The 115,343-nt window shown below is 70.9% G+C and carries 100 protein-coding genes (1 of these 100 only partly in view); 60 read left to right on the top strand and 40 right to left on the bottom strand.

Features of this window, described 5'->3' with window-relative positions:
- Positions 1-1,050, bottom strand: the 5' portion of a protein-coding gene (gene gadC / locus LGI35_RS07840) for a glutamate/gamma-aminobutyrate antiporter GadC (RefSeq protein ID WP_227293172.1). 417 nt of this gene lie to the left of the window's left edge; the window shows 1,050 of its 1,467 coding nt (coding positions 1-1,050); its start codon is at positions 1,048-1,050; its stop codon lies off the left edge, out of view.
- A gap of 193 nt (positions 1,051-1,243) precedes the next feature.
- The gene (locus LGI35_RS07835; RefSeq protein ID WP_227293171.1) at positions 1,244-1,627 is read right to left on the bottom strand and encodes a DUF488 domain-containing protein; all 384 of its coding nucleotides are present in this window, start codon (positions 1,625-1,627) and stop codon (positions 1,244-1,246) included.
- A 138-nt stretch (positions 1,628-1,765) separates the two neighbouring features.
- Between LGI35_RS07835 and LGI35_RS07830 the strand changes: the two genes are divergently transcribed.
- On the top strand, positions 1,766-2,398 hold the full coding sequence (locus tag LGI35_RS07830; protein ID WP_227293170.1) for an HdeD family acid-resistance protein: 633 nt from the start codon (positions 1,766-1,768) through the stop codon (positions 2,396-2,398).
- 85 nt (positions 2,399-2,483) lie between these two features.
- Here the strand turns inward: LGI35_RS07830 and LGI35_RS07825 are convergent, their stop codons facing one another.
- On the bottom strand, positions 2,484-3,626 hold the full coding sequence (locus LGI35_RS07825) for a hypothetical protein (protein WP_423835687.1): 1,143 nt from the start codon (positions 3,624-3,626) through the stop codon (positions 2,484-2,486).
- A gap of 200 nt (positions 3,627-3,826) precedes the next feature.
- Positions 3,827-4,717, bottom strand: coding sequence for a GNAT family N-acetyltransferase (locus tag LGI35_RS07820; RefSeq protein WP_227293169.1), 891 nt, complete (start codon positions 4,715-4,717; stop codon positions 3,827-3,829).
- 226 nt (positions 4,718-4,943) lie between these two features.
- Here LGI35_RS07820 and LGI35_RS07815 point away from each other — a divergent pair, with 226 nt between their 5' ends.
- Positions 4,944-6,134, top strand: coding sequence for an acyl-CoA dehydrogenase family protein (locus tag LGI35_RS07815; RefSeq protein ID WP_227293168.1), 1,191 nt, complete (start codon positions 4,944-4,946; stop codon positions 6,132-6,134).
- Positions 6,135-6,587: 453 nt separating this feature from the next.
- Here LGI35_RS07815 and mptB read toward each other — a convergent pair whose 3' ends face one another.
- Positions 6,588-8,009 (bottom strand): polyprenol phosphomannose-dependent alpha 1,6 mannosyltransferase MptB, encoded by a 1,422-nt coding sequence (gene mptB / locus LGI35_RS07810; protein ID WP_227300237.1) that lies wholly within the window; start codon positions 8,007-8,009, stop codon positions 6,588-6,590.
- 276 nt (positions 8,010-8,285) lie between these two features.
- On the opposite strand from mptB, the gene LGI35_RS07805 reads away from it, so the two are divergent.
- The 4 genes from LGI35_RS07805 to LGI35_RS07790 all read left to right on the top strand — a co-directional run bounded on the left by LGI35_RS07805 (position 8,286) and on the right by LGI35_RS07790 (position 14,734).
- Positions 8,286-9,770 (top strand): MFS transporter, encoded by a 1,485-nt coding sequence (locus LGI35_RS07805; protein WP_227293167.1) that lies wholly within the window; start codon positions 8,286-8,288, stop codon positions 9,768-9,770.
- Positions 9,771-9,875: 105 nt separating this feature from the next.
- Positions 9,876-10,829 carry an oxygenase MpaB family protein gene (locus tag LGI35_RS07800; RefSeq protein ID WP_227300236.1) on the top strand — a complete coding sequence of 318 codons (954 nt, stop codon included), beginning with the start codon at positions 9,876-9,878 and terminating at the stop codon, positions 10,827-10,829.
- On the top strand, positions 10,802-13,060 hold the full coding sequence (locus LGI35_RS07795) for a serine/threonine-protein kinase (protein ID WP_227293166.1): 2,259 nt from the start codon (positions 10,802-10,804) through the stop codon (positions 13,058-13,060). Before LGI35_RS07800 ends, LGI35_RS07795 begins: the two co-directional genes overlap by 28 nt.
- A gap of 123 nt (positions 13,061-13,183) precedes the next feature.
- Entirely contained in the window at positions 13,184-14,734 is a 1,551-nt protein-coding gene (locus LGI35_RS07790) for a phytoene desaturase family protein (protein WP_227293165.1), read from the top strand.
- A 5-nt stretch (positions 14,735-14,739) separates the two neighbouring features.
- Here the strand turns inward: LGI35_RS07790 and LGI35_RS07785 are convergent, their stop codons facing one another.
- From LGI35_RS07785 to LGI35_RS07740, 10 genes are all read right to left on the bottom strand, one after another.
- The gene (locus LGI35_RS07785) at positions 14,740-15,714 is read right to left on the bottom strand and encodes an acetylxylan esterase (protein WP_279348623.1); all 975 of its coding nucleotides are present in this window, start codon (positions 15,712-15,714) and stop codon (positions 14,740-14,742) included.
- Between the two features lie 2 nt (positions 15,715-15,716).
- Complete coding sequence (locus LGI35_RS07780) at positions 15,717-18,089, bottom strand: polysaccharide lyase 8 family protein (RefSeq protein WP_227293164.1); 2,373 nt, start codon at positions 18,087-18,089, stop codon at positions 15,717-15,719.
- 56 nt (positions 18,090-18,145) lie between these two features.
- Positions 18,146-19,219: a DUF1565 domain-containing protein gene (locus LGI35_RS07775; RefSeq protein ID WP_227293163.1), complete on the bottom strand. Its 1,074-nt coding sequence runs from the start codon at positions 19,217-19,219 to the stop codon at positions 18,146-18,148.
- The gene (locus LGI35_RS07770) at positions 19,216-19,836 is read right to left on the bottom strand and encodes a DUF624 domain-containing protein (protein ID WP_227293162.1); all 621 of its coding nucleotides are present in this window, start codon (positions 19,834-19,836) and stop codon (positions 19,216-19,218) included. Before LGI35_RS07770 ends, LGI35_RS07775 begins: the two co-directional genes overlap by 4 nt.
- A gap of 1 nt (position 19,837) precedes the next feature.
- Positions 19,838-21,766 carry a DUF4962 domain-containing protein gene (locus LGI35_RS07765; RefSeq protein WP_227293161.1) on the bottom strand — a complete coding sequence of 643 codons (1,929 nt, stop codon included), beginning with the start codon at positions 21,764-21,766 and terminating at the stop codon, positions 19,838-19,840.
- A 58-nt stretch (positions 21,767-21,824) separates the two neighbouring features.
- Positions 21,825-23,615 (bottom strand): heparinase II/III domain-containing protein, encoded by a 1,791-nt coding sequence (locus LGI35_RS07760; RefSeq protein ID WP_227293160.1) that lies wholly within the window; start codon positions 23,613-23,615, stop codon positions 21,825-21,827.
- On the bottom strand, positions 23,603-24,367 hold the full coding sequence (locus LGI35_RS07755) for an SDR family NAD(P)-dependent oxidoreductase (protein WP_227293159.1): 765 nt from the start codon (positions 24,365-24,367) through the stop codon (positions 23,603-23,605). The genes LGI35_RS07760 and LGI35_RS07755 overlap by 13 nt, the downstream gene beginning before the upstream one ends.
- Before the next feature lie 74 nt (positions 24,368-24,441).
- Positions 24,442-25,317, bottom strand: coding sequence for a carbohydrate ABC transporter permease (locus LGI35_RS07750; protein WP_227293158.1), 876 nt, complete (start codon positions 25,315-25,317; stop codon positions 24,442-24,444).
- Positions 25,310-26,146 carry a carbohydrate ABC transporter permease gene (locus LGI35_RS07745; RefSeq protein ID WP_227293157.1) on the bottom strand — a complete coding sequence of 279 codons (837 nt, stop codon included), beginning with the start codon at positions 26,144-26,146 and terminating at the stop codon, positions 25,310-25,312. The genes LGI35_RS07750 and LGI35_RS07745 overlap by 8 nt, the downstream gene beginning before the upstream one ends.
- A 147-nt stretch (positions 26,147-26,293) precedes the next feature.
- Entirely contained in the window at positions 26,294-27,565 is a 1,272-nt protein-coding gene (locus LGI35_RS07740) for an ABC transporter substrate-binding protein (RefSeq protein WP_227293156.1), read from the bottom strand.
- A gap of 266 nt (positions 27,566-27,831) precedes the next feature.
- Here LGI35_RS07740 and LGI35_RS07735 point away from each other — a divergent pair, with 266 nt between their 5' ends.
- Together LGI35_RS07735 and LGI35_RS07730 are read left to right on the top strand one after the other, a co-directional pair.
- Entirely contained in the window at positions 27,832-28,896 is a 1,065-nt protein-coding gene (locus LGI35_RS07735; protein ID WP_227293155.1) for a LacI family DNA-binding transcriptional regulator, read from the top strand.
- A gap of 112 nt (positions 28,897-29,008) precedes the next feature.
- Complete coding sequence (locus LGI35_RS07730) at positions 29,009-29,659, top strand: TetR/AcrR family transcriptional regulator (RefSeq protein WP_227293154.1); 651 nt, start codon at positions 29,009-29,011, stop codon at positions 29,657-29,659.
- Here LGI35_RS07730 and LGI35_RS07725 read toward each other — a convergent pair.
- The gene (locus LGI35_RS07725; protein WP_227293153.1) at positions 29,648-31,468 is read right to left on the bottom strand and encodes a serine hydrolase domain-containing protein; all 1,821 of its coding nucleotides are present in this window, start codon (positions 31,466-31,468) and stop codon (positions 29,648-29,650) included. The genes LGI35_RS07730 and LGI35_RS07725 overlap by 12 nt on opposite strands.
- Before the next feature lie 161 nt (positions 31,469-31,629).
- On the opposite strand from LGI35_RS07725, the gene LGI35_RS07720 reads away from it, so the two are divergent.
- The 4 genes from LGI35_RS07720 to thrS all read left to right on the top strand — a co-directional run bounded on the left by LGI35_RS07720 (position 31,630) and on the right by thrS (position 37,843).
- Positions 31,630-32,757 carry an NAD(P)H-dependent flavin oxidoreductase gene (locus tag LGI35_RS07720; RefSeq protein ID WP_227293152.1) on the top strand — a complete coding sequence of 376 codons (1,128 nt, stop codon included), beginning with the start codon at positions 31,630-31,632 and terminating at the stop codon, positions 32,755-32,757.
- Positions 32,754-34,325: an acyl-CoA synthetase gene (locus LGI35_RS07715; RefSeq protein ID WP_227293151.1), complete on the top strand. Its 1,572-nt coding sequence runs from the start codon at positions 32,754-32,756 to the stop codon at positions 34,323-34,325. The genes LGI35_RS07720 and LGI35_RS07715 overlap by 4 nt, the downstream gene beginning before the upstream one ends.
- 435 nt (positions 34,326-34,760) lie before the next feature.
- The gene (locus LGI35_RS07710; RefSeq protein ID WP_227293150.1) at positions 34,761-36,281 is read left to right on the top strand and encodes an acyl-CoA synthetase; all 1,521 of its coding nucleotides are present in this window, start codon (positions 34,761-34,763) and stop codon (positions 36,279-36,281) included.
- 191 nt (positions 36,282-36,472) lie between these two features.
- Positions 36,473-37,843, top strand: a complete 1,371-nt coding sequence (thrS, locus tag LGI35_RS07705) for a threonine--tRNA ligase (RefSeq protein ID WP_227293149.1) — start codon at positions 36,473-36,475, stop codon at positions 37,841-37,843.
- 47 nt (positions 37,844-37,890) lie between these two features.
- Here the strand turns inward: thrS and paaK are convergent, their stop codons facing one another.
- The 3 genes from paaK to LGI35_RS07690 all read right to left on the bottom strand — a co-directional run bounded on the left by paaK (position 37,891) and on the right by LGI35_RS07690 (position 41,874).
- On the bottom strand, positions 37,891-39,186 hold the full coding sequence (gene paaK / locus LGI35_RS07700) for a phenylacetate--CoA ligase PaaK (protein ID WP_227293148.1): 1,296 nt from the start codon (positions 39,184-39,186) through the stop codon (positions 37,891-37,893).
- Between the two features lie 163 nt (positions 39,187-39,349).
- Positions 39,350-40,129, bottom strand: coding sequence for a GNAT family N-acetyltransferase (locus LGI35_RS07695; RefSeq protein ID WP_227293147.1), 780 nt, complete (start codon positions 40,127-40,129; stop codon positions 39,350-39,352).
- A 128-nt stretch (positions 40,130-40,257) separates the two neighbouring features.
- Positions 40,258-41,874 carry an acyl-CoA synthetase gene (locus LGI35_RS07690; RefSeq protein WP_227293146.1) on the bottom strand — a complete coding sequence of 539 codons (1,617 nt, stop codon included), beginning with the start codon at positions 41,872-41,874 and terminating at the stop codon, positions 40,258-40,260.
- Positions 41,875-42,070: 196 nt separating this feature from the next.
- On the opposite strand from LGI35_RS07690, the gene LGI35_RS07685 reads away from it, so the two are divergent.
- The 6 genes from LGI35_RS07685 to LGI35_RS07660 all read left to right on the top strand — a co-directional run bounded on the left by LGI35_RS07685 (position 42,071) and on the right by LGI35_RS07660 (position 47,520).
- Complete coding sequence (locus tag LGI35_RS07685) at positions 42,071-42,907, top strand: crotonase/enoyl-CoA hydratase family protein (protein ID WP_227293145.1); 837 nt, start codon at positions 42,071-42,073, stop codon at positions 42,905-42,907.
- A 28-nt stretch (positions 42,908-42,935) separates the two neighbouring features.
- On the top strand, positions 42,936-43,883 hold the full coding sequence (locus LGI35_RS07680) for a Zn-ribbon domain-containing OB-fold protein (RefSeq protein WP_227293144.1): 948 nt from the start codon (positions 42,936-42,938) through the stop codon (positions 43,881-43,883).
- Complete coding sequence (locus LGI35_RS07675; protein ID WP_227293143.1) at positions 43,884-44,930, top strand: thiolase domain-containing protein; 1,047 nt, start codon at positions 43,884-43,886, stop codon at positions 44,928-44,930.
- Positions 44,927-46,114: a thiolase domain-containing protein gene (locus LGI35_RS07670; protein WP_227293142.1), complete on the top strand. Its 1,188-nt coding sequence runs from the start codon at positions 44,927-44,929 to the stop codon at positions 46,112-46,114. The genes LGI35_RS07675 and LGI35_RS07670 overlap by 4 nt, the downstream gene beginning before the upstream one ends.
- 82 nt (positions 46,115-46,196) lie before the next feature.
- Positions 46,197-46,439, top strand: coding sequence for a DUF397 domain-containing protein (locus LGI35_RS07665; RefSeq protein WP_116500600.1), 243 nt, complete (start codon positions 46,197-46,199; stop codon positions 46,437-46,439).
- 166 nt (positions 46,440-46,605) lie between these two features.
- Positions 46,606-47,520 carry a universal stress protein gene (locus LGI35_RS07660; protein ID WP_227293141.1) on the top strand — a complete coding sequence of 305 codons (915 nt, stop codon included), beginning with the start codon at positions 46,606-46,608 and terminating at the stop codon, positions 47,518-47,520.
- 13 nt (positions 47,521-47,533) lie between these two features.
- Here the strand turns inward: LGI35_RS07660 and LGI35_RS07655 are convergent, their stop codons facing one another.
- Positions 47,534-48,244: a leucine-rich repeat domain-containing protein gene (locus LGI35_RS07655; RefSeq protein WP_227293140.1), complete on the bottom strand. Its 711-nt coding sequence runs from the start codon at positions 48,242-48,244 to the stop codon at positions 47,534-47,536.
- Positions 48,245-48,318: 74 nt separating this feature from the next.
- On the opposite strand from LGI35_RS07655, the gene LGI35_RS07650 reads away from it, so the two are divergent.
- Entirely contained in the window at positions 48,319-48,942 is a 624-nt protein-coding gene (locus tag LGI35_RS07650; RefSeq protein ID WP_227293139.1) for a CGNR zinc finger domain-containing protein, read from the top strand.
- Positions 48,943-49,150: 208 nt separating this feature from the next.
- Positions 49,151-49,651: a hypothetical protein gene (locus tag LGI35_RS07645; protein ID WP_100594650.1), complete on the top strand. Its 501-nt coding sequence runs from the start codon at positions 49,151-49,153 to the stop codon at positions 49,649-49,651.
- Positions 49,652-49,719: 68 nt separating this feature from the next.
- Here LGI35_RS07645 and LGI35_RS07640 read toward each other — a convergent pair whose 3' ends face one another.
- Complete coding sequence (locus tag LGI35_RS07640; protein WP_376691503.1) at positions 49,720-51,705, bottom strand: N-acetylmuramoyl-L-alanine amidase; 1,986 nt, start codon at positions 51,703-51,705, stop codon at positions 49,720-49,722.
- Positions 51,706-52,024: 319 nt separating this feature from the next.
- Positions 52,025-53,239 carry an ROK family transcriptional regulator gene (locus LGI35_RS07635; RefSeq protein ID WP_227293138.1) on the bottom strand — a complete coding sequence of 405 codons (1,215 nt, stop codon included), beginning with the start codon at positions 53,237-53,239 and terminating at the stop codon, positions 52,025-52,027.
- Positions 53,240-53,441: 202 nt separating this feature from the next.
- Between LGI35_RS07635 and LGI35_RS07630 the strand changes: the two genes are divergently transcribed.
- From LGI35_RS07630 to LGI35_RS07605, 6 genes are all read left to right on the top strand, one after another.
- Positions 53,442-54,962: a sugar ABC transporter ATP-binding protein gene (locus LGI35_RS07630; RefSeq protein WP_227300233.1), complete on the top strand. Its 1,521-nt coding sequence runs from the start codon at positions 53,442-53,444 to the stop codon at positions 54,960-54,962.
- On the top strand, positions 54,959-55,960 hold the full coding sequence (locus tag LGI35_RS07625) for an ABC transporter permease (protein ID WP_227293137.1): 1,002 nt from the start codon (positions 54,959-54,961) through the stop codon (positions 55,958-55,960). The genes LGI35_RS07630 and LGI35_RS07625 overlap by 4 nt, the downstream gene beginning before the upstream one ends.
- A complete protein-coding gene (locus LGI35_RS07620; protein WP_227293136.1) occupies positions 55,957-56,967 on the top strand; it encodes an ABC transporter permease in 1,011 nt (336 codons plus the stop codon). The genes LGI35_RS07625 and LGI35_RS07620 overlap by 4 nt, the downstream gene beginning before the upstream one ends.
- Positions 56,964-58,172 (top strand): substrate-binding domain-containing protein, encoded by a 1,209-nt coding sequence (locus tag LGI35_RS07615; RefSeq protein ID WP_227293135.1) that lies wholly within the window; start codon positions 56,964-56,966, stop codon positions 58,170-58,172. The genes LGI35_RS07620 and LGI35_RS07615 overlap by 4 nt, the downstream gene beginning before the upstream one ends.
- Positions 58,169-59,044, top strand: coding sequence for a sugar phosphate isomerase/epimerase family protein (locus LGI35_RS07610; protein ID WP_227293134.1), 876 nt, complete (start codon positions 58,169-58,171; stop codon positions 59,042-59,044). The genes LGI35_RS07615 and LGI35_RS07610 overlap by 4 nt, the downstream gene beginning before the upstream one ends.
- A gap of 97 nt (positions 59,045-59,141) precedes the next feature.
- On the top strand, positions 59,142-62,240 hold the full coding sequence (locus LGI35_RS07605; RefSeq protein WP_227293133.1) for a ThuA domain-containing protein: 3,099 nt from the start codon (positions 59,142-59,144) through the stop codon (positions 62,238-62,240).
- A gap of 71 nt (positions 62,241-62,311) precedes the next feature.
- Here the strand turns inward: LGI35_RS07605 and LGI35_RS07600 are convergent, their stop codons facing one another.
- Positions 62,312-63,490 carry an aminoglycoside phosphotransferase family protein gene (locus tag LGI35_RS07600; protein ID WP_227293132.1) on the bottom strand — a complete coding sequence of 393 codons (1,179 nt, stop codon included), beginning with the start codon at positions 63,488-63,490 and terminating at the stop codon, positions 62,312-62,314.
- A gap of 233 nt (positions 63,491-63,723) precedes the next feature.
- Here LGI35_RS07600 and LGI35_RS07595 point away from each other — a divergent pair, with 233 nt between their 5' ends.
- Positions 63,724-65,223: a DNA-binding protein NsdB gene (locus LGI35_RS07595; RefSeq protein WP_227293131.1), complete on the top strand. Its 1,500-nt coding sequence runs from the start codon at positions 63,724-63,726 to the stop codon at positions 65,221-65,223.
- 113 nt (positions 65,224-65,336) lie between these two features.
- On the opposite strand, the gene LGI35_RS07590 is transcribed toward LGI35_RS07595, so the two are convergent.
- From LGI35_RS07590 to LGI35_RS07555, 8 genes are all read right to left on the bottom strand, one after another.
- The gene (locus LGI35_RS07590) at positions 65,337-66,767 is read right to left on the bottom strand and encodes a PP2C family protein-serine/threonine phosphatase (RefSeq protein ID WP_227293130.1); all 1,431 of its coding nucleotides are present in this window, start codon (positions 66,765-66,767) and stop codon (positions 65,337-65,339) included.
- A gap of 150 nt (positions 66,768-66,917) precedes the next feature.
- Positions 66,918-68,519, bottom strand: a complete 1,602-nt coding sequence (locus tag LGI35_RS07585) for a glycoside hydrolase family 13 protein (RefSeq protein WP_227293129.1) — start codon at positions 68,517-68,519, stop codon at positions 66,918-66,920.
- Between the two features lie 77 nt (positions 68,520-68,596).
- On the bottom strand, positions 68,597-69,472 hold the full coding sequence (locus LGI35_RS07580) for a carbohydrate ABC transporter permease (RefSeq protein ID WP_227300232.1): 876 nt from the start codon (positions 69,470-69,472) through the stop codon (positions 68,597-68,599).
- Between the two features lie 32 nt (positions 69,473-69,504).
- Positions 69,505-70,452 (bottom strand): carbohydrate ABC transporter permease, encoded by a 948-nt coding sequence (locus LGI35_RS07575; protein WP_227293128.1) that lies wholly within the window; start codon positions 70,450-70,452, stop codon positions 69,505-69,507.
- Positions 70,453-70,482: 30 nt separating this feature from the next.
- Positions 70,483-71,895: an extracellular solute-binding protein gene (locus LGI35_RS07570; protein ID WP_227293127.1), complete on the bottom strand. Its 1,413-nt coding sequence runs from the start codon at positions 71,893-71,895 to the stop codon at positions 70,483-70,485.
- Positions 71,896-72,045: 150 nt separating this feature from the next.
- Positions 72,046-73,068, bottom strand: coding sequence for a LacI family DNA-binding transcriptional regulator (locus LGI35_RS07565; protein WP_227293126.1), 1,023 nt, complete (start codon positions 73,066-73,068; stop codon positions 72,046-72,048).
- A 137-nt stretch (positions 73,069-73,205) separates the two neighbouring features.
- Positions 73,206-74,114 carry a TIGR03619 family F420-dependent LLM class oxidoreductase gene (locus LGI35_RS07560; protein WP_227293125.1) on the bottom strand — a complete coding sequence of 303 codons (909 nt, stop codon included), beginning with the start codon at positions 74,112-74,114 and terminating at the stop codon, positions 73,206-73,208.
- A 140-nt stretch (positions 74,115-74,254) separates the two neighbouring features.
- Positions 74,255-74,743 (bottom strand): hypothetical protein, encoded by a 489-nt coding sequence (locus LGI35_RS07555; protein ID WP_227293124.1) that lies wholly within the window; start codon positions 74,741-74,743, stop codon positions 74,255-74,257.
- A gap of 167 nt (positions 74,744-74,910) precedes the next feature.
- Between LGI35_RS07555 and LGI35_RS07550 the strand changes: the two genes are divergently transcribed.
- From LGI35_RS07550 to LGI35_RS07540, 3 genes are all read left to right on the top strand, one after another.
- Positions 74,911-76,419 carry an MFS transporter gene (locus LGI35_RS07550; protein WP_227293123.1) on the top strand — a complete coding sequence of 503 codons (1,509 nt, stop codon included), beginning with the start codon at positions 74,911-74,913 and terminating at the stop codon, positions 76,417-76,419.
- A 59-nt stretch (positions 76,420-76,478) separates the two neighbouring features.
- Positions 76,479-76,874 carry a nitroreductase/quinone reductase family protein gene (locus LGI35_RS07545; protein ID WP_227293122.1) on the top strand — a complete coding sequence of 132 codons (396 nt, stop codon included), beginning with the start codon at positions 76,479-76,481 and terminating at the stop codon, positions 76,872-76,874.
- Between the two features lie 180 nt (positions 76,875-77,054).
- Complete coding sequence (locus tag LGI35_RS07540; RefSeq protein ID WP_227293121.1) at positions 77,055-77,777, top strand: PP2C family protein-serine/threonine phosphatase; 723 nt, start codon at positions 77,055-77,057, stop codon at positions 77,775-77,777.
- Positions 77,778-77,793: 16 nt separating this feature from the next.
- Here LGI35_RS07540 and LGI35_RS07535 read toward each other — a convergent pair whose 3' ends face one another.
- Positions 77,794-78,348, bottom strand: a complete 555-nt coding sequence (locus LGI35_RS07535) for a DUF4232 domain-containing protein (protein ID WP_227293120.1) — start codon at positions 78,346-78,348, stop codon at positions 77,794-77,796.
- 215 nt (positions 78,349-78,563) lie between these two features.
- Here LGI35_RS07535 and LGI35_RS07530 point away from each other — a divergent pair, with 215 nt between their 5' ends.
- Positions 78,564-79,238, top strand: coding sequence for a TetR/AcrR family transcriptional regulator (locus tag LGI35_RS07530; RefSeq protein WP_227293119.1), 675 nt, complete (start codon positions 78,564-78,566; stop codon positions 79,236-79,238).
- 173 nt (positions 79,239-79,411) lie between these two features.
- Positions 79,412-81,019, top strand: a complete 1,608-nt coding sequence (locus LGI35_RS07525; RefSeq protein WP_227293118.1) for an MDR family MFS transporter — start codon at positions 79,412-79,414, stop codon at positions 81,017-81,019.
- Positions 81,020-81,195: 176 nt separating this feature from the next.
- On the opposite strand, the gene LGI35_RS07520 is transcribed toward LGI35_RS07525, so the two are convergent.
- Complete coding sequence (locus LGI35_RS07520; RefSeq protein WP_227293117.1) at positions 81,196-81,651, bottom strand: pyridoxamine 5'-phosphate oxidase family protein; 456 nt, start codon at positions 81,649-81,651, stop codon at positions 81,196-81,198.
- A gap of 262 nt (positions 81,652-81,913) precedes the next feature.
- On the opposite strand from LGI35_RS07520, the gene LGI35_RS07515 reads away from it, so the two are divergent.
- Entirely contained in the window at positions 81,914-82,849 is a 936-nt protein-coding gene (locus LGI35_RS07515; protein WP_227293116.1) for an SDR family oxidoreductase, read from the top strand.
- A 42-nt stretch (positions 82,850-82,891) separates the two neighbouring features.
- On the opposite strand, the gene LGI35_RS07510 is transcribed toward LGI35_RS07515, so the two are convergent.
- Positions 82,892-83,110 carry a hypothetical protein gene (locus tag LGI35_RS07510; protein WP_116500627.1) on the bottom strand — a complete coding sequence of 73 codons (219 nt, stop codon included), beginning with the start codon at positions 83,108-83,110 and terminating at the stop codon, positions 82,892-82,894.
- A 253-nt stretch (positions 83,111-83,363) separates the two neighbouring features.
- Here LGI35_RS07510 and LGI35_RS07505 point away from each other — a divergent pair, with 253 nt between their 5' ends.
- The 5 genes from LGI35_RS07505 to LGI35_RS07485 all read left to right on the top strand — a co-directional run bounded on the left by LGI35_RS07505 (position 83,364) and on the right by LGI35_RS07485 (position 88,415).
- On the top strand, positions 83,364-84,539 hold the full coding sequence (locus tag LGI35_RS07505) for a hypothetical protein (protein WP_227293115.1): 1,176 nt from the start codon (positions 83,364-83,366) through the stop codon (positions 84,537-84,539).
- A gap of 684 nt (positions 84,540-85,223) precedes the next feature.
- Positions 85,224-85,724 (top strand): DUF5709 domain-containing protein, encoded by a 501-nt coding sequence (locus LGI35_RS07500; RefSeq protein ID WP_376219265.1) that lies wholly within the window; start codon positions 85,224-85,226, stop codon positions 85,722-85,724.
- Positions 85,725-85,798: 74 nt separating this feature from the next.
- Positions 85,799-86,839, top strand: a complete 1,041-nt coding sequence (locus tag LGI35_RS07495) for a Dyp-type peroxidase (protein WP_227293114.1) — start codon at positions 85,799-85,801, stop codon at positions 86,837-86,839.
- Complete coding sequence (locus LGI35_RS07490; protein WP_227293113.1) at positions 86,836-87,633, top strand: family 1 encapsulin nanocompartment shell protein; 798 nt, start codon at positions 86,836-86,838, stop codon at positions 87,631-87,633. The genes LGI35_RS07495 and LGI35_RS07490 overlap by 4 nt, the downstream gene beginning before the upstream one ends.
- Before the next feature lie 134 nt (positions 87,634-87,767).
- Complete coding sequence (locus LGI35_RS07485) at positions 87,768-88,415, top strand: HAD family hydrolase (RefSeq protein ID WP_227293112.1); 648 nt, start codon at positions 87,768-87,770, stop codon at positions 88,413-88,415.
- Positions 88,416-88,457: 42 nt separating this feature from the next.
- On the opposite strand, the gene pspAB is transcribed toward LGI35_RS07485, so the two are convergent.
- Both pspAB and htpX read right to left on the bottom strand, forming a co-directional pair.
- On the bottom strand, positions 88,458-89,048 hold the full coding sequence (pspAB, locus tag LGI35_RS07480) for a PspA-associated protein PspAB (protein ID WP_227293111.1): 591 nt from the start codon (positions 89,046-89,048) through the stop codon (positions 88,458-88,460).
- 18 nt (positions 89,049-89,066) lie between these two features.
- Positions 89,067-89,999 (bottom strand): zinc metalloprotease HtpX, encoded by a 933-nt coding sequence (gene htpX, locus LGI35_RS07475; protein WP_227293110.1) that lies wholly within the window; start codon positions 89,997-89,999, stop codon positions 89,067-89,069.
- 191 nt (positions 90,000-90,190) lie between these two features.
- Here htpX and LGI35_RS07470 point away from each other — a divergent pair, with 191 nt between their 5' ends.
- A complete protein-coding gene (locus LGI35_RS07470) occupies positions 90,191-90,697 on the top strand; it encodes an NUDIX hydrolase (protein WP_376598694.1) in 507 nt (168 codons plus the stop codon).
- 7 nt (positions 90,698-90,704) lie between these two features.
- Here LGI35_RS07470 and LGI35_RS07465 read toward each other — a convergent pair whose 3' ends face one another.
- Positions 90,705-91,859 (bottom strand): ROK family transcriptional regulator, encoded by a 1,155-nt coding sequence (locus LGI35_RS07465; protein ID WP_227293109.1) that lies wholly within the window; start codon positions 91,857-91,859, stop codon positions 90,705-90,707.
- Between the two features lie 210 nt (positions 91,860-92,069).
- Between LGI35_RS07465 and LGI35_RS07460 the strand changes: the two genes are divergently transcribed.
- The 6 genes from LGI35_RS07460 (at position 92,070) to LGI35_RS07435 (ending at position 98,006) form a co-directional block, all read left to right on the top strand.
- Entirely contained in the window at positions 92,070-93,041 is a 972-nt protein-coding gene (locus LGI35_RS07460) for a carbohydrate ABC transporter permease (protein ID WP_227293108.1), read from the top strand.
- 28 nt (positions 93,042-93,069) lie between these two features.
- Entirely contained in the window at positions 93,070-93,993 is a 924-nt protein-coding gene (locus tag LGI35_RS07455) for a carbohydrate ABC transporter permease (protein WP_227293107.1), read from the top strand.
- Positions 93,994-94,008: 15 nt separating this feature from the next.
- Positions 94,009-95,352: an ABC transporter substrate-binding protein gene (locus LGI35_RS07450; protein WP_227293106.1), complete on the top strand. Its 1,344-nt coding sequence runs from the start codon at positions 94,009-94,011 to the stop codon at positions 95,350-95,352.
- A 95-nt stretch (positions 95,353-95,447) separates the two neighbouring features.
- Positions 95,448-96,653 carry a Gfo/Idh/MocA family protein gene (locus LGI35_RS07445; protein ID WP_227293105.1) on the top strand — a complete coding sequence of 402 codons (1,206 nt, stop codon included), beginning with the start codon at positions 95,448-95,450 and terminating at the stop codon, positions 96,651-96,653.
- A 106-nt stretch (positions 96,654-96,759) separates the two neighbouring features.
- Positions 96,760-97,395 (top strand): LAETG motif-containing sortase-dependent surface protein, encoded by a 636-nt coding sequence (locus tag LGI35_RS07440; protein WP_227293104.1) that lies wholly within the window; start codon positions 96,760-96,762, stop codon positions 97,393-97,395.
- 71 nt (positions 97,396-97,466) lie between these two features.
- Positions 97,467-98,006: a 2'-5' RNA ligase family protein gene (locus LGI35_RS07435; RefSeq protein ID WP_227293103.1), complete on the top strand. Its 540-nt coding sequence runs from the start codon at positions 97,467-97,469 to the stop codon at positions 98,004-98,006.
- 4 nt (positions 98,007-98,010) lie between these two features.
- Here the strand turns inward: LGI35_RS07435 and LGI35_RS07430 are convergent, their stop codons facing one another.
- Positions 98,011-98,319, bottom strand: a complete 309-nt coding sequence (locus LGI35_RS07430; protein WP_100594615.1) for a zinc ribbon domain-containing protein — start codon at positions 98,317-98,319, stop codon at positions 98,011-98,013.
- A 97-nt stretch (positions 98,320-98,416) separates the two neighbouring features.
- Positions 98,417-99,304, bottom strand: a complete 888-nt coding sequence (locus tag LGI35_RS07425; RefSeq protein ID WP_227293102.1) for a TIGR03619 family F420-dependent LLM class oxidoreductase — start codon at positions 99,302-99,304, stop codon at positions 98,417-98,419.
- A gap of 170 nt (positions 99,305-99,474) precedes the next feature.
- On the opposite strand from LGI35_RS07425, the gene LGI35_RS07420 reads away from it, so the two are divergent.
- From LGI35_RS07420 to LGI35_RS07370, 11 genes are all read left to right on the top strand, one after another.
- Complete coding sequence (locus LGI35_RS07420) at positions 99,475-99,624, top strand: hypothetical protein (protein ID WP_165914302.1); 150 nt, start codon at positions 99,475-99,477, stop codon at positions 99,622-99,624.
- A gap of 105 nt (positions 99,625-99,729) precedes the next feature.
- Complete coding sequence (locus LGI35_RS07415; RefSeq protein WP_227293101.1) at positions 99,730-101,145, top strand: phenylacetate--CoA ligase family protein; 1,416 nt, start codon at positions 99,730-99,732, stop codon at positions 101,143-101,145.
- Positions 101,142-102,035, top strand: coding sequence for a hypothetical protein (locus tag LGI35_RS07410; RefSeq protein ID WP_227293100.1), 894 nt, complete (start codon positions 101,142-101,144; stop codon positions 102,033-102,035). The genes LGI35_RS07415 and LGI35_RS07410 overlap by 4 nt, the downstream gene beginning before the upstream one ends.
- A 173-nt stretch (positions 102,036-102,208) precedes the next feature.
- Positions 102,209-103,159, top strand: a complete 951-nt coding sequence (locus tag LGI35_RS07405) for an ABC transporter substrate-binding protein (protein WP_227293099.1) — start codon at positions 102,209-102,211, stop codon at positions 103,157-103,159.
- 2 nt (positions 103,160-103,161) lie between these two features.
- On the top strand, positions 103,162-104,130 hold the full coding sequence (locus LGI35_RS07400) for an amino acid ABC transporter permease (protein ID WP_227293098.1): 969 nt from the start codon (positions 103,162-103,164) through the stop codon (positions 104,128-104,130).
- A gap of 8 nt (positions 104,131-104,138) precedes the next feature.
- Positions 104,139-104,891: an amino acid ABC transporter ATP-binding protein gene (locus LGI35_RS07395; RefSeq protein ID WP_227300229.1), complete on the top strand. Its 753-nt coding sequence runs from the start codon at positions 104,139-104,141 to the stop codon at positions 104,889-104,891.
- Entirely contained in the window at positions 104,888-106,102 is a 1,215-nt protein-coding gene (locus tag LGI35_RS07390; RefSeq protein WP_227293097.1) for a M20/M25/M40 family metallo-hydrolase, read from the top strand. Before LGI35_RS07395 ends, LGI35_RS07390 begins: the two co-directional genes overlap by 4 nt.
- A gap of 157 nt (positions 106,103-106,259) precedes the next feature.
- A complete protein-coding gene (locus LGI35_RS07385) occupies positions 106,260-107,132 on the top strand; it encodes a MurR/RpiR family transcriptional regulator (RefSeq protein ID WP_227293096.1) in 873 nt (290 codons plus the stop codon).
- A gap of 131 nt (positions 107,133-107,263) precedes the next feature.
- Positions 107,264-108,703: a hydrolase gene (locus LGI35_RS07380; protein ID WP_227293095.1), complete on the top strand. Its 1,440-nt coding sequence runs from the start codon at positions 107,264-107,266 to the stop codon at positions 108,701-108,703.
- 66 nt (positions 108,704-108,769) lie between these two features.
- Complete coding sequence (locus tag LGI35_RS07375; RefSeq protein ID WP_227293094.1) at positions 108,770-109,558, top strand: SAM-dependent methyltransferase; 789 nt, start codon at positions 108,770-108,772, stop codon at positions 109,556-109,558.
- A gap of 75 nt (positions 109,559-109,633) precedes the next feature.
- The gene (locus LGI35_RS07370) at positions 109,634-110,146 is read left to right on the top strand and encodes a hypothetical protein (protein ID WP_227293093.1); all 513 of its coding nucleotides are present in this window, start codon (positions 109,634-109,636) and stop codon (positions 110,144-110,146) included.
- Between the two features lie 114 nt (positions 110,147-110,260).
- Here the strand turns inward: LGI35_RS07370 and LGI35_RS07365 are convergent, their stop codons facing one another.
- Entirely contained in the window at positions 110,261-110,941 is a 681-nt protein-coding gene (locus tag LGI35_RS07365) for a GntR family transcriptional regulator (protein ID WP_227293092.1), read from the bottom strand.
- Positions 110,942-111,200: 259 nt separating this feature from the next.
- Between LGI35_RS07365 and LGI35_RS07360 the strand changes: the two genes are divergently transcribed.
- The 4 genes from LGI35_RS07360 to LGI35_RS07345 all read left to right on the top strand — a co-directional run bounded on the left by LGI35_RS07360 (position 111,201) and on the right by LGI35_RS07345 (position 115,267).
- Positions 111,201-112,418, top strand: a complete 1,218-nt coding sequence (locus LGI35_RS07360) for an MFS transporter (protein WP_264484669.1) — start codon at positions 111,201-111,203, stop codon at positions 112,416-112,418.
- The gene (locus LGI35_RS07355; protein ID WP_227293090.1) at positions 112,415-113,569 is read left to right on the top strand and encodes a maleate cis-trans isomerase family protein; all 1,155 of its coding nucleotides are present in this window, start codon (positions 112,415-112,417) and stop codon (positions 113,567-113,569) included. The genes LGI35_RS07360 and LGI35_RS07355 overlap by 4 nt, the downstream gene beginning before the upstream one ends.
- A 16-nt stretch (positions 113,570-113,585) precedes the next feature.
- Positions 113,586-114,488: a polysaccharide deacetylase family protein gene (locus tag LGI35_RS07350; RefSeq protein WP_227293089.1), complete on the top strand. Its 903-nt coding sequence runs from the start codon at positions 113,586-113,588 to the stop codon at positions 114,486-114,488.
- 89 nt (positions 114,489-114,577) lie between these two features.
- Positions 114,578-115,267, top strand: a complete 690-nt coding sequence (locus tag LGI35_RS07345; RefSeq protein ID WP_227293088.1) for an alpha/beta fold hydrolase — start codon at positions 114,578-114,580, stop codon at positions 115,265-115,267.
- The last annotated feature ends 76 nt before the right edge of the window (positions 115,268-115,343 follow it).

The raw sequence follows: 115,343 nt of genomic DNA, 5'->3' as shown, positions 1-115,343 counted from the left end.
GAGGATGTTCTGCTGGATGCCGTTCTTGTTGAGCCTCTGCAGGAACGGCGGCAGATAGCCCTCCTCGCGGGAGATCATCAGCAGGCCCTTGGACGGCCCGGCGAGCCAGGTGAGCATGCCGCCGAGCGCGGCGGCGATCAGCATGACAGCCGCGATCGGGGTGAGCCAGCCGACGTGGAAGTACGAGAAGAAGGCGTGGAACGCCTGCATCACGCCCGCGGTGAGGCTGAGTTGGTCGGACGGCACGACCCAGCTGATGGCGAGCGCGGGCAGGATGAAGATCAGCAGCACGAGCCCCGTCGCGAGGAACATCGACTTCGGGTACTCCTTGGCCGGGTCCTTCAGCGAGGAGACGTGGACCGCGTTCATCTCCATGCCGGAGTAGCTCAGGAAGTTGTTGACGATCAGCACCAGGCTGGCGAGCCCCGTCCACTGGGGGAGGAGGTTCGCCGCCCCCATGGGGGCGGCCGATCCGTTGCCCTGGCCGAGGAAGACAAGGCCGAGGACGACGAGGATCGTGCCCGGGATCAGCGTGCCGATGACCAGTCCCCAGGACGACAGTCCGGCCACGGCCCTCGTGCCGCGCGAGGAGACCCAGACCCCGGTCCAGTACAGGACCATGATGACGATGGCCGTGTAGAGGCCGTTGGAGGCGAGCGAGGGGTCGATGACGTACGCGATGGTGCTGGCCACGTACGCGAGCAGGCTCGGGTAGTAGAAGATCGTCATGGCGAACTGGCACCAGACGGCCAGGAACCCGAGCGGCTTCGACAAGCCCTCACTGACCCACCGGTAGACACCGCCGTTCCACCCCGACGCCAGCTCAGCCGAGACCAGGGCGGTCGGCAGCAGGAACACGACCGCCGGGACGATGTAGAGAAAGACGCAGGCCAGGCCGTACACGGCCATGGTCGGAGCGGCCCGCAGACTTGCCACCGATGCGGTCGTCATCAGCGCCAGCGTCACCCACTTCAGGGCGGGCGCCGCCACCGGTGGCGCCGTCTTCGCCCGCGGTATGGGTTCGTCGGACGGGACGTCCATGGTGGTCATACGGGCCCTCCCGGGGTGCGTCGGCGGACCCCGGCGCCACCGGTGCCCGCGTCGCTCGGACGACGCCGTGCGTCCAAGTGGTGCGTCGTTGCACAAAATTGGCATAGCTTGTGCCGGTTCGCACCTGCTGTCGGGCCGGGTCGGTACGCCCGCGGGGCGCGGCGGGAGGGGATCCGCACCGTCCCCGGGCCGGTCAGCTCTCGGTCAGATGCCGCACCAGGACCGGCACATGGCTGTGCTCGATGTCCTTGACCGAGGTGACCAGCGTGACCGTGCTCGTACGGGCCAGCGCGCGCAGCTTGTCCGTCAGCTCCACGCGGTCCGGCTCGGCGAGCTCGTCGCGGTAGCGGCGCTCGAACTCCGGGAAGCGGGATGCGCGGTCCTCGTGGTACCACGAGCGCAGCGCGGAGGACGGCGTCAGGTCCTTCATCCACTCCTGGACGTCGGCCCGCTCCTTGGAGACGCCGCGCGGCCACAGGCGGTCCACCAGGACCCGGATTCCGTCGTCCGACGACGGCGGATCGTAGACCCGGCGGACGCGGAAGTGCGGTTCGGAGCTCTTGGAGCGTTCTGTCATGGCCCAATTGTGCGGAGTTTTCCCCGCCTCGTGTCCTCGGTGGTCCGCCGCTGCGGTGACGGCCCCGGGCTGCCGGGGCCGTACGTCGTTCGCCTCACCCGAGTGGCGGTCGCGCCGACGCCGTGTGAACAGTCGGACATGACGCACGCACCGCACGAACCCCGAATCCCGACGGCCGAAGGCACCCACGAAGAGCCCCCCGCCGCGCCCCAGGGCCCGCTCGGACGCCTGGCTCAATCCGCGTGGCAAGTAGTGCTGCTGGCCGGCATAGCCGCCCTGATCCTGGGCGTACTGGTCCTGGTCTGGCCAGGGGCGTCCCTGTTCGCCGCCGGAGTGCTCTTCGGTGTGTATCTCCTGGTCACCGGCGTATTCCAGCTGGTGGCCGCGTTCGGCACCCATGTCACGACCGGGCTGCGCGTGATGGCCTTCATCAGCGGCGCGGTGTCGATCCTGCTCGGCCTGTTCTGCTTCCGCGGGGCGACGCAGTCGATCCTGCTGCTCGCGCTGTGGATCGGTATCGGCTGGCTGTTCCGCGGAATCACCCAGACCGTCGCGGCCGTCTCCGACGAGGCGATGCCGGCGCGCGGCTGGCAGATCTTCCTCGGCGTCGTGAGCGCGCTGGCCGGTGTGGTCCTGATCGTCTCGCCGTTCGAGTCCGTCGCCGTACTCACCCTGGTCGGCGGCTGCTGGCTGATCGCGGTCGGCGTCGTGGAGATCGTCACGGCGTTCCAGCTGCGGGGCAAGGCGAAGCGGATTCCGCACGGAGTGTGAGGGTGCCGATGGAGACGGGCGGGCGCGCGAGCGCCGGGCGCCCCATCGGGACGCCCGGCGCGACTGCTCGGCCTCTCGGTGACGGTCAGACCGCGACCGTCTCCTCCATCTCTTCCTCCGCCTCCGACTCCCGGGCCTCCTCGGCCTCACTGCGGGCGGAGCGCGCGGGGGCCTGCGCCAGGCTGTGCGCGCCCTGCCGCCGGGGCTCGGCGGCGGCACCGCGCCGCCGCTCCGTGAGCGCGGCCAGACCCATCACGACCAGGCCGACGACGAGCCAGACGGCCAGCGTCCACACGTTCCTGGCCAGGTCGTGGCTGCCGAAGTAGAGCAGGCTGCGCGAGCCCTCGACGAAGCCGGCGCCGTTCCAGAAGGAGTGCAGGGTGCCGAAGAAGCCGTTCTGGAGCTCGGGCCGGTAGAGGCCGCCGGAGCTGGTGAAGTTCAGCATCACGAACAGCACCATGAGCGCGAGCGTCGTCCACCGCTTCAGGAACGTGTGCAGACCCACGCCGATGAAGAGGATGCCCGCCGAGTACAGCCAGGACATCGACCACATGCCCCACAGGCCGTGGTGGGCCAGGTGGAACACCGGTCCCGCGAGAGCCGCGCCGACGAGGCCGACCACGCCGGACACGCCGACCACGAGCGCGGCGCGCGTCCGCATCGACAGGGCGGAACCAGCCGCTCCGATCACGGCCACCGACGCGTACGAGCCGATGCTCAGCGCCACCAGCAGGAAGAACAGGCCCTGGCCCGTCGGGTCGTCCGAGACGGTCGGGGTCACGTCCGTCACCTTGAGCGGCACGCCCTGCCGCGTGGCGACCGGCGTGAAGATCTTCTCGGCGGTGATCGCGCTCATGTCGGAACCGGCGGTCGCGACGATCAGCTCGGGTGACTTCGCGCTCAGGACGTACGCGCCGTCGATGTCACGGGACCGGAGCTGCTCGACGGCGGCCGAGCGGCTGTCGAGCGTACGGACGTCGAGGGCGTCACCGGCCTTGTCCTTCACCGTCTGGGCGAAGACCTTCGCCTCGGGCCCGGCCCCGACGACCGCCACCGGCAGATGGTGCGGCTCGGGCGCCACAAAGGCACCCATGTACGCCAGCCCCATGCCCACACACATCAGCAGCGGGGTGATGAGGTGCGTCAGGACATGGCGCAGGGCCGGATTCCGCACGCCGTGCACGGCGCCCGAGGACTCGGAGCGGTGTGCCTTGTGGTCGGCGGGCATGGGCAGGACCTCCAGTGATGGACGGAGAACAGAGGTGGGCGTTGGTGTATACAACTCAATGAGTTGGCGTTTACAACCTTCGCTCACGTTGTACTATACAACTATCTCGTGGCGATGAGGCCGGGGGAGGGTGTGACGATGGCCACCGCGAACCCGCGGTGGCCATCGCGCGCCTTTCGGCCTGCTGGACGTCGAGGCCGTCAGGCCTGCGGGAGGTCCAGCTGGTACTCGTACGTCCGATGCGTCGGCACGTAGCCCAGCCCGTCGTTCACCGCGCGCATGGGCGTGTTGCTGTCGGCGGTGTCCGTGAGCAGACCCCCGAGCTTCGGGTGGCGGGCGCGGGCGCGGAGAACGGCCTCGGCCTTCATCCAGCGCGCGAGACCGTGACCACGGTGCTCGGGCAGCACGCCCGTGCCGTAGTGCTGCCCGTCACCCGTGCCGTCACCCGGAACGACGAGCTCGGTGAACCCCACGACCGTGCCGTCGGAGGCGTCGACCGCCGCGACCGTGTCGAGGTGTTCGCCGCGCCGCTCGACGGCCTTGGCCACCGCGCGGACCCGGTCCACGTCCCAGGGCACCGTCCCGTAGTCGGTGTCGTCCATGGGCATGTCGTCCATGGCGCGACGCGACGCGGCGAACGTCGCGGCCAGGTGGTCCGGAACCGTGCCTTCCCAGGAGACGAGCCGGTATCCGGGGTGCTCCGCACGCGCCGTGCGCGTGAGGGCCGCGATGTCCGCGTCGGCGAGCGGGAGCCGCGCGTACGTCAGGTTCAGCACCCGGCGGAATCCTCGCGCGGCCAGGAACAGGTCGGCGGGTGAACCGTCGTCGGCCGGGGCGGTGAGCGAGCGCCGCCCGTCGGCCTTCGCGGCCGTCACCGCCGCTTCGAGGAGCCGGGTACCCGCGCCGCGACGGCGTTCCGCGGGATGTACCTGAAGGGACAGCTCGGCGAGATGCCGCTGCCCGTCCAGGTCGATGAGCCGCAGGAACGCCGAGCCGACCGGGTTCCCGTCGGCGTCGGACGCCAGCCATGCGAGGCGGCGGACGTCCGGACCGCCGGCCGGATCGGTCAGCGGTGTGAGGTGCAGCGACAAGAGGGCTCCTTGTACGGGGAGTTGCGGACGCGGCAGAACCTAACCGGGCCGGCGCGACCCCCGCAAAGCAATTGAGTGGGCACAGGCCGGGCGCGCACGGCCCGTGCGCGTTCGGGTCATGTGCCGGAACCGTCCGCCCGCGCCCATTCCCTATTTCTGGAACGAGTTCTACTGTGTGCGCCGTCAGGACCGGGACCCGGTGTACCAGCGACCGCCAGGAGGGGCCGTGCACCTCGAATACACGCCCGAGCAACAGCAGTTGCGCACGGAACTGCGCGCCTACTTCGCGGAGCTGGTGCCCGACAACGCGTACGCCCGCTACGAGGACCCGGCGGCGCAGAAGCGGTTCTACCGCGAGACGGTGCGCCGGCTCGGCACCGACGGGTGGCTCGGCGTCGGGTGGCCGAAGGGGTACGGCGGGCGTGGCCTCACGCCCATGGAGCAGTTCATCTTCTTCGACGAGGCCGCGCAGGCGGGCGTGCCGCTGCCGCTCATGGCGCTCAACACCGTCGGCCCCACGATCATGCAGTACGGCAGCGACGAGCAGAAGGCGTACTTCCTGCCGAGGATCCTCTCCGGGGAGCTCGACTTCGCCATCGGCTACAGCGAGCCCGACGCGGGCACCGACCTCGCCGCGCTCAAGACGCGGGCGGTGCGCGACGGGGACGAGGCCACCGGCCACTACACGGTGAACGGGCAGAAGATCTGGACGACCAACGGCGACACGGCCGACTGGGTGTGGCTCGCCGTGCGCACCGACCCGGACGCCCCGCCGCACAAGGGCATCACCATGCTCCTCGTGCCGACCTCGGACCCCGGCTACTCCTGCACGATCATCAGCACCCTTGCCTCGCACGACACCACGGCCAGCTACTACGAGAACATCCGCGTCCCCGTCAGCCGTCGCGTCGGTGAGGAGAACAAGGGCTGGAGGCTCATCACGAACCAGCTCAACCACGAGCGGGTCACTCTCGCCGCCCACGGCACCATGGCGATCCGCGCGCTGCGCGACGTGCAGCGCTGGGCCATGGACACCAAACTGGCCGACGGGCGCCGCGTCATCGACCTCGGCTGGGTGAGGAAGCGCCTCGCCCAGACCCACACCCGGCTCGACGCGATGAAACTCCTCAACTGGCAGATGGTGAACGCCGTCCAGGAAGGCAGCCTCACCCCGCAGGACGCCTCCGCCGTGAAGGTGTACGGCTCCGAGGCGCGGCGCGAGGCGTACGCCTGGCTGATGGAGGTCGTCGCCGCGGCGGGAGCGCTCAAGGAGGGCTCGGCGGGCGCGGTCCTGCACGGAGAACTCGAACGCGGCTACCGATCGGCAGTGATCTTCACGTTCGGCGGCGGCAACAACGAGATCCAGCGCGAGATCATCTCCTGGATCGGCCTGGGGATGCCGCGCGTCCGCCGCTGAGGCTCCACGGCCGACGCAGGTGTCGGTGTGACGCATGAGGGGGTCGGCCCCTGGCTCCCGGGCCCGTCCCCGTTCCTGCCGTACCCGCTGCCTCGCGGAACGCGCGCGTCACCCGGCTGACGCGCGACGGCGCCCTCGGTCCGTACCGCGTGCCACCGCGCGGCCGGGGTCAAAGGCGTTCCTTCGTAAGGACGTTGGGTGCCCGGCGTCAGCCGACCTGCCCGGGCCGGCCGCATGGTGATGTGGTTGATGTCCACGCCCGCGGGCTGGTTGACGACGAAGACGATCGTGTCCGCGATGTGCTCGGCGGTCATCGCCGGCGCCGCTTCGGGGGTGCCGCCACGCTTGTCCCGGAACGGGGTGTCCACCGTCCCGGGGGGGGGCGACGACGGTCACGCCGACCCCGTCCTTGCCGCGACCGGCAGTCGGGTGTTCTGGACTCATGACTGTGCGTCAGGGAAACCGCAAGGGCGCCGCCTCGCCGTAACTGGGCCGGGGGGAAGGCTGCAGTTCCGCGTCACGTGCTCGTTGAGATGTCCAGGCCATCCACGGCAGGATCGCCAAGCCTCCCAGGACGACGCCGACCACGTCGGTGACGGTGGGCCCCCGGCCCGACGGAAACACCATGAGAACCAGAACGACGACCGCGGCCTTGATCCGGGCGTCCGCCAGCGCGCGCCAGGCGACCGTGGCCAGGGGCACCGCCCCCCACAGCAGGTACCAGCCCTGCACGGCGGGGGCGCACACCACCAGGGCCAACAGTGCCAGGGCCGTGGAGCGTTCGGCGCCGAGGCGGGGAGCGCGCGCCAGGAAGTACAGGGCCCCGCAGAGCCCTGCCAAGGTCCCGATCGTACGCATCACCGTCACCGGGTCCGGTGTGGTGACCCAGCCGGCTTCGGTCCCGATCCACCGCAGCAGCCGACCGACGTCCGTGGTCAGCGACATCGGCGTGTACGAGTGGGTCGGCGTGCGGAGCGTATCGAGCCAACCCCAGCCCAGCCCGCAGAGTGTCACCGTCAGCACCAGCGTCCCGACGGCCGTGAGGAGTACCCCCGCCGCGCGGCCCAGCCGTCGCCACCAGCCCGTCTGCCCGGCGACCGTCACCAGGGCGGCGCACCCCAGGGCCACCGCGGCCGGGGCCTTCACCAGCGCGGCGCACGTCAGCAGGACAACGCCCAGAACCCATCGTCCGGACCGGCACGCCACAAGACCGGCCATCATCAAGCCGAGCATCAGCGCCTCGTTGTGCGCCCCGCCCACCAGGTGGGCCAGCACCAGCGGATTCAGCGACGCCGCCCACCAGGCTCCTGAGCCGTCGCCGCCCGACCGCGTCGCGAGCCACTGAACCGACCAGGCCAGCAGGGCGAGCCCGGCGAGAGCGGCCACCCGATGGAGCACGACGGCGGTGACCACATGGTGTTCGCCGGTCAAGAAGACAACGGCCCGGCTCACCACGACCGAGAGGGGTCCGTACGGAGCCGGAGCGTTCTGCCACACCTCCGGGACGTTCGCGGCGAGCGGCCCGCCGAGTGCGGAGGGGCCGATCTCGTAGACGTTCCAGGAGCGCCCGGCCAGTGCGCCCTGGGCCACGTAGCTGTAGATGTCCGTGCTGAACAGCGACGGTGCCGGAAGCAGAGGCAGCGCCCAGCCGCCGAGCGTGAGCCACTGCCGTCGTCTGCTCATCACCGCACCGGCCCGCAGCAGCGTGCCCAACCGCCACCAGGACCACAGCAGCAGACCGAGTCCCGCATACGCCGCCGTCGCGCCGATCAGCGCGAGAGCGGGGCCCGGGGATCCCCAGATCCCGTCCGGTACGCCGCGTGGCAGGGCGCCGGCGCCCCAGGCACCCGCTGAGAGCAGCACGGAACCCCACATGCCGCGTTGTGCCCAGACCCGTGTATCGATATCCGCCGCTCTCATTCGGTCGAAGGTAGAACGCTTTGCGGATCACCGCACCCAGCTCCGCCCCAATGGACGGAAAACGCAGGGTGTCGCCTGGCCCGCGGCAGGGTCGGGTCCACGGTCACAGCTTGGATCACGCGCCGCGACGCGGTCCACAAGGATGACCAGGATGTGGACATGCGCACGGGCGATTTCCGGCCGGTGCATACGATCCGACGGTACGTCCCCGCACCACACCGGAAGGCGCTCGTGAGCTCCACCTCCCCCCTGTCCACCAGCACATCTCCGGTGACGCCGTCGGGCACGGTGCTGATCCGCTCCGCGGCCGACGTCTCTGATCTGGTCAACTCGGGTACGGCGCGCGGCCGCCACGCCAAGATGATCGTGATCATCGCGCTCGGCGGCATCTTCCTCGACGCCTACGACCTGAGTTCCCTGGCCTACGGGCTGCCCGACATCACGAAGCAGTTCGGCCTCAGTTCCACGATGGCCGGCACGGTCACCGCCTCGATCAGCGTCGGTTCGCTCCTCGGCGCGCTCGTCGGCGGCTGGCTGGTGGACCGCATCGGCCGCTACCGCGTCTTCATGGCGAACATGCTCTTCTTCGTCGCCACCGCGCTGGTGTGCGCGGTCGCGCAGGACGTGTGGACGCTGATCGGCGCACGCTTCGTGATGGGCATCGGCGTCGGCATGGACATCCCCGTCGCGATCGCGTTCCTCGCCGAGTTCTCCCGGCTGCACGGCAAGGGCAGCAAGGGCTCCCGCACGGCCGCCTGGTCCCCCGCCTGGTACACCGCGACCAGCGGCTGCTACCTCGTGATCATGCTGCTGTACTTCCTCCTGCCGGACGCCCAGTTGGGCTGGCTGTGGCGGTTCACCGTCGGCTTCGGCGCGGTGCCCGCGCTGCTGGTCCTGCTGCTGCGCCGGCGCTACATGAACGAGTCCCCGACCTGGGCCGCCGACCAGGGCGACCTGGAGGGCGCGGCGAAGATCCTGCGCCAGTCGTACGGCGTGGACGCGCGCGTCGCCGACGACGCGCCCAAGACGGCATCCCGTCCGCCCCGGACCGGCCTCGGCGCGTACGCACGGCTCTTCACCCCTCCGTACCGCACGCGCACGATCCAGTCGGTGGCGGTCGGTCTGGCGGAGACCTTCGGCTACAACGCGGTCGCGTTCGGACTGCCGATCATCATCGCCACACTGATGACCCAGGGCCCGCTCACCACGATCGCGTCCTCCTTCACCCTGAACCTCGTCTTCGCCCTGACCGGCGGGCTGCTCGGCATCCGCTGGGCGTCGACCCGCGGCGCCTGGCCGATGATGACGCTGGGATTCGCGATCCAGTTCGTCGCCGTCACGGTGCTCGGCCTCATCGGGGATCCGTCCGGGACGGCGTTCGTGACGGGGGGCATCCTGATGCTCGGCGCGTTCATGTTCGCCCAGGGCTTCGGCCCCGGCGCGCACATCATGAGCTACGCCTCGCTGGGCTTCCCGACGTCGATGCGCGGCGTCAGCATCGGCTTCAACCAGGCCGTGCTGCGCCTCGGGTCGACGCTGACCCTGTTCTTCTTCCCCATCCTCAGCACCGGCCTCGGCACCCACGTCTACTGGGTCATCCTCGCCGCCCCCGTCCTCGGTCTGATCGCTCTGCTGTCGAAGCGCTGGGAGCCGATCGGCTTCGACGCGGACGCGGAGGAACGGACGCGGTCCGGGACGGCGACAGCCAAGGCCTGAACCCGGGGCGACCGCGTCGCCTCGCCGGTAGCGTTGTGCTGAGGCGCCGAGCAGAGATCCTTGATCGCGCCGGGACCGCTGATGCGAGGGAGAGGCGGCGACGTGGTGGGCACAGAGGCGGAAGAGGGGCGGGGCGATCCCGGGCTGTTCGGGCCCGGATCGGTGACCTGGCAGGTGCACGCGGATCCCATGATGTGGGTTGCCGGTGTGCGTGCGCTCTACTTTCAGGCGCTTCTTCCGCGGGCCGTGCGCGGCGTCATGCAGAACTCGGACTTCCGCAAGGACGCCTGGGGGAGACTGATGCGGACGGCCGGCTTCGTCGGAACGACCACGTACGGGAGCACTGAGGCCGCCGAGCGTGCCGGTGCTCGCGTGCGGAACATCCACCGCCACCTCACGGTCACCGACCCCGACACCGGTGAGCGGTACGGGGTCGACGAGCCCGAGCTGCTCCTGTGGGTGCACTGCGCCGAGATCGACTCCTACCTCCACGTCGCGCGCCGCTCCGGGTTCCGGCTCACGGACGCGCAGGCCGACCAGTACATCGCCGAACACCGCACCAGCGCCCGGCTGGTCGGCCTCGACCCCGCCGACGTCCCCGGTGACCTGGCCCAGCTCGCCGCGTACTTCGAGAGGACGAGGCCCCTGCTCGCCGCCGGTCCGGAGGCCCGGGACGTCGACGACTTCCTGCGCAGGCCGCCCGTCCACCCGCTGCTGATCCCGGCGCGCGCGACACTCTGGAGGCGCGTGTCGCATCTGGCGTACGCCTCTCTGCCGCCGTACGCCCACGAGTTGTACGGCAGGCCGGCCCCGACACCCGCCGCCGTGACCCGAGGGCTGCGGTTCACCGGCACCGTCCTGCGCTGCGTTCCCGCACGTGTGCGCTGGCAACTCCCGCCCAAACACATCCTGCGCGCCATGTCACGACTCGGCCCCGGCAGCCGTCCGGCACCGTACAAAATCGGGAGTCGCACGGCCATACTGGACAGGCCGGGGAGGGCGCAGCGAGGCGACGGGGGCGACAGCGCGAGATGCCGGAGTCGGGGGAGACCAGGCTGATCCAGGGCCGGTACCGGCTGCTCGATCTCATCGGGCGGGGCGGTATGGGCGAGGTGTGGCGCGCCAGGGACGAGTCGCTCGGGCGCAGAGTCGCGGTCAAGTGCCTCAAGCCGATGGGGCCGCAGCACGACCAGTCCTTCACCCGTGTCCTGCGGGAACGCTTCCGCAGGGAGGCTCGCGTCGCGGCCTCCCTCCAGCATCGCGGGGTGACCGTCGTCCACGACTTCGGCGAGCACGACGGCGTGCTGTACCTCGTGATGGAGCTCCTGGAGGGCAAGAACCTCAGCCAGCTCCTGGAGGACAACAAGCAGCACCCGCTCCCCGTCGCCGACATCGTCGAGATCGCCGGCCAGGTCTCGGCCGCGCTCGCCTACACGCATGAACAGGGCATCGTCCACCGCGACTTGAAGCCCGCGAACATCATGCGGCTCACCGACGGCACGGTGAAGATCTGCGACTTCGGCATCGCGCGCCTCGGCCACGACATCGGCTTCACCGCACGCCTCACCGGCACCGGCATCGCGATGGGCACCCCGCACTACATGTCGCCCGAGCAGATCGGCGGCGACCACGTCGACCGGCGCAGCGACCTCTACTCGTTCGGCTGCGTGCTCTACGAGATCGCGACCGGAGCGCCGCCGTTCGATCTGGAGGACGCCTGGGCCGTCCTCGTCGGGCACCGCGACACCGTGCCCGAACCACCCCGCACCCACCGGGCCGAGCTCCCCGGCTTCCTGGACCGGATCATCCTCGACCTGCTCGCGAAGGAGCCGGACGAGCGGCCGCGGGACGCCCGCGAACTGGCCCGCCGGATCGGCGAGGGCCTTTCCCCGTCCGGACATGTGCCGACGGTGACGACAACCCCCGTACGCCGGACTCTGGTCGAGCCGCAGCCGCCGCTCTCCCGTGAGCCGCGGCTGCCGTCCTGGACGCGTGGCATGACGACCGGCCACAAGGCGGCCGGCCCGCCCGTCCTGCGCGGCACGCCGCCCGACGCGGGGGCGGGCCTTGCCGGAGAGTGGATCGCGCGCCCCGAGTCACGGCGTGGTGAACAGCCCGCGCGCACGGAACGCCCCACGCCCGCACCGGAGTCGGTCGCCCACCTCGCCGCCCGGCACAACGCGGGCCTGAGCCTCGGCCGGCTCGGCCGCTGGGAGGAGGCCGGCGAGGTGCACCGCGCCGTCGCGGCGGAACGCGAGCACGCGCTCGGCCCGGACCACCCCGACACGCTCGCCAGCCGCTACGAGGTCGCCTTCACACTCAGCCGCACCGGCCGCCCCGCCGACGCCCTGCGCGCGTACCGCCGCGTCACCGAGGGCTGTGCGCGCGTCCTCGGCCCCGAGCACCCCGAAACGCTCGGCGCCCGGCAGGAAATGGCTTACGTCCTCGGCCAGTTGGGGCGACACTTCGACGCGCACCAGGTGTACACGTCGGTGCTCGCCACGCGTGAACGGGTCATGGGGCCCGACCATCCCGACACCCTGCGCTGCCGCCACAACCTCGCGTACAACCTCAGCCGGCTCGGGCGCCTCGAGGACTCGTACCGCATGGCGTGCGAGGTCGCGTCGGCGCGCGCCCGTGTTCTCGGCCCCAGCCATCCGGACACGCTCGTCACACGGTGCGAAGTCGCCTACGCGCTGGGGCAGTTGGGGCGGTGGACCGAGGCCCTGCGCACCTACCACGAGGTGGCGGAGGCCCGCGAACAGGCGCTCGGCCCCGACCATCCGGACACTCTCGCCGCGCGCTACGAGGTGGGCATCGGCCTCGGCCGGCTCGGCCGCAGCGCCGAGGCACTCGGCCTCTACCGCGACCTCGTCGACGACCGTACGCGCGTCAGCGGCCCGGCCCACCCCGAGACCCTGCGCGCCCGCCATGGCCTCGGCGTCAACCTGGGGCGGATGGGCCGCTGGGAGGAAGCGCTCGCCGAGGCCCGCGACGTCTGCGCGATCCGCGCCCGGGTCATCGGCGCCGATCACCCCGACACGCTGGTCAGCCGACGCGAGGTGGCCGTCGGGCTCGGCTGGCTCGGCCGGTGGGGCGACGCGCTCGCCGAGTACCGGCGGGTCGCCGCGGCCCGCGAACAGGTCCTCGGCGCCGACCACCCGGACACCCTCGCCAGCCGCAACGACGAGGCGCACTGCCTGGAACAGCTCGGCCGCGGCACGGAGGCGGTCGAGCTGTACCGCCGGGTGGCGGCCCTGCGTCAGCAGCGGGCCTCCGGCGGACACTGAGGCACCGCGCGGGGGCGGCTGCCCGCGTGCGCGGCCCGAGATCCTCTCCGCCCCGCCGTCCGCGCCGCCGGCCCCGGGGGTCAGGGTCTGGCCCGGCATGATCGGATCGTGTTACCAAGGGGGATGCCAGCACACGAGCGCTACGACGTCGTCATCGTCGGCGGAGGCCACAACGGCCTCGTCGCCGCCGCCTACCTCGCCCGGGCCGGACGCTCCGTCCTGGTTCTGGAGCGGCTCGGCACCACGGGCGGTGCCGCCGTCTCGACCCGGCCCTTCGCCGGGGTCGACGCGCGACTGTCGCGCTACTCGTACCTGGTCAGCCTGCTGCCCCACAAGATCGTCGACGATCTCGGGCTCGACTTCGCCGTGCGTGGCCGCACCGTGTCCTCGTACACCCCGACCGAGCGCGACGGGCGGGCCACCGGGCTGCTCGTCGGCGGTGGTGAGGAGCGCACCCGCGCCTCCTTCGAGCGGCTCACGGGCGGCGGGCGCGAGTACGCCGCGTGGACCGAGTTCTACGAGACGACCCGCCGCGTCGCCGAGCGGGTCTTCCCCACACTCACCGAGCCGCTCCCGGACAGGGACGCGCTGCGCCGGCGCGTCGGCGACGACGCGGCCTGGCGGATGCTCTTCGAGGAGCCCATCGGCACGGCTGTCGAGGAGCGCTTCACGGACGACCTGGTGCGCGGCGTGGTCCTCACCGATGCCCTGATCGGCACGTTCGCCGACGCCCACGACGCGTCCCTCCAGCAGAACCGCTGCTTCCTCTACCACGTGATCGGCAACGGGACCGGCGACTGGGACGTACCCGTCGGCGGCATGGGCGCCCTCACCGACGCCCTCGCCACCGCCGCACGCGCGGCCGGCGCCGAACTCGTCACCGGGCACGAGGTGACCCGCGTCGAGACCGACGGACGCCGCGCCGAGGTGACGTACGCGTCGGAGAGCGGCGCGGGCCGCGTGGGCGCCGGGCACGTCCTCGTCAACGCGTCCCCGCAGGCCCTGGCCGCTCTCGTCGGCGACGAGCCGCCGGCGCCGGCCGAGGGCGCGCAGCTCAAGGTCAACATGCTCCTGACCCGGCTGCCGAAGCTGCGGGACACGTCCGTCGACCCGCGCGAGGCGTTCGCCGGCACGTTCCATGTCGCCGAGGGCTACGAGCAGCTGGCGACCGCGTACGACCAGGCGTCGGCCGGTTCGCTGCCCTCGGCGCCCCCGTCGGAGATCTACTGCCACTCGCTGACCGACCCGACCATCCTCGCCCCGGACCTTGTCGCGCGCGGCTACCAGACCCTCACCCTGTTCGGCCTGCACACCCCCGCCCGGCTTTTCGCGGGCGACAACGACGCCGCCCGCGCCGAGCTCCTCAAGGCCACCCTCGCCCAGCTCGACGCGCAGCTCGCCGAGCCGATCGAGGACTGCCTCGCCCTGGACGCCGACGGCCGGCCGTGCATCGAGGCGAAGACCCCGCTCGACCTGGAGCGGGACCTGCGCCTGCCCGGCGGCAACATCTTCCACCGCGACCTGTCCTTCCCCTACTCCCAGGAGGGGACGGGCCGTTGGGGCGTCGAGACCGCGCACGCCAACGTTCTGCTGTGCGGGGCGGGCGCCGTGCGCGGCGGCGGGGTCAGCGGGATCCCCGGGCACAACGCGGCGATGGCGGTCCTCGGCCACTGAAGCGGTCAGGCGCCGAGGGCACCGCGCAGCGCGGTGATCTTCCGCGGCAGGTCGTACTCGGCTCCTCCCTCGTGACCGTTGTACGGGAACACCTCGATCTCGGCGGGCCCCGCGTAGCGGTGGTAGGCGGCGAACACGGTGGACGACGGGCAGATCTTGTCCATCAGGCCGACCGAGAACCAGGCGGGGCAGGTGGCGCGCGCCGCGAAGTTGACGCCATCGACGTACGACAGTGTCTCCATCGCGGTCTCGACGCTGAAGCGATGGCCCGACAGCCAGCGCGCGATCTCCGCGTAGGGCCCGTTGTCCGTGATCTGCGAGGCGCGCCGGAAGTGGCACAGGAACGGCACGTCCGCGACGGCCGCCGACAGGTCGTCGCGCAGTCCCGCGACGGCCAGGGCGAGCCCGCCGCCCTGGCTGCCGCCGAGGACGGCGACCCGTGAGGCGTCGACGCGCGGGTGGGCCTTCGCGGCGTCCACGGCCCGGACGGCGTCGGTGACGAGCCGCCGGTAGTAGTGCCGGTGCGGGTCCTCGATGCCCCGGGTGAGGAAGCCGGGAGACGAGGAGCCATGACCCTCGGGCGCGATGTCGGGGGTGTCGGCGGTGTTCTTGCCGCCGCCGCCCTGCCCGCGGTTGTCCATCACGAGGTGGGCGAAGCCGAGCGAGCTCCAGGTCAGCCACGAGTACGGGATGCCGCGCCCGCCGTTGTAGCCGATGTACTGCACGACCGCGGGCAGCGGCTCCGCGTGACCGCGCGGCAGCAGCAGCCAGGCCTTGACGGGCTGGCCGCCCCAGCCGCTGAACGTCACGTCGTGCACGTCGACCGTGGCGAGGCCCGCGTCGTGCGCCGCGAACCGGGCGTCCAGTGGATGCCTCGCGGCCTCGTCGAGCGTCTTGGTCCAGAACGCGTCGAAGTCGGCGGGTTCCTCGGGCTCGGGACGGTAGTCCCGCAGCCGGTCGAGGGGCATGTCGAACAGCAAGGTCAGCTCCTGGTGAAGGTGAGGACGAAGGTGGCGCCGTGCGCCCCGGCCGTGTCGACGGTGACGCGTGTCCTGGCGGCGGTCCGCTCGGCCCGTGCGCCGGTGTCGGCGCGGGAGAGGGTGAGGCCGCGCAGCGAGAGGTCGAGCGTGACGCGGTCGCGCAACTGCGTGGGGTCGCTGACCGCCACGGTCACGGTCTTGCCGTCGGGCCGTACGAGGACGGAGGCGGGACCGTCGGCGGACAGCTCGCCCGCCCGGCCCGCTGCCCAGAAGTTCGCGGCGAGCAGCCCGTCCGCGCCGCGCCGTACGGCGTGCACGCTCGCCGTCGTGGCCACGGGGCGCACAGGCGGCGCCAGGGACAGCCGCCGGGTCCGGTCGGCGGACGCGCCCGGCGCCTGGAGCCAGCAGTACCCGGCGTCGGCCGGCGCCGTCCCGTGTTCCTGCCACAGCGTCAGATACGGCCGTGTCACCGGGGTGTCGGTGCCGTACTTGAGGTTGACCTCCCGCCAGGTCGCGGTGCGTTCCTCCCGCAGGGCCCGGACGCGGGTGGGGCGGGGGAAGACGTAGCCGCCGGTGCCGGCGAGGTGCAGCCAGCGGACGCCGGCGAGTTCGCCGGATCCGTCGAATCGGTTGCCGTCGACCGTCAACTGAGCCTGGGGATCGCGCAGTTTGCGGTTCTCGACGATCGTCTCCGCGTCGCCCGCGTCAGCGCTCACGCCCGACCCCATGTGCACGATCACGTCGTCCAGGCAGAACCAGCTCTTCAGGGCGCGCAGTGAACTGCCGTAGGCCCGCAGGTCCATCCCGTACGAGCCGAGTGTGGTGCCGGGCAGCGCGGCGCCGCCCGCCCAGTCGGCCGTGCTGGTGGTGCGCTGACCCTCCGCGTCTGTGGGGCGCCCGGTGAGGACGGTGGTGCCGGGCAGGCGCTTCGGGTCGACGGTGGGCCAGTAGTCCTCGCTGTAGTGGCCGAGATCGTCGTCGTACAGCAGCGTCATGCCGTCGGACAGGTGCCAGCCGTGCAGGTTCTCGTTCTGGATGGACTCGTAGTTGTAGATGCGCGTCGAGTAGGCGGAGACGCCGAACGTGAAGGCGGGCCTGTGGTGCACCACCTTGTCCATCCGCGGGTACTGACGATGCGTCACCAGCCTTCCGCGAGGCGGGACACTGGAACCGAGCACCTCGCGGGCGGCCACCAGCGAGGCGAGATCGGTGGCGGCGAGGAAGTCGCGGTAGGTGTCCTCGGTGATCCACTGCTTCAGCAGCGCGGTGAAGCGGTCGGTCTCCGCGGCCGGGACGCCGGGCAGCAGGCGCAGCACGGCCTCGATGACCGTCTGCGCGGAGACATGTCCCTGTTTGCTGGAGCGCGCGATCTCCCGCCCGCAGACCGGCGCGAGCATGTCACCGCGCGCCATCAGCGGGTCGAACCCCTCGGTCACCCAGCGCCGCACGTTGGCCACGTCGGGGTCGGTGACATCCCACGGTGTGGCGGCCAGGAGATGGAGGAGGCGGGAGAGATTGCCGAGGAGTTCCTTGCCGTAACCGCCGTTGTAGGGGTGCTTGTAGTGCTGGAGGAAGGAACCGTCGGAGTAGAAGCCCTCGCCCGTGCCCGTCTGGTCGTCGTTGAAGGCCAGCACGCTGTTCGCACCGGCCCCCTCCACGTCCGACAGCGCGTCACGGACGCGGGCGAGCGCGTCGGCGTCGTCGCGGAGCACGGCGTTGACGGCGACGACCGTGCAGATCCACACGCGGTTGGCACCCGTGGCGATCTGCCGGTCGGCGCGCCACAGATTGGGGTCGGGCGTGTAGTGCCGTACCGCGGACGTGACACGCGTGAGACGGTCCGCGCCCAGCACGTCATGGAGGAGGACCGCCGCGTCGTTGAGGGCGAGCGCGCAGCCGATCTCCCAGTCCCAGTCGTTGTCGAACCGCGCGAAGCCGGGCCCGTAGCGGTGGTCGAGCATCCAGTCCACGCCGCGCAGCAGGAGGCCGGCGGTGGCGGCGTCGGCGTGCTGCGGGGTGCCGGGGACGGCCCAGGCGGTGGCGAGCGTGGCCAGCCGTTTGAAGGAGGTGGTGACGTGGTTGGACACGGTGGTGCTGGTCAGGTCGGGCCACAGGCCGTCGGCGCGGCCGGGGTCGAGGCCCTGGGCCGCGGAGGTGCCGGCGCGGCCGATCCGGGCGACGGCGGCGGCGATCTGCGGGTCGGCCGGGTCGATACCGGGGCCACCGGTGAGCAGCCCCTGCCAACGCGCCAGCAGAGAAGCGGCGTCGGGGCTCTCCGAGGCCCGAGCGAACGGCATGGAGACGGGGAGCCCGGTCAGGGCGAGGGCGGCGGCGCCGCCGATCAGGACGGTGCGTCTGGAGGCGTGCGGAGTCATCAGGGGACCTCGCGAAGGGGTGGGAGACGGAAGAAGAGGGGGGGAGCGGTGAGTGCTCAGGCGGGGCAGGGGCCGGTCGGGTCGTACGCGCTGCCATAGGTGCCCACGGCATCGCCGCCCGTGTTGCCGCTCATCTTGTTGGTGCAGACGGGGCCTTGGGGCGTGCGCATGAACTTGATGCCGCCGCCCGCATTCGTGGTGATGGTGTTGCCGTACACGCTGGTGTCGACGCCGTCGGTCGCGGTGTCACCGCCGAGCCGGATCCCGGCGCCCGTGTTGTCGTGCACGGTGTTGTAGCGGAAGATGTTCCCGCTTCCCCGGGCGTCGAGGCCGGCCGAACTGGAGTCGCGCTGCTGGGAACAGTCGTTGTACTCGACGTAGTTGTTCGTCGAGTTCTCCTTGAGGTCGACACACTCGTTGCCGCGCGTGGCGATCGTGTTGTGGTCGATGCGGTTGTTGCGGCTCACGTCGGGCGCCGCGTCCGGAGCGCCGTTGTCGCCCTGCTGCTCGGGGGCCGTGCCCAGGTAGATTCCCTCGCCGTTCTTGCCGCCCGCGCCGAAGCGGAAGTCGGCGACGCCGCAGTCCGTGATCGTGTTGCCCGACACCTCGGCGCCCGTCACCAGATAGCGCAGGCGCAGACATTCGTCGGCGGCGTTCTTGAGCGTCATGCCGGTGATGCGCAGCCCGCCGACGCCGTTGCCCGGGGTGGTGCTCATGACGTAGACGAGCTTGAGCCGGTAGCCGTCCAGGGACGTCGACGAGCCGTGCAGGCCGTCGACGGTGAAGCCGTCGAGGACGGTGCCGTCGTGCTGCACCTGGATGACGCGGGCGTTGCCCGCGCCCTTGACGACCGCGCTCGACGGGCCGGTCACGGTGACGTTCGCCCTGCGGGTGACGGCGTCCTGCCGGTACGTTCCCGCGGCCAGATGGACGACCGCGCCGGACGGGGCGAGGTCGAGGGCGTGCTGGATCGTGGCGAGGGGAGCGGACGCGGACGTACCGGCGTTGGTGTCGCTGCCCGAAGGGCCGACGTAGTACGCGGTCGCCGCGGCGGCGGGGTGCGCGGGTAACGCGAGCGGGGCGGCCGCCGTGAGGGCGGCGACGAGCACGGTACGGGCGGTGCGGCTCATGCGGGGTTCCTTCCGGTCGGGGACGGATCGGCGAAGGACAGGGCGAGCAGAACGGGCACGCTCGGCCCCAGGAGCAGCGGGCCGAGCGGGACGACGAGCGAGAGCAGTACGGCGGAGACGACGGCGCCGAGGAGCGCGGTGCCGCGGGCGGGCGAGCCGAAGGAGACAGCGAGCGCGCCGCGCGTCCACGCGCCGACGGACGCCTCGGGAGCGATGCCCGCACAGGCCGCGAGCGCGGTGTGATGCACCACGACGGCCGCCGCGATACCCGCCTGCGCGGCGAGGAGCACGAAGGCGTACGGGCTCGAACTACCCAGCAGATAGGCGCTGTTGACGGCCAGCAGCGCGACGACTCCGGTGGAGAGCAGTCCGTGCCGCCACAGCGACCGCCAGTAGTGCGGAAAGGCCCTGAGCACGCCTGAGAACACACGGCTGTCGCCGTCCGTGCGCCAGCGCTGGAGGGCCCGGGCAAGCGCGGCGAGGGCGGGCAGCCAGGTCACGACCCCGAGCGCCAGCACCGCGAACGCCGCCCCGGCGGCCGCCGGATACGCCACGAACTCGAGCCGCCGCAGCAGCCCCCGGTCCGCGAAGCGGCCCGGTGAGAGAGCGGTCGCCATGTCACACACCTCCGGTGAACGGTTCGGGAACGTCGAGGACGACGCGGCCGTCCACCTCCACACGCCGTGCGGCCACCACGTGCACCGGCCGGCCCTCGCTCACGAGGACCGCTGCCGCGTCGGCCCGTACACCCGCCCCCTCGACGCGGCGCTCCACGGGCGAGAGCAGCACGGTCTCGGACCCGAACGTCACGCCGTGCCCGTGCGCGCAGTCCACCGCGCGTGCGGTGATCTGTGTGCCCGGCTCGATCGCGGTCAGGAACATGGCGCGGCGAGCGGCGGACGTGGTCACCCGGAGCGTGTGCAGCGTCCTGGTGAGCGTCAACTCCGGTGTGCTGGACGTGGGGTTGGCCGCCACGTCGGTCACACCGGACTCCGTGCGGACGTCGTCGGGCGCGAGCCGGGTCACCGTCGCGCGCGCCTCGCCCGCCCGGATCAGCCGCGTACGCACGTCACCTTCGGGGATCGTGGGCTCGTCGGTCTGGAGCAGGAACGTCCACTCGCGGGCGACGCCCGCCTCGGCCTGCGCCAGGTCGAGCAGCACCAGTCGCCCCGACGGGGTGCACGCCAGGGTGCGGTCGAGGCGGCGCACCCCGAGGCGAGGGTCGTACATGGCGCCGATCTCCGCCGTGCCGTGTGCCCAGCCGCCGCCCGCGAGGACGTCGCGCATCCGGGCCTGGCGCTCGTGGGGGATGCCCTCGTAGACGTGATAGCGGTCTTCGTCGGCGAAACCCTGCCCGTCGACGAGCAGGAGGTTGTGGTGCGCGGCCCGCTTGCGGTTGCTGTAGCCCTCGTCGACCGCGAGGAACGCGCCCTGCGACAGCAGGACGAACGAACCCGAATCCGGATGGTGGTGACCGGTGTTGAGCGTGTCCCAGCCGAGCTCCGCCCGGTGTTTCGCCGCCGTCTCCCACGCCTTGTGACCGCCGCCGGGCGAGGCCTTGAACGACACGAACGTCGCGTCGTCCGCCCAGCTCGTGCGGGCCGTGACGAGGCCCAGGTCGGGGAAGTGGGCGTGGGTGTCGGACGCGGCGGGCGGGCGGGCCGCGACGGAGGGGTCGTACCAGAGGTACTCCAGGTAGGCCTCGGGCAGGATGCCCGGCCGCACCCCGCTGTCGGCGGCCTCGCGTCCGAGCAGCTCGCGCCCGACGAGGCCGGCGAGCCACTGGGCCTCGCCTATCCCGTACGCGGCCGCGAGGCGGTGGTAGAGCGCGGCGCTGTGCCCGCTGAGCCGATCGTGGCAGTCGCCGTGTCCCGTCTGTTCGGCGAACCCGGGGGCCGACTGGTGGAGCCGGAAGCGGAAGGTGTTCTCCATGAACCCGCCGCGTCCCCACCAGTCGAGACCCTCGCACTCCTGGAGGAGATCGAGGTGGATCGCCAGCCAGGGCACGCCGTAGCGCCAGTACACGACGCCCTCGGCGTGCGAGCCGTCCTCGGGGAGCAGGTCGAGGACGCGTCCCAGGTTGTCCTTGGCCCGCTCGGTCCATTCCTCGCGGCCGAGGACGTAGCCGGCGGTGGCCAGGCCCGCGTAACAGATCCAGTTGTGGTTCTGCCAGTACGAGGAGGACCACCAGCGGCCCTCCGTGGCCACCGCGAAGTCGTACAGGCGCCGGCCCTGCACCATCAGCTTGTACCGCAGGAGCGTGCGCGTCTCGTCGGACAGAGCGTCGCCCAGCCAGTGGTGGGCCAGGGCGAGATGGTGCAGGAGCCAGCCCGCGTCCAGGTCGTGGTCGGGCATGTGGGCCCTGCCCCAGTGGGGGAATCCCGTCGCCGCCCCGATCCAGCGCTCGGCCTCCGCCAGGTGCGCTGGGTCGCCGCTCACGCGGTACGCGAGGGCGGGGTTCGACGCGGCCGGGCCGAGCCAGGTGATCGACGCCTCGGGGTGCCGGCGGGGCGGTGCGAGGTCGCGGTGGCGAACGGCCTCGTCCATGAGCCGCCGCTCCTGGAACGGACGGGGGCCCGCAGGCGGTGTCGCGGACAGGAGCATCTCAGGCCTCCGTCCGGTGCACGCGGCGGGAGCCGTCGGCCAGGGAGACGATCAGGCCGTCCTCGGTCAGCCGGACGTCCGTCACGGCGGGCCCGGCGGACGCCGACTGGTACACCGACGCGAAGACGATCCGCGTCGCGTCCCGGGCGGTGAAGTCGACCCAGGTGCGCTGCTGCTGGGGATCGTCGGCAGGACCTGGACCCGGCCGGCAGAAGGGCCGGACGGGTGTGGACGCGGTGTGCCAGCCGTGCAGCAGCTCGTCCCCGTACCAGGTGGTGCGCACCGGACCGGACGCCTGCACCTGGAGGTCGAGGGCGACGCCGGGCCGCAGGTGTGCCGCGACCCGTCCGAGTGCGTCCCCCTCTCCCGTCACCGTCAGTACGTCGACCAGGTGGCAGGTGCCCGCCTCGACCCGCCGGACCGCGCGGACCCCTTCGTAGGCCGTGGTCACCTCGGCCGTGGCCGACGTGTCGTCCGCGTTCAGCAGCGTGCCCACGCACTCGGCCTGCTCGGCGCCGTCCACGCGGAACGAGGGATGGGCTGCCGTGGAGGCGTACAGGTCGCGGAACTCCTCGTGCGCGTACGGGACTTGGCCGGGATCGGGCTGCCAGGGCGCCGTCGCCCCGTACAGGTACAGGGAGAGCTTGTCGCGGTGGCCGTGCGAGCCGCCGTGCGGTCCGAAGTCGAGGACGGCGTGGACGCCCGCGGCGCGCACGACGGCGTATCCCGCGTCGCCGAACACCGTGACCGGAGCGGGTGCGGAGCGCTCCGGGAGCGGGGAGCCCGTGAACCAGCCGTCGAGGAGCCGGTCCAGGCCGTCGTCCGCGCCCGCGAGATCCGCGCGAGCCCGCGCCGCCACCGCGTCCAAACGTGGCGCGGGCATGAACTGCCGTGCCAGGAAACAGAGTTCGAGCCACTCCAGCGAGAGCGGGTCACGCAGATACGGGCCGTCGTGCAGGGCGGGCAGGACACCGCCGTCCGTGGCGATCGCGGCCAGGACGTCGACCATGCCGGCGAGGCGGGCGGCCACGTCGCCGGGCAGCGCCGAGGGGTCGGTGCCGCGCAGCGCGAGGAGCGCCGCGCGCAGCACGAACCCGTGGTAGTACGCGCTGCCTTCCCACTCCCAGCCGTCGTCCGCGACGCAGGCCCGCAGATGGGCGTACAGCCCGTGCGGGCCCTCCAGCCACTGCTTCGCCCCGTCCCAGGGGACGCCCCGCACAGCCGCGGCGGCCCGCCCCGCGACGATCCCCGCCGCGGTCAGCCACGTCGTGTAGTTGGATGCCAGGTCGCCCCGTGCGACCAGCACGTCCCGGGCGTCGAGAGCCGCCCGCTCCAGCTCGTCGAGGAGGGGGAGGACGGCGGTGAGCTCGGCCGAGCCGCGTGCGGCGAGCGTCCATGCCGCGTGTCCGATGTTCACGGCCCAGATCGCGTCGGTGAGCGCCTGGTGGAACAGCCGGCCGCGCAGCATCCACGGCTGCGCGTCGTCATGGTGGCGACCCGCCAACTCCGCGTACAGAGCGGTGTATTCGACGAGTCCGGCCACCGCATCCGTGTCCTCGCCGCGTTCGGCCAGGACACGGATGCGGCGGGCCCACGCCTGGTGGGAGAGGACGGTCCAGGCGCCGCGCACGGCGGGGGTGTCCACTCGGCAGCCGCGCGGACATCGCGTGCCGTCCTCGGGGAACGCGCCGCCGAGGACGTCGCCGTGGTCGAGCTCGACGCCGTGCGCCGGGCACACGTACGCGTGCCACCAGCCGCCGCGCTCGCGGGGGATCCGCTTCACCGCGGCCATACGCCACCGTCGATGTCGAGGGTCGTGCCCGTCAGGAAACCGGAGGCCGGGGAGGCGAGATGGACCACGGCGGCGGCCACGTCCTCGGGTGTGCCCGCGCGGCCGACGGGGATCCCCGCCTCCATCGCCTGCTGGGCCTCGGGCGCGGTGAACGTGTCATGGAACGCGGTGCCCTTGATGAAGCCGGGCGCGACCGCGTTCACCGTGATGCCCGCCCCCGCGACCTCCTTGGCCAGGGCCTTGGTGAAGCCGCGGATCCCGGCCTTCGCCGCCGCGTACGGCACGGAGCCGGGCCCGCCGCCGTTGTGGGCGGCCAGCGACGACATGGTGACGATGCGGCCGGCCGCCGACCCGGTGAGGTGGGGGAGCGCGGCGCGGCAGGTGCGGAACGTGGACGTCAGATTGGTGTCGACGACCCGCTCGAAGTGCTCGTCGCTCATCTCGGCGACGGTGGCCCGCCCGATGAGGTGCCCGGCGTTGCAGACCAGGACGTCGAGGCCGCCGAGGAATCCGGTGGCTTCCGCGACGAGGCGGTCCACGTCGGCGGTCACCGTGACGTCCGCGCGAAAGGCCTTGGCACGGCGGCCGAGCGACTCGATCGCGGCGACGGTCCGCTCGGCCTCCTCGGGCGAGCTGTGGAAGTGCACGGCGACGTCACAGCCGGCCGCGGCGAGTCCGACGGCGATGGCACGGCCGATGCCGTGGCCGGCGCCCGTCACGAGCGCACGGGAGTCTTGGAGATCAACAGACATGGAGACAGAGCCCTTTCACGAGCACGTGGGGGATGAGGGGAAGCGGGGACGGGACGAGGGGACGGGGCGAAGGCTCACTTGAGGCCGGCGGTGGCGAAGCCCTGGACGAAGTAGCGCTGGCCGATGAGGAAGAGGATCACCATCGGCAGCGTGGCGAGCGTCGTCCCCGCCATCAGGAAGTGCCAGTGCGTGCCGTTCTCCGTCCTGAAGACGGACAGGCCGACCTGGATGACGCGCAGACTGTCGGTCCGCGTCACGAGCAGCGGCCACAGGAAGTTGTTCCAGGACGACTCGAAGGTGAGCAGGGCCACCGTGGTGAGGGCGGGCTTGACCTGCGGGGTCATGATCCGGGCGTAGATCCGGAACTCGCCGAGACCGTCGAGCCGCGCCGCCTCCTCCAGCTCCACGGGCAGGTCCAGGTAGAACTGCCGGAACAGGAACACGGCGAACGGTGTCACGGCCCCGGGCACGATCAGCGCCCACCACGAGTCGAGCCAGCCGCTGCCGCCCTGGCCGAAGAGGTCGTTGCCCCCGGCGAGCGGCATGAACCGCACGATCAGGAACTCCGGCAGGACCTTCGTGTACGTCGGGATCATCAGGGCGGCGACGAAACAGTAGAAGATGAGGTCGCTGCCGCGGAACCTGATCCGCGCGAGTGCGTAGCCGGCCATCGACGCGACGAGCACGTTGAGGACCGTGTGGCTGATCGCGATGACGAAGCTGTTGCGCGCGTACGTCGCGAACGGCGCGGCCTTGAAGGCGTCGACATAGTTCCCGAACTCCCAGTGCGACGGCAGGAGTCCGGAGTGCTCGGAGGCGATCTCCGCCGGTGTCTTGAGCGAGGTCAGCACCATCCACACGAACGGCACGACCATCACGAGCGACGTGAGCGCGAGCGTCACGTAGAGGGCGACGCGTCCGGGCGACACCCGGGGACGGGACTCAGCCATGGCCACGGGTGCCTCCCATCATCCGCCGGTTGACCAGGGTGAACGCCATCAGCAGGACGAACAGCACGAGGGACTGGGCGCAGGCGTAGCCCACGCGGAACTCCCGGAACGCGGACTTGTAGATCTCGTACGTCATCATCGTGGTGCTGTTGGCGGGGCCGCCGTCGGTGAGGATGTAGATCTGGTCGAAGGACTGGAACGCGGTGATCATCGAGGTGATCAGGACGAAGAACGTGGCGGGCTTGAGCAGGGGCAGCGTGAGGGAGAAGAACTGGCGCACCTTCGAGGCGCCGTCCACGGAGGCCGCCTCGTACAGCTCCTTCGGCAGGTTCTGCAGCGCGGCCAGATAGATCAGCATCTTCATGCCGATGCCCTGCCAGATCCCCACGAGGATCACCGACGGCATCGCCCACGTCGTGGACGCGAGCCAGGCCGGGCTCTCCACGCCGAAGATGCTCAGCAGCGTGGTGAACAGGCCGTTGCGCGGGTTGTAGATCCACAGCCAGACGAGGGCGATCGCCACGGTCGCGGTGACCTGCGGCAGGAAGATCGCGGTCCGGAAGACCCCGCGCGCCCGCAGCCCCGCGTTCAGCCCGAGCGCGAGCAGCAGCCCGAGCGCCATGCCGAACGGCACGGTGAAGAAGGTGTACACGACGGTGTTCAGGATCGACTTGCGGAACACGGCGTCGCCGAACATGTCCCGGAAGTTGTCCAGGCCCACGAACTTCGGCGCGGACAGGACGTCGTACGACGTGAACGCGAGGAAGACGGCGGCCACGACCGGCAGGCCGATCCACAGCGCCGCGTGCAGCAGGGCGGGCGCGACCATCAGCAGACCGGCTCGGCGGCGGCGCGCCCCGGGACCGGCGCCGCCGCGAACGGCCCTGCTGCGAGGGGGTTTTGATGACTCAGGGGGCGAGGGAGGCCGCGCGGGGCCGGCCTTCACCACGGAGAGGGTTCCCACGGCGACAGCCCCTCACATCCGCGCGATGGCGGCCTCGGCGAGACGCCCGAGCTCCGCGATCGCGCTCTTCGCGGACCGGCCGCCCACGACGGCGGGTTCGAGGGTGGGCTTGATCTTCTCGCGGATCTCCATCCAGGCCGGCGTGCCGCCTTCGGCGCAGGCGCTGCCGAGGTTCTGCAGGGAGAAGTCGACGAGCTTGTTCTTCTTGACGTACGAGGTGGAGCGCAGTTCGCGCAGACCGGGCACGGTGGCGCGCTGCTCGGCGGCGGAGAGGATCGAGTCGGGCGCGGCGAGGTACTCGACGAGGGCGCGGGCCGCCGCCGGGTGCCGGCTGTGCGCGGACTGCGTGACGAGTGTCCCGCCCGTGAGCATCGCGGGCTTGCGGTTGCGCAGCACGAACGCCCCGATCAGGTCCTTCTCGATGAGCTCGGGCGTCTGCTCCTGGAGCTGCTTCCACAGGCCGCTGCCGGTCATCATCATGGCGGCCTTGCCCGTCTGGAGGTTGGTGGGGGCCCCGGCGTCCGCGTCCGTCTTCTTCGCGTAGTCGGCCGAGCCGTCCGCGCTCAGATCCTTGAAGAACTGGAGCGCTTCGACCCCTCGCCCGTCGGTGAAGGCGACCTTCTTGCCGTCGGCACTGAACAGGGAGCCTCCGTTGGCGTACAGGAAGGTTTCCCAGCACTGCCGCAGGTCGATCGAGAACGGGTCGAAGCCCAGCCGGTCGCCCTTGGTCAACTGCTTCGCCATGGCGCGCAGTTCGGTCCAGTCGCGGGGTGGCTTCTTGATCCCGGCGGCGGCGAAGTGGTCCTTGCGGTAGGCGACGAGCCGGGTGGCCATCACGGTCGGCAGGGCGTACAGCTTCCCGTCGTAGCGGGACGGTTCGAGGACCCGCGGCTCGTAGTCGTGGCGGGTCGCGAGCGACTCGGGCAGCGGGGCGAGCACCTTCTTCGCGGCGAACGGTGGGATCCAGCCGACGCCCATCATCAGCACGTCGGGCAACAGACCGCCCGCGAGCGCGGTGGTGATCTTCTCGTTGAGCTGCGTGTACGTCGTGTAGTCGACGTTCACCTTGACGTCCGGGTGCTTCTTTCGGAAGCCGCCGAGGATCTCCTGCTCCAGGAGTTTCTTGCCGTCGGAGCCTTCGAAGATCGGGGTGAGCAGCGATATCTCACCCTCTGCGGGGCCGCCGGCCGAGCCGCCGGACGAGGAGCCGGTGCCGCAGCCCGTGACCGCGGCCGCCGTGCCCGCACCGAGTGCGGTCAGCAGCAATCGTCTCGTGAGTTCCATGGGACACCCCTTGTGAGGCGGAGATGGTCAATCGATACAGCGGAGAGTGGCCTGTGAGCGGCCGAAGATGCTTGTAAATCGATGCACTGAGGCTAGGAGCCGTTCGCGAGAGGCGTCAACAGCCCGTGCACAACAATCTTTTGAGCCGTTCGAGAGCAGTGGCCGATCCCCTGAACCTGCGAACCAGATCTAGTAAATCGGTACACTGAAGTGAAACACTGCACGGGACAGTCGGGAAGTCGCAGCTAGCCGGAGGTGGCACGGCATTGAACGGGGTTACGATCCATCAGGTCGCGGAGGCGGCCGGGGTGTCCGCGAGTACGGTGTCCAACGTTCTCAACGGCCGCACCGACAGGATGCAGCCCGCCACCCTGGCCCGGGTCGAGCAGGCGATAGAGCAGCTGAGCTACCGGCCCAACCGCGCGGCCCGTATGCTCCGCACCGGTCGCATCCAGGTCATCGGCCTCATCGTGCCCTCCGTCGCGAACCCGTTCTGGGGTGCTCTCGCCCGTGAGCTGGAGGCCGTCGCGCTAGCCGAGGGCTACCACGTGCTCCTCTGCAACAGCGAGCGCGACCCGGCCAGGGAGCTCAAGTACGGCGAGGAGCTCCTCGCGGACGGGGTGAGCGGCGTGGTGCTGTGCTCCTCCCTCCCCTCGCTCGACCACGTGGCGCCCCTGTTGAAGCGAGGGCTGAAGATGGTGGCTTTCGACCGCGCCGCCCAGGCCGGCGACCCACCGTCCCTGGCCAGCATCAGCGTCGACAACGCGATGGGCGCCGAACTGGCCACCCGCCATCTCCTCGACCTCGGCCACCGGCGGCTCGCGTTCGTCTCCGGCTCGGTCAACAGCGTCAACCGGCGGGAGCGACTGCGCGGATTCCGGTCGGCCCTGGAGGAGGCGGGCATCGACCCGGCCCGCGCGGTGGTCTGGCCGGGCGCGGCCACCAGCGAGTTCGGCGACAAGGAGTCCGCCGAGCTGGGCCGCTCGGCCGCGCGCGAGTTGCTGGCCGCGCCGGAACCGCCGACCGGGTTCGTCGCGATCAACGACATGTGCGCGATCGGCGTGTGCCGGGGCGCGCGCGACGCGGGGCTGAGCGCGGGCCGCGAGGTCTCGGTGGTCGGGTTCGACGACATCCTGCTCGCCGAGCTCTTCGAGCCTCCGCTGACCACCGTCCGCCAGCCGCTCCCGGAGATGGCGGCGGAGACCTTCCAGCAGTTGCGTGCCCGCATCGAGTCCACGTCGGGCGCCGGGCGTTCGCTCCTGATCCGGCCGCGCCTCGTGGTGCGGGAGTCGACCGCGGCGGGCCCCGCCGGAGGTCATGGTGCCCGGTGAGGTGGGCACAAAGACCCGCGCAGGGGGGACGTCGGACCTGCCGACGAGCGTGCGTGCCCGGGGTACGGTCGAGCGACCGAGGGGGTTCGAGAAGGAACGAGGTGGCGCCGTCATGGCTCCTCGCCGTGCGGACACGACGCCGACCCCGACCGAGCAGATGCGGCGCGGTCAGCTCATCGAGGCGACGATCGACCTGATCTGCGACAGGGGTTGTGCCGCGGCGTCCCTGTCGGCCATCGCCCAGCAGGCCGGCATGTCCAAGGCCGCGGTCCTCTACCACTTCTCGTCCAAGGACAACCTGACGCAGGCGACCCTCACGCACGTCCTCGACTCCGTCACGGCGTACGTCACCGAGCGCGTGGCGCACGCGGCCGGACCGAAGGGGGCCGTCGTCGCCTATGTGCGCTCGGTCGTCGGCTACCAGCGCACGGAGCGGCGCCACGTCCGCGTCATCGCCGAGATGCTCCTCGACCGGCGAAGTGGCGCCGCGTCCCCGGTGGGGCGCTGGGGCATGCTGGCCCGGCTGCTGGCCGACGGCCAACGGGCGGGCGTGTTCCGTGAGTTCGACCCGGAGGTGGTGGCGCTCGCCGTCGGCGGCGCCATCGAGGGTGTGGTCTCCCGCTGGCTGACGCACCCCGAATTCGACCTGGACGCGGCGGCGTCCGAGCTGGAGACGTTCACGCTGTACGCGATCGAACGTCCCCGGACCCGCCTGCCCGCCCAGGCATCCCCGGCGTCGTCGGTGCCGCGCTCAGTCCTCTGAGCGCGACCACCCCAACGCCTCGATCCGTGCCGCGTCGGACGGGCGTGTCTCGTCGAACACCGTCCGGCGGCCGTCGCTGACGCGCACCCCGTCCACGTACACCCCGCGTCCCACGTACAGCTGGTCCGTCGCGTAGCGCCAGCGCAGGCGGACGTCTCCGCCCTTGAAGGCGCCGAGAGCGGCGGTCAGGCGGTGCCAGGTGCGGCCCGACCAGCCGTCGGCCGTGCCCTTGGGGTGGTCCGCGGGGTCCTCTCCCTTACGGGTGGTCGTGAACGGCAGGGGCTGCCAGGTCGCCCCGGCGTCGGCCGACACCTCCAGATACAGGAGGTCGGAGTGCGGTTCGGTGTCCCACCACAGGTCGCAGCCGAGACTCGCCGTGTCGGAGGTGACGTCGAGCTCGGGCAGGGTGAGCGTCGCCGAGGTGGCGCTCGCCATGCCGGAGAACCAGGCGGCGCGCCCGTGCGCGGGGCGTACGGCGACGGCGCGGGCGAGGTTGTTCGCCGCGGCGACCCGGGGAGCGGAGCCGGATCGCCAAGTACGCACGGGATGAACGGAGTTGCCGAGCACGACGAGGAACGAGTCGGTCGTCGGGTCGAGGACGATGCACGTGCCGGTGAAGCCGGTGTGGCCGGCCGTGCGCGGCGTCGCCATCGCGCCCATGTACCAGTGCTGGTAGAGCTCGAAGCCGAGACCGTGCTCGTCGCCGGGGAACGCCTGGTTGAAGTCGGTGAACAGCAGCCGCACCGACTCCTCGGACAGGATGCGCGCCTTGCCGTAGGAACCCCCGTTGAGGAGGGTGCGGCCGAGGATCGCGAGGTCCCACGCGCAGGAGAAGACACCGGCGTGGCCCGCCACACCGCCGAGCCCGAACGCGTTCTCGTCGTGCACCTCGCCCCAGACGAGTCCGCGGTCGAGGCCGGACCAGGGCAGGCGCGCGTCCTCCGTCGCGGCGATCTTCGGCTTCCAGGACGCGGGCGGGTTGTAACGGGTGCGGCGCATCCCGAGGGGCCCGGTGATGCGGTCGCGCAGGAGTACGTCCAGGGTCTGTCCCGTGAGCTTCTCCAGGACCAGCTGGAGCGAGATCAGGTTGAGGTCCGAGTAGAGGTACACGGTGCCGGGCGGGTTGAGGGGCGCCTCGTTCCAGATGAGGCGGAGCTGTCCCTCGCGCGTCGTCTCCTTGTAGAGGGGTATCCAGGCGCGGAATCCCGAGGTGTGCGTGAGGAGTTGACGGATCGTGATGTCCTGCTTGCCGGCACCCGCGAAGTCAGGGATGTACGAGGCGACCGTGGCTTCCAGCTCCAGCTTGCCGCGCTCGATCTCCTGCACGGCGATGAGCGAGGTGAACAGCTTCGAGACGGAGGCAAGGTCGTAGACGGTGTCCTCGGCCGCCGCGATCTGCTGGTCGGCGGGGAACTCCACACCCGTGTCGGTCTTGTCGTCGTAGGCCGAGTAGCGCACGGCCTTGCCGATCGGCTGGTGGAGCGCGACCGTGCCGCCGCGGCCGGCGAGCAGTACGGCGCCCGCGTACCAGGGGTGCTTGGGGGAGGGGGCGAGGAACTTCTCGGCGTCGGCGACGAGTTGGCGCAGATGTCCGGCGATCAGACCGGCTCGCTCCGGGGACCCCCGGCGCAGCGTGGTTCCGTGCCCGTCGGCGTGCCCGTCCGTGTGCGTGTCCGCCGCGGCGGCGGGCCCCGCCGGGAACGGGGCGAGGGCCAGTGCCCCACTCAACGCCAGTACACCCGCGCCCAGTTGGCGACGGGAGAGCCCGTCGCCGGTGTCGTGCAATCTGTCCGCCGCGCCGTCGGTCATGAACGAACCCCTTCTGAAAGTATCTTTCGGGATCTAGCTCGACGGATGAAACTTTCATGTCAGGCTCCGGTCGTGTCAAGCCTCGGAATTACGTCACAGAAATCTGACGCAGCATCAGAAAGTGTCTTCCCTCGTTCGGAGGAGTGCGGCATTCTGCGCCCATGCAGACGGAGCTGAGCAAGAAACTGGGGATCGAGCACGCCATCTTCGGCTTCACGCCCTTCCCGGCGGTGGCCGCCGCCATCAGCAGGGCCGGGGGGTTCGGTGTGCTCGGCGCGGTCCGCTACACCGCACCCGACGACCTGGCCCGCGACCTCGACTGGATGGAGGAACACGTCGACGGCGCGCCCTACGGGCTCGATGTCGTGATGCCCGCGAAGAAGGTCGAGGGGCCGAACCATCAGAAACTGACCGAGGCCGACGTCGAGGCGATGATCCCCGACGGGCACCGCCAGTTCGTCAGAGACACCCTCGCCAAACACGGCGTCCCCGAGCTCGCCGAGGGCGAGGCGTCGGGCTGGCGCATCACCGGCTGGATGGAGCAGGTCGCCCGCAACCAGCTGGACGTCGCCTTCGACTACCCGATCAAACTCCTTGCCAACGCCCTCGGTTCACCGCCCGCCGACGTCATCCGGCGCGCGCACGACCAGAACGTGCTCGTGGCCGCTCTCGCGGGCAGCGCCCGGCACGCCCGCAAACACGCGGACGCGGGCATCGACATCGTCGTCGCGCAGGGCTACGAGGCCGGCGGACACACCGGCGAGATCGCGTCCATGGTGCTCACGCCCGAAGCGGTCGACGCCGTGTCGCCGCTGCCCGTCCTCGCGGCAGGCGGCATCGGCAGCGGGGAGCAGATCGCGGCGGCCCTCGCGCTCGGCGCCCAGGGCGTCTGGCTCGGCTCCCTCTGGCTCACCACCACCGAGGCCGACCTGCACTCCCGCGCCCTCACCGCCAAGCTTCTCGCCGCCGGGTCCGGCGACACCGTCCGCTCCCGCGCCCTGACCGGCAAGCCCGCGCGCCAGCTCCGCACGGAGTGGACGGACGCGTGGGACGACCCGTCGGGCCCCGGCACGCTGCCCATGCCGCTCCAGGGGCTGCTCGTCGCCGAGGCGGTCTCCCGCATCCAGAAGTACGAGGTCGATCCGCTGCTCGGCACGCCCGTCGGGCAGATCGTCGGCCGGATGACGAGCGAACGCCCCGTCCAGGCCGTGTTCGACGATCTCACGCGCGGTTTCGAGCGCGCCGTCGACCGGATCAACCGCATCGCAGGAAGGAGCGGCCAGTCGTGAGCACAGGCCCCCACACCGACAGCGCGCCCCCCAACGGATTCTGGGCCCAGGCCACCGCGGATCCCGGCCGTACCGTACTCGTCGCACCCGACGGGGAGGAGTGGACCGCGGGCCGCCTGCACGCCGACGTCAACAAGCTCGTGCACGGCCTGCGCGCCGCCGGGCTCGAACGAGGCGACGCGTTCGCCGTCGTCCTGCCCAACGGAGTCGAGTTCTTCACCGCGTTCCTCGCCGCCTCCCAGGCCGGGTTCTACCTGGTCCCGGTCAACCATCATCTGGTCGGCCCCGAGATCGCCTGGATCGTCGCCGACTCCGGAGCGAAGGTCCTCATCGCGCACGAGCGGTTCGCCGAACAGGCCGTGGCCGCCGCCGACGAGGCGGCACTCCCCGTAGGGCAGCGGTACGCGGTCGGAACCGTCGACGGCTTCCGCCCCTACACCCAACTCCTCGACGGACAGCCCGAGTCGGTGCCGGACGACCGCACCCTCGGCTGGGTCATGAACTACACCTCGGGCACCACCGGCCGGCCCCGCGGCATCCGCCGCCCCCTGCCCGGCAAGCTCCCCGAGGAGACCTACCTCGGAGGCTTCCTCGCCATCTTCGGCATCAAGCCGTTCGACGACAACGTGCACCTCGTCTGCTCGCCGCTCTACCACACCGCCGTGCTCCAGTTCGCGGGCGCGTCCCTGCACATCGGACACACCCTCGTGCTGATGGACAAGTGGACCCCCGAGGACATGCTGCGTCTCATCGACACCTTCAAGTGCACGCACACACACATGGTGCCGACCCAGTTCCACCGCCTGCTCGCCCTGCCGGACAGCGTCAGGAGCGCGTACGACGTGTCGGCGATGCGGCACGCCATCCACGGCGCCGCGCCCTGCCCCGACCACGTCAAGCGCGCGATGATCGACTGGTGGGGCCACAGCGTCGAGGAGTACTACGCGGCCAGTGAGGGCGGCGGCGCCTTCGCGACCGCAGGGGACTGGCTGAAGAAGCCGGGCACGGTCGGCAAGGCCTGGCCCATCAGCGAGCTCGCCGTGTTCGACGACGACGGCAACCGGCTGCCGGCCGGCGAACTCGGCACCGTCTACATGAAGATGAGCACCGGCGGATTCTCGTACCACAAGGACGAGAGCAAGACGAGGAAGAACCGCATCGGCGACTTCTTCACCGTCGGCGACCTCGGCCTTCTCGACGAGGACGGGTATCTCTTCCTCCGCGACCGCAAGATCGACATGATCATCTCGGGTGGCGTCAACATCTACCCCGCCGAGATCGAGTCCGCGCTCCTCGGCCACCCGGCCGTCGCCGACGCCGCGGCCTTCGGGATCCCGAACGACGACTGGGGCGAGGAGGTCAAGGCGGTCGTCGAGCCCGCGGAGGGGCACATCGCCGGAGACGCGCTCGCCGCCGAGATCCTCGCGCACTGCGAGCGCCAACTCGCCGGCTACAAGCGGCCCAAGACCGTCGACTTCATCGAGACGATGCCACGCGACCCGAACGGCAAGCTCTACAAGCGCCGTCTGCGCGACCCCTACTGGGAGGGCCGCACCCGCGCGATGTGACCCACGCGGGGTTCTGACGTCAGGAGCGGCCCGGGGCGTTCCCCCGAGCCGCTCCCGTCGTTCAGCGTGCTCTCGCGAGGAATCCTGGGGGTTCGCCCCCCGGGGGGAATCGCATCCGTGACGGCGGTGCGGAGTATCGCCGCGGCAACGGGCACGGAGCGCCCGCAAGAAGGGGCGAGCTGGGGTTTGAGGACTGGGAGTACGTCAGCAGGGAGCGGGCCACCGGTCAGTTGCCGCGGTACCAGCCGACGGCCGCGAAGCCGATGACCGCGAATTGTCTCGGGCGGGTGCGCATCGTGCCTCCCAACTGGATTGAAGGAAGGGGCGGTTGAGCGTACCAGCGGGTATGCCCGGAGGGGCGGCGTCCGGTGCGGCCATCGCGCGCCGCGCGTCACCGGCCTTGATTTCGTGTCGGCCGGGGCACAGGATCGCGCCATGACGGGTGTCCGGGATGAACAAGACGTACGCGCCAGCACGGTCGACGGGACGCTGCGCCGCAGCGCACGACGCGCCCCCGAGCGCGTCGCCGTCCGCTACGGCCCGCGCGCGTGGACGTACGCCGAACTCGACGCGGCCGTCGCGCGCGCGGCCGGCGTACTGCGCGGCCTGGGCCTTGAACGAGGGGACCGCGTCGGCGCCTACGGGCACAACTCCGACGCCTACCTGATCGGCTTCCTGGCCTGTTCGCGCGCCGGGCTCGTGCACGTGCCGGTCAACCAGAACCTCACGGGGGACGACCTCTCCTACATCGTCGGCCAGTCGGGCTGCGCACTCGTACTGACCGACCCCGACCTGGCGCACCGGCTTCCCGCGGGCGTGCGCACCCTGGCACTGCGCGACGCGGACGACTCCCTGCTCGCCCGGATCCCCTCCGCCGAGCCGTACGACGGACCGCAGCCCGACGCCGACGACCTGGTGCAGCTCCTGTACACCTCCGGCACGACCGCGCTGCCCAAGGGCGCGATGATGTCGCACCGGGCGCTCGTCCACGAGTACGTCAGCGCGATCCACGCCCTCGGCCTCACGGAGACGGACCGGCCCGTCCACTCCCTGCCGCTCTACCACTCGGCGCAGATGCACGTCTTCCTGCTGCCGTACCTCGCCGTCGGCGCGCAGAACACGATCCTCGACGCTCCGGACGCCGCGAAGATCTTCGACCTCGTCGAAGCGGGGGACGCCGACAGCCTCTTCGCGCCGCCCACCGTCTGGATCGGCCTCTCGCAGCACCCGGACTTCGCCACACGGGACCTGAGCGGTCTGCGCAAGGCTTTCTACGGCGCGTCGATCATGCCGGTGCCGGTCCTGGAACGGCTCCGCGCGCGCCTGCCCGGACTCGCCTTCTACAACTGCTTCGGCCAGAGCGAGATCGGACCGCTCGCCACCGTCCTCGGGCCCGACGAGCACGAGGGCCGCATGGACTCCTGCGGGCGGCCCGTCCTGTTCGTCGAGGCGCGGGTCGTCGACGAGGACGGCAAGGAAGTGCCCGACGGCACCGCCGGTGAAGTGGTCTACCGCTCACCGCAGTTGTGCGACGGCTACTGGGACAAGCCGCAGGAGACCGAGGCGGCCTTCCGTGACGGCTGGTTCCGCTCGGGGGACCTCGCGGTGCGCGACGGCGAGGGCTACTTCACCGTCGTCGACCGGGTGAAGGACGTCATCAACTCCGGGGGAGTGCTCGTCGCCTCACGCCAGGTCGAGGACGTGCTCTACACCCACCCGCAGGTGGCCGAGACCGCCGTGATCGGCCTGCCCGACGAGCGCTGGATCGAGGCCGTCACGGCCGTCGTCGTCCGCGGCGGCGAGGTCACCGAGACGGAGCTCATCGACCACGCACGCGAGAAGCTCGCCCACTTCAAGGCGCCCAAGCGGGTCGTCTTCGTGGACGAACTCCCGCGCAACGCCAGCGGCAAGATCCTCAAGCGGGAGCTGCGGGACCGGTTCAGTACGGCGGACTGAGCCCGCCGGAAAATGACGCGCGGACCCGGCCGAGGCCCTGTTACGGTCGCGGACATGAAGCGCGCTGCGATGACGACGACGCCGGAGAGTGTCCCGGCGCGCTGACAGCTGTCTCAGTCCGAAGCCCCGGGGCGAGTGCCCCGGGGCTTCGCCATGGGACCACTCGCCCGACGACCGCGAGGGATCCCGAAATGAACCAGCAGAGGCAGGACCAGCAGAAGCAGGACCAGCAGAGGCAGGACCAGCACAAGCAGGACGAGCACAAGCAGAGCCGGGAGAGGCAAGACCTGCAGAAGCAAGCCCAGCACCCTCAGGAACACTCGCAGTGCGAGCGCCCGAATCACGATCACCGCAAGCTCGGTCGTGAGCTCGGCCTCTTCGACACCGACCCTCTGATCGGCGCGGGCCTGCCCTACTGGCTGCCCGACGGCGCGGCTGTGCGGCACACCCTCGAGGAGTACATCCGCACCGCCGAGCGGCGGGCCGGCTACCGGCACGTGTACTCGCCGGTTCTCGGCAAGCGCGAGCTGTACGAGATCTCGGGGCACTGGTCGCACTACAGCGACGACATGTTTCCTCCGATGGACCTGGGCGGCGAGCAGGTCGTCCTGCGGCCCAGCCTCTGTCCCCACCACGCAGTGATCTACCGTTCCCGCTCCCACAGCTACCGCGAACTGCCGTTGCGTATGGCGGAGTTGGGCGGCATGTACCGCTCCGAGCTGTCGGGGGTGCTCGGTGGACTGACCCGCGTACGGGCCATCCAGCTCAACGACGCGCACATCTTCTGCACCCTCGACCAGGTGGCAGGCGAGGCGCGGGCGGCCCTGGAGATGATCCGCAGGGCATACGAGGCGCTGGGCATCACCCCGGCGCGCTACCGGCTGTCGCTGCCGGGGCCGGGCGGCAAGTACGTCGCCGCTCCGGATATGTGGCAGCGCTCCACCGCGCTGCTCACCGAGGTCCTCGACCGGTCGGGTCTTCCCTACGAGGCGGCCGAGGGCGAGGCCGCGTTCTACGGGCCCAAGATCGACGTCCAGGTCGCCGACGGTGCGGGGCGCGAGTCGACCCTCTCCACCGTCCAGGTCGACTTCCACCAGCCCGAGCGTTTCGACCTGCACTACATCGGCCCGGACGGGGCGAAGCATCGTCCGGTGATGGTCCACCGCAGCATCATCGGCAGTGTGGAACGGGCCGTCGCGCACCTCATCGAGCAGCACGGCGGCGCCTTCCCGGCGTGGCTCGCCCCCACCCAGGTGGCGATCCTGCCGATCTCGGACGCCGAGCTGCCGCACGCCGACGCCCTTGCGCGGCGGTGCGCCGAGCTGGGGCTGCGGGCCGAGGTCGCGGGCCCCGAGCGCGGCACCCTGGGCGCCCGCGTCCGGGAGGCCCGGCTCGTGCCGTACCAGGCGGTCATCGGTGCGAGGGAGGCGGTGGACGGTCGGGTCGCGCTGCGCCTGCGCGACGGCCGCCGCCCCGCGCCGCTGCCCGCCGATGAGGCACTCGCCAGGATCGGGGCGGTCGTCGACGGGTACGCGCACGACCTGTGGGACGACGCGAGCTGACGAAAGCGGGCCGGCGGGGGCCGGAATGCCGGCCCCCGCCGTACTTCTTACGCCTGCCGCCCCCGCAGGTCCAGGATGCGCTTGATCTTGCCCACCGACCGCTCCAGCGTCTCCGGGTCCACGACCTCCACGGTCACCGAGACGCCGATGCCGTCCTTCACGCCGGTGGCGATGGCACGGGCCGCCGCGTCGCGCTCGGCGGCGGTCGCGTCGGCGCGGGCCTCCGCGCGTACCGTCAGGGCGTCCATGCGTCCCTCGCGGGTCAGCCGGAGCTGGAAGTGCGGGGCGACGCCCGGCGTGCGCAGGACGATCTCCTCGACCTGGGTCGGGAAGAGGTTCACCCCGCGCAGGATCACCATGTCGTCGCTGCGGCCCGTCACCTTCTCCATACGGCGGAAGGCGGGGCGGGCCGTGCCGGGCAGGAGCCGGGTCAGGTCCCGGGTCCGGTAGCGGATCACGGGCATGGCCTCCTTGGTGAGCGAGGTGAACACCAGCTCGCCCTGCTCACCGTCCGGCAGGACCTCCCCGGTGATCGGGTCGACGACCTCCGGATAGAACTGGTCCTCCCAGATGTGCAGCCCGTCCTTCGTCCCGACGCACTCCTGGGCGACGCCCGGTCCCATCACCTCCGACAGGCCGTAGATGTCGACGGCGTCGATGGCGAAGCGCTCCTCGATCTCGCGGCGCATCTCCTCGGTCCACGGCTCGGCGCCGAAGACCCCGACCTTGAGGGACGTGCTGCGCGGGTCGACGCCCTGGCGCTCGAACTCGTCGAGGATCGTCAGCATGTAGGAGGGGGTGACCATGATGACCTCGGGGCGGAAGTCCTGGATCAGCCGCACCTGGCGGGCGGTCATGCCACCGGACGCGGGAATGACCGTGCAGCCGAGCCGCTCGGCGCCGTAGTGCGCGCCGAGCCCGCCCGTGAACAGGCCGTATCCGTACGCGACATGGACCTTGTGGCCGGGCCGGGCGCCCGCCGCGCGCAGGGAGCGCGCCACCATGTCGGCCCACATGGAGAGGTCGTTCTCCGTGTAGCCGACGACGGTGGGCAGGCCCGTGGTGCCGCTGGACGCGTGCAGCCGGCGCACGTCCGTCTCCGGTACGGCGAACATGCCGAACGGGTAGTTGTCCCGCAGGTCGGTCTTCGTGGTGAACGGGAAGCGGGCCAGGTCGGCGAGCGAGCGGCAGTCGTCGGGGTGGACGCCCGCCTTGTCGAAGGACGCGCGGTAGAACGGCACCCGCTCGTACACGCGGCGCAGTGTCGCCCGCAGCCGCTCCAGCTGCTGTGCGTGCAGTTCCTCGGGGGCGAGCTGTTCCCCCGCGTCCAGCAGTTCTGTCATCGTCGACCGCACTCCCGAGCCCTGAGGGCCGACCGTCCGCCCGGATCCACATAATGGGCGAATCGGCCGACCGATCATTCGGTTGATCCGTTCAGGGCCAGTAATTCAAGGGGCGGGGGCAGGCGTCAAGAGGCGGGAGGGACTCAATCGCCGCCGGGTGGCCTCAGGCGCCCCCGTGGACGTAGGGAGTCGTGGTGGTCAGAGCCACGAAGCCGAGGCGCTCCAGGATCGGGCGGCTCATGCTGGAGGCGTCGACCTGGAGATAGCGGAAGCCACGCTCGGCGGCGATGCGCGTACGGAACGCGACGAGGCTGCGGTAGATCCCCCGCCCGCGCCACTCGGCGACGGTGCCGCCGCCCCACAGGCTCGCGAAGTCCGTCCCCGGGTGCGTCTCCATGCGGGCCGCGCTCACCGGCACGTCCCCGGCCAGCGCGAGCACCGCGGGCACGGCGTCCGGGTCCTCGGCCAGCCGGGCGAGGAGCTGGTGCCGGGTGAGGCCGAGACTCCTGCCGAAGGCCTTGTCGTGCACCTCCGACATGAGGTCGACGCCCGCCTCGTCGGTGACGGGGAGGAGCCGGATCCCTTCGGGGGGCGGGACGTCCGTCGGCAGGGCCGCGACCTCGGCGACCAGGAGCGTCTCCACCGGCTCGGAGGCGAATCCGGCGGCTGTGAGCCGCCGCGGAAGGTCGTGCGGCCGGTCGTGTCCGTACACCTTCCACTCGAATTCGCGTCCGAGCTCGGTGAAATGTCGTACCTGGGCGGCGATCGCCGCGTCCGCCGAGCTCTCGTCTAGGTCCGACCACACGACGGCGTTCCAGGAACTGCCCTCGGCACCGGTCTGCCGCACCACGCCGTCCACCCGATCGACCCGCGCGCCGGGGTCGGGCTCGGCGTCCCGCCTCATCTGCCGGTCGAACAGGGACAACACCGCTTGATGATCCATCCGGACACTCCAGCACCGGCGCGTCGGCGCGGCAAACGGTTTGTGCCCCGGTGCCCCGACGTCCCGGAGCGCGGGTGCGTCGCGACGGGAGCGCTCACCGTGTCCGCCGCGACCGTCGCCGTGTCCCGTTACGAACCGTCCGCCGCCACCGCCCGCGCCCACCGGTAGTCCGCCTTGCCGCTGGGTGAGCGCTGGATGCGGTCGGTCAGGACGAGCTGGCGGGGGATCTTGTAGCCCGCGAGGCGGGTGCGGCAGTGGGTCTGGATGTCGTCGAGCGAGGGCTGTGCCGCGCCGTCGCGCAGCTGGACGACCGCGGCGACATGGTTGCCCCACTTCGCGTCGGGCACTCCGGCGACGAGTGCGTCGTACACGTCGGGATGGGACTTGAGGGCCTGCTCGACCTCTTCCGGATACACCTTCTCGCCGCCCGTGTTGATGCACTGCGAGCCGCGCCCGAGGACGGTGACGATGCCCTCCTCGTCGACCGTCGCCATGTCCCCGAGCAGCACCCACCGCTCGTCGCCCTTCTGGAAGAACGTCTCGGCCGTCTTCGCGGGGTCGTTGTAGTAGCCGAGCGGGACGTGCCCGCGCTGGGCGATACGGCCCGGCTCGCCGGGGGCGATCGGCTCGTACGTCGCCGGATCGACCACCTGCGTACGGGAGTTGACCCGAAGACGGAAGCCCTTCTCCGGGCCCGAGTCGTCCGTCGCCGTGCCGTTGAAGCCGGACTCGGAGGAGCCGAAGTTGTTCAGGAGCATCACGTTCGGGACGAGCGCCTCGAACTGCGCGCGCACCGTCTCCGACATGATCGCGCCCGACGACGAGAGGCTGAACATCGACGAGCAGTCGGTGCCCTTCATGGGCCCGTTCAGCGCGTCGATCAGGGGCCGCAGCATCGCGTCCCCGACGAGCGACATGCTCGTCACCTTCTCCTTCTCGACCGTGCGCAGGACCTCTTCGGGTACGAACTTCGTGTGGATGACGAGGCGTTGGCCGAAGTTGAAGCCGATGAAGGCGGTGAGGGTGGAGGTGCCGTGCATCAGGGGAGGCGTGGGGAAGAACGTGATCCCGTCGCCGCCGGCCGCGACGCGCTCGGACAGCTCCTCCGGCCTGCTCACCGGCTCGCCCGTCGGCGCGCCGCCGCCGAGCCCCGAGAAGAACAGGTCCTCCTGGCGCCACATCACGCCCTTGGGCATGCCGGTCGTGCCGCCCGTGTAGATGATGAAGAGGTCGTCGGCCGAGCGCGGCCCGAAGCCGCGCTCCGGCGAACCCGTGGCCTCCGCCTCCGTGAAGTCCACGGCCTTGACGGGCGGCGCGCCGGTCGGCGCGGTCCCCACGCGCACGAGGTGGCGCAGCTTCTCCGTCTGCGGGAGAGCGGCCGCGACGCGTTCGGTGAACTCGGCGTCGAAGACGAGCGCCGCGAGGTCCGCGTCGCGGTAGAGGTAGACCAGCTCCTCCTCCACGTAGCGGTAGTTGACATTGACCGGGACGATCCGCGCCTTGAGGCAGGCCAGCACCGTCTGGAGGTACTCGATGCCGTTGTAGAGGTGCAGGCCCAGGTGTTCGCCGGGGCGGATCCCGCTGTCGATCAGATGGTGGGCGAGCCGGTTGGCCGCCGCGTCGAGTCCGGCGTAGGTGAGCCGGCGCTCCGCGCCCGTGCCGGGATGGTCGATGTGCACGAGCGCCTCGCGGTCCGGGACCACGTCGACGACCGACTCGAACAGGTCGGCAAGGTTGTACTCCACCGCTCCTCCTGACCCAGGCGCCATCTCGATGTGGCCGTCATCTCAGCAGAGCCGCAGGGAACAGGGAAGGGCTCCAGCGCAAGAAATCTGACTGACTGTCAGAAAACTCTTGAACTGGCCACCCGCCTACTGCAACCTGTTCTCGCATCCGAGACGTACGCGGCATCCGAGACGCATCCGAGACGGGAGTACGGCCATGGGTGGCACGGAACACGACGCGGGACACGGGGCGGGTCACGGGACGGAACACCTCACGGTGCGGCGCGAGGGTGCCACCCTCGTCCTCACGCTCAACAGGCCCGAGGCCAAGAACGCGCTCTCCCTGCCGATGCTGGTCGGCCTCTACGACGGATGGGTCGCCGCCGACGAGGACGACTCGGTCCGCTCGGTCGTCCTGACCGGCGCGGGCGGCACGTTCTGCGCCGGCATGGACCTCAAGGCCCTGGCCGGCAAGGGGATGGAGGGAGAGCAGTACCGGGACCGGCTCAAGGCCGACCCCGATCTGCACTGGAAGGCGATGCTGCGCCATCACCGGCCCCGCAAACCCGTGATCGCCGCAGTCGAGGGCTACTGCGTGGCCGGCGGCACGGAGATCCTCCAGGGCACCGACATCCGCGTCGCCGCCGAGACCGCGACCTTCGGCCTCTCCGAGGTGAGGCGCGCCCTCTTCCCGATCGGCGGTTCCACCGTGCGGCTTCAGCGGCAGATCCCGCGCACCCACGCCCTGGAGATGCTGCTGACCGGCAGGCACTACAGCGCGGCCGAGGCCCTCTCCATCGGGCTCATCGGCAGCGTCGTCCCGACCGGCACCGCGCTCGACAGGGCCCTGGAGATCGCCGAGCAGGTCAACGCCTGCGGCCCGCTCGCGGTGGAAGCGGTGAAGGCCTCGGTGTACGAGACCGCCGAGATGACCGAGACCGACGGCCTCAAGTCCGAACTGGAGCGCGGCTGGCCGATCTTCGCCACCGAGGACGCGAAGGAGGGCCCCAGGGCCTTCGCCGAGAAGCGTCCCGCCGTCTACCGGCGCGCGTGAAGTCCTCCGACCGTCAAGGAGTCATGAAGTGCCCGAAGTCCTCAAAGCCCCGCTCGTCGTCGAGTTCCCCTTCACCCGCTCGCTCGGCCCCGTCCAGAGCGCCTTCCTGACCGGCCTGCGCGAACGCACCGTCCTCGGCGTGAAGACCACCGACGGCCTGGTCATGGTCCCGCCCGTCGAGTACGACCCCGTCACCGCCGACGAGCTCCGCGACCTCGTCGAGGTCGAGCCCACCGGCACCGTCACCACCTGGGCATGGAACCCCGAACCCCGCCGCGGCCAGCCCCTCGACACCCCCTTCGCCTGGGTCCTGGTCAAGCTCGACGGCGCGGACACCGGCCTCCTGCACGCCCTCGACGCAGCCGGCCCCGACGCCGTGACCACCGGCATGCGCGTCCGCGTCCGCTGGGCCGCCGAACGCACCGGCGCCATCACCGACATCGCCTGCTTCGAGCCGTACGAGGGGGCGGCGGCGCACACCGAACCCACCGCGCACGACGGGCAGTTCGACGACGCGGTCAGCGGGATCGTCGCCGCGGCCCGTCTCGACTACGTCTACTCGCCGGGCCGCGCCCAGACCGCCTACATCAACGCCCTCGCGGACCGCCGCACCGTCGGAGAACGCTGCCCGTCCTGCCGCAAGGTCTACGTCCCGCCGCGGGGGGCCTGCCCCACCTGCGGCGTCGCCACGACCGACCGGGTCGAGGTCGGCCCGGCCGGCACCGTCACCACCTTCTGCATCGTCAACGTCAAGGCCAAGAACCTCGACATCGAACTGCCCTACGTCTACGCCCACATCGCGCTCGACGGCGCCGACCTCGCGCTGCACGGCCGCATCGCCGGCATCCCGTACGACCAGGTGCGGATGGGCCTCAGGGTCGAGCCGGTGTGGACCGAGGGCGGCCGCTACCCCGACCACTACCGGCCCACCGGCGAACCGGACGCCGACTACGACACGTACAAGGAGCTGGTGTAGATGCGAGAGGTAGCGATCGTCGCCTTCGCGCAGAGCGACCATCTGCGCACCACCGACGAACTCTCCGAGGTCGACATGGTGATGCCGGTGCTGCACCAAGTGCTGGCGCAGACCGGCCTGAAGACCAGCGACATCGGCTTCACCTGCTCAGGCTCCTCCGACTATCTCGCGGGCCGCGCGTTCTCCTTCACCATGACCCTCGACGGCGTGGGCGCCTGGCCGCCGATCTCCGAGTCCCACGTGGAGATGGACGGGGCCTGGGCGATGTACGAGGCCTGGGTGAAGCTCCTCACCGGTGAGGTCGACACGGCCCTCGTGTACTCGTACGGCAAGTCCTCGCCCGGCTCCGTGCGCGATGTGCTCACCCGCCAGCTCGACCCGTACTACGTGGCCCCGCTGTGGCCGGACTCGGTCGCGCTCGCCGCACTCCAGGCGCAGGCCCTCATCGACGCGGGGGAGACCGACGAGCCCGCGCTCGCCGGGATCGCCGCCAGGAGCCGGGAGTCCGCGTCCGCCAACTCCCATGCCCAGGTGAAGGGTTCGGTGCCGCAGGGCGACTACGAGGTGCAGCCGCTGCGCAAGGGCGACTGCCCGCCGGTCGGCGACGGCGCCGTCGCCGTGATCCTGGCCGCCGGTGACAAGGCCCGCGAACTGTGCGAGCGGCCCGCCTGGATCCGCGGCATGGACCACCGCATCGAGGCGCACAGCCTCGGCGTACGCGACCTCACCGACTCCCCGTCCACGCGGCTGGCCGCCGAGCGGGCGGGCGCCTTCGAACGGCCCGTGGACACGGCCGAGTTGCACGCCCCGTTCACCTCGCAGGAGGTCGTCCTGCGCAAGGCGCTCCAGCTCGCCGACGACGTCACCGTGAACCCTTCCGGCGGCGCGCTCGCCGCCAACCCGATCATGGCCGCGGGCCTGCTGCGGATCGGCGAGGCCGCCGCCCGTATCCACCGCGGCGAGTCCGACCGGGCCCTCGCGCACGCCACCTCCGGCCCCTGCCTCCAGCAGAACCTGGTCGCCGTCCTGGAAGGAGACGCCCGATGAGCAGTACAGGGCACGCCACGCACAAGGAACCCGTGGCCGTCGTCGGCATCGGCCAGACCAAGCACGTGGCGGCCCGCAAGGACGTCTCGATCGCCGGCCTCGTCCGCGAGGCGGCGCAACGTGCCCTGGAGGACGCCCAGCTGACCTGGGCCGACATCGACGCCGTGGTGATCGGCAAGGCGCCCGACTTCTTCGAGGGCGTCATGATGCCGGAGCTGTATCTCGCGGACGCCCTCGGCGCGGTGGGCAAACCGATGCTCCGGGTGCACACGGCGGGCTCGGTCGGCGGCTCCACCGCCCTCGTCGCCTCCAACCTCGTGGCGTCCCGGGTCCACAGGACGGTCCTCACCCTCGCCTTCGAAAAGCAGTCCGAGTCCAACGCGATGTGGGGCCTGTCCCTGCCGATCCCCTTCACGCAGCCGCTGCTCGCCGGCGCCGGCGGATTCTTCGCCCCGCACGTCCGCGCGTACATGCGGCGCACCGGAGCGCCCGACCACGTCGGCTCCCTGGTCGCGTACAAGGACCGGCGCAACGCGCTGAAGAACCCCTACGCGCATCTGCACGAGCACGGCATCACCCTGGAGAAGGTCCAGTCCTCGCCGATGCTGTGGGACCCGGTCCGCTACTCCGAGACCTGCCCGTCCTCCGACGGCGCGTGCGCCATGATCCTCACCGACCGTGCGGGCGCGGCCCGTTCACCGCAGCCGCCGGCCTGGATGCACGGTGGCGCGATGCGCAGCGAGCCGACCATGTTCGCGGGCAAGGACTTCGTCTCGCCGCAGGCCGGGAAGGACTGTGCCGCCGATGTCTACCGGCAGGCGGGCATCGCCGACCCGCGCCGCGAGATCGACGCGGTCGAGATGTACGTGCCGTTCTCCTGGTACGAGCCGATGTGGCTGGAGAACCTCGGCTTCGCCGACGAGGGCGGGGGCTGGAAGCTCACGGAATCGGGCGTCACGGAACTCGACGGCGACCTCCCCGTCAACATGTCGGGCGGCGTCCTGTCCACCAATCCCATCGGCGCCTCCGGCATGATCCGCTTCGCGGAGGCCGCGCTCCAGGTCCGTGGGCAGGCCGGGGAACACCAGGTCGACGGTGCCCGGAAGGTCCTCGGGCACGCCTACGGGGGCGGCTCGCAGTTCTTCTCGATGTGGCTCGTCGGGGCTCAGCAGCCCACGTCCTGAACGGCTCGCCGCCGCGGCCTGTCCGCCGCGCGGGCCGATCGCTAGGCTGGCGGGCGGACGACGAACCGGGAGGAGCACGGACGTGGCCGAAAGCACCATCGAGCAGCACACGCTCGCGGGTTGGGACAAGCCGGACCTCGATCTGAGTGCCGCGGACTGGCATTCGAGCAGCAAGGGGCGCGGCGACGTCCAGATCGCCTTCGTCGAAGGCTTCATCGCGATGCGCAACGGCGGCAGTCCCCAGAATCCGTCCCTGATCTTCACGCCCGCGGAATGGGGGGCGTTCGTGCTGGGGGCACGCGAGGGGGAGTTCGACCTGACCTGAGCCGGTCCGGCCTGACCCGAGCCGCGGTCAGGTGATGTTTCCGGCTTTTCTGACGACATGTGACGTTCGGCCCTGCCCCTTGGTCCCGGTGTGCGCGAGGCTGGGGGCAGGAACAGTCGCTCTTGCCGGGGCCGTCGACACCGTGCCCCGGTGTCGGAGGTTGGACATGAGTACCCCGCGCCCCCTGCCCGTCGTGGCCGCCGTCGACGGATCCGAAGACAGCCTCCGTGCCCTGGAATGGGCACTGACGGAAGCGGGCAGGCGCGGGGCCACCGCGCGGATCGCCCATGTGCGCCAGTACGGCCCCTGGACTCAGCGCGGGGTACCGGCGTCCGGCCGGCCGGAGCCGGCGGGCGACGCGGTCCTCGACGAGGTGCGCGCCACCCTGACCGGTCGAGACGATCTGCCCCCGGTCGAATACGTGACCTTGGAGGGCGCTCCGGCGGCCGTCCTGGCCGAACTCGGCTCCGAGGCTGAGCTGTTGGTCCTCGGCTCGCGCGGGCGCGGCGGCTTCGCCAGTCTGCTGCTCGGTTCGAACGGTGTGGCCGCGGCGCGGGACGCCGCCTGCCCCGTCGTCGTGGTCCCCAGGCCCGGACGCGCCGTGCACGGTGACGACGACGTACCGCCCGGACCGCGCGTGGTCGTCGGCGTCGAGGTGGACGAGCCCGACGACACCGTCCTCGCCTTCGCCTTCGAGGAGGCCGACCGGGGCGGGGCACGGCTCCAGGTGATCGCGGCGTTCCCGTGGCCGGTGCTCGCCTGGACGACCTTCGGCGACTTCACGCCCACGACCGTCGACCAGGAAGCGGCCGAGAGCGAGACCCTGACCCTGGTGAACGCCGCCGTGGCGCCCTTCCGCAAGGCGCACCCCGATGTCGAGGTCGACCTGTACGTGGCGCCGGGCGACGCGGCCGGGCACCTCGTCGAGAACTCCCGCGAGGCCGGCCTCGTGGTCGTGGGCCGCCACCGGCGCCGCCTCACGCGCCCCGCGCCGATGCTCGGCACGGTGACCATGGCCGTACTGCTGCACGCGGCGAGCCCGGTCGCGGTGGTGCCGCCGGCGCCTGAGGACACGCCCTAGAAGATCGGGTGGCTCAGTACAGCACAGCGCACCCACGCGCCGTGAGTGTCTCGCGCAGCGCGGGCGGCACGTGTACGCCGTTCCACCTCAGGTCCAGCTTCTCCAGCGCGGGCAGCGAGGCGATCCAGCCCGGCAGCTCGCGCAGCCGGTTGGACCGCAGGTCGAGCCGGCGCAGCAGCGGAAGGCCGCGCAGGGATCCGGGTACCTCGGTGAAGGCGTTCTCCCGCAGTTCGAGTTCCCGCAGCTCACGCAGGTGCCGTACGGAATCGGGGAGGGCGGTGAGCCGGTTGCCGCGCAGCCACAGCTCGCGCAGCGCCCCCAGGCCGCCGATCGATTCGGGGAGCCCGGCGAGGGTGGCGTGCTGGGCGCGCAGCTCCACGAGGCCCGTCATCGAGCCGATCGATTCGGGGAGACCGGCGAGGGGATTCTCGCCGACGTTCAGATAGGCCAGCCGCGACAGCCTGCCGAGCGATTCCGGGAGCGCGGTGAGCGCGTTGTCGTGCAGGTAGAGGAAACGGGTCAGGCCCGTCAGGTCGCCGAGCGTGTCCGGGACCGAGGTGAGGCGGTTGTGCCCGAGATCGAGGGTGTGCAGATGGGAGAGCGATCCGATGCGCGGGGGAATCCGGGTGAGCGCGTTGTCGGGCAGGAGGAGAACCTCGAGGCGGGGGTGATCCCACACCTCGTCCGGCACGTAACTCAGACCCGCCCGCCAGTACGAGAGCACCGCCGGCCTCCCTCCGGAGGTCTGGACCCCCGGCCAGGGATCTAATGGATGCGCGGGACCTTATCATTAGTACCATGCGCGACATCAGCACAGGCCCGCACGCCACACCGCTCGCCCTGGACCTCGCCCTCACCATCCGCCATGACGGGCACGGCGGTGTCACCGACGACCTCGAGCGGCCCGAAGCGCTGACGGCCTGGGTGCGGGAGCACGCCGAGGCGCTGCCGGACACCGCCGGGTTCGAAGCGGACGCGGCGGCGCTCGCCGAGGTGCGCGAGGTGCGGGCCGCCGTCCGCGCACTGTTCGCCCGCGCCGTGCGCCCCGGCGAGCCGAGCCCGGCGGACGCCCGCCGGCTGCTGCCCGTGGGCGAGGCGGTGCGGCGGCTCAACGCGGCGGCTGCGCTCGCCCCTACCGTCCCCGTCCTCACCTGGGACGACGGCGCCACCCCCCTCCTGCGTCAGGAGGCACGCACCCCGGCGCCCGCTGCCGACCTGCTCACAGCGGCCCTGGCCCGCGCCGCGGTCGGCTTCCTCGCGAGCGACGACCGCGAACGGCTGCGCGCCTGCCACGCCCCGCGTTGCGTGCGCTACTTCCTCAAGGACCATCCCCGTCAGGAGTGGTGCAAGCCGTCCTGCGGCAACCGTGCCCGGGTCGCCCGGCATCACGAGCGGCACCGCGCGGAGGCCGGACGGGACTGAACTCGCCACGGGGGGACAGCCGTTGAACACCATCACCGGCGTACGCCCGGGCCGTCGTCCCCGGCCGGTTGCACACCCATGAGCAGACCGGACCGTCCGGGCGGGAACCCCCGATGCCCCGGGAACCGCCCGCGCCGGCCCGCTGGGGACGCCGTCGGGGCCGCGGCCCCCGCGCCGCGGAGCGCCCCGGTGCACGTACCATTGCGGCATGTCCTTCCTCCGCCGACGCAGCTCCGCCACACCCGCGGGTCCTGACTTCGATGTCCTCGCCATGGACCCGGGCGACTGGCCGGGCAATCTCGGCGCGGGCCTGCTGCCCGCCCCCGACGGCAGCTGCCAGGGCGTCTTCCTGCGCTACGACCTGTTCGGCGGCCGCGGCCCCGCGATGATCATCGGGAACCTGCCCGAGGGCTCCTCGGCCCGCGAGACCGCCGAGGGCGAGATCCCCTTCGAGGTCGCCCAGCTCCTCCTCGCGCTGGAGAACGACGAGGAGGTCACCGTCGTCGGCACCGAGGACGTCCCGGTGATGCAGGGCGACAACCTCCTCATCGTGCGCCGCCTCAAGCTCTCCGAGAGCCGTATCTCCTGCGTGCAGTTCGACCGCAGCGACAACGTCCTCGTGACCATCGCGGCCTGGGACCGGCCCATCACGGACGACCTCTACGCGCTCCTGAAGCCGCTGCCCCCGGAGCTGTTCCAGCAGGCCTGAGCCATGAGAACCGGCCGGGCCCGGACCTGCCCCCACGGCAGTTCCGGGCCCGGCCGAGTCAGGTGACCTCAGGCGCCCGACGGCAGCACCTGTACGTCGGCGGCCCGCACGTACGCCACCCGGTGACCGAACTGGATCTCGTAGTAGACGTCCTTGCCGCGCACCACCCGGTGCGACGTCGTGTCGAAGGTCGGCGAGTAGAAGTACTCACCTGTCGTCCTGCCACCCGCGACGTACCGCTGCCCCGCGAGCAGCTTGTACGGCAGCGGGGAGACCGCCTGCGGGGTGATGTCCGCCGGGTACGCCTCCTTCTCGGGGTAGGCGCGCCCGTACACCGGGACGTCGGTGCGGCCGGCCTTCGGGGCGACGACCAGGCCCGCCGCGTCCACGGCCGTGGGCTGCTTCTTCGGGTTCTTGAACCAGGCCTTCTGGCCGAGGTACCAGACCGCCGTCCAGTCGCCCTTGCGCTCCGCGACCGCGTACTGCTGGCCGGTCGACAGGCGTGCGCCCATGTCGTTCACGTCGGTCGTGGAGTCCTCGCCGCCGGGCCGCAGCCCGATGTCCTTGATCAGCGGCGCGTCCTCGCTGGGCGCGGTGTACACCCGTACGGCGCCGGAGCCGTGCGTGGCGCAGGTCTCGCCCGCCTTGACGCAGCCCGTGTACACGGGCTTGTTCCTGGCGAAGTCGGGGGCCACGGTCACGAGGCCGCCCTTCGGGCCGGCGGTCGCCTTGAACGGCTTGCCCATCAGCGCGAAGTAGTGCGCCCAGTCCCAGTACGGACCCGGGTCCGTGTGCATGCTCTTGATCCCGGCCGTCGTCGTCCCCGGCACGTTGTCATGGCCGAGGATGTGCTGCCGGTCAAGCGGGATGTCGTACTTCTTCGCCAGGTACTTCACCAGGCGCGACGACGCGCGGTACATCTCCTCCGTGTACCAGGAGTCCGGCTCGGCGAGGAATCCCTCGTGCTCCAGGCCCACGGACTTGGCGTTGACGTACCAGTTGCCCGCGTGCCAGCCGACGTCCTTGGCCTTCACGTGCTGGGCGATGTGCCCGTCCGTGGAGCGCAGCGAGTAGTGCCAGGCCAGATAGGTCTTGTCCTGCACCAGCTGAAGCGTCGTGTCCCACGTCGCCTCGGTGTCGTGGATGACGATGTAGTCGATGCTCTGGTCGTTCGGCCGGTCGGCGAGGTCGTGGTTGCCGTAGTCGCCGTCCCCGAACTCCTCGTAGGGCGCCGGGATCCACTCGCACGACACGGTCGGCGGGCACTCGGTGCCGCTCTCGTCGGACTTCCGCAGACCCATGCTCCGCACCTGCGCCGCGTCGGGCTTCAGGCTGCGGTCGGCCGCGAGCTCCACGCGCTGTCCGGAGTCCGTGGTGCGCCGCTCGCCGTCGTGGATCACGGCGAACACGTCGTTCGCGTACGTCGCGGCCGTGGCGGTGTCGTCGGCGCCGGAGAACTTCGCGATCGCTCCGTACCAGTCGGCCGGGTCGGAGCTGAGGGGCTTGCCGAGGGACTTCTGCGCCGCGGCGAGCAGGGCGGCGCCGCCGCGCACGTTGGCCGCGGGGTCGGAGCGCAGCTGGTCGGCGGGGATGCCGCTGAGCTCGGCTGCGCGCGTCAACGACTTGAGGCGGGCCGGGAGCTGGGAGTTCTGCGGCACCTTCGCCTTCGGGGTGAGCGCCGGCCGTGACGTGTCACCGCGCGGGTCGCCCTCGGCCTCGCTGTGCGCGGCCGCACCGGCGAGCGCGGCGCGGGCGTCCGTGAGGTGCATGGGGCCGTAGCCGCCGGTGACGCTGGGCGCACCGGCGTGCGTGTCCCACCGGGACTGGAGGTAGGAGACGCCGAGCAGGACGCTCTGGGGCACCCGGTACTCGGCCGCCGCGGTCGCGAACGCGTGCTGGAGCCCCGCGTTCGTCGCCTCCTGGGCCTCACTCGGAGGCGCGGCGCCGAGGAGGGGGAGCAGCAGGGCCGCCGTCGCGAGCGTCCCCGCCGCCCGGACCGCCTGGTTCGTGCGTCTGCGGGCGGCCGGCGAGCGGTCGCTGGTGGTCGAGGGCAAAGCGGCCTCCTGGGAACGGTCCTGGGACAGGTGAGCTCGACGGGTGTGCGGGGGCGATCGTGGGTCAGTGGTATCGGCTTGCCGACGATCCGTCAATCATGCTCAGGGCAAGGGATTTCCCATGTCAGCGCCCGTTCGGCGGGCTTTCTGCGAGGAGGCCTCACCGCCTGCGGCGCGTCAGTGGAATGGACCAATGACTGTCCGCAAAGAGTGGGGCCGCCGTCTCGGCATGCGGGAGGGCGCCGCGAACCCGACCGCGTACTCCACCTGATCGGGGGATCGACCGCGCGGGTGTTCCCCGGCGGCCGAGTCGGCCCGGCTAGCGCGGCGACGACCCCGCGAGGACCCGGTCCACCTGCTCCGGCGAGAGGGCGTGCTCGATCGCCAGGATGGCCGCGCCGACCACGGCCGCGTCGGCTCCGGTGCGGCTCGGCTCGATGCGCAGCACATGGGTGGCCAGCGGGTGGGAGCGGCGGTACACGGCCTCCCGTACGCCCGCGAGGAGTTGGTCGTGGACGGCCGCCAGTGCGCCGCCGACCACCACCGTGTCCGGGTTGAAGAAGTTCACCAGGCCCGCGAGGACCTCGCCGACCGCGCGCCCCGCCTCACGCACCATCCGTACGGCGTCGCGGTTGCCGGACTTCACCAGGCGCACGACGTCGCGGCTCGACGCGGCGTCCAGACCCAGGTCCGACAGCTCGCGGGCCAGCGCAGCGCCGCCCGCGACCGCCTCCAGGCAGCCCGAGTTCCCGCACCGGCACGGCGCCGCCTCCTGGCGGCTGTCGCCGACCCGGATGTGCCCGATGTCGCCCGCGCTGCCCTGCGCGCCCCGGTGTAGCCGGCCGTCCGCGACGATGCCGCAGCCGATACCCGTACCGACCTTGATGTAGAGGAGATAGCGGGTGTCCGGAAAAGCGCGGCGCTGCTCGGCCAGCGCCATCACGTTCACGTCGTTGTCGACGAGGGCCCGCACCCCGAACCGGTCGGCGAAGAACTCGGGGATCGGATACTGGTGCCAGCCGGGCATGATGGGCGGATCCACGGGCCGGCCGGTGGTGAACTCGACGGGGCCCGGCACGCCCACACCGATCGACTGGAGCGAGGCCGGGTCGAGGCCCGCCTCGTCCAGGAGCGCGTGGAGCGTCCGCTCGACGTGGCCGAGAATCGACGAAGGCCCGTCGGCGATCGACAACTGGTCCTCGCGCAGTGCGAGTTGATCCCCGGCGATGTCGAGGAGCGCGACCCGGCAGTGCGAGGCGCCCAGGTCGACGCCCGCCACCACATGCTCGCGGGTGCGCAGATGGAGGCGGCGCGGGGGCCTGCCGCCCGTCGAGTCCCCGGCCTCCGCCCCGGCCTCGATGAGGAAGCCGTGCGCGATGAGCGCGTCGACGCGCTGCGACACGGTCGACCGCGCGAGGCCGGTGATTCGCGCTACGTCCGCGCGGGTCGTGGCCGCCCCCGTACGCAGCAGGGCGAGGACCTCGCCGGGCGACGACGGCGGCGCGGAACTGAGGTGATCCGGCGCTCCAGACATGGCAGTCACGATAGGGACGAGTTCCGCTGCTCACAAGCCCGATGCTGTTCGCCGATCGGCCTAAGTACCTGTCAATTTCCTTTGTACGGACCAGGGTTGGGCCCTTGACAGGTCAAAGAAGGGTCAGCACATTGCAATGCAGACCGCTGCGGAAGACTGCCGAAGAGGCCGGAGAGGCTGAACGATGCAGGCGACACAGACGATGTTGGCGATGCACGGCGTGTCCAAGAGCTTTCTCGGTGTACGGGTGCTGCACGGGGTCTCCCTGGACCTCGCCCCGGGCGAGGTGCACGCGCTCGTAGGGGAGAACGGCGCGGGAAAGTCCACCCTGATGAAAGTCCTCGCGGGCGAACACGTCCCCGACGAGGGCACCATCACCCTGGACGGCGTCGAGCAGTCCTTCACCCATCCCGCGCAGGCCCAGGCCGCCGGAATCGGCATCATCCACCAGGAGTTCGCGCTCCTGCCCCACCGCACCGTCGCCGAGAACGTGTTCCTCGGCCGCGAACCGACCCGGTACGGACTCGTCGACCGCCGCGCCATGGAGGCGCGCACCGCCGAACTCCTCGCCGAACTGGGCGAGTCGGACATCACCCCGCGCACCTACGTCCGTGATCTGCCGGTCGCGCGCCAGCAGACCGTCGAGATCGTCAAGGCGCTCGCCTCCGATCGGACGCCGGCCCGTGTCCTCGTCATGGACGAGCCGACCGCCCCGCTCGCCGACCACGAGGCGGCCCAACTCCATGCGCTCGTACGCCGACTGGCCGACCGCGGCCTCGGCATCCTCTACATCTCGCACCGCCTCCGCGAGGTCTTCGATCTCTCGCAGCGCATCACCGTCCTCAAGGACGGCCGGCGCGTCATGACCGTACGCACCGAGGACACCGACACCGACCAGGTCGTCCGCGCCATGGTCGGCCGGGAGCTCAGCGCCTACTACCCGCCGCGCGCCCGCCCCGGCGAGGCCGGCGACGTCCGGCTGACCGTGCGCGGCGGAGGCAACGCACGCCTGAGCGACATCGACCTGACGCTGCGCTCGGGCGAGGTCACCGGCATCGCGGGTCTCCAGGGATCAGGACGCACGTCACTGGCCCGCGCCCTGTTCGGCGCCGCACCCTTCACCACGGGGGCCATGACCGTGGGCGGCCGCGACCTGCGCCCCACGAGCCCGCGCCGGGCCATCCGCGCGGGGATCGCCCTGGTCACCGAGGACCGCAAGGCCGAAGGGCTCGCCCTGCGCCAGTCCGTGCGCGACAACGCGCTCCTCGTCACCCGGGCCGTCCCCGCGCGAGGCCGCCCGCCCGCGGCCCGCGACCTCACCGCGCTCCTGGAGCGGGTCCGGCTGCACGCGCGCGGCGAGGACCAGCAGGCCCAGTTCCTCTCCGGTGGCAACCAGCAGAAGGTCGTCATCGCGAAGTGGCTCGCCGCCCGCCCGCAGATCCTGCTCTTCGACGAGCCGACCCGTGGCGTCGACGTCGGCGCCAAGGCCGCCATCCACACCCTCGTCCGCGACCTCGCCCGCGAGGGACTCGCCGTCCTCATCGTCTCCTCCGAACTCCCCGAACTCATCGGCATGAGCGACCGCATCCTCGTCATGGCCGAGGGCCGTCTCGCCGGCGAACTCCCCGCCGGCGCGAGCGAGGAGGACATCATGCGCCTGGCCACCCGCGGCGGCCCGGCAGCTCACCCGCACGTCCGCGACTCACCGGAAGGAAGCGCATGACCGGGACCGCCGTCGCCCCGCCGACCGTCGCGAAGTCCGCCCCGCCGCGCAGGACCCGCCTCGCGGACCCCGCCGTCGGCGTCTGGCTCGCCGCCGCGGCCGTCACGGCGGCCGGCTGGATCGTGGTGGCCGCGCGCGGCGGGGACTTCCTCACCCTCGCCAACGTCGTCGGCATCCTCCAGAACTGCGTCGCACTCGGACTCGTCGCCGTCGGACAGACCGCCGTGATCCTCACCGGCTCCCTCGACCTCTCCGTGGCGTACCTCATCAGCCTCGGCACACTCGTCGCCGCCACCACGATGCAGGACGGCGGCGTCGTCACGGCTGTCCTCGCCGTGCTCGCGCTCTCCGCGGCCGTCGGCCTCGCCAACGGCCTCGTCGTCACCGGGCTGAAGGTCAACGCGTTCATCGCGACGCTCGGCACCGCGTTCATCCTGCGCGGCTGGATCGAGGACAACTACACGGGCCCCGCCGGCAAGGTCCCGGCGTCCTTCCAGCACCTCGGCTACGACCGCATGGGGCCCGTCCCCGTCTCCCTGTTCCTACTCGCCGCGGTCGCCGCCGCCCTGTGGTTCGTCACCCGCCGCACGCGTTTCGGCCACCACCTGTACGCGACCGGGGGCGACGAGCACGCGGCCCGCCTCTCCGGTGTCCGCACCCGGCGCACCGTCGTCGCCGCGCACGTCCTGTGCTCGCTGTGCGTGGGAGCCGCCGCGCTCTTCCTCGCCGCGCGGCTCGGCGCGGGCGCCCCCTGGGCCGGCACCGAGGCCCGCTACGACCTCGAGTCGATCGCCGCCGTCGTCCTCGGCGGTACCGCGCTCGCGGGCGGCCGCGGGGGAGTGGCGGGCACGCTCGGCGGCGTCCTGGTCCTGGCCGTGCTCGACTCCGTCTTCAACCAGCTGGGCGTCGACCCGTTCTTCAAGAACGTCGTGCGTGGCGTCGTCATCATCGCCGCCGTCGCCCTCTACGCCCGGCGCGGCACGGGGAGGACAACATGACCACGGCGAACCCAACTGTCGGTCCGTACAAACGAGTTGCCCGATCCCTCGGCACCGGCGCCCCCGTCTACGTACTCCTCGCCGTACTCCTGGTGGCCCTCGCCGCCACCGACCCCGGCTTCTACGAACCCGACCGCTTCCTCGCCTTCGTCAAACGCGCGGCGCCGCTCGTCATCCTGGCGGCGGGCCAGTATCTGGTCATCGTCTGCGGGGAGTTCGACCTGTCCGTCGGGGCGATCGTCACCGCCGGTGTCGTCGTCGCGGCGGAACTCTACGGCTCGTACCCGGACGCCTCCTGGGCCGTGGTGACGGGCGGGCTGCTGCTCGCCGGAGCGCTGACGGGTCTCGTCAGCGGCCTGATCACGACGAAGCTGCGCGTGCCCTCGTTCATCACGACGCTCGGCATGATGCTGATCCTCGAAGGTGCCGTCTTCTTCTGGACCGGCGGCTCCCCGCACGGATCGCTCCCCGAGGAGTTCCGCCGGCTCGGCCGCGGCACGGCGGGCGGCTGGCTGCCCTGGGCGGTCCTCGCCTGCCTCGTCGCGGGCGCCGCCGCCGTGTTCCTCATGCGCTCGGACTTCGGCCGCACCCTGATCGCGACCGGCGACAGCGAACGCACCGCCGCCCTCGCGGGTGTCCGCGTCCACCGGGTCCGCGTCATCGCGTTCGTCCTGTCGGGTGTCGCGGCCGCGCTCGCCGCCGTACTCGTCGGCGGATTCTCCGGAGTGTCCGCACAGGCCGGCCGCGGCTACGAGTTCGAGGCCATCACCGCCGTCGTGCTCGGCGGCGTCGCGCTCGGCGGAGGCCGCGGCAGCGTCGTCGCCGCGATGGCCGGGGCCTTCTCGCTCCAGGCCCTGTTCACGCTGCTCAACCTGCAAGGCGTCTCGGGCGCCCTCGAATCCACGGTCCAAGGCGTCATCGTCATCGCCGCCGTAGGTCTCGGAGCGGCCGACTTCTCCCGCCTGCGCCGCCGTCGTACTCACCTCTCGGGAGGGACCCCCTCATGACCCGCAGACGTCCACTCGCCGTCGCCGCCGCACTGGCCGCCGCCGCGCTGCTCACCTCGTGCTCCAGCGACATGCCGGCCGACTCCGCGGCGGGCGCGGCGTCGGAGAGCGCCGCGAAGGAAGGTGCCGACAAGCCGTCGAAGTTCTTCCAACAAGCCGAATACGAACGCCAGTTGACGCTGGCCAAGGCCACGCCCGAGGGGCCCGCCGACAAGCCCTGGGAGCAGATGCTCGAACCCGAGATGATCGACACGGCCCAGTACAAGAAGAAGGGTTCCGGCGGCACCCATCTCTGCTTCTCCAACGCCGGAGTCTTCAACCCGTGGCGCCAGGTGGGTCTCAAGGACATGAAGGCCGAGGTGAAACTCCACAAGGAGATCACCGGCTTCACCGTCCTCGACGCCCAGGGCAAGGACGACAAGCAGATCTCCGACATCCAGGAACTCGCCGGGAACAAGAGCTGCGACGCCCTGATCGTGTCCCCGAACACCACCGCCACCCTGACCCCGGCCGTCAAGGAGGCCTGCGGCAAGCTGCCCGTCATCGTCTTCGACCGGGGCGTGGAGACGGACTGCGCCGTCACCTTCATCAACCCCATCGGCGGCTACGGCTACGGGGCCGTCGCCGCCGACTTCCTCGTCGACAAGGTCAAGCCCAAGGGCAAGATCCTCGCCCTGCGCATCTCACCCGGCGTCGACGTCCTCGAGACCCGCTGGTCCGCCGCGAAGCTAGCCTTCGACAAGAGTCGACTCGACGTCGTGGACGTCAAGTTCACCGACGGGGACCCGGCCAAGACGAAGTCGATCGTGGCGGACGCGATCTCCCGGCACGGGTCGGTCGACGGCGTCTGGATGGACTCGGGCGCCACCTCCGTGGCCGCCGTCGAGGCGTTCGAGGACGCCGGCGTGGACGTCCCGCCCATCACCGGCGAGGACCAGCAGGACTTCCTCCAGGCGTGGAAGGACAAGAAGCTCACCGCGATCGCGCCCACGTACCCCACCTTCCAGTGGCGTACGCCGGTCATCGCCGCCCTGCGCGTGCTCGACGGCAAGCAGGTCCCCAAGGAGTGGAAGCTGCCGCAGCCGACCGTGACCCAGGACAACCTCGACCAGTACCTCCAGGAGGGCATGCCGCCGCTGCACTACGCCATGTGCGGCTGCCAGGATCTGCCCGGCTACCCGAAGGACTGGGGAGGCAAGAAGTGAGCACGCCGTCCTGGGAGTTGGGCGCCAATCCCTGGATCTGGCACTCGCCGGTCACCGGGCGCGCCCTCGCCGACACGCTGCCCCGTCTCGCCGCCTGGGGGTTCGACTGCGTGGAACTCCCCATGGAGAGCGCGGGCGACTGGGACCCGGGCGACGCGGTGAAGCTCCTGGACGCGACCGGTCTCGCCCCGGCCGCCGTGATCGCCGTCATGCCGCACGGCCGCGAGCTGGTCGACGCGGACGCCGCCACGGTGCGCACCACCCAGGACTACTTACGCCACTGCGTGGACACCGCCCACGCCATCGGGGCCCCGGTGGTCGCCGGCCCCCTGTACGCGTCCGTCGGCCGGACCTGGCGGATGGACCGTGCCGCGCGCGAGGCCGCGTACGACGAGCTGCGCACGCACCTCGCCCCCCTCGTCGAGCACGCCCGCGCGGCCGGGGTGCGCCTCGCGGTGGAACCCCTCAACCGCTACGAGACCAGCCTGCTCAACACCGTCGCCCAGAGCCTGGCCGCCCTCGACGGGCTGCCGCACGACGGGATCGGCATCGCGCTCGACACGTACCACCAGAACATCGAGGAACACTCGCTCCCCGCAGCGGTCCGCGCGGCCGGGCACCGTATCGCGCACGTCCAGGTCTGCGCGAACGACCGCGGCACGCCCGGGGCCGACCACCTCGACTGGACCGGTTTCCTGGCCGCGCTGCGCGAGAGCGGCTACCGAGGCCCCCTGTGCATCGAGTCGTTCACCGCGCACAACGACGCGATCGCCGTCGCCGCCTCCGTGTGGCGTCCGCTCGCCGACAGCCAGGACGCCCTGGCCACGGACGGCCTGCGCTTCCTGCGCGCCGCGACCGGCCGAACCCGCTGAACCTCCGGGCCCCCGATTTCCGGCACCCCGCAAGTCCGTCCACTGATTCCACGGAAAGGACCACGTCATGGGATGTCATGCTCTTGACATCGGACGCATGCGAAGAGCTGCCCTCGCGTTACTGACCGCCCTGCTGCTCGCCGTCGGCTTCCTCCCCACCGGCGCCACGGCCGCGGGCAAGGCCCCCGCCTTCCGCGCCCTGCTCTTCACCAAGGCCGTCGGCTACGTCCACGGATCCATCCCGGACGGCATCAAGATGGTCCAGGAGCAGGCCGCGGCCAACAACTTCGAGGTCGTCCAGACCGACGACTCGACAGTCTTCGACGACGCGAAGCTCAAGGACTTCGACGTCATCATCATGCTGCAGAACTCCGGCATGGTCTGGGACACCGACGGCCAGCGCGAGGCCCTGCAGAAGTACGTGCGCGGCGGCAAGGGCGTCGTCGCCATCCACAACACCCTCGACATGGGCGTCGAGGAACAGTTCCCCTGGTGGGACGAGACCATCAACGGCGGCGCCCACATGCCCGCCCACTCACCCGGCGTGCTCCAGGGCACGGCCAAGGTCGCCGACCGTGTGCACCCCTCCACCAAGGGACTTCCCGAGCGCTGGGAGCGCCCCGAGGAGTGGTACAACTTCGACAAGGACCCGCGCGGCGACGTGCACGTCCTCGTCACCGCCGACGAGACCACGTACAACCCGGGCGGCTCCGCGATGGGCGCCGACCACCCCATCTCCTGGTGCCGCAACGCCGAGGGCGGCAAGGTCTGGGCGACCGCCATGGGCCACGACACCGCCTCCTACAGCGAACCCGCCTTCCGCGCCCATGTGCTCGGCGGCATCCAGTGGGCCGCCGGCAACAAGCCCGGCGACTGCGGCGGCACCGTCTGGTCCGGCTACGAGAAGACCGCGCTCGACGACAACACCGCCGACCCGATGGAGCTCGACGTCGACAAGGACGGCAAGGTCTTCTACATCCAGCGCAGCGGCGAGGTGAAGGTCTACGACCCCGCCACCCACGCCACCGCGACCGCGGGCAAGCTCGACGTCTACACCGGCGGTGAGGACGGCCTCGTCGGCATGGAACTCGACCCGTCGTTCAAGACCAACCACTGGATCTATCTGTACTACGCCCCGAAGGACGCCAAGGACGACGTCAACCGGCTCTCCCGCTTCACCGTCAAGTCGGACAACACCCTCGACCCGGCAAGCGAGAAGAAGCTCCTCGACGTCCCCGCCTACCGCGACCGCAGCTTCCCCGAGCCCGGACACACCGGCGGCGCCGTCGAGTTCGGCCCGAACCGCACCCTCTACCTCGGTGTCGGCGACGACACCCCGCCCAACCTCGACCCCGACTGGCAGGGCTACGCGCCGATCGACTGGCGCCCCGGCAAGCAGATGCTGGACGCCGCCCGCACCGCCGGCAACACCAACGACCTGCGCGGCAAGATCCTGCGCATCAAGCCCACCGACGCGGGCGGCTACACCATCCCCAAGGGCAATCTCTTCGCGAAGGGCACCGCGAAGACCCGGCCCGAGATCTACGCGATGGGCTTCCGCAACCCGTTCCGCTTCAACGTCGACCCCAAGAACGGTGCCGTCCACGTCTCCGACTACGGCCCCGACCGCGGTGGCCCGACGACTGACCGCGGCCCCGAGGGCCTCGTCGAGTACAACGTCATCAAGAAGCCCGGCAACTACGGCTGGCCCTTCTGCCACGGCAACAACCAGCCGTACGCCCCCTACAACCCGGACACCAAGGAGGTCGGCGCCAAGTTCGACTGCGACAAGCCGGTGAACCCCTCGCCGAACAACACGGGCCTCAAGGACCTGCCGCCCGTGCAGCAGCCGGTGATCTGGTACGGCTACGGCAAGTCCAAGGAGTTCCCGGAGATGGGCGAGGGCGGCTCCGCGCCCATGAGCGGGCCCGTCTACCACTACGACGCGAAGAACCCGTCGAAGACCAAGTTCCCCGCCTACTTCGAGGGAGCGAGCTTCTTCTACGAGTGGGCCCGCGACCAGGTCAAGGAGATCCGCTTCGACCAGGACGGCAAGCTCCTCAAGATCAACGATTTCCTGAAGACCGCGAAGTTCGCCAAGCCGATGGACATGACCTTCGGCCCCGACGGCTCGCTCTACGTCCTCGAATGGGGCAGCCAGTTCGGCGGCGGCAACAACGACTCCGGGCTCTACCGGATCGACTACGCGCAAGGTCAGCGCGTACCGATCGCCGAGGCGAAGGCGTCCGTCACCAACGGCCCCACCCCGCTCGAGGTCTCCTTCTCCAGCGAGGGGAGCAAGGACCCCGACGGCGACCCGCTCACCTACGCCTGGGACTTCGACGGCGACGGCACCTACGACTCCACCGAGGCGAGCCCGAGCCACACCTACACGGCGAAGGGTGACTTCAACGCCCAGCTGAAGGTCACCGACTCCACCGGCAAGTCCGGCTACGCCAACGTCCCCGTCACCGCGGGCAACACCGCGCCCAAAGTGAAGATCGAGTTCCCCGTCGACGGCAAGCTCATCGACTTCGGCGACAAGATCCCGTACAAGGTCACCGTCACCGACCCCGAGGACGGCACCGTCGACTGCTCCAAGGTCACCGTCAACCCGGCCCTCGGCCACGACGACCACGAGCACCCCACCACCGACATCCCCGGCTGCGAAGGCACCGTGGACACCGGTGACCTGGGCGGCCACCCCGAGGGTGCCGACCTCACCTACGTGCTCAACGCCAAGTACACCGACAAGGGAGGCGACGGCGTCAGCGCCCTGACCGGCTACGGGCGGTCCGTGCTCCAGCCCAAGCACAAGCAGGCCGAGTACTACGACGGCCAGTCCGGCACGCGCGTCGTCGCCCAGGAAGGCGCCGAGAACGGCAAGCGCATCGGAGACGTCAGCGACGGCGACTGGGTCCGGTTCGACCCGATGAGCGTCGAGGGCATCGGACAGGTGAGCTACAAACTGTCGTCACCGTACGGAGTCGGCTCCATCGAGCTGCGCGCGGACGCCCCCGACGGCAAGCTCCTGGCCACCACGCCCGTCCCGAACACCGGTGACTGGGACACCTACCAGGCCACACCCGCCGTCCCGGTGGACGCGCTGACCGGCACGCACAAGCTGTATCTCGTGTTCAAGTCCCCGCAGGACAACTCGTTCGACGTGGACGCCGTGCAGTTCAGCAACCCGTAGCCCCGAGAGATCAGGGCACACGGGAATCCGCGGTGCGCCGCTGTCCTGGCGCACCGCGGATTCCCGTCCCCTCAGCGAGTTCCGACCGCCGCACGCACGGCCCGGCGGGCCAGCTGGCAGTCGTCGTGCAGCCGCCTCAGCAGCAGCCGCTGTTCCTCGCCGGACGGCGCAGCACCGTGCGGGGCCGTGCCCGATGCCGCCGGGGTCGAGTCGTGCATCGAACGCTGCACGGCCGTCTCGTACGTCCGGATCTCCCGCGTCAGTACGAGCATCAGGTTCACCAGGAACGCGTCCCGCGCCGCGGGACCGCCGGACTGAGCGAGCTGGCTGATCTGGCGCCGCGCCACCGGCGCGTCACCCAGCACCGACCACAGGGTCGCCAGGTCGTACCCCGGCAGGTACCAGCCCGCGTGCTCCCAGTCCACGAGCACGGGGCCCGCGGGGGACAGCAGCACGTTCGAGAGCAGGGCGTCCCCGTGACAGAACTGACCCATGCCCTGGCGGCCCGACGAGTGCGCGATGCCGTGCAGCAGCTTCTGCAGATCGCCCATGTCCCGGTCGGTGAGCAGACCGAGGTCGTGATAGCGGGAGATCCGGTCCGCGTAGTCGAGCGGCGCGTTGAACGTGCCGGCCGGCGGACGCCAGAGGTTGAGCCGGCAGATCGCGCTGAGCGCGGCCCGCACGTCCGCCCGGGGCGGTGCCTCGGCCGGGTGCCGCTGCAGGGCGGCGACCCGGCCGGGCATCCGCTCGATCACCAGCGTGCAGTTGTCGGGGTCCGCGGCGATCAGCCGCGGCACCCGGACCGGTGGCCGGTGCCGGACGAACGAGCGGTATGCAGCTATCTCATGGCGGATCCGCTCGGCCCAGATGGGGGAGTGGTCCACTAAACACTTGGCGACGGCGGTGCTGCGCCCTGTGGTGCCGACGAGCAGCACGGATCGTCCACTGCGGCGCAGTACCTGCACCGGATTGAACTCCGGGCAGATCCGGTGCACCGAGGCGATCGCCGTGCGCAGCTGCGCGCCCTGGGGGCCGGACAAGTCGAGTCTCCCGCTGAGCGGTTGGGTGCCGAGCCCCGGGAGGCGCCTTGTCCGACCGGAGCCGAGCGCTGCGGTCGCAGGTCGCGCGGGGTCGAGGTAGGGGCCGCCGCCCGCCGGTGGGGCCTCCACGGCGCGGCCGTTGCCGCGAGCCGGGGGCCGGGCGTAGAGCGGCCGGGGCGGGGCGGACACGGAGGACGATGCTGCGTACATGGGCGAACAGATCCCTTCGTGTGCCTGCGATTTGCCTGCGCCACCCGCCCCGGGGAACCGTGGTGCACCCTGGGGAGTGAGCCGCGGCAACCGGGTCGGGGTGGCGCATTCCTACCTGACACCCGGTGCCCACTGGCACACCATCTGGCGCACCCTGGCGAACCCTGGCGAATAGTCGCTCAGCAACTGACAGAGGGTTACTGTCAACTCAGCCGAGAACCTGGGGGCTTGACGTGAACGGACAACCCAACACCCGCCTGAACGACCTGTTCGGCCTCGCCGGCTGGTCCAAGGGGGAGCTCGCGAGGCTGGTCAACCGGCAGGCGGCGGCCATGGGCCACCCACAGCTGGCGACCGACACCTCACGGGTGCGGCGCTGGATCGACATGGGAGAGATCCCGCGCGATCCGGTGCCCCGGGTGCTGGCGGCGCTGTTCACCGAGCGACTCGGCCGTGTCGTGACCATCGAGGATCTCGGTCTGGTCCGGCACGGGCGCACGGGGAAACGGCGTGACGCCGGGGCGGTGGAACACCCCGACGGAATGCCATGGGCGCCCGAGCGGACTGCTGCGGTCCTCACCGAATTCACGGGAATGGACCTCATGCTCAACCGACGCGGCTTGGTGGGCGCGGGTGCCGCGCTCACCGCAGGATCTGTACTCAACGGCGCCATGCACGACTGGCTGAACACCGATCCGGCCCTCGCGGCCGACGCCCCACGTTTCGAAGACCCCCTGCACGCCGACCCCGCTGGGTACGACCGCTACGAGGCCGCCCCCATCGGGTCGCAGGAGATCGAGGAACTGGAGCGCTCCGTCGAGGTGTTCCGGGCCTGGGACGCGGCCCGCGGTGGCGGTCTGCAGCGCAAGGCGGTCGTGGGCCAGCTCAACGAAGTGGGCGGCATGCTCAGCTACCGCCACCCCGACCATCTCCATCGGCGTCTGTGGGGCGTCGCCGCCAACCTGGCCGTCCTCGCGGGCTGGATGTCCCACGACGTCGGCCTCGAACCCACGGCCCAGAAGTACTTCGTCATCGCCGCGCACGCGGCGCGGGAGGGCGGCGACCGGCCGCGCGCCGGGGAGGCCCTGTCCAGGGCCGCCCGTCAGATGGTGCACCTCGGCCGGCCCGACGACGCACTCGACCTCATGAAGCTCGCCAAGTCCGGATCCGGCGACGAGACCCTGCCGCGTACCCGCGCCATGCTCTACACCATCGAGGCCTGGGCACAGGCGTCGATGGGCAAGGGCCAGGCCATGCGGCGCACCCTCGGCCAGGCGGAGGACCTCTTCGTCTCCGACAAGGGCGACGTGCCGCCGCCCAGCTGGATGCAGATGTTCGACGAGGCGGATCTGCACGGGATGCAGGCCCTGGCCTACCGCACCCTCGCCGACCACGAGCCGGCCGCGGCGAACACCGCGCAGCGACACGCCAAGGAAGCCCTCGAACTGCGGGCGAACGGGCGGCAGCGGTCGCAGATCTTCGACTACATCTCGCTCGCTTCGGCCCTGTTCATCGCCGACGACCCGGAGCAGGCCGACCGGTACGCGCGCCTGGCGCTGGTGTCGATGGGGGCCAACTCCTCCCATCGCACCTGGGACCGGCTCCGCGAGATGTACCGGCTCACCGGGCAGTACGCGGGCTACGCGAAGATCGTGGACCTGCGTGAGGAGATCAAGCTCGCGCTGCCGAAGGCCCCCGGAAAGTCCACGGGAGGCAAGCGCGCCCAGGCGTGACCCTCCGGGACGCGCCGCCCAGGCGTGACCCTCCGGGACACGCGGTCCGACCTCAACGCCTGACCGACATCAGCCATCAGCACCTGGCCGACTTCACCACCTGACTGTCCGCGTCAGGAGCCGATCCTGGCGACCAGCACACAGGCCTCGTCCGCGCGCTCGTGCGCGGCGAACTCCTCGAAGACCGTCCGCACACACTCCTGCGCGGTGGCGGCCTCGGCGAGTCGTGGCGCGAGATCGAGGAGCCTGTTCGCCGCCGCGGCGCCACTGCGGTGGGGGACCAGGCCGTCGGTGTGCAGCAGCAGCAGATCGCCGGCGCGGAGCGACTCCTCGGCCTGCCCGTACGTGGCACCGGGTGTCGCTCCGAGCAGCACGCCCTCCGGCGGCGTCAGCGCACGCCCCACCCCGTCGCGGAACAGCAGCGGGGCGGGGTGTCCCGCCTGCGCCCAGGTCAGGGTGCGCGACCGGGGATCGTAACGGCAGCAGAGCGCGCTGCCCAGGGACGGCTGCGCCGAGGTGTCGGTCAGCTGGTTGAGCCAGCCCATCAGCTCGTCGGGGCGGGTCCCCGTGACGGCCATGCCGCGCAGGGCGCCGAGGAGCATCGCCATGCCGGAGGTCACGGTCACGCCGTGTCCGGTCAGGCCGCCCACGCTCAACAGGGTCTGTCCGTCGGGCAGTTCGAGGGCGTCGTACCAGTCGCCGCCGACGAGCTCGCCCGTGGACGAGGGCAGATGGCGGGCCGCGAGGTCGAGGTCGTGCGGCGCTCCCCGGGAGAACCGGAGGGAGCCGCGCCACGGCGGCAGCACGGCTTCCTGGAGTTCGACCGCGAGCCGGTGTTCCGTCTGCTCGATGTGCCGCCGGCGCTGGAGCGAGTCATGGGTCTCGCGTACGGTCCGCTGGGTGCGGCGCAGCTCGCTGACGTCGCGCAGGACCGCCCACATCGACGCGGTGGAGCCGTCGGCGTCGAGTACGGGCTCGCCCATCATGTGCACCGTCCGGGCGGTGCCGTCGGCGCGCAGGATGCGGAACTCGCCGTCGATCGGCTTCCCCTCGATGAGGCAGTCCGTCACCATTCTGGTGAGCATGGCCTGGTCATCGGTATGCACGACGGACGGCAGTTCGTCGAGGGTCAGCGGGGGCGCGCCCGGGCTGCGGCCGAGGATCTGGAACAGCTCCCCGGACCAGCTCGCCTCGTCGGTGAGGAGATTCCATTCGGCGCTGCCGACGCGGCTGAGCAGGGAACCGCTCTGCGGCTCCGACGGCGCGGAGCCGCGCGCTCCGGGGAGCGGGGAGTCCACGGCCGGACGCGGTGGCCCGTCGCGCAGCTGCGCCAAGTGCTTGTCGAGGTCGCTGAGTTGGTGCACGGCCAGCTCGTAGAGGGCGCGCTGCCAGCGTCGCTCGGGGTCACCGTCGTCCGAGACGGCCTCGCGGCGCACGGCGTCGACGTCACCGAGCAGCCGACGCGTCTGCGTGATCAGCGCGTCGACCGAACCGTGCTCCGGCGGCTGGGCGGCGGGGCGGTCCGCGAAGACATGGGGTGACATGGCGTACTCCGATACAGGCGCGGCACGACCAAGACTGACGGAAGGACCGGTAATGACTGTCGCACAGCCGGACAGGCCCCGTAAGGGGTTTGGCAACACCCGGTGCGGTGATGCTTCTGGCATATACCTAAGTCCTCCCGGGCGTGCGGTTCAGCCGCGCAGCCACACCGCCGTGTCCCGTGGGAGCCGCCCCTCGTCGTCCAAGGGCCCGCTGGCCAGCAGGAGACGTGAATGGGGCGGGAGCACGGCGGCCGGATCGGCGAAGTTGACGACGCAGACCAGGCCCTCGCCCCGGGCAAGGGCCAGCACGCCGGCAGGACTTGGGAGCCAGCGCATCGGCCCGTCGCCGAAGCCCGGCTCCGTGCGGCGCAGGCGCAGCGCCTCGCGGTAGAGCGAGAGCATCGACGCAGGATCGGCGTCCTGCCGCTCGGCTGCGTACGTCCCCCAGTCCGCCGGCTGCGGCAGCCAGGGCTCCCCGGCCGACCCGAAGCCGTACGAAGAACCGTCCCGCGTCCAGGGCAGGGGCACCCGGCAGCCGTCGCGGCCCGGGTCGGTGCCGCCGGAGCGGAAGTGCATCGGGTCCTCGATGCGGCCGGGCGGTACCTCCGCCTCGGGCAGGCCCAGCTCCTCCCCCTGATAGAGGTAGACGGCGCCCGGCAGGGCCAGAGACAGCAGCGCCGCCGCGCGCGCCCGGCGGGTGCCGAGCGCCAGGTCGGTGGGCGTGCCGAAGCGCTTCGACGCGAACGCGAACGTCGTGTCCGACCGGCCGTAACGGGTCACCGTCCGCGTCACGTCGTGGTTGCACAGGACCCAGGTCGCGGGAGCCCCCACCGGCGCGTGGTGGGCCAGCGTCATGTCGATGGAGTCGCGCAGCTCCGCCACGTCCCACGGGCGGGACAGGAAGTCGAAGTTGAAGGCCGTGTGCAGCTCGTCGGGGCGCAGATACCGGGAGAAGCGCTCGGGGTCGGGGACCCACAGCTCGCCGATGAGCACGCCGTCGTACTCGTCGGCGACGGCCCGCCAGGAGCGGTAGATCGTGTGCAGCTCGTCCCGGTCGACATAGCCGCTGGTGTCGTCCGCGGCGGCGTCGGCGAGCGCCGGGTCCTTGGCGAGCAGCGCCGCCGAGTCGACGCGTACACCCGACGCGCCCCGCTGGAACCAGAACCGCAGCACCTCCTCGTGTTCGTGGCGTACGGCGGGGTGCGCCCAGTTGAGGTCGGGCTGTTCGGGCGTGAAGAGATGCAGGTACCACTCGCCGTCGGGGACGCGGGTCCAGGTCTCGCCGGCGAACTGGGACGGCCAGTTGTTGGGCGGCAGTTCGCCGTGCTCGCCCCGGCCGGGCCGGAAGTGGAACAGCTCGCGCTCGGGGCTGCCGGGGCCCGCCGCTAGCGCGGCCCGGAACCAGGCGTGCCGGTCGGAGACATGATTGGGCACGACGTCGACGATGACGCGGATACCGAGGTCCCGGGCCTCCTCGATGAGCTTCTCCGCCTCGGCGAGCGTGCCGAACGACGGGTCGATCGCCCGGTAGTCGGCCACGTCGTAGCCGCCGTCCGCCATCGGCGAGCGGTACCAGGGGGTGAACCAGATCGCGTCGATCCCCAGCCTGGCCAGGTGCGGCAGCCGGGCTCTGACCCCCGCGAGATCGCCCGTGCCGTCGCCGTCGCCGTCGGCGAAGCTGCGTACGTACACCTGGTAGATGGCGGCGGAACGCCACCAGTCGCCGGTGCCTGAGGAATGGGGGGCTGCCACGTAGAGGTCCTTTCGGGCAGGAGGGCGTGCCGGGGCGCGCCGTCACTGAGGCGGCGTACGGGGAGGGGCGGCGGGTGTCAGCCCTTGAGGCCGCCGGCTGTGAGACCGCTCATGATGTTGCGCTGGAACAGCAGGAACAGGATCAGGGTCGGCAGTGACGCGATGGTGAGGGCGGCGATCAGCCAGTTCTCCGGGACACCGCTCGCCAGTGAGTAGATGCCGACGTTCAGGGTCTGCTTGCCGGGGTCGGGCAGCGTCAGCATCGGCCAGAGGAAGTCCTTCCACACGCCGACGACCGCGAAGATGGAGACGACGCCCAGGATGGGCCGCGAGATGGGCAGCACCACGGACCGCAGGGTCCGCAGCGCGGACGCCCCGTCGATGGACGCCGCGTCCAGCAGCTCCTGCGGGATCGAGTCGAAGAACCGCTTGAGCAGGAAGATGTTGAAGGCGTTGGTGACGGACGGCAGCCAGATCACCCAGGGGCTGTTGAGCAGATTGCGCTCGAAGATCGGCACGTCCAGGACGGTCAGGTACTGCGGCACGACCAGGACCGTCGCCGGGATCATCAGCGTCGCCAGCATCATGCCGAGGATGACGTTGCCGAACAGGGGACGCAGCTTGGACAGCGAGTAGGCCGCGGCGACGTCGAGGACGAGCTGGAAGGCGAGTGCGCCGAACGCGTAGTACAGCGTGTTGCCGAGCAGCTTCGCCAGGTCCATCACCCGCCACGCGTCGCCGTAGTTGCCGGGGTGCACGCTGGTGGGTACGAGCGTCGGCGGAGACTTGACGAACTCCTGCGTGGTCTTGAGGCCGCCGCTGACCATCCAGTACATCGGTCCCAGGAAGACCAGCGTGAACAGGACCATCACCAGGGCGAAGACGCACCAGTAGACGACCTTGCCGCGCCGTCTGCCGAGCTGGGCCGGCGAGATCAGCGTCCGGGGGCGCATCGTGTCGGTAGCCATGTGAACTCCCGTGCCGGTCAGTCTTCTTGGGTGCGGCCGAGGCGTACGTACACCGCGGAGAACCCCGCGAGCAGGACGAGCAGGACCAGGCCGAGGGCCGCCGCGCCGCCGTAGTTGTTGAAGTTGAAGGCGTACTGATAGATGAGGTAGACGACGGTCATGGTCGACCCCTCGGGACCCGCGCCGTTGGTGAGCAGGAACGGCTCGGTGAAGACCTGCATCGTGGCGATGATCTGCATCAGGAACATCAGCGAGAGGATCAGCCTCGTCTGAGGGATCGTCACATGCCAGATCTTGTGCCACAGTCCGGCGCCGTCCAGCTCCGCGGCCTCGTACAGCTCGCCGGGGATGCCCTGGAGCGCGGCGAGATAGATCAGGGTCGCGCCGCCCATGTTCATCCAGGTCGCCGCGACGACCACGGAGATCATCGCCGTGCTCGTGGACTGCAGCCACTGCTGGTCGGGTATCCCGAAGATGCCGATGATCCGGTTGAACAACCCGTAGCCAGGGTCGTAGAAGTACTTGAACAGCAGGACCGAGGCGACCGGCGGAAGCATCACCGGCAGGTAGACGAGCATCCTCAAGTAGCCCTGTCCGTGCCGGAACTCATTGAGCAGGACCGCCACGAGGAACGGCACCGCGAAGCCCAGCACGAGCGCGAGCCCCGTGAACAGGAGGGTGTTGCGCCAGGCCTGCCAGAACGCCGGGTCGTTGAAGACGTAGGAGAGGTTGGACCAGCCGGCCCAGGTGGTCCTGCCGTCCTTGTTCTTCTGGAAGGCCAGGAGGAACTCCCTGACCATCGGATACCAGGAGAAGAAGGAGAAGCAGAGCACCGCGCCGATCAGGAAGCCGTGGGCGGAGAGATTGCGCTGCACCGCTCGCGCCAACGAGGCGCGCCGCACCGGGAGTTGGTGCGGCGCACGCACGGGCGCCGGCGAGCTCTTGGACACGGTGGGGGCCGACATGGTCGCTCCTCGGGACGCAGGTGCCGTGGACTACTGGTTGGCCAGCACCTGGTTGACCTGCTGCTCCGCGGTGGCGAGCAGCTTGTCTATGTCGGCGTTGCGGTTGGTCAGGACGCCCGACATCACGTTGTCGAGGACCTTGTAGACCTCCTGCGCCTTCGGCGGCTCCGCCTTGCCGGGCACAGGGTTGGCCAGGAACGGCTTGAAGTTCTCGACGGGCATCGTCGCGTTCTCCGTACGGGACGCGAGGTCCTTGGCCTTGGTGTCACCGGTGAAGAAGTTCGGCTGCGGCAGGCCCACGGGGAGCTTGTCCGCCTTGGTGCGGTCCCACTGGAACTGGCCCTTGCCCGGGGTGAGGGTCTTGAAGTTGAGCCAGGCGACGGCCGCCTTGATCTTGTCGGGCGAGGACCCCTTCTTGATCATGTAGTCGTTGCCGCCGAAGAGCGTGGTCTTGCCGCCGGGGATCGGGCCCATGCCGAAGTTCTCGTACTTGGCACCCAGTTGCTGGACCATGTAGGTGATGTCGTCGGGGGCGGCGAGGAACATCCCGAGCTTGTCGGAGGCGATCTGCTTCTGGAGGTCGCCCCACTTCAGCAGCTGCGTCTTGCCCATGCTGTCGTCCTTCCAGCGCATGTCGTGCAGCTGCTGGGCGACCTGCTTGCCGGTGGCGTCGTTGAACGCGGCTTTCTTGCCGTCGGCGGAGACTACGTCGGCGCCGAGGCCGTACATCGCTGCGGTGAAGTGCCAGCCGCCGGTGTTCTCCGCGCTGTACTCGCCGTACCCGGAGATGCCGTTGCCGAGGCCGGCGATCTTCTTGGCGGCGGTGCGGACCTCCTCCCAGGTCGTCGGCGGCTTGTTCGGGTCGAGTCCGGCCCGTTCGAAGAGCTTGCGGTTGATCAGCAGGCCCATCGTGTAGTTGCTGGTGGGCAGGCCGTAGAGCTTGCCGTCCTTCTTGAGGACGCCGAGGACGTTCCCGTCGATGGAGTCCAGTGCCGGCACGGTCTTGGGCGTCACGTAGGCGGTGATGTCCGCGGCGCCGTTGTTGTCGAGCACCTGCTGGAGATCGGTGAAGTACGTGTAGAAGACGTCCGGTTGGGACTTCGCCTTGAGCTGGGCGGTGAAGCGGGCGGGTTCCTCGCACTGGCCCGGCGTGGACTTCCCGTTGATCGTGACGTTCGGGTACTTCTTGTTGAACTCCTTGACGTCCTCCTTCCACTCCCTGAGCTCGGCCGCCTTCGCCGCCGGCGGCATGCAGTCGATGGTGAGCGTGACCTTGGTCTTCGGATCCAGGGGAGCCGATATGTCGGCCTTCGAGCCGCCGCCCGCCCCGCTGTTGTCGTCGCTGCTGCTGGTGCCGCAGGCGGCGAGGGAGGTCAGGGTGAGCACGGCGGCGACCGCGGCCGCGGAGCTACGGCGGGTGGGGCGGAACCAGGAGCTTCTCATCGGTGGTCCCCTTCGGGCATGAGCATGGAGGGCCCACGGCTGACGACAACCGCAGGAAGGCCTACGGCTACCGCGCAGCCGGGGCGCGGCACACTCAACCACCGCGGACAGGTGCCCGCAAGATGTCGTGCAGACTCCGCAAAAAATTGACTACGCTGCGGTTGTGCCGGACGGAGCCTGCGCCGTGGAGCCACGTACCACCAGTTCGGGCTCGAACAGCAGCTCACCGGGCGTCACCGAGCCGCCCTGGATCTGGGTGACGAGCAGCTCGACGGCGGCCCGGCCCATCGCCTCGATCGGCTGGCGCATGGTCGTGAGGGGCGGCTCCGTGCAATTCATGAACGCCGAGTCGTCGTACCCGACCACCGAGATGTCGTCCGGCACGCGCAGCCCCTCGCGCCGCGCGGCCCGCACCGCGCCGAGCGCCAGCGGGTCGCTCGCGCAGATGATGCCCGTGATGCCGCGCCGCATGAGGCGCGCCGCTGCCGCTTGGCCGCCCTCCAGCGAGAACATGGCCCGTTCGACCGCGTCCTCGGGCAGTGTCCCGCCGGCTGACCGCGCCACCCTCCGCGCGGCGGCGAGTTTGCGCATCGACGGCACATGGTCGTCCGGACCGAGCACGAGCCCGATGCGTTCGTGGCCCAGCAAGGACAGATGCCGCCAGGCCTGCTCGACCGCGACGGCGTCGTCGCACGCGACGCACGGGAAACCGAGGTCCTCGATCGCCGCGTTCACGAGGACGACGGGGACCTTGCGCTCCGAGAGCAGCCGGTAGTGCTCGTGCCGGGCGTCCGCCTGGGCGAACTGGCCGCCCGCGAAGACCACGCCGGACACCTGCTGCTGGAGCAGCAGTTCCACGTAGTCCGCCTCGGAGACGCCGCCGTTGGTCTGGGTGCACAGGACGGGGGTGAGGCCCTGCTGGGCGAGCGCGCCGCCGATGACGTCCGCGAACGCGGGAAAGATCGGGTTCTGCAGCTCCGGAAGGACGAGCCCGACCAGGCGCGCGCGCTCGCCGCGCAGTTGGGTCGGCCGCTCGTAGCCCAGGACGTCCAGGGCCGTGAGCACGGCCTGCCGGGTGGCCTCCGAGACGCCGGGCTTGTTGTTGAGCACCCGGCTGACCGTCGCCTCACTGACGCCGACCTTCTGTGCCACCTGAGCAAGTCTCCGTGTCATGGAACGCAAGATTAGCGCAAGGCTTGCAGTCTGCTTGCGTAAGTTCGGTGAATGGATGCCCAGGGCGCGGAGGCGGGCGCCCTGGGGCCGGGGTCCATCCGTTCAAGGGGAGGTCGGACGACCTACGGGTCCTGACCTCAGCGCACGTCGCCCGTGGCCGGATCGACGACCTTCTCCACGAGGAGCTCCAGGACGCGGCGGTCCTCGTCGGCCGTGGCGCGCGCGGCCGGGCCGCCGGGGTAGGTGTCGAACAGCACGTGCGTGGCGCCGAGTTCGGCCAGCGCGTGCAGGTCTGCGCGGACCTGCTCGACGCTGCCGTGGCCGAGGGGGCGGTCCTCGGTGTCGGGTCGCTCCCCGAGCGCGATCTGCAGTCGTGGCACGAGCTCCGGCACGGGCCGGCCGGCCTTCTCGGCCTCGGCGGCCACGACCGGCAGCTTGGCGCGCAGGCCCTGAAGGGTCGGCATGAAGGGGTGCCATCCCTCGCCCAGGCGCGCGGCCCTGCGCAGCGCGGCGGGCGAGTCGCCGCCGACCCAGACCGGCAGCTGCTCGGCAGCGGGGGCGGGGGCCGTACGGATGCCCTCGTACGAGACGTAGCGCCCCTCGAAGGTGCACGGGTCCTGCGCCCACGCGGCGCGTATCGCGGCCAGGTACTCGTCGGTGATGGCGCCGCGCTCCTCGAACGGGACGCCCAGCGCGCGGTACTCGGCGGCGGACCAGCCGACGCCCGCGCCGAGGATGAAGCCGGCGTCGTTGAGCTGGTCGATGTTGGCCGCGAGCCGCGCCGTCTGGAGGGGGTGCCGGTACGGGATGACGGTGATGGTCGTGCCGAGCCGAAGCCCCGGCACCCGCCCCGCGAGGTGCGCGGCCAGGACGAACTGGTCGTAGAACGGGGCGGGATACACCTCGTGTACGTCGGGGGTGACGGCTATGTGGTCGGAGATCATCGCGAATGTGAAGCCCAGTGCGCGGGCGTCCGTCGCCTGGCGTTCGAGGGTTCGCGGGGTCGTGTCGGAGCCGAAGTTGAGAAGGTTCACGCCGAATCGCATGATCCTCAGTCTTGATGATCATGGGCGGGCTTGTCGAACCGGGCTTGTCGAACCGGGCTTGTCGAACCGGAATTGCCGAAGCGGGGGTGGGCGAAGAGGGGGTGGGCGAAGCCGACCCCAACCCCCGGTGCGCCGCGGGGTCAGCGCGCCCAGAACGGTACGGGGGCGCAGGTGTTTGCGCAGGTGTACGAGCCAGGCATCAACAGGCCCGCGTCGTCCTCGTAGTTGCCGCCGCCGGCGAAGTAGACCTCGGGCGTCCAGCCCCAACGTCCGTTGGCCGCCGGGGTGCTGGCCCACCAGTCGTTCTCCGCGGCGCCGTCCCGGTACGGCTCGCCCTTCATCTCGGTGACGAACCAGTTGGCCGCGCCGCCCTGTTCCAGGTGGCCGACCACGGGGGAACCGGGGGAGCGGCTCGCGTGGACCGGGACGTGGCCGCGCGTGAGGTTGCAGTACATGACGTCCGTCCCGGGCCAGGTGTGACCGGACGACGGGTCGACCAGGTCCCGCTTGACGGTGTTGTGGCACGGCACGTCGTCGGTGGCCTGCGCCGGGGTGGCGGCCGGTCCGGCGAGGCCGGCCAGTGCCACGACGGCGAGCGCCGAGAGTCGGACACGGATGCGGGTGCGCATGGAGGGGTGGTCCTTCGCTCGGGAGTGGGCGAGAGGGACGTCACGGCCGGGTGTCCGGCCGGCGCCGGCGACGACACGGCGCGTCGGGGTGAGGGCGGCGAGCATCCACCTGCCCCGCCCAACTGCAGGGTTGTCATATCAAACTCGCTCGCGCTAGGTTGCCGTGCATGATAGTTGGAAAATCAAACTCAGTCGGTGCGGCGGACGCGTCTGCCGGGAGCTCGGTCGCCGCGTCGGCCTCCGGTTCGGGGGCGGGCCCGGGTTCCGGTTCGGGTGGGCCGGCCTCCGGCAGGACCGGTGCGGCCACCGCGTGGATCGTCTCCGCGGGCGTCTTCGTCGTGAACCTCGACCTGTTCATCGTCAACGTCGCCGTGCCCGCCCTCGCCACCTCCTTCGACGATGCCTCGCTCGCCTCCCTGTCCTGGGTCCTGAACGCCTACGCGATCGTGTTCGCGGCCCTGCTCGTGGCCGCCGGACGCCTCGCCGACCGGTACGGACACCGCAGCGGGTTCCTACTGGGCCTCGCGGTGTTCACCGTCGCCTCCGCGCTGTGCGCCGTCGCCCCCGGCGTCGGCTGGCTCGTCGCGGCGCGTGCCCTCCAGGCCGCGGGCGCCGCCGCCCTCATGCCGACGTCGCTCGCGCTGCTGCTCGTCGCCACCCCGGCGGAGCGCCGCCCGCGCGCCATTCGCGGTTGGGCCGCCATCGGGGGCATCGCCGCCGGCCTCGGCCCCGTGGCGGGCGGGCTGCTCGTGGAGGCCGACTGGCGCTGGGTCTTCCTCGTCAACGTGCCCGTCGGCGCAGCCGGCCTCGTGGCCGGGATCCGCCTGCTGCCCGCCGACCGTCCCGACCGCGGCGGCCCCCTGCCCGACCTGGCGGGCGCCGTCCTCCTCACCCTCGCCATCGGCACCCTTGCGCTCGGCCTCGTCAAGGCCGAGGCGTGGGGCTGGAGTTCGGGGCGCGTGCTCGGTTCGCTGGCCGCCGCGGTGATCCTCGCCGCGGCGTTCTGGCTGCGCTCGGCCCGGCACCCGGTCCCCATCGTCGAACTCCCGCTCCTGCGCATCCCCGCCTTCACGCTCGCCACGCTCGCCGCACTCCTCTTCACGGTGGCGTTCGCCGCGATGCTGCTCACCTCGGTCCTGTGGTGCCAGCAGGTGTGGGGCTACTCGGCGATCCGTACCGGACTGGCCATCGCGCCGGGTCCGCTCGTCGTCCCCCTGCTCGCCGTCGCGTCAGGGCCCGTCGTGCGACGCCTCGGTGCGGGCCGCACGGCGGCGGCCGGCTGCCTGCTCTTCGCCGGCGGTCTCGCGTGGTGGGCCCTCGCCCTGGAGGTGGCGCCGCACTACGCCGCCGCGTTCCTGCCCGGCATGCTCGTCACCGGCGTCGGCGTCGGGTTCGCCCTGCCGACCCTCGTGGGAGCGGCCGCCACGGCACTGCCGCCCGGCCGGTTCGCCACCGGATCCGCGCTCACGACGATGGCCCGGCAGACGGGCTCCGTCCTCGGAGTGGCCGTGATGGTCGCCCTCATCGGCGAGCCCCGCACGGCGGAAGCGGCCCTCACGGCGTTCCGCCACGGCTGGCTGACCGCCGCGGCCGCGGGGGCGCTCGCGGTGGCGGCGGCCCTGGCGCTGCCCCGCCCGGCATCCACCCCCGCGGCCCCGGCGAAGGCGCCTGTCTGACCCGTCCGCCAGGTCACTAGAGTGCGGCGGGTAGTCACAGTGCCGGCGGAGGGACGCGTATGTCGCGGTATCGCGAGTTCAAGTTCAGGGCCGTCACGTCGTTCCAGCGGCGTATCGGCAACCCGCTCCTCTCCCGGCTCCCCGGTCAGATCCTGCTGGAGACCACCGGCCGCACGTCCGGGCTGCCCCGGCGCACCCCGGTCGGCGGTCGCCTGGTCGGCCGCGAGTTCTGGTGGGTGTCCGAGTACGGCGACAAGTCGCAGTACGTACGCAACATCCAGGCCGACCCCAGGATCCGCGTCCGGGTCAAGGGGCGCTGGCACACGGGCACGGCACATCTGCTGCGGGACGACGACGCCCGCGCGCGGCTGAAGAGCCTGCCGCGGTACAACAGCGCCGCCGTACGCGCCCTCGGCACGAACCTGCTGACGCTGCGGGCCGACCTCACCGACTGAGGGGCCGCAGTGGGGTTATGTGAACTGGCGTACTCCAGTGCGAAGTTGACGACCTCGGGGCGGCGGCATCCGGTGGCACGGATTCGGTGACAATCGGTTACCGGGCGCGCTCGACTGGCTACACTTGCGCGGCGCGTCACGTCGGGCAGCACGCCCGGCCGCACCCCGGAAGGTCCCTGCATGACTGCCCGTTCCCAGCCGGTCTCCCCTCTCCCCGAGCGGGTCGGCGCCCTGCGCGTCAGCGCCCGGCACCTGGCGAACGCCACCACCGCGCCGGTGGAGAGAAGCCCCGCGGGAGCGGGCGGCGACGTGTACGGAGCCGTCGAATCCCCTTACGGCACACGTCTGTTGATGGGTGACGTCATGGGCAAAGGCCGCGCTCTCGCCCGCACCGCGGACAACGTCTTACGCGCCTGGCGCGATCTGGCCGCCTGTGAGGCGCGGTTGGAGGGCATCGCCGTACGGCTGCACTCGCTGGTCGCGCACTCGGACGAACCCGACCGCTTCGTCACGGCGACCCTGCTCAGCGTCGAGTCCGACGGATCCGCCCAACTGGTCTGCTGCGGACACCCGCCGCCCGTCCTGCTGCGCGACGGCGCCGCCGTCCACGCCGCGGTCCCCGCGCCCGCACCACCGCTCGGCCTGCTCGACCTCCACTCCGGATGGTGCGCCGCCCAGCCGGTGCCGGCCACCGCCTGGGAGTGCATGCTCCTTTACACGGACGGGGTGAGCGAGGCCAGGGACGCGCGCGGTGTGTTCTACCCGCTGGCGGAGCGGGCCGCCGCCCTGGGGAACGCGGCCCTCGAAGACTTCACCGACGCCCTCGCCGCCGACCTGCTCCGCCACGCGGAGGGCCCGCTCCAGGACGACGCCTCGCTTCTCGCGGTCCGCGCCGCGGCCTGATGCCAGGTGGACGAGGTCAGACCTTCAGGGCCCCCGCGCCGTCGGACTCGGCCAGGACCTCGTCCGCCTGGGCCCGCGTCGGCTGCCACAGCGTCGTCACCGGCGACCAGACGCGCAGCCCGCGCGGCTCGGAGAGTGAGGCGGCGGTGAACTTCTTGCCTTGGTGTTCCGGATTCGCCGACACCACGACGTAGCCGACCGACCGGGGGTCGCTGTCATCGCTCGCGGTCAGGGACCGCACGGCGGCGTGGGCCGTCTTCCCGGCGTCGAGCTTGTACGTGGAGCTTCCGGAGAGCGGGAACGGGACGGCAGCCCCGTCCAGATCGCCGTACGTGACCAGCGGCACGCGGGACACGAGACAGGCGCGCGGGGAGTGGTTCGTGACGCTCAGGCGCAGGACGTGGTCCTGGCCCGACGCGGCCGCCTTCACGGTCAGCGCGTTCTCCGCGCAGAGCTTGGGGGCGGCGGCCGGCGCGGCGGCGGGGTGCGCGGCGTGCGTGTCGGTCGACGCCGCTGTGGCGGACGCGAGCAGCGCCGCGGCGGAGGTGGCGAGGACGGTGCGAGTGAGCATCAGTCTGGTCTCCCGGCGAGCAGTGGCTTTCGCATTTCACCCGAAACTACGCTTATGGAGCGTAACTCGCATGAGTGCGTCTGCCCACGTCTGCACCTGTTCCGCTGACGCGACCGCAGGTGCCGGGGGTTTCGCGGGCGCTGGATCAGGGGCTTCACGGGCACCTGGATGCAGTGCGCGCAAAGATTGCAGTATGTGCAAGAATCTTCGGCGTGATGACATCAGGCACCGCGGCGTCGGCGGTCCGAGAGCAGGCGCCGGCCGAAGGGCTGCGTGCCCGGCGACGGCGCCAGACCCGGGCCGAACTGCACGCCGCCACGGTCCGCCTGTCCCGTGAACACGGCCTCGAACACGTCACGGTCGAGATGATCAGCAAGGAGGCCGGCGTCTCGCCGCGGACCTTCTTCAACTACTTCCGTACCAAGGAGACCGCGCTCTTCGCCTGGCCCGGCGGCCTGACCGAGGCCGAGGCGGAGCACTTCGTCTCCGCGCCCGGCCGCGGCCCGGACGCCGTGCTGCGGGACCTGGGCGACGTGTTCGCCACGCACGTGGACGAGATGGCGCCCGACGCCGCAGCGTTCGAGGACGTCTTCGCCGTCGTCGAGAAGGTGCCCTCGGCCCTCGGCGCGTTCCTCGCCGAGTGCGACGCACTCGAAAGGGACCTGGCCGGCGCCATCGCCCGGCGCACCGGAGACGCCCCCGACGGGCAGACCGTCGCGCTGCTCGCGGGGATCGCCATGACCGCCGTACGCAACGGCCTCATGCGATGGGCCCGCGACAAGCGGCACCCCGACGGTCCCGCGGCCTCGGTGCGCGACTCTTTCACCGCTCTGCGCGGCCTCCTGGCCCCGGCGCACACCCCCCACGCCACCACCGAACGGGAGGCCTGAGGCGCGGCTCCCGCAGCGCAGCCCGGCAGCCGCCCCCACGGCACCGGTGTGAGCGCTCCCCGCGCAAGGCCCCACACGACTCCCCACCCCCGCCCCGAAGACTCCCCGAACTCCCCGGGCGGCGACCGCTCGCGCGCCGCGCATCCCATCCCTTCACGTACGGAGACCTGAGCATGACCCACGCCCCCGCACCGGCGGGCACCGATCCCGCCCCTGAGGACGGACTGGCCAAGCCGCACAACTTCGGGCTGATCTTCGGCGCGCTGATGCTGACGATGCTGCTCGGCGCGCTCGACCAGACCATCGTCAGCACCGCCCTGCCGACCATCGTCGGCGAGCTCAACGGCATCGAGCACATGGCGTGGATCACCACCGCGTACATCCTCGCCGCCACCATCGGCATGCCGGTCTACGGCAAGCTCGGCGACCTCATGGGCCGCAAGAACATATTCCTCGCGGGCATCGCGCTCTTCCTGGTCGGCTCCGTGGTCTGCGGGCTCGCCCAGAACATGGGCACGCTCGTCGCGGGCCGCGCCCTCCAGGGCCTGGGTGGCGGCGGCCTCATGATCACCTCACAGGCGATCATCGCCGACCTCGTGCCGCCCCGGGAACGCGCCAAGTACATGGCCCCCATGGGTGCCGTCTTCGGTCTCTCGTCGGTCGTCGGGCCGCTGCTCGGCGGCTGGTTCACCGACGAGCACTCGTGGCGCTGGGCGTTCTGGGTCAACCTGCCGCTCGGCATCCTCGCCTTCTTCGTCGCGGCCGTCGCGATCAAGCTGCCGCGCAAGGCCGTCAAGGTCACCCTCGACTACCTCGGCACCGCACTGATGGCCGCCGCCGTCACCTGCACCGTGCTGTTCGCCAGCTGGGGCGGCACTCAGTACGAGTGGTCCGACCCGCTGGTCATCGGGCTCGGCATCGGCGCGGTGGTCGCCTGGGTGCTGTTCTTCGTCGCCGAGAAGCGGGCCGCCGAGCCGGTCATCCCGCTGCACCTCTTCCGCAGCCCGATCTTCAACGTCGCCACGCTGCTAGGCATGATCGTGATCGGCCTCGGCATGTTCGCGATCGTCGGCTACATGCCCACGTATCTCCAGATGGTCTACGGCAAGACGGCCACCGAGTCGGGGCTGCTGCTCATCCCGATGGTCGTCGGCATCATGGCCACGGCGCTGCCGTCCGGCGCGATCATGAGCAAGACCGGCCGCTACAAGATCTATCCGATCGTCGGCACGGTCATCATCATGCTCGTCGCGTTCCTGATGTCCCGCCTCGACGTGAACGACCCGGTCTGGCAGGTCTGCCTGTACGTAGGACTCGCGGGCGCCGGTGTCGGCCTGATGATGCAGACCCTCGTACTCGCCGTGCAGAACGACTTCCCGGGCGCCGAGGTCGGCACCGCCACCTCCGCGAACAACTTCTTCCGCGAGATCGGCGCGACCCTGGGCACCGCCGTCGTCGGCGCGGTCTTCGCCAGCCGCCTCACCGACCAGCTCGCCACACGCCTGCCCGCGGACGCCGCGTCGAAGGTCGGCGACAGCGACTCACTGACGCCCGCCCTCGTACGGGCCCTGCCGGCCGACCTGCGCGCCACGGTCGTCTCCTCGTACCAGGAGGCACTCGTGCCGATCTTCCTGTACCTGGTGCCCGTCTTCGCGGTCGGTCTCGTCCTCGCCTTCGTACTGAAGGAGAAGCCGCTCGCCGACAACGAGGACTGGCATGCCGAGAACGAGACGGCGCGGCCGGGCGGTGAGGAGAAGGAGCTGGAGCCTGCCGCCGGCTGAGTCAGGTCGATCGGGTCGGTCGGGTCGACCGGCTGAATGTGTGGCACCGGGCGCGCCCGTCGGAGGTCTCTTCGGCGGGCGCGTTCCGCGTGGCCGGGCTGCGGTGGGTGGGCTGCCAGGGTGGGGCTTTCGGCTGGTTCCGCAGTCTGTTCACATCGGGCTTCGGTGCGGGTGGTTCAGTCCTCGACCCACTCGCCGTCCCGCATCAGGTCCCGGCCCGCCAGCTCGTTGGCCTCCCGCCAGGCCTGGACTCGCCGCGGTGTGACGCGGAAGTAGAGGTACTCCGAGGTCAGCGTGCGAGGGTCGAACCCTGTCTTCTCCGCGAACGCGTCTCCGACGCCGTCCGGGAGTTCCGCCGGCGTCAACGTCTGCGCCGTGCCCTCGATCATGACGACGTCACGCGTCGGGCCGACGCCGAGCCGGGCCCGCCGGGTGGCCCGCAGATTGCGCCCTGTGGGACTGGCCGCAGGAGTGGCGAGCAGCAGCGTCGCACCGTCCCACAAGAACGACAGCGGTACGAGATACGGCGTCGCGTTCTCCCCGTCGGCCGTGGCCACCCATACGTCCTCGTCGCGTTCGAGCCTGTCGAGGGTGTCCTGCTTGCGCTGCTTCGCGGTCCGGGCGGGTGGCATCGGCGTCTCCCTGTCGCATCGGGCGGATTCCCTGGTCACTGTTATGACACGGGCCGACCCTGGAATGTGACCGATGGGCGAGAACGCGATTCTCGTCCTGGACGTCATGCGCGGCATCCGTGTCATGCGCGGTGTCTGCGTCATACGCGTCGTGGTCGTCATCCGCTCAGGAATGGCGACACTCGGTGTCTTGATTTCGGGTCATGCTCGAAACGGGGGCGGGCCAGGGCGGCCCGTCCGGCACCAGCGAGGAGGCGGCTCCATGACGCAGGAACCCGGGACCGGAAGTGCCCGGCTGGACGGCAAGGTCGCCCTCGTGGCGGGCGCGACCCGCGGCGCGGGACGGGGCATCGCCGTGGAACTCGGCGCGGCCGGCGCCACGGTGTACGTGACCGGCCGCACCACGCGGGCCCGGCGCTCCGAGTACGACCGGCCGGAGACCATCGAGGACACGGCGGATCTGGTGACCGCGGCCGGCGGGCACGGTATCGCCGTGCCCACCGACCACCTCGACCCCGCCCAGGTCAAGGCCCTCGTCGACCGCATCGCCACCGAACAGGGGCGGCTCGATGTCCTGGTCAACGACATCTGGGGCGGCGAGAACCTCTTCGCCTGGAACACCCCTGTCTGGGAGCACGACCTCGACGACGGGATTCGCCTGCTCCGCCTCGCCGTCGAGACGCACGCCATCACCAGCCACCACGCGCTGCCGCTCCTGCTCCGCAACCCCGGTGGTCTCGTCGTCGAGGTCACCGACGGCACGGCCGAGTACAACCGTGACAACTACCGCGTCTCGTTCTTCTACGACCTCGCCAAGAGTTCCGTCCTGCGTATGGCCTTCGCCCTCGGGCAGGAACTGGGCCCACGCGGCGCGACAGCCCTCGCCCTCACTCCGGGCTGGCTCCGCTCGGAGATCATGCTCGGCCACTACGGTGTCACCGAGGACAACTGGCGCGACGCCGTCGAACAGACACCGCACTTCGGCATCTCAGAGACCCCGTTCTACGTCGGCCGGGCCGTCGCCGCGCTCGCCGCCGACCCCGAAGTGGCCCGCTGGAACGGGCAGTCGACGTCCAGCGGAGCACTTGCCCAGGTGTACGGGTTCACCGACGTCGACGGGAGCCGTCCCGACGCCTGGCGCTATCTCGTCGAGGTGCAGGATCCGGGCAAGCCGGCTGACGCTAGCTCTTACCGCTGACGTTTTGGGGGTCTGGGGCGGCTGGGACATGGGCGGTGGGATCTAGATCTGCGCCGGCCACACCTTCGTACCGCCACCCCGCCACTCGACCAGCTCGGGGTCGTCCAGCCGCGCGTCCTCCAGGCCCGCTCGCCGCAGGAACTCGAGCACGTCCTCCTGCCCGGTCGCCAGCCCGGCGTCCTCGCCGCGAATGGTCACCCGGCGGCCGCCGGGCTGGGAGGCGTGCACGACCACAGGGGGAAATCCTTCAGGTTCGTCCATAGTCCTCAGCTTCCGTGACGTGAATCGGCTCCGCACCCGGACGGGGCACCGCCGCCGGCCGCACGGCGTGCGTCGCGGTCGGCTGCGGGGCGGAACGGGGCGGGGTGGCTCGTTCTCGTTCCGCCCACCATGACGGAACCCCCGCGGGTGCGGCAGCCACTTCCCGATTACGTCCAAATCGCCCTGTATTGGCCCCAGTCGAGGCCCTGCTACCGGTCACCCGTGACAGAGAAGGACCAGTTACGGTGCTGTAGTGGTGATCACTCAGCAGGACAACGGGGAACAGACAGTGACCGGGACCGCGCTGCTCCTTGCGGCCGCCCCGGCGAACAAGAGCTGTCTCATCGACGCGACTTCGGTACTGCCCGCGCTCGCGGCCGTACAACCCAGTGCGCTGACCGGCACCGCCGCCGCGACCGTCGTCGAACTCGCCGACCCCGTCGACCCGCAGACCGTCCTCACCCGCATCCGCACCGCGGCCGCCGCGCCCGGCCCACTCGTCCTGTACGTGACCGGGCAACTCCATCTGGATCACCGCCAGCGTCTGCTTCATCTCGCCCTGGCCCGGACGACTCCGTCGACCCTGCGGTACACCGCCCTCCCCTGGCACTGGCTCACCGGCGAACTCGCGCTGCGGCGGCCCGACACCACCACCGTGGTCCTCGATCTGGTGGCCGACGGTGATGCCTGGGGGCAGGTGCGGGGCGGGGGGTTCGGTGTGGGGCCCGGGGTTCGTCTGTTCGGGCGGGTCTCGCCTCCTCCTGCGCGCCGTTCCACTGCCGTGCCCGGCTATCTCAAGACCTACGCCTCGATATGGCGTAACGGGCACCGTCCGCCGCTTGCGCAGCTTCATGCTCAGGCGGCCGGGGAGGCCGGTCCCGGCGACGCGGTGTTCCTGGCGGTCGATGGTGGGGCGGGGAGTGTGCCGGTGGCTCCTCGGTCGCCTGTGCCGGCCGCTCGGCAGGAGGCGGTTCCGGTCGTCGAGCCTCGCCCCGATGCCGATCCGCACCCGGCGATCCTCGCCGCCGCGCAGTCCGGGCGCCACGGTGAGGCCGCGGCCATCGCCGCCATGTGGGAGAGCACCGCTCTGCGCACTCATGGGGCGGGGTCGCCGGAGGCGCTCCACTGGCTTGAGGTGCGTGCGGATCTCGCGCGGCTCGCGCAGGATCCTGGGCGCAGTTGCGAGCTGTGGATGGCTGCGGCCGAGGCGCGGCTGGCGCGCGGGCAGGTGGCGGGAACGGAGGATGTCGAGGCCGCCGTGGATCGCGCCCATCATCAGTGGGAGCAGCTTGGCGATCCGGCGCAGGCCCGTGCGCTTGCCGCGTCTCTCACGCGGTTGCGGCGTGCGGTTCCCGGGCGGCGGCCCGGCGCGCTCGAGGCGATCGGTCGGCGGATCTCGGCGCTGGAGAACGTGCCTGCGACGCCGTGACGGAAGGGTGGGTGCCGGGTGCTGGTGCTTGCTTCGGCGCGGGCTGCCGGTGGTCGTTGTGTTTTCGGGTGCGGGGCCGCGGGGGCATGTACGTGCTCGCTGTTCTACGGGTGCACGTCAGCTGGTTGATTGCCTGTACGTGGTGCTGGTGGCTGCGCGCGGCACATGCCCCCACGTCCCCTCCAGTCTCGTCAGCGCCTCACGGCCGGTGAGGCCCGCTGGCTGCCTGCCTTCCATGTCGTGTCTCGTGCGCCGTCGGGCGTTCGGTGGGGCTCCTTCGCCGTCGCCGGGCCCTGTCTCGGACGCGGCTCATCGGCCCCGTGGGGCTGCCTTTCCTGTCTCCGGATCTGGCCCGTTCGGCCTGCGGGGGTCGGGTCGTGACGGAGTTCATAGGGCGGGTTGAGGGGTGGGGAATTCCCGGGGGTGGTTCGTCGTTAAACCAGGCGTGGACGCGGATGGAGCTGTGTCCCCGGGCCTCATCTCATTCGCCTGCAAGGATGATCGTTCGGCTGATGCCTTGTGGAGCCCCCGCCGCGAGGCGACCGCCATCCGTGCCCACACAGACCGCCCCGGCCGTGATCCCCCGTCACGGTCGGGGCACCTTCATGTCCGGGATCCTTCAGCAGGACGTGCCGCCCCCTCGCCGCCCACAATGGAGGAGAGGCCACCGCTGAAGGAGGCGACGTGGACATCGACGATCAGGGGCGGGGAGACGACGTCTACCAGCCCGACGGGTCCGAGGTCCAGGACGACGAGGGTCTCCTCGACCAGGAGGACACCCTGCTCGGCGGCGGCGTCACCGATCCGCTCGACCAGGGCTATTCGCCGCCCGAGCGGCCCTGGGGGGTCGAGCACACCGGTGTCACCTGCTCGGAGCAGCGGCTCGGCGAGACGCTCGACGAGCGCTTGTCCGAGGAGATCCCCGACCTGGCTGTGCCGGACGACGACGGAATCGGCGACACCTGGGACACCGACGGTGAACCGCTCGACGACGAGGTGGGGGCCGAGCGCTCCGGTCGTCTCGTGGCGCCCGATGAAGGGGTGCGTAAGCGTAAGGACGAGGACGGCGAGCTGTTCGCCGAGGACGTCGGGATCGACGGTGCGGCCGCGTCCGCCGAGGAGGCCGCGATGCATCTCGTGGAGGACGTCCGCAGAGGGCGTGATCCGCGGCGGGTCACCGACTGACCGTGCGGGAGAGGCGAGCCCGGCTTAGTGTGACGGAAGTCAGCCGACTGCATCGCACCCCTGCGGGAGAGTCAGTGACGCAAACGCAGCCCGTCATGGCGCCGCACTCGACAGCGGCCCTCTTTCTCGTGCTGACCACGGCACCCGGCGCCGAACCCCGCGTACGCGACCAGCTCGGTGGTCTGAACGGGCTGCTGCGGTCGGTCTCGTTCCGCTCTCCCGACTCGTTCCTGTCGTGCACCGTCGGGATCGGTTCTGTGGTCTGGGACCGGTTGTTCGGCGGGCCGAGGCCTGTCGGGCTGCATCCCTTTCGTGAGCTGAACGGCGATCGGCACCGGGCCGTCGCCACTCCAGGGGATCTGCTCTTCCATGTGCGGGCGCGGCGGATGGACCTGTGTTTCGAGCTGGCCGGCCACATCGTCGGACAGCTCGGCGACGCCGCGACCGTTGTCGACGAGGTGCACGGCTTCAACTACTTCGACGACCGGGACCTGCTCGGGTTCGTCGACGGCAGCGAGAACCCGACCGGTGACGCGGCGCGCTCCGCCGTGTTCATCGGCGATGAGGACGCCCCGTTCGCGGGCGGCAGTTACGTCGTGGTGCAGAAGTACCTCCACGACATGGCTGCCTGGAACGCCCTGTCGACGGAGGAGCAGGAGAAGGTCATCGGCCGTTCGAAGGCCGACAACATCGAGATGTCCGACGAGACCAAACCCGCCGACTCCCACGTCGCCCTCAACACCATCACCGAGGACGGCGAGGAGCGGAAGATCGTCCGCCAGAACATGCCGTTCGGGACGCTGGGACGCGGCGAGTTCGGGACGTACTTCATCGGGTACGCGCGGACCCCCGCGGTCACCGAGCAGATGCTCGAGAACATGTTCATCGGCAGCCCTCCCGGCAACACCGACCGGATCCTCGACTTCTCCACCGCCGTCACGGGAAACCTGTTCTTCGTTCCCGCCGCAGACTTCCTCGACAACCTGCCGGACCCGCCCGATCTGCCGGACGCCGCACGCGAAGTTCCCGCCCCTGCCGCGTCACCGCAGCCCGTCGTCGCCCCGCCCGACGGCTCGTTGGGCATCGGCGGCCTCAAAGGAGCCCCCGCGTCATGAACAACCTGCACCGCGAACTCGCCCCCATCAGCGAAGCCGCCTGGGCGGAGATCGAGCAAGAGGCCGGCCGCACCTTCCAGCGTCATGTCGCGGGACGCCGCGTCCTCGACGTCACCGGCCCCGACGGGCTCGAACTCGCCGCCGTCGGCACCGGGCATCTGCGGTCCGTCACGCCGCCCGCCCCGGGAGTCATGGCACGGCTGCGCGAGGCCCAGCCACTGGTCGAACTGCGCGTTCCCTTCACCGTCAGCCGCGAGGCCGTGGACGACGTCGCCCGTGGCTCCAACGACTCCGACTGGCAGCCGGTCAAGGACGCGGCCCGCACCATCGCGTTCGCCGAGGACCAGGCCATCTTCGACGGCTACGCCGCGGCGCAGATCGAGGGCGTCCGCGAGCGCACGTCCAACCCCGTTCTGAGCCTGCCGGCCGAACCCCGTGACTACCCGGACACCATCGCGAGGGCCCTGAGTGCCCTGCGCCTCGCCGGCGTCGACGGCCCGTACTCGCTGCTGCTCGGCGCCGAGGCGTACACGGCGGTCAGCGAGACCACCGACCACGGTTTCCCCGTGTCCGGCCACATCGCCCGGCTCCTGGACGGCGAACTGATCTGGGCACCCGCGATCAATGGCGCCTTCGTCCTGTCCACCCGCGGCGGCGACTACGAACTCCGCATCGGCCAGGATCTTTCCATCGGTTACACCTCGCACGACGCGACCGGCGTCGAGCTGTACTTCCAGGAGACGCTGACGTTCCTGATGTACACGGACGAGGCCGTTGTCGCTCTGCGGGCGTGATGGTGAGGGTTGCGTGACGGTTGGGCTCTGTTGACGGGGTCTGCCAGGGCGATTAGGAAGATCGGATGAGTCGACCTGCCGTTTGCGGGCCCGAAGGGCCTCTCCGCGCCGGACCCGTTGCATCCGAGCTGCCCGTGCGCGCCGTTCTTTTCGACTTCTCCGGCACCCTCTTCCAGATCGGCACCTATGCCGACAGGATCAGGGCCGTGCTGGGGCCGGTCGATGAGCTGGTCATGGACGACATCCTCGATGGACTCGAAGCCGGCCTCACCGACCCGGACGTGGTCGCCGCGCAGCTCGGCAGGGATGTGTCCGCGAAGGCCCACCGGCACGCCTTCACCACCTGGTACGCGTCGGCTCCACAGCTCGCTCCGGTCGCCGACGTGCTGTACGAGCAACTGCGCGAGCCCGAACACTGGGTGCCGTACGCCGACGTGGCGGCGACCCTCTCCCGGCTGGTGGCCGAGGGGATGGCGTTGGGCGTCGTCAGTGACGTCGGGTGGGATCTGCGCGCGACCTTCGCCCGGCACCGGCTCGACGGCTTCTTCTCCAGCTGGGTGCACTCCTATGAGCACGTCACCGAGAAGCCGGATCCGGTGCTCTTCCAGCTGGCCTGCGACGAACTGGGCGTCTCGCCCGCCGAGGCCCTGATGGTGGGCGACCACCCGGCCAAGGACGGCGGGGCCGTCGCCGCGGGGCTGCGCGCCTACGTCCTGCCGACCGGGGCGGCCCCGGGGGCTCGTCGCGGGCTCGACGCCGTGCTCCGTCTTGTGGAGGCGTAACGAGTCTGGCGAGTGGGTCTCGCCCTTCCCTCGGAGGCCGTGTCAGGTTCCGGTCTCTCCCAGGCCGGGGGCGCCCCATACCGGGAACCAGCGTTCCAGGTCCGGTTCTATGCGGAGGTCGTCGCCGATCACTGCGCGTACGCGCAGTTCCAGGGCGTTGTCACGCCTTTCCCCGGGGAGTGGGGCGAAGGGGTAGAACGTGCCCCGCTTGTAGAGGTAGACGAGCGCCAGCGAGTGGCCCTCCGCGTTGTGGAAGCCGGCCAGGGAGCAGAGGAGTTGGGGGCCGAAGCCGTTGCCCTCGAGTGTGGCGTTCACCGCGTGCAGATCGCCGACCAGCGCCGGGAGGTCCGAGGGGGCTCGTCGGGAGAGCAGCCATGTGTAGCCGTATTCGTCCCGGCTGAACTCCGTCGCGGCGCCATGCTCCGTGTCGGCGTTCAGCAGCGCCCCCACGTCCTCGCGGATCGTCTCGAAGGCTGTCCCCTCCACCGTCGTGAAGCACACCGAGCCCAGGCCGGTCGGCGTGAACCCGGCGGCCGCCTCCAGGGTGATCGCGGCCGACGGCAGACCGAAGAGCCGGTCGAGGTCGGGTGGGGTGGGCCTGGTGCGCCCGAGCAGGATGTCCAGGAAGCCCATGTGGATCCCTTCGGGGGCTCAGGCCGGGCGGCCGAGGTCGGCGGAGATCGCCGCCAGCTGGTCGAGGCGCTGTTCGAGCGAGGGGTGCGTGGAGAAGAGCCGGGGCAGCGGGGCGTTCTTCGACAGCGCGGGGATGAAGTAGAACGCGTTGAACGCGCGGGCCGTCCGCAGGTCCTTGTTCGGGATGCGGGCGATGTCCCCGTCGAGCTTGGTCAGCGCGGACGCCAGCGCCGACGGCCGGCCCGTCAGCAGTGCCGCGGCCCGGTCGGCGGCCAGCTCCCGGTACCGGGACAGTGCCCGGATGAGGACGAAGCTGATCGCGTAGACGGCGATCGAGACGCCCATGACCACCGCGAGGACCACCAGCGTGTTCTGGTCGGTCCTGCGGCGGCCGAGCAGCTCGGAGTAGAACGCGAAGCGGACGATGATGCCGGCGATCACACCGAGGAACGAGGCCACCGTGATCACGGCGACGTCGCGGTGCGCCACATGGGACAGCTCGTGCGCGAGGACGCCCTCCAGCTCGTCGGGCTCCAGACGGCGCAGCAGGCCCGTGGTCACGCACAGCACCGCGTGATCGGCGTTGCGGCCGGTGGCGAAGGCGTTCGGCAGGTCGGTGCCGGCGATGGCCACCTTCGGTTTCGGCATGTCGGCGGTCGCGCACAGCCGGTCGATGACGCCGTGCAGCTGGGGCTGCTCCTCGCGGGTCACGATGCGGCCGTGCATGGCGTACAGGGCGATCCGGTCGGAGAACCAGTACTGCGACCCGAGGAGTCCCGCGGCGATCACGACGACCAGGAGCGTCGACTTGAGCAGGACCAGGAGCGCGCCGATGAACGCCACGTACAGCAGGCCCAGCAGGAACACGGTGACCAGCATGCGCGCGGTCAGCTGCCGGTCGGCCTTGAACCGGCTCCCTCCGGCCTTCAGGGTGGTTGTCACAGCCGTCACCGCCTTCGCTCCGCGGTGCGCGCCGCCGTGCGGGCCGCTCACGCGGAGCGGGACGGGCGGTGCGCTCACCTTCCACGATGCCACGTACCGGGGCACTTCAGACCAGTAGCGCACGGACGCTGTCGGTTCCTTGTCAGCCCCGGCTCCCGCTGCCCTGCCGGGTCGCGTCGGTGTCCTTCCAGAGTGGCGCCATGCCGCCGCGCGAGCAGTTCGAAGAGACCGCCGTGACACCTGCGCCACCCGTGATGAAGCAGGGCGAGGTCTGGACCGTGGGTGCCGTGATCCTCAATGCGCAGGGACAGGCTTTCGCGCAGAGACGAAGCCCCGACCGGCGCCTTTTTCCCGACACGTGGGACATCGTCGGCGGCCATGTGGAGCCCGGCGAGAGTCTCCTCGGCGCGCTGGCCCGCGAGATCGAGGAGGAGACGGGCTGGCGCCTGCGGCGGGTGGATGCGTTCCCCGGTGTCTCCACCTGGACCGGCGACGACGGTGGCGGCCGACGGCACGAGGCCGACTGGGTCGTCGAGGTCGACGGGGATCTGGACCACCCCGCTCTGGAGTGGTCCAAGCACTCCGCGTACGGCTGGTTCGGTACCGCCGACCTGGACCGGCTCAAGGAGAACCGTGGGCCGGGCGAGTTCCTGGTCCACGATCTGATCGCCGGCGTCCTGCTCGACCCGGCCCGCGGCCCCCGCTAGGGCGCCCTCACCCCTCGTTCGTCCCCAGCACCAGTACCTGGATGGCCAGGACCGCGGCGCCGCGGGCCCACTCGTGGAAGTCGGAGACCTTCGTCTCCAGGGGGACGGGGTCCGCCATGGGGTGGCGGTTGGCGAGGATCGCCTCGTGGACCACGCCGCCCGCGACATCGGCGAGGCCCACCCCCTCGCCGGCCAGCAGGATCTTCTCCGGCATCGCGAAGTTGGCGATCTGTGCGACCAGCGTGCCCAGGGCCCGCGCCGCCTCGCCGATCACGCGGGAACAGAGCGGGTCGCCGGACGCGGCGGCGGCCAGGATCTCCTCGTACGTCACGTCCCTGCCGGTGGCCGCGCGGACCTGGTAACAGATGCTGGGGATGGTCAACAGGGCCACGGCGCTGCCCCGTTCGCCCTCCGGGGTGAGCGGGCCGTTGGCGTTGATGATCCAGCGCTTGCCGACCCCGTGGCCGTCCTCGCCGGTGCGGACCAGGCGTCCACCGAGCACCAGGCCGTAGCCGATGCCCGCCCCGATCGTGAGGACCGCGAACCGGTCGAGGCCGCGGCCGGCGCCGAACCAGGCCTCGGCCTCGACCAGCGCCGCCACGTCGCTGTCGACGACGACGGGCAGCCCCGTGCGCCCTTCGACCATCTCGGCCAGCGGTACTTCCTCCCAGCCGAGGAACGCGTTCGTGACGACGGTCGCCCGGTGCCGGACGTTGCCGCCCACACCGATGCCGATTCCGGCGAGGCGGGGGAAGCTCTCCTGGAATCCGGTGGTCATCCGGTGCAGGAGGTCCGCGATCTCCTCCGGGTCGTGCGTGTCCAGGGGCTCGGAGCGGCGGGCGACGATCTCGCTCCTGAGGGTGGTGACCACTCCGTAGACCGCGTCACCCGTGATCTTGAACCCGGCGAAGCTCTGTGACCCGGCCACGATGTCGAGCGGCTGCGAGGGGCGTCCCTGGCGCATTGAGGCCGCCGTCGTGGCCTCCTCGACCAGCAGGCCGGACTCGATGAGCGGCTTGGTCAGACGGGTGAGGCTGCCGGGGGACAGGTTGAGCCGCTTGGCGATCTCGCTGCGGGACAGCGGGCCGTGCGTCAACACCTCGATCGCCACCGCGCGTTCACCGGGGCTCAGGGGCAGCCAGCTCGCGGTACGTGCGCTCATGGGCTCCTCGCGCTGGTTGTCGAAGGGGTGGCGTGCGGGCCTGAGTCTGTCACAGCCTGTGACACAGAATTATTCCGAGGTGGAAGCAATGTCAAGGTCGGATTTCACCAAAGGCGCCCTGAGAAGGTCTGCGCATGCCTCTTGACGCCATGATTGTTCCGCGTCAAAAGTAATCGGCACGAGGACGAGTCGCGGACGAGGGAGTCTCGGATGACTGTCGCCTCAAGCAGCCCACCCACCCGAGTGCGGCTGCCTGGTGCCGAACCAGCTAGGCGGAAGACCAAGGACCGGACCGGAGAACGGGACGGTGGAGGAAGCGGAGGGGACGGCGCCCTCGCGGCGGTCTTCATCGCTCCGGCGCTGCTCGGTTTCCTGGTCTTCCTGCTCTGGCCCACGCTGCGTGGGATCTATCTGAGCTTCACCCGCTTCAACCTGCTCACACCCGCCGAATGGGTCGGCCTCGACAACTATGTACGCATGGTCAACGACCCCATTTTCTGGGGGTCGTTGAGGGTCACCGTCGAGTACGTGGTCATCAACATCGGCGTCCAGACGGTCGCGGCGCTCGCCATCGCCGTCCTGATGCAGCGGCTGACGAAGTCGGCGCTGCTGCGCGGCATCGTCCTGACGCCCTACCTCGTGTCGAACGTCGTCGCCGGCATCGTCTGGCTCTGGATGCTCGACACCCAGCTCGGCATCGGCAACCGCGTCATCGGCGTGTTCGGCCTCGACCACATCCCCTTCCTGACCGACGAGACCTGGGCGATACCGACCATCGCGCTGATCAACGTATGGCGCCACGTCGGCTACACCGCGCTGCTCCTGTTCGCCGGGCTCCAGGCCATCCCCTCCGACGTGTACGAGGCGGCGAAGGTCGACGGCGCGAGCGAGTGGCGGATGTTCTGGCGCGTCACGCTGCCGCTCCTGCGGCCGGTGCTCGCCGTCGTCCTGATCATGACTGTCATCGGCTCGTTCCAGGTCTTCGACTCCGTCGCCGTGACGACGGCAGGCGGGCCCGCCAACGCCACGAACGTCCTCCAGCTGTACATCTACGGCTCCGCGTTCGGCCGCTTCCAGTTCGGCTACGCCTCCGCCATGTCCGTCGCCCTCCTGGTCGTCCTCAGCGTGATCACCGTCATCCAGTACCGGCTCACCCGCGCCGGACACACCGACCTCGGCTAGCGACGAGCGAGAGAGAGGAGCCATCGCCATGGCCGCCGTGACCCCCACAGCGCCCCGCGCCCACGCCCGCGCCCGGCGCAGGATCTCGCCCGGACGCGCCCTCGCCTGGGCCGTGATGACCGCGATCGTCGTCATCACCCTGGTGCCGTTCTACTGGATCCTGCGCACCGCCCTGTCCTCCAACACCGGGCTCACCGCCGACCCTTCGTCCCCGCTGCCCACCGGCCTCACGGGCGGGGGCTTCGCCCGGGTCTTCGGGCAGCAGAGCACGAAGGAGGCTCTGGCCCAGGGCGGCGCGGGCGGCTCGATCGACTTCTGGCGCTACCTGCTGAACTCCGTGGTCGTCTCGACCCTGATCACCGTCTGCCAGATCCTGTTCTCCGCGATGGCCGCATACGCCTTCGCCCGGCTGCGCTGGCGCGGCAGGGACCGGATGTTCGGCCTGTTCCTGGCCGGGCTCATGGTGCCGACCATCTTCACGTTCCTGCCGAACTTCGTGCTGATCAAGCAGCTCGGCCTGGTCGACACCCTGCTCGGGATCGCCCTGCCCAGCCTGTTCATGACCCCCTTCGCGGTGTTCTTCCTGCGGCAGTTCTTCATGAACCTGCCCCGCGAGGTCGAGGAGGCCGCGCTGCTCGACGGCGCCGGCAAGGTGCGGATCTTCTTCCGCGTGCTGCTGCCGATGGCGTCGACCCCCGTGATCACGCTGGGCGTCCTCACGTACATCACGGCCTGGAACGACTACTTCTGGCCGCTGATGGTGTCGTACAGCGACAGCTCGCGCGTGCTCACCGTCGCGCTGAGCATCTTCCGCGCGCAGACCCCGCAGACCGGCACCGACTGGTCGGGCCTGATGGCGGCGACGCTCGTGGCGGCGCTCCCGATGCTCGTGCTCTTCGGCTGCTTCGCGCGGCGCATCGTCAACTCCATCGGCTTCAGCGGGATCAAGTAGAGAGGCAGGAACCTGATGCGACTGCGTGCCTTCAGCGCCCTCGCGGGGGCGCTCGCCCTCTCGCTGGTGTCCGGCTGTTCGGCGGGATCCTCCTCCGGCTCGGACGCGCACACCGTCACGTACTGGCTGTGGGACGCCAACCAGCGGCCCGCTTACGAGGCCTGCGCCAAGGACTTCGAGAAGGAGAACCCGGGCCTCGACGTCCGCATCACGCAGATGGGGTGGAACGACTACTGGACCAAGCTCACCGCGAGCTTCATCGCGGGCACCCAGCCCGACGTGTTCACCGACCACATCCAGAAGTTCGCCCAGTTCGCCGACCTGGAGGTGCTCGCACCCCTCGACGAGCTGCCCCATACGCGCACCATCAAGAACGCGGACTACCAGCCCGGGCTCGCCGCCTCCTGGGTCGGCCAGGACGGGCACCGCTACGGCGCCCCGAAGGACTGGGACACCGTCGCCCTCTTCTACAACAAGAAGATGGCGCGCGAGGCCGGACTGACCGCCGGCCGGCTGAACAACCTCACCTGGAACCCCGAGGACGGCGGCACCTTCGAGAAGGCGATCGCCCGTCTGACCGTCGACAGGAACGGGGTGCGCGGCGACGAGAAGGGCTTCGACAAGAACCACGTCAAGGTCTACGGCCTCGCCACGAACGACGCGGGCGACGGCGACGGCCAGACCCAGTGGAGCGCGTTCGCCGCGTCCATGGGCTGGCGCTATACCGACCAGCCGGCCTGGGGCACCCACTACAACTACGACGACAAGAGGTTCAAGGCCGCGATCGACTGGTACTTCGGCCTCGCCAAGAAGGGCTACCTCCCGCCCCAGAAGGACTTCTCCCAGACCAACGGCCCCGATGTGCAGTTCGGTTCGGGCACGGCGGCGACCTCGCTCAACGGCTCCTGGATGATCAAGACGTACTACGGGTTCAAGGGCATCCGGACCGGCACGGCCGTCACCCCCGTCGGCCCGAGCGGCAAGCGCGCCACCATGATGAACGGCCTCGCGGACTCCATCACCAAGAACGCGCGCAACAAGCCGGGCGCCGAGAAGTGGGTGGCCTACCTGGCCTCCCACGCCTGCCAGCGGACGGTCGGCGAGCACGGGATCGTGTTCCCCGCCACCAAGGACGGCACGGCGGCGGCCGTCGCCGCGTACAAGAAGGACGGCATCGACGTCACGGCGTTCACGAAGCCGGTCGCCGACAAGACGACCTTCTCCTTCCCGATCACCAACTACGCGGCGGACGTGTATGCGTTGATGCGGCCCGCCATGCAGGACATCTACGCCAACGACGCGCCTGTCGGCGGCCTCGACCGCACCAACAGCCAGATCAACCTCCTGCTCTCCCAGTGAAGTTGAAGTCGGGGGAAGTTCGGGGGCGCGCAGTGAAGTTCCGTGCAGTTCAGTTCAGTGCAGTTCAGTGAAGTTCAGTCTGTGAAGGGATCCTCATGACGTTCTCCATCGGCATCGTCGGCGCCGGGCAGTTCTCCGGGCAGTTCGCCAAACTGTTCCGCGCCCACCCCGGTGTCGGCGACATCCACGTCACGGACCTGCTGCCGGAGCGCGCCGAACAGCTCGTCGCCGCCGAGCGGCTCACCGGCACCTTCCCCTCGTTCGAGGCCATGCTGGAGTCCGACGCGGTCGACGCCGTGGCGGTCTTCACCCAGCGCTGGACCCACGGTCCGCTCGTCCTGCAGGCGTTGCGCGCAGGGAAGCACGTGTACTCGGCGGTGCCGATGGCGATCACCGAGGACGAGATCGCCGCCATCATCGACGCCGTGCGCGACACGGGGCTGACGTACATGATGGGCGAGACCAGCCAGTACAACCCGGCGACGGTGCACGCCCGCAATCAGATCGCCGACGGCGCCTTCGGGCGGCTCTTCTACGCCGAGGGCGACTACGTCCACGACATGGACCTCGGCTTCTACGACGCCTACCGGTACAGCGGCGGCGACAACTGGAAGGCCACCGCCAGCTATCCGCCCCTGCTCTACCCGACGCACTCCGTCGGCGGTGTGCTCGGTGCCTGGCAGACCCACGCCGTGAGCGTCTCCGCGATCGGTGTGCCCGACGAGCGCGGTGACGGGGTCTTCGACAAGGACGTCAGCCAGTTCGGCAACGACCTGTCGAACGCGACGGCGCTCTTCGAGGTCGCGGGCGGCGGCTCGTTCCGTACGAACGAGTTCCGGCGGGTCGGCTATCCGTCGCACATCCGCGAATCGCGGTTCCGGTTCTTCGGCACCGACGCCAGCATGGAGCAGCTGGCCACGGTCAGCTTCTGGCAGGACAAGAAGGGAGTGCAGGACATCTCGGAACTCCTGCGGCCCAAGCCGACGCTGCCGGCCGACGACCCCTCGCTCCAGCACATCGCTCCCGCCCTCAGGGACGCGTTCACCTCCGGATCGGCTCCCGTGCACGACCGCGCCAGGCTGCCCCGCGAGTTCGACCACATGCCCAACGGGCACGAGGGAAGCCACCACTTCCTCGTCGACGACTTCGTCACCGCCGTCGCCACGAGGACCCTGCCGTCGGTGAACGCGTGGGTGGCCGCGCGCTACACCCTGCCCGGCATCGTCGCCCACGAGTCGGCCCTGCGCGGGGGTGCACGCCTGGACATCCCGGACTTCGGGGACGCTCCCAACTCCCTCTGAACCAGGGGGCGTGGGATAAGGGGGAGGCGGTTGCGAGCCCCCGGTGCGCCAGGAGTAGTGTGCGCGCACTGTCAAACGGGGCGAACACATCGCGGAGGAAAATTCTGTGGTTGAGAACAAGAAGACGTGGCGGGCATCGGGCGCCCTCATAGCGGCCGCCACGGCAGGTGCGTTCGGCGTGGGGCTCTTCGCGAGCCCGGCGCAGGCGCACACCCCCGTGTGGGAGGTGACCTGCTCCCAGGTCAGCCTCGACCTGACCAACTACGGGTCGCGGTCCGAGAACACGGTGACCGTCACGGTGGACGGCAAGGACCTCCTGCCCACCGAGACGTTCAAGAACGATTTCCACCAGAAGCTGAACCTGCCCGAGCACAGCAAGGAACTCGCGGTCCGTCTGGTCGTGAAGGCCGGCGACGGCGACCAGTACTCGCGTGACGAGACGAAGACGGCCCCGGTGTGCGAGGGCAGCACGCCCAAGCCGTCGGACACGCCGAAGCCGACTCCGACGCCGTCCAAGCCGGCCGACACGGCGTCTCCCACGCCGAGCGACAAGCCCAGCACGGCGACGAGCTCCGCTGCCGCGGTGCCCTCGTCCAAGCCGAGCGCCGACTCGGGTGACCTCGCCGAGACGGGCTCGTCCAGCGCCACGCCGCTCATCGGTGGCGCGGCCGCCGTGGTGATCCTCGCGGGTGGCGGCCTCGTATGGGCGACGCGCAAGCGTCGCGGCGCCGCTCAGGGCTGAGAACATGTGCGGGGGCGGGCCGTTCCTGGTCCGCCCCCGCACGCATGTCCCAGCACGGAGGTGAGGTGGCCATGACGGCCGTCGGCGAGGGGCGCGCCCCGGAGGACCGGAGCGCTCTGGTGATCACCCTGCCCATGGCGAACCCGCTGCTCGAAGCCGCGGCGGAGGTCAACCCGACGCTGGTGAGAAAGGGCCTGCCCGCCCATGTCTCGCTGCTCTACCCGTTCTTGCCGGCGGGGGAGCTGACGGCGGACGTCGACGCCGAGGTACGTGACCTCGCGTCGTCACTGCCCGCGGTCGAGACGGATCTGAAGGACTTCGTGGTGGCGCCGCGCTTCGTCGCCGTGCCCGTACCCGCGCTGCAGTGCGTGGCGGACGCGTTCTGCGCACGCTGGCCACACATCGCCCCGTACGGCGGCCGGTTCGGGGAGCGACCCGAGCCGCACGTCACGCTGGCGACGGGGGCCACGGACGAGGAGGCGGAGCTCGTGCAGGACCGGGTGCGGCCGCTGCTCCCGCTGCGCGTGGCGGCCTGGCGCGTCGATCTCGTGGTCCGCACCGACCGGGACTGGCGGCTGCGCCTCACGGCGCCGTTCGCCGCCAGCCCCTGAACGACTACTGCTGGTACGGGTTCTGGCCGAGCGGCTGGCCCGGCTGCTGCTGGCCCTGCGCCGGGTGACCGGCGGGCGCGGCGGCCTGCGCGAGCAGTGCCTCCGCCTGCTCCTTGGCGAGGTGGTGCTCGATCCCGCAGAACGTGCACTGCGAGCGGTACTTGGTGGAGATGGGGAACAGCGGCACGAAGAACAGCGTGAACTTCGTGACGTACTTGCGCAGCGCGTGCGCCGCGGGATTGCCGCAGTTTCCGCAGACGAACGTGAGCATCGCGAGCTGGTACAGATATCCCCGCGTACCGAAAATGATCATTGGTGGCCCCTCCCGACCGGCGGCCCGCCGGCACATGAGCGGCGGTATCCCGCCATCGTAGAGGGAGCACGCCGAGGCCGGCCGGGCGCAGTGGTCCTCAGGAGGCGTCGAGGTCCAGGGCCGCCGCCATCGCCTCCATCGCCACCACCTGGTCCTGGACGGGTACCTCCGCCAGATTGAGGTCGCCCCACTGGATCTCGTCCGCGCCCAGCTCCACGCACCGCTTCCGCTGCTCACGTGCGCCGTCGACCAGCGTGGCCACCGGGTCGGGAGTGTCCTGGGAGACCGCGAGGATCCGGATCACCAAAGGACCGGCGCCGCCGGCATCCCGGTACCAGTCGATCTGCGTACGGGCGGTGTCCCAGTCCTGCGGGAACACCACGGTGACGAACCCCGCGCCGAGCCGGGCCGCCCGTTCCACCGCGGAACGCGCGCCCGCCCCGATGACCAGGGGGAGCGGGCCGTTCACCGGTTTGGGCCCGACGGTCGCCGGCGGGATCCGGTAGAACTTCCCCTCGTACCGCACGGGGTCCGGGCCCCAGCAGGCCCGCATCGCGGCGATGTGCTCCTCGAAGCCCGCGCCCCGACGGCCGGCCGGCACTCCGGTGGCCGTGAACTCCTCCGGCAGCCAGCCCTGTCCGATGCCGACGTCGAGCCGCCCGCCGGAGAGCCGGTCGAGGGTGGCGAGCCGCCGGGCAAGGATCAGTGGTGGCTGGAACAGGGCGTTGACGATGCCCGTCGCCAGCCTGATCCGGCTCGTGTGCGCCGCGGCCCAGGTGAGCGTCTCGAGCGGTTCCCACACGTACGACTCGGGCAGCCGTGCCTCGTTGTGCCAGTCGGGTCCGGCGGGGAGCAGAAGCCGCTCGGACAGGGACACGCTGTCGAAGCCGAGACGCTCGGCGGCTCGCGCCACGTCGGCGATGGCCTCGGGTCCTGCGTGCGGTCCGAAGCTCGGCAGACCGAAGCCGATGCGCGGGGTGTTCATCGGGAGCTCTCCTCTGTCGGGGGTGCTGCTCCGTCCATGACCGTGAGCGGCGGCGGAACTCATCGTGTGAGCGCGGGGAGCGGCCTGACGCGGGACGATCTCGTCCGATTGCATGTTTCGGCGCGAACAATGGATCGCTGGACGTGTTCTTGACAGGAGAGTTTGCCGCAATGAGCATCGTTGTGCTTTCACCAGCCGGTGAAGGTCATCCGAACGATGGAGGGGGTTTACGAATGTCCGCGATCGTTTCCACGCTCAAGCACACCAAGTACGTCATGGGTTCGCTGGCGGCGGTGCTCTTCACCAACTGCCCCAGCTGACGCGGCGACGGGGCGGGTGGCCACGGCCGCCCGCCCCGTTTCTCTGCCGGGTTTCAGGGGGTCACGGTTCACGGTGCGCGATGGGTCGGAGGCGGGGGAGGAACCATGTTCGACGCGGGGATACGGCAGTTCCGCATGGCGCTGGCGATGGTGCTCGGCCGCCCCATCGACGTACGGTCCGCCGAGCGGCTGGTCGAGGACGCCCTCGCGACGATCGCCGAGTTCGGCTCGCCGGGAGAGGATGTCGAACAACTCCTGCGGGGCGCGGCCGCCGACCCGCAACTGCGCGCCGACCTGACGAACAAGGCCCTGCGCCGCACCGCCAGGCGCCTGGCCGACAAGTCACCTTTCTACGCCGAGCACTTCGAGGCCGCGGGCGTCGACCCCGCCACGCTGACCGTCGAGACCATGGGCCGCGTCCCCGTCACCACGAAGACGGACCTCGTCAAACGGTCTCGCGACTTTCTGTGCGGTGAGCCGTTCCTCGCCTCGCGCACCACCGGCACGACGGGCCGCCCCGCCGAGGTCTGGTACTCCCGCTACGAGGAGCGGCTGTGGCCCGCTCTGGTGGCTCTCTCGCAGGTCCTTCGCGGCAATGTACGCACCACGGACCTCGTCCAGTTCAACATCAGCTCCCGCGCCACCGGCACCGCGTACGCGGAGATGCAGGTGGCCCGCATGGCCGGGGCCGCGATCCGCATGGTCGGCCTGGTGCCCCCCGCAGAGACCCTCGACCTCACCGTAGGCACCGACGCCCCCGCTCCGACCCTGATGGTCACCTACCCGAGCTATCTGGGCCAGTTGGTCATCCTCGCCCGTGAACGGGGCCTCGGCCCCGCCGACTTCCGGCTGCGGCGCATCAACGTGGGTAGCGAAGTCCTGTCACCGGCCCTGGCCTCGGCCGCCGAGGAGACCTTCGGCGCCCCCGTCCACGACGGCTACGGCATGACCGAGGTGACTCCGGTGGCGGGCGCGATCTGCGCGCAGCGGCATCTGCACATCGACGCCGGGATCGGCCTCGTCGAGGTGTGCGACCTGGAGACCGGGGAGCCGGCCGAGCCCGGTGCGCTCGGCACCATCGTCGCCACCCCGTTCTACCCGTACCGGGAGTGCATGCCGCTCTTCCGCTACGACACCCGCGATCTCGTACGGCGTCTGCCCGACGCACCCCTCACCTGCGAGATGGCGAACGTCCCGGCCACCTCGCACATCCTCGGCAAGGCCGACCACGTGCTGAGCACCCGCGCCGGGGCCGTGATGCCGCGCGACATCATCGAGGTCCTCGACGCGCTGCCGGGCGCCCGGTGGCCCATGCGCTACCGGACCGACGTCACCGACGGCAGGCTGCGGCTCGAACTCGCCGCCGCGTGCGCCGCGGACAACAGCCCGGCCGACATCGCCGGCCGCCTCGCCGCGGCGGGCATCGACGCGACCGTCGCCCTCACCGACGTCGAGGGCCACCAACTGAGGCGCTACCGCTGCGACTTGGTCGAGCACAGCTTCGCCGGGAGGGCCTCGTGAGCGCCGCGCAGTCCGTGTTCTTCACCCTCGTCACGCTGGGCATCGCCCTGGGCGTCTCGCTCGCCGGCGTCGCGTACTTCCGGCTCGTCACCCTGCCGCGGCCGGCCGTCGGAGCCTTCAACGGCAACGACATGGTCATCATGATGGGCTTCGTCATCGCCCTGCCGTTCCTCTACCTGGCCCTGCCGGGCGCGCTCCTGCCGCCCGTCCTCGGCCTCACCCTGGCGGGCGGCCTCGCCGTCGCCTACGGCCCCGTGGTCCGAAGCGCCCGGCTCCGGTGGCTGCTCATCGCCGCGCTCCTCGCGGCCGACTGGTTCGCCGCGCGCACCGCCGAGGACGACCCGACCCATGCGCTCCCGTACTGGCTGATCAACAGCACCGTCATCATGCTGATGGCGGTCGGTGCCGCCAACCTCAACGCCCAGGGCGGTCTCCGTCTGCGGCACGTGGCCCGGTTCGCGCTGGCCCTTGCCGCGTACGACCTGTTCTTCGCCACGGCCGTGCCCATCACGCAGCGGCTCTTCGACGCCGTGCAGGGCTACGCCTTCGCGCCCTCCGCGGGCCTGCGCGTCGGAGACCTCGGCGCGGTGCTCGGCATGGGCGACCTCCTCGTGTACGCCCTCTACAGCACCGTCGCGTACAAGGCCTACGGGCGGCCCGGTCTCGTCACCGCGCTCGGCCTCGTCGCCGTGTTCGGCGCGCTCCTGCCGACCCTCACACCGGTCACGGTCGAGGCGCTCACCGGGCATTTCCCCGAGATCGTGCCCGCGCAGATCTTCTTCGGTCCCGCCGCGTTCGTCGGTCATCTGGTGCTGAGCCGCCGCGGCCCGGAGCGTCGCATGGCGGATGTCGGCCGCCCCGTCCCGACCCCGGTCTCCAGCGCGGCGTAGGCCGCCGGGCGCGCACGCCCGCCACTCCTGTTCCCGAGTCGCCCACGCGGAGGTCTGCCGGTGTCATCGACGTAACGTGCATTACATCTAGCCATCTGGAGGCTTGATGTGTAACTTCTGGGAGGTCGGCCGCGGGGTCTCCGCGCGCCTCGGACCTCCGAGAGGGAACGACGTTGAAGTACATCTCTGCGCCTCGCCACGCGGCGGCGGCCGTGCTGGCCTGCGCGGCCACGGTGGTGCTCGCCGGCTGCGGAGCGGGCGACGCCCGCGGCGGCGAACCGGCCTCCCGTGACAAGTCCGCCGACATCGCCGTGGCACGGGACGCGACGCTGCACGCGGCGCTGCCCGAGCGGATCAGGAAGGCGGGCACCGTCCGCGTGGCCACCGACGTTCCGTACCCGCCCTTCGCCATGTTCGTGGCAGCGGGCAAGAGCGATCTGACCGGACTCGACTACGACCTCGGCCAGGCCCTGGGCGCGAAACTCGGTGTGACGTTCGCCTTCACGCCCACGAAGTTCGACGGCATCGTGCCAGCGATCCAGGCGGGCAAGTTCGACGTGGCGATGTCGGCGCTCACCGACAACAGGGAGCGTGAGAAGCTGCTCGACTTCGTCGACTACTCGCGCTCCGGGTCCGGGATTCTGGTGGCCGAAGGCAATCCGCAAAAGATCGTCACGCTCGACGACCTCTGCGGCGGGAAGGTCGGCGTCCAGGCCGCCACCAACCAGCACAAGCTGCTCTCGGCCCACCAGTCCGCGTGCCGGTCCGCCGGTCACCGGCCGGCCGACATCCAGACGTTCCCCAAGGACTCGGACGCCCAGCTCGCCCTGCGCTCGGGCAAGGTGAGCGCCGTCGTCGTGACCAAGCCCGCCGCGGGCTGGGCGGCCAAGACCGCCGACGGCGGGAAGGCCTTCGACCTGGCGGAGGACCCCGAGGCGCCGGCCGGCTACCGCGCCTCACCCAACGGCATCGCCGTGTCGAAGCAGCTTCCGCGGCTCACGAGCGCGATCCGGCGAGCCCTTCAGGAACTGATGGACGACGGCACGCTCAACAGGATCTGCGCGAAGTACGGCGTCGCCGGCATCGCGCTGAAGCAGGCCACCGAGAACGCGGCGGTGGACTAGAGATGTCCGTGACCAGCACCGCCACCGGCACGCCGCGCCAGAACGACGGCCCCGCACCCGAGGCTTCCCCCATCGTCCCCGTACGCCACTGGGGCCGCGCCGCCGCCGCGGTCGCCGCCGTCGCCGCACTGGCCGGTCTCGTCGGCTCGCTCGCGCGCAACGACAACCTGCACTGGGACGTCATCGGTCACTACCTGTTCGCCGGACTCGTCTTCGACGGGCTGGCCACCACCCTGTGGCTGACCGCCGCCGCAATGACCCTCGGTCTCGTCCTCGGCACCCTCGTGGCCGTCATGCGCCTCTCCGACGACCCCGTCCTGTACGGCCTCTCGTCGCTGTTCGTCTGGGCCTTCCGTGGCACGCCGCTTCTCGTGCAGATCATCTTCTGGGGCTACGCCGGGGCCCTCTACCAGCACGTGATGATCGGCATTCCCTTCACCGGCGTGACCTTCTTCCAGGCCGACACCAACAGTCTGCTCACCCCGTCCGTCGCGGCCCTCCTCGCGCTCGGCCTGAACGAGGCCGCCTACGCCTCCGAGATCGTGCGCGCCGGAATCCAGTCGGTCGACGTCGGGCAGACCGAGGCCGCGCACTCCCTCGGCATGCGTCCGGCACTCACCATGCGGCGGATCGTGCTGCCCCAGGCGATGCGGGTGATCATCCCGCCGCTGGGCAACGAGACCATCAACATGCTCAAGATGACCGCTCTCGTGTCGGTGATCGCCGCGCACGACCTGATGTCCAACATCCAGGACGTGTACGGGCAGAATTACCAGGTCATCCCGATGCTGGTGGTGGCGTCCCTCTGGTATCTGGCCCTGGTCAGCCTGCTGAGCGTCCCGCAGGCATGGCTCGAACGCCGCTACGGACGCGGTTCGGCCCGGGCTACCGCGGCCTCCCCGCTGCGACGTCTCTGCGGCGGAACGCTCGCAGGAACACGCACCCGCACACAGAAGGAGGCCGCGCGTTGAGCGCGCCCATGGTGCACGCCGAGGGCGTGCGCAAGCACTTCGGGAAGCTGCAGGTCCTCAAGGGTATCGACCTGACGGTCGAACGCGGCCAGGTGTGCTGCCTGTTGGGGCCGTCGGGGTCGGGCAAGTCCACCTTCCTTCGCTGCATCAATCACCTGGAGAGGGCGGACGGTGGCAGGCTCTCCGTCGACGGGGAGCCGGTCGGCTACCGCGAACAGGGCTCCCGCCTCCACGAGTTGCGCGAACGCGAGGTGGCCGCGCGGCGCCGTGACATCGGCATGGTGTTCCAGCGGTTCAACCTGTTCCCGCACCTCACCGCCCTGGAGAACGTCATGGAAGCCCCCGTCAAGGTCGCGGGCACCGGCAGGACGGAGGCCCGGGACGACGCGCTGCGCCTCCTGCGCCAGGTCGGGCTCGCCGACCGGGCCGGCCACTACCCGGCCCAGCTCTCGGGCGGCCAGCAGCAACGCGTCGCCATCGCCCGTGCCCTGGCGATGAAGCCGAAACTCATGTTGTTCGACGAGCCGACGTCCGCGCTCGACCCCGAGCTCGTCGGCGACGTGCTCGACGTCATGCGAGGACTTGCCGAGGACGGCATGACGATGGTCGTCGTCACCCACGAGATCGGCTTCGCGCGCGAGGTCGCCGACCTCGCGGTGTTCATGGACGAAGGCGTCGTCGTCGAGTCCGGAGACCCCCGGCGCGTTCTCGCCGAACCGGAACAGGAACGCACCCGGACCTTCCTCTCGAAGGTCCTGTGAACGCCCCCGCACGGCAGTGGTCCGGCGACGAGACGCTGCTGGCCCACGCCCACGCGCACCAGGAGCGCTACCTCGCGGACCTCGCCGCACTCGTCGCCGTCGACTCGGGGTCCCACAGTGCCGACGGTGTCGACCGGGTCGCCGACCTGGTCGGAGCCCGTCTCGCCCTCCTGGGCTTCGACGTCGAACGGGTGCCGTTGCCGCCGGCCCACGGCCATCGCGTCGGCGACGCCCTCGTCGGCCGCAGACAGGGCCGCCTCGCCGTCGCCGACGGGGGCCGCAGGATCCTGCTGGCCGCGCACATGGACACCGTCTTCGACGACGGCGCCGCCGCCGAACGGCCTTTCACCGTCGAGGGATCCCTCGCCCACGGCCCGGGGGTGAGCGACGACAAGGGCGGCCTGGTCGCAGGGCTCGCCGCGGTCGAGATACTGAACCGAGCCGGCCGGGAGGACTACGCGGAACTCGTCTTCCTCGCCACTCCCGACGAGGAGATCGGCTCCCCCGTGAGCAGACCGCTCACCCGGCGGGCCGCCGAAGGCGCGCACTACGCCCTGGCTCTCGAATGCGCCCGTGAGAACGGTGACCTGGTCATCGCCCGTAAGGGGGTGGCGGATTTCAGGATCGCTGTCACCGGGCGCGCGGCCCACGCGGGCATCGAACCCGAGCGGGGAGCCAACGCCGCCCTGGCCGCCGCCCACCTCGTCGTCGCCGTCCAGGCGCTGAACGGCCGCTGGGACGGTGTCACCGTCAACGTCGGCGTCGTCCGCGCGGGCAGCCGGTTCAACATCGTCTGCCCTGCCGCGGAGCTCCTCGTCGAAGTGCGCTCCGCCACGGACGACGGCATGCGCGAGGCCGTCGCAGCGCTCCGGGCGATCGCCGCAAGGCCCGCCGTCCCCGGCACCGGCGCCGAGGTCGAGGAGCTGGACTCCTGCCCGCCGATGGAGGACACCGACGCCTCCCGGCGCATGCTCGGCCGGGCCCGGGACATCGGAGCACGTCTCGGGCTGGCCTTCGGCGCGGCGGCGACGGGTGGGGTGGGTGACGCGAACACCATCGCCGGCTGCGGAGTACCGACCCTCGACGGCCTCGGGCCGGTCGGCGGCGCGGATCACACCCCCGAGGAATGGCTGGACACCGCCTCGGTCCCCGGCCGTGTCGCCCTGCTGGCCGAGCTGATCGCCGACCTCGGCGACAGTCGCGGCGACTGACGCGGCCCCATGACGCTCCCGCACCGGTTTGATCGCGCCGTTGGCCGGTGCGGGAGCCCTCTGTCGACTCGGTCGAGGCCGGGAACCCGGCCCCGGCCCACGGCGTTAGGCTCGCCGCACGGGCCCCCGCCCGCCGACGAAGCGAAAGGAACCCACGATGGCCTCCGGCGCACTCGCCGACGTGATCCGGCAGAAGCTGGGCGACCTCAGTCCCGCCGAACGCAAGGTCGCTCGCGTCCTCCTGGCCAACTACCCCTCCGCCGGGTTCGAGACCATCGCCGTTCTCGCCGATCGGGCTGCGGTGAGCGCCCCCACCGTCATCCGCTTCGTCAACCGGATCGGCTACAAAGGGTTTCCCGACTTCCAGACCGCCCTGCGCGAGGAGCTCGACGAGCGCAACGCCTCGCCCCTGTCCCTGTACCAGTCCGCCGACCACGGCAGCTTCGCCGAGACGCCGGACGGTGAGAACTCCCTGATCCAGCGGGGCGGCAGCGTCTTCAGCTCGGCCGTGGCCCAGACACTCGCCGAGCTCCCGCCCCACGACCTGGAACGCGCCGTCTCCCTGCTGGCAGACGGAAAGCGGCGCGTCCTCCTGGCCGGCGGGCGCTTCACCCATCTCTTCGCCCACTACCTGGGCCTGCATCTGATGCAACTGCGTGACGACGTCAAACTGCTGCCCGCTCTCGACGTGGAGCGCACCGCGGCCCTGGGTTCGCTCACCCGTCGTGACGTCCTCGTCGTCTTCGACTTCCGCCGCTACGAGCAGGACAAGGTCACCATGGCCGAACTCGCCGTGCGGCAGGGGGGAAAGGTCGTCCTGTTCACGGACAGGTGGCTTTCCCCGGTCTCCGCGCACGCCGAGGTGGTGCTGACCAGCCTCGTCACGACGCCGTCGCCGTACGACAGCTTCGTGCCGACCCTCGCCGTGATCGAGACCGTCGTCGCCGGAGTCGTCGGGGCTCTCGGCGAGGACGCGCCGGCGCGGCTGCGGCACACCGAGGAGATCGCGCGGCGTATCGGTCTGCAGTGACCTGTCGGTGCCACCAACTTGCCATGTACTGTTCAATTACGCGTGGCTCTCCCTCCGCACGGTGGGTGTTCTACGCGCGCAGACTCGACGCCCGCACCGCCTTCTCCCCACCCCTCACGGAGGTATGACGGATGCTCGGATCCAGACGTCCCCGCCGCCGCGTCGCCTGCGCGGCCGCCGTCTTCGGAATGCTCCTCGCCGGTGTGACGGCAGGTCAGGCCGGTGCGGCCCCGGCCGCCGCCGCGACGCCCCACCGCGTGCTCTTCGACAACACCAAGGCCGAGACCGCCGGCAACGCCGACTGGATCATCGGCACCAGCCAGCCCGACCCGCTCGGCCAGGACGCGACCCCCTCGGCCGAGAACGACTGGACGGGCGCGCTCTCCGCATGGGGCGTGGGCCTCCAGAAGACCGGCGACTACGCGCTCAAGACACTGCCGTCGGGCAACACCATCACGTACGGGACCTCGTCGGCCCTGGACCTCAAGAACTTCGACACGTTCGTGCTGCCCGAGCCGAACGTGCTGCTCAGCGCGGCGGAGAAGACCGCCGTCATGAAGTTCGTCCAGAACGGCGGCGGCCTCTTCCTCATCTCCGACCACACCGGCGCGGACCGCAACAACGACGGCATCGACGCGGTCGAGGTCATCAACGACCTCATGACCGACAACTCCGTCGACTCCACGGATCCGTTCGGCTTCTCCGTCGACACGCTGAGCATCAGCACCGACAACCCGAAGGCCATCACCTCCACCTCCGACCCCGTCATCAACGGGTCGTTCGGCAAGGTCGGCGGCAGCATCATCCGCAGCGGCACCACGGCCACGCTCAAGCCGGCCGACAACTCCTCGGTCAAGGGCCTCGTCTACCGCACCGGTTCCTCCGGCAACACGGGCGCCTTCTTCGCCACCAGCACGTTCGGCAGCGGCCGCGTCGCGTTCTGGGGCGACAGCTCCCCGATCGACGACGGTACGGGCCAGTCGGGCAACACGCTCTACGACGGCTGGAACGACCCGGCGGGCACGAACGCGCCCCTCGCCCTGAACGCCACCGAGTGGCTCTCCGGTGCCACCGGCAGCAGCGGGGGTGGCGGCGGCACCTGCACCGCCGCCCAGCTCCTCGGCAACCCGGGCTTCGAGTCGGGCAGCACCACCTGGACCGCCTCCAGCGGCGTCATCACCGACGACACCGGCGAACCCGCGCGCACCGGCACCTACAAGGCCTGGATGAACGGTTACGGCTCGGCCCACACCGACACCCTGTCGCAGACGGTGAACATCCCGACCGGCTGCGCGGCCACCCTCAGCCTCTACCTCCACATCGACACGGCCGAGACCACGACCACCACGGCGTACGACACCCTCAAGGTGCAGGTCCTCAACAGCGGCGGCACCGTCCTGTCGACGCTCGGCACGTACTCCAACCTCGACGCGGCCTCGGGCTACGCGCTCAAGACGTTCGACCTGGGCGCGTACGCGGGTCAGTCGGTGACCGTGAAACTGACCGGCACGGAAGGGTCCACCCTCCAGACGTCGTTCGTCGTCGACGACACATCGGTCGGTGTGAGCTGACCCTCCGCAGGTCGCCCGCCAATCGTCCGTACTGACAAGCGAGTTGCTGTGGCAGACTGCGTGGCCATGACGGCAGAGACACCACCCAGCCCCCGGATAGACACCAGCAAGCCCCACCCGGCCCGTGTCTACGACTATCTCCTCGGCGGCAAGGACAACTACCCCGTCGACGAGGAGGTGGGGGAGCAACTGCCTCCCCAGGCGCGGGACGCGGCGCGCCAGAACCGGGAGTTCATGCACCGCGCCGTCGCGTGGCTGGCAGGCAACGGTGTCGACCAGTTCCTCGACATCGGCACCGGGATCCCGACCGCGCCGAACCTGCACCAGATCGTCCAGGGGATCCGCCCCGAGTCGCGCGTCGTCTACACGGACAACGACCCCATCGTGCTGCGGCACGCCGAGGCCCTGCTGGTCAGCAGCCCCGAGGGCATGACCGACTACGTCCAGGGGGATGTGCGCGCGCCCCGGGAGATCCTCGACCACGCCCGCAAGCTGCTCGACTTCGACCGGCCGATCGCGCTCTCGCTCATCGCGCTCATGCACTTCCTGCCCGGCGAGCAGGAGCCGTACGACATCGTCTCCACCCTGGTGGAAGCGCTGCCCTCCGGCAGTTACCTCGTGCTGTCGCACGCGTCGTCCGACATCTTCCCGGAGCTTTCCGCGCAGGTGGCGGCCGAGTACGCCAAGGGCGGGATCGAGCTCGGGTTCCGTTCGCGGGACGGGGTCGGCCGCTTCTTCGAGGGGCTCGAACTCGTGGAGCCGGGCCTGGTGACGGCGACGGAGTGGTTCCGGGGCACGGTCGCCCCGCGCCCGGAGGACGGCGGAATCTACGCCGTGGTGGCGCGCAAGCCGTAGGCGAATCACGGCGGACACCGATGCGGCGTCCGGCGGGAGCGATCTCCCGGCGGGCGCCGCATTTATTGTTCGCGCATGGCAGTGAATACGGAGAAAAAAGGGGAGTTGCTCAACACCCTGCGCGAGCGGCTGAAGGAGCGCATCTACGCCGCGATCACGATGCTCGCGGTGGTCGTGGGCCTCGCGCAGAACCCGCACACCGGGCACTGGACCGCTGCCGCCTATGTGACGGGTACCGCGGTCGGCCTGTGGCTGGCCACGCTGGTGGCGGACGTGCAGTCGCACCGCGTCGTGCACCAGCGGTTCCCGGCGCGCGCCGAGGCGCGGCACATGCTGTACGTCAGCAGCCCTCTCCTGTCGTCCGCGGGCGGCCCGCTGGTGATGGACGCCCTGTCCGCGACGGGCGCCCTCGACCTCGATGTCGCTCTGTGGATCGCGGCCGGCGTGGGTGTCGCCGGCCTCGCCGCCTGGGGCTTCGAGGGCGGCCGCCGGATGGGCGGCGGGCTGCTCGCGTCGAGCCTGGCGGCCGTGGTCGACGCGGTGATCGGGGTCGGCGTGGTGGGGGTGAAGCTCCTCGCGGGACACTGACCGCCCGCGCCTCGTGAGTCTTTCCGAGTGGCGCGACGCCCAACTCCCCTGCGCCGCAGCCATGTTCGAGCGGGTGGCGCCGTGTGGCCGACCGGTGGCGGCCGGCCCTGCGGCTCAGTAGGTGTCGGGCGCGTCGAACAGGAGGCGCAGCGCCACCTCCCTGTAGTGGCGTACATGCCGCAGCGCGCACGCGGCCGCCGCCTCGGGGTCGGCGGCGGCGATCGTCTCGTAGAGGCGGCGGTGCTCCTCCCACACCGACGTGGGGTCGTCGATCTGATGGAAAAGCCAGCGCAGCCGGCCCTCCAGGGGTTCGAGGGTCGCGGCGAGGAGTTCGTTGCCCGCCATCTCGACGATGTGGTGGTGGAACGCGGTGTTGGCGCGCGACACGCGCTCGGGGCGCCCGGCGAGCGTGGCCTTGCGGGCACTCTCCAACAGGCGCTGCATGTGCCGTAGTTGAACCTCGTCCGCGTTCTCCGCCGCGCGGCGCGCCGCGAGGACCTCAAGTGCCTCGCGCAGGTCGAAGAGGTTCGCCACGTCCTGGCGTGACAGCTCCTTGACGACGATGCGCCGCGGGGACAGGGCCTCGAGGAACCCCTCGCTCATCAGGATGCGGATCGCCTCGCGCACCGGGATGCGGGAGACGCCGAACTCCTCGGCCACGTCCCGTTCGACGAGGCGGTCGCCCGGCTTGAGCCTGCCGCCGATGATCTGGTCGCGGATCCCCTCGCAGACCTGGTCGCGCAGCCACCCCGTCCCGGTCGGGGACGTGGTGTCCCGGGTCTGGCCCTGTGTCATGTGTCCTCCCCGAAAAGTTGCTCTTACGGTATACCAAACGCTTGACGAGGCCCTGGGGTTCCCTTCATTGTTTGGTATGCCATAGCGCGGAAGTTGCACGTCAGCACGTACCCGAAGTCTGCCGAATCGAGGGTCCGCCATGTCGCAGGTCAACCCCGTACACAGCACAGATGAAAGAACCGGGGCCGACGCGGGGCCCGCCCCCGCAGCCCGGCCCACACGCACCCGTTGGAAAGTCTTCGTCCTTCTCCTGGCCGTCGTGGCCCTCAACTACATCGACCGCGGCTCCGTCTCCGTGGCGCTGCCGCTCATCACCGAGGACCTCCACCTCTCCAAGGAGGTCACCGGCTTCGTCCTCAGCGCGTTCTTCTGGACGTACGCCCTGATGCAGATCCCCAGCGGCTGGCTCATCGACCGCTTCGGGCCCCGCTACATGGCCGGCGGCGCCTGCGTCGGCTGGGGCGTCGCCACGGGACTCACCGGCGCGGCCACCGGCGTCGGCTCCCTCCTCGGGTTCCGCCTGCTCCTCGGCGCGGTGGAGGCGCCGGTCATGCCCGCCGGCGGCAAACTCAACGCCAACTGGCTGCCCGCGAAGGAACGCGGCCGCGGCGCCGTACTCATGGACGGCGGCGCACCGCTCGGCTCCGCACTCGGCGGCATCGCCATCTCCGGACTCATCGCCTGGACCGGCAGCTGGCGCATCAGCTTCGTCGTCGCCGGTGTCCTCACCGCGGCCATCGGCTTCTTCGCCCTGTGGTTCCTGCGCGACACCCCGCGCGCCCATCGCCGCGTCAACGCGGCGGAGGCCGACTACATCGACCGCGCCCACGCCGCCGAGGACGCCGCCGCCGGCACCGACCGGCGCGCCCGTCTCGGCGCCTACCTCAAGTACCGCTCGTTCTGGGGCATGTGCCTGGGCTGGATGGGCTTCAACGGCGTCTTCTACGGCATCCTCACCTGGGGCCCGCTCTACCTCTCGGAGACCAAGGGCTTCGACATCAAGACCATCGGCTGGTCCACCCTCGCCATCTTCGGCGCGGGCTTCGTGGGCGAGCTGACCGGCGGCTGGATCTCCGACCGCTGGCAGGCCACCGGCGCCGGAGCCAACCGCGTGATGCGCACCCTGATGGGCATCGCCGGCGCCGCCGTCGTCGCCGGGCTCCTCGGCGTCGTCCTCGTCCCCGACGCCCTGACCGCGGTCGCGCTGCTCGCCGTCGTGCTCTTCTTCCTGCGCTGGGCCGGCCTCTACTGGTCCCTGCCCTCGATCCTCGGCGGGCGGGCCAACGCGGGCGTCGTCGGCGCCGCCATGAACCTCTCCGGCAACATCGCCGGAATCGTCACGCCCATCGCCGTCGGATTCATCGTCGGCGGCACCGGCTCCTACACCTGGGCGCTGCTCTACTTCGTCGGCGCCGGCGTCCTGTTCACCGTCTCGTCCCTCGTCATCGACTACTCCAGGAGGCTCGCCACCCGATGACCAGTCACACACCGCCCCGCCTCGGGATGCTCACACCGTCGTCCAACACCGCACTGGAGCCGGAGACCTACGCCCTCCTGCACGGCACGAACGCCGCGACCGCCCACTTCGCGCGCGTTCCGGTCACCCGGATCGCCCTGGACGGGGACAGCGACGCCCAGTTCGACCCCGGCCCGATGCTGGCCGCGGCCCGCCAGTTGGCCGACGCCAAGGTCGACGTCATCGCGTGGAACGGCACCTCGGGTTCATGGCTCGGTATCGAACGCGACCGCGCACTCGCCGCCGCGATCACCGCCGAGACCGGCATCCCCGCCACCACCTCCACGCTCGCCCTCCTCGACGCCTGCGCCGCGTACGGCGTCACCCGCCTCGGGCTCGCGCTGCCCTACACCCGGGACGTGTGCGACCGGATCGTCGACACCTACGCGAAAGAGGGGATCACCTGCTCCCTCGCGGAGCCGTTCGGCGAGGACGACAACGAGGCCTTCGCCCGGATCCCCGCCGCCGACGTCGCCCGCCGGATCGAGCAGGCCGCCGAGGGCGACACGCACGCGGTGGCCGTCGTCTGCACGAACGTGCACGGCGCGTCGGAGGCAGAGCGCCTCGAACAGGCCCTTCACATACCGGTGTTGGACTCGGTCACCGTCACCCTCTGGAAGGCCCTCGACCTCGCGGGCGCCGCGCCCCGCCTCACCGGCCACGGCGACCTGCTCCGCTCGGGCGGCCTGCGGGCCCTGATCCAGGACACCCTCACCGGCCTCCTCGCCGCGACCGGCGCCGACCGCACCACGTTCCGTGTCGACCTGCCCGAGCTCGGCCTGCACGTCGACCTCACCGCCGGAGAGGCGCTGCGCCCCGGCGTCCGCCCGATCCGCCGCGACGCGTCGCTCGATCAGCGCAACCTGAACACCGTCGTGTGGCTCGAACAGCGACGGAAGCCCCTGATCCAGCCCCACTTCCACGTGGAACCGCACCCGCCGCAGGCCCTCGTCGACGTCTACGGGGTGCAGGCCCAGATGCTCGCCCCCGTAGAGACCGGCGGAGCCATGACCGGATGGATCTCCGTCCACAGCATGGCCGAACGCGACTGGACACCCACCGACACCGCCGCGCTCGACGACGCCGTCGCCCGTATCCGTACCGCCCTGTGAGCTAGGAGCCGCCCCCATGAAGGACATCAAGATCGCCCTCGGAGTCGACGTCGACGCCGTCGCCGGCTGGCTCGGCAGCTACGGCGGCGAGGACTCCCCGAACGACATCCAGCGCGGCGTCTTCGCCGGCGAGATCGGCACCCCCCGCCTGCTCAAGCTGTTCGAACGCCACGGCATCCGCACGTCATGGTTCATCCCCGGCCACTCGATCGAGACGTTCCCCGAGCAGACCCGCATGGTCGTCGAGGCGGGCCATGAGATCGGCGCGCACGGCTACAGCCACGAGAACCCCATCGCGATGTCTCCCCAGCAGGAGGAGGACGTCCTCGCGAAGTCCGTCGAACTGATCGAACAGTTCACCGGCCGCAGGCCCAAGGGCTACGTCGCCCCCTGGTGGGAGATGTCCGAGTCCACCGCCGCACTGCTCCACAAGTACGGCTTCTCCTACGACCACTCCCAGAACTACCGGGACTTCACCCCCTTCTACGCCCGCGTCGGCGACTCGTGGACGAAGATCGACTACTCCGGCGAGGCGAAGGACTGGATGAAGCCCCTCATCCACGGTCACGAGGTCGACCTCGTCGAGTTCTGCGGCAACTGGTACGTGGACGACCTCCCGCCCATGATGTTCAACAAGCACTCCCACAACAGCCACGGCTACGTGTCCCCGCGCGCGCTCGAACAGGACTGGAAGGACCAGTTCGACTGGGTCCACCGCGAGCTCGACTACGCGGTCGTCCCCGTGACCCTGCACCCGGACGTCTCCGGCCGCCCCCAGGTGCTGCTGATGCTGGAGCGCTTCATCGAGTACGTCTCGGCGCACGAGGGCGTCTCCTTCTGCACCCTGGAGGACGCGGCCGACGACTTCCGCCGTCGCTTCCCGTTCGAGTCCGAGGAGCGGCCCGTCGACATGCGGTGAGTTCCGCGGGGACCGACAGTCAGAGAGAGGACGGTCGTCACGGCGACGGTCACACAGAAGACGGACGGTCCCATCGTGGAGGGTGCGCCATGACCACGTACGTGTTGATCCCCGGAGCCGGCGGCTCGGCCTGGTACTGGCACGGGGTCAGTGAGGAACTGAGCCTCCGGGGGCGGGACGTCGTCTCCGTGGACCTTCCCGGGGACGATGCCCGGGCTGGTCTTCCGGAGTACGTGGACACGGTCGTCGACGCGGTCGGTGACCGGACCGACCTGGTGGTCGTGGGGCAGTCGCTGGGCGGGTTCACCGCACCGCTGGTCTGCCCGCGCCTGCCCGTGTCGCTCCTCGTACTGGTCAACGGGATGATCCCGCGGCCCGGCGAGACACCGGGGGAGTGGTGGGCCAACACGGGTCAGGAGGCCGCCCGCCGCGCGAACGACGTGCGCGAGGGACGCGACCCCGACGCGGAGACAGACCTGGAGACGTACTTCCTGCACGATCTGTCGCAGGCACAGATCGACGCGTCGGCGGAGCACGACCAGGACGAGTCCGAGGCGGTCTTCGCCACACCGTTCAGCCTCGACGTGTGGCCGGCGGTGGAGACCCGGGTGGTGACCGGCCGTGACGACCGCTTCTTCCCGGCCGACTTCCAGCGCCGGGTGGCGGAGGACCGGCTCGGCATCATTCCGGACGAGGTGCCAGGCGGGCATCTGGCGGCGCTGAGTCACCCGATGGAGCTCGCCGACCTGCTGGAGGCCTACGTCAAGGAGAGCGCCTGACGTCCGGCGACCCCGGTGGCGCGACTCATCCGTCAGGACGAGCGCGCCCGGCCCACTCATCCGTGGTGCCCAGCGC

Source organism: Streptomyces longhuiensis (assembly GCF_020616555.1).
Taxonomy (GTDB): Bacteria; Actinomycetota; Actinomycetes; order Streptomycetales; family Streptomycetaceae; genus Streptomyces; species Streptomyces longhuiensis.
The sequence above is the reverse complement of the archived record's forward strand: the minus strand, read 5'-3'. Positions and strand labels throughout refer to the sequence as shown.

Bases quoted from the DNA above. Each gene is read 5' to 3' on its own strand.
- LGI35_RS07835 (WP_227293171.1), bottom strand. From the start codon at position 1,627: ATGACAGAACGCTCCAAGAGCTCCGAACCGCACTTCCGCGTCCGCCGG.
- LGI35_RS07830 (WP_227293170.1), top strand. From the start codon at position 1,766: ATGACGCACGCACCGCACGAACCCCGAATCCCGACGGCCGAAGGCACC.
- LGI35_RS07825 (WP_423835687.1), bottom strand. From the start codon at position 3,626: ATGCCCGCCGACCACAAGGCACACCGCTCCGAGTCCTCGGGCGCCGTG.
- mptB (WP_227300237.1), bottom strand. From the start codon at position 8,009: ATGTGGGGTTCCGTGCTGCTCTCAGCGGGTGCCTGGGGCGCCGGCGCC.
- LGI35_RS07795 (WP_227293166.1), top strand. From the start codon at position 10,802: ATGCCGGAGTCGGGGGAGACCAGGCTGATCCAGGGCCGGTACCGGCTG.
- LGI35_RS07790 (WP_227293165.1), top strand. From the start codon at position 13,184: ATGCCAGCACACGAGCGCTACGACGTCGTCATCGTCGGCGGAGGCCAC.
- LGI35_RS07780 (WP_227293164.1), bottom strand. From the start codon at position 18,089: ATGACTCCGCACGCCTCCAGACGCACCGTCCTGATCGGCGGCGCCGCC.
- LGI35_RS07775 (WP_227293163.1), bottom strand. From the start codon at position 19,219: ATGAGCCGCACCGCCCGTACCGTGCTCGTCGCCGCCCTCACGGCGGCC.
- LGI35_RS07770 (WP_227293162.1), bottom strand. From the start codon at position 19,836: ATGGCGACCGCTCTCTCACCGGGCCGCTTCGCGGACCGGGGGCTGCTG.
- LGI35_RS07765 (WP_227293161.1), bottom strand. From the start codon at position 21,766: ATGGACGAGGCCGTTCGCCACCGCGACCTCGCACCGCCCCGCCGGCAC.
- LGI35_RS07760 (WP_227293160.1), bottom strand. From the start codon at position 23,615: ATGGCCGCGGTGAAGCGGATCCCCCGCGAGCGCGGCGGCTGGTGGCAC.
- LGI35_RS07755 (WP_227293159.1), bottom strand. From the start codon at position 24,367: ATGTCTGTTGATCTCCAAGACTCCCGTGCGCTCGTGACGGGCGCCGGC.
- LGI35_RS07750 (WP_227293158.1), bottom strand. From the start codon at position 25,317: ATGGCTGAGTCCCGTCCCCGGGTGTCGCCCGGACGCGTCGCCCTCTAC.
- LGI35_RS07745 (WP_227293157.1), bottom strand. From the start codon at position 26,146: ATGGTCGCGCCCGCCCTGCTGCACGCGGCGCTGTGGATCGGCCTGCCG.
- LGI35_RS07740 (WP_227293156.1), bottom strand. From the start codon at position 27,565: ATGGAACTCACGAGACGATTGCTGCTGACCGCACTCGGTGCGGGCACG.
- LGI35_RS07730 (WP_227293154.1), top strand. From the start codon at position 29,009: ATGGCTCCTCGCCGTGCGGACACGACGCCGACCCCGACCGAGCAGATG.
- LGI35_RS07725 (WP_227293153.1), bottom strand. From the start codon at position 31,468: ATGACCGACGGCGCGGCGGACAGATTGCACGACACCGGCGACGGGCTC.
- LGI35_RS07720 (WP_227293152.1), top strand. From the start codon at position 31,630: ATGCAGACGGAGCTGAGCAAGAAACTGGGGATCGAGCACGCCATCTTC.
- LGI35_RS07710 (WP_227293150.1), top strand. From the start codon at position 34,761: ATGACGGGTGTCCGGGATGAACAAGACGTACGCGCCAGCACGGTCGAC.
- thrS (WP_227293149.1), top strand. From the start codon at position 36,473: ATGAACCAGCAGAGGCAGGACCAGCAGAAGCAGGACCAGCAGAGGCAG.
- paaK (WP_227293148.1), bottom strand. From the start codon at position 39,186: ATGACAGAACTGCTGGACGCGGGGGAACAGCTCGCCCCCGAGGAACTG.
- LGI35_RS07695 (WP_227293147.1), bottom strand. From the start codon at position 40,129: ATGGATCATCAAGCGGTGTTGTCCCTGTTCGACCGGCAGATGAGGCGG.
- LGI35_RS07685 (WP_227293145.1), top strand. From the start codon at position 42,071: ATGGGTGGCACGGAACACGACGCGGGACACGGGGCGGGTCACGGGACG.
- LGI35_RS07675 (WP_227293143.1), top strand. From the start codon at position 43,884: ATGCGAGAGGTAGCGATCGTCGCCTTCGCGCAGAGCGACCATCTGCGC.
- LGI35_RS07670 (WP_227293142.1), top strand. From the start codon at position 44,927: ATGAGCAGTACAGGGCACGCCACGCACAAGGAACCCGTGGCCGTCGTC.
- LGI35_RS07660 (WP_227293141.1), top strand. From the start codon at position 46,606: ATGAGTACCCCGCGCCCCCTGCCCGTCGTGGCCGCCGTCGACGGATCC.
- LGI35_RS07650 (WP_227293139.1), top strand. From the start codon at position 48,319: ATGCGCGACATCAGCACAGGCCCGCACGCCACACCGCTCGCCCTGGAC.
- LGI35_RS07645 (WP_100594650.1), top strand. From the start codon at position 49,151: ATGTCCTTCCTCCGCCGACGCAGCTCCGCCACACCCGCGGGTCCTGAC.
- LGI35_RS07635 (WP_227293138.1), bottom strand. From the start codon at position 53,239: ATGTCTGGAGCGCCGGATCACCTCAGTTCCGCGCCGCCGTCGTCGCCC.
- LGI35_RS07630 (WP_227300233.1), top strand. From the start codon at position 53,442: ATGTTGGCGATGCACGGCGTGTCCAAGAGCTTTCTCGGTGTACGGGTG.
- LGI35_RS07625 (WP_227293137.1), top strand. From the start codon at position 54,959: ATGACCGGGACCGCCGTCGCCCCGCCGACCGTCGCGAAGTCCGCCCCG.
- LGI35_RS07620 (WP_227293136.1), top strand. From the start codon at position 55,957: ATGACCACGGCGAACCCAACTGTCGGTCCGTACAAACGAGTTGCCCGA.
- LGI35_RS07615 (WP_227293135.1), top strand. From the start codon at position 56,964: ATGACCCGCAGACGTCCACTCGCCGTCGCCGCCGCACTGGCCGCCGCC.
- LGI35_RS07605 (WP_227293133.1), top strand. From the start codon at position 59,142: ATGCGAAGAGCTGCCCTCGCGTTACTGACCGCCCTGCTGCTCGCCGTC.
- LGI35_RS07600 (WP_227293132.1), bottom strand. From the start codon at position 63,490: ATGTACGCAGCATCGTCCTCCGTGTCCGCCCCGCCCCGGCCGCTCTAC.
- LGI35_RS07590 (WP_227293130.1), bottom strand. From the start codon at position 66,767: ATGTCACCCCATGTCTTCGCGGACCGCCCCGCCGCCCAGCCGCCGGAG.
- LGI35_RS07580 (WP_227300232.1), bottom strand. From the start codon at position 69,472: ATGCGCCCCCGGACGCTGATCTCGCCGGCCCAGCTCGGCAGACGGCGC.
- LGI35_RS07575 (WP_227293128.1), bottom strand. From the start codon at position 70,452: ATGTCGGCCCCCACCGTGTCCAAGAGCTCGCCGGCGCCCGTGCGTGCG.
- LGI35_RS07570 (WP_227293127.1), bottom strand. From the start codon at position 71,895: ATGAGAAGCTCCTGGTTCCGCCCCACCCGCCGTAGCTCCGCGGCCGCG.
- LGI35_RS07565 (WP_227293126.1), bottom strand. From the start codon at position 73,068: ATGACACGGAGACTTGCTCAGGTGGCACAGAAGGTCGGCGTCAGTGAG.
- LGI35_RS07560 (WP_227293125.1), bottom strand. From the start codon at position 74,114: ATGCGATTCGGCGTGAACCTTCTCAACTTCGGCTCCGACACGACCCCG.
- LGI35_RS07555 (WP_227293124.1), bottom strand. From the start codon at position 74,743: ATGCGCACCCGCATCCGTGTCCGACTCTCGGCGCTCGCCGTCGTGGCA.
- LGI35_RS07550 (WP_227293123.1), top strand. From the start codon at position 74,911: ATGATAGTTGGAAAATCAAACTCAGTCGGTGCGGCGGACGCGTCTGCC.
- LGI35_RS07545 (WP_227293122.1), top strand. From the start codon at position 76,479: ATGTCGCGGTATCGCGAGTTCAAGTTCAGGGCCGTCACGTCGTTCCAG.
- LGI35_RS07540 (WP_227293121.1), top strand. From the start codon at position 77,055: ATGACTGCCCGTTCCCAGCCGGTCTCCCCTCTCCCCGAGCGGGTCGGC.
- LGI35_RS07535 (WP_227293120.1), bottom strand. From the start codon at position 78,348: ATGCTCACTCGCACCGTCCTCGCCACCTCCGCCGCGGCGCTGCTCGCG.
- LGI35_RS07530 (WP_227293119.1), top strand. From the start codon at position 78,564: ATGACATCAGGCACCGCGGCGTCGGCGGTCCGAGAGCAGGCGCCGGCC.
- LGI35_RS07525 (WP_227293118.1), top strand. From the start codon at position 79,412: ATGACCCACGCCCCCGCACCGGCGGGCACCGATCCCGCCCCTGAGGAC.
- LGI35_RS07520 (WP_227293117.1), bottom strand. From the start codon at position 81,651: ATGCCACCCGCCCGGACCGCGAAGCAGCGCAAGCAGGACACCCTCGAC.
- LGI35_RS07515 (WP_227293116.1), top strand. From the start codon at position 81,914: ATGACGCAGGAACCCGGGACCGGAAGTGCCCGGCTGGACGGCAAGGTC.
- LGI35_RS07510 (WP_116500627.1), bottom strand. From the start codon at position 83,110: ATGGACGAACCTGAAGGATTTCCCCCTGTGGTCGTGCACGCCTCCCAG.
- LGI35_RS07490 (WP_227293113.1), top strand. From the start codon at position 86,836: ATGAACAACCTGCACCGCGAACTCGCCCCCATCAGCGAAGCCGCCTGG.
- pspAB (WP_227293111.1), bottom strand. From the start codon at position 89,048: ATGGGCTTCCTGGACATCCTGCTCGGGCGCACCAGGCCCACCCCACCC.
- LGI35_RS07470 (WP_376598694.1), top strand. From the start codon at position 90,191: ATGCCGCCGCGCGAGCAGTTCGAAGAGACCGCCGTGACACCTGCGCCA.
- LGI35_RS07465 (WP_227293109.1), bottom strand. From the start codon at position 91,859: ATGAGCGCACGTACCGCGAGCTGGCTGCCCCTGAGCCCCGGTGAACGC.
- LGI35_RS07460 (WP_227293108.1), top strand. From the start codon at position 92,070: ATGACTGTCGCCTCAAGCAGCCCACCCACCCGAGTGCGGCTGCCTGGT.
- LGI35_RS07455 (WP_227293107.1), top strand. From the start codon at position 93,070: ATGGCCGCCGTGACCCCCACAGCGCCCCGCGCCCACGCCCGCGCCCGG.
- LGI35_RS07450 (WP_227293106.1), top strand. From the start codon at position 94,009: ATGCGACTGCGTGCCTTCAGCGCCCTCGCGGGGGCGCTCGCCCTCTCG.
- LGI35_RS07445 (WP_227293105.1), top strand. From the start codon at position 95,448: ATGACGTTCTCCATCGGCATCGTCGGCGCCGGGCAGTTCTCCGGGCAG.
- LGI35_RS07435 (WP_227293103.1), top strand. From the start codon at position 97,467: ATGACGGCCGTCGGCGAGGGGCGCGCCCCGGAGGACCGGAGCGCTCTG.
- LGI35_RS07430 (WP_100594615.1), bottom strand. From the start codon at position 98,319: ATGATCATTTTCGGTACGCGGGGATATCTGTACCAGCTCGCGATGCTC.
- LGI35_RS07425 (WP_227293102.1), bottom strand. From the start codon at position 99,304: ATGAACACCCCGCGCATCGGCTTCGGTCTGCCGAGCTTCGGACCGCAC.
- LGI35_RS07420 (WP_165914302.1), top strand. From the start codon at position 99,475: ATGAGCATCGTTGTGCTTTCACCAGCCGGTGAAGGTCATCCGAACGAT.
- LGI35_RS07415 (WP_227293101.1), top strand. From the start codon at position 99,730: ATGTTCGACGCGGGGATACGGCAGTTCCGCATGGCGCTGGCGATGGTG.
- LGI35_RS07400 (WP_227293098.1), top strand. From the start codon at position 103,162: ATGTCCGTGACCAGCACCGCCACCGGCACGCCGCGCCAGAACGACGGC.
- LGI35_RS07395 (WP_227300229.1), top strand. From the start codon at position 104,139: ATGGTGCACGCCGAGGGCGTGCGCAAGCACTTCGGGAAGCTGCAGGTC.
- LGI35_RS07385 (WP_227293096.1), top strand. From the start codon at position 106,260: ATGGCCTCCGGCGCACTCGCCGACGTGATCCGGCAGAAGCTGGGCGAC.
- LGI35_RS07380 (WP_227293095.1), top strand. From the start codon at position 107,264: ATGCTCGGATCCAGACGTCCCCGCCGCCGCGTCGCCTGCGCGGCCGCC.
- LGI35_RS07375 (WP_227293094.1), top strand. From the start codon at position 108,770: ATGACGGCAGAGACACCACCCAGCCCCCGGATAGACACCAGCAAGCCC.
- LGI35_RS07370 (WP_227293093.1), top strand. From the start codon at position 109,634: ATGGCAGTGAATACGGAGAAAAAAGGGGAGTTGCTCAACACCCTGCGC.
- LGI35_RS07365 (WP_227293092.1), bottom strand. From the start codon at position 110,941: ATGACACAGGGCCAGACCCGGGACACCACGTCCCCGACCGGGACGGGG.
- LGI35_RS07355 (WP_227293090.1), top strand. From the start codon at position 112,415: ATGACCAGTCACACACCGCCCCGCCTCGGGATGCTCACACCGTCGTCC.
- LGI35_RS07350 (WP_227293089.1), top strand. From the start codon at position 113,586: ATGAAGGACATCAAGATCGCCCTCGGAGTCGACGTCGACGCCGTCGCC.
- LGI35_RS07345 (WP_227293088.1), top strand. From the start codon at position 114,578: ATGACCACGTACGTGTTGATCCCCGGAGCCGGCGGCTCGGCCTGGTAC.